114 protein-coding genes and 2 pseudogenes (2 of these 116 cut by a window edge) are annotated in these 112,539 nt (G+C 55.2%); 56 read left to right on the top strand and 60 right to left on the bottom strand.

Annotated features, from left to right (window positions below):
• From BLU01_RS27170 to argH, 8 genes are all read right to left on the bottom strand, one after another.
• Positions 1-201, bottom strand: partial view of an HPP family protein gene (locus tag BLU01_RS27170; protein WP_092281277.1) — the 5' end (the start) only. Its footprint begins 495 nt before the window's first position; only the first 201 of its 696 coding nucleotides appear in the window; the start codon lies at positions 199-201; its stop codon lies off the left edge, out of view.
• 162 nt (positions 202-363) lie between these two features.
• Complete coding sequence (locus tag BLU01_RS27165; protein WP_092281275.1) at positions 364-1,539, bottom strand: MFS transporter; 1,176 nt, start codon at positions 1,537-1,539, stop codon at positions 364-366.
• 172 nt (positions 1,540-1,711) lie between these two features.
• The gene (locus BLU01_RS27160; protein WP_092281273.1) at positions 1,712-2,611 is read right to left on the bottom strand and encodes a polysaccharide deacetylase family protein; all 900 of its coding nucleotides are present in this window, start codon (positions 2,609-2,611) and stop codon (positions 1,712-1,714) included.
• A complete protein-coding gene (locus tag BLU01_RS27155; RefSeq protein ID WP_092281271.1) occupies positions 2,604-3,452 on the bottom strand; it encodes a polysaccharide deacetylase family protein in 849 nt (282 codons plus the stop codon). The genes BLU01_RS27160 and BLU01_RS27155 overlap by 8 nt, the downstream gene beginning before the upstream one ends.
• 286 nt (positions 3,453-3,738) lie before the next feature.
• Positions 3,739-4,563 (bottom strand): ABC transporter substrate-binding protein, encoded by an 825-nt coding sequence (locus tag BLU01_RS27150; RefSeq protein ID WP_092281269.1) that lies wholly within the window; start codon positions 4,561-4,563, stop codon positions 3,739-3,741.
• Positions 4,564-4,615: 52 nt separating this feature from the next.
• Positions 4,616-5,380 carry an amino acid ABC transporter ATP-binding protein gene (locus BLU01_RS27145; RefSeq protein WP_092281267.1) on the bottom strand — a complete coding sequence of 255 codons (765 nt, stop codon included), beginning with the start codon at positions 5,378-5,380 and terminating at the stop codon, positions 4,616-4,618.
• A gap of 10 nt (positions 5,381-5,390) precedes the next feature.
• Positions 5,391-6,269 carry an amino acid ABC transporter permease gene (locus BLU01_RS27140; protein ID WP_092281265.1) on the bottom strand — a complete coding sequence of 293 codons (879 nt, stop codon included), beginning with the start codon at positions 6,267-6,269 and terminating at the stop codon, positions 5,391-5,393.
• Between the two features lie 497 nt (positions 6,270-6,766).
• The gene (argH, locus tag BLU01_RS27135) at positions 6,767-8,194 is read right to left on the bottom strand and encodes an argininosuccinate lyase (RefSeq protein WP_092281263.1); all 1,428 of its coding nucleotides are present in this window, start codon (positions 8,192-8,194) and stop codon (positions 6,767-6,769) included.
• 295 nt (positions 8,195-8,489) lie between these two features.
• Between argH and BLU01_RS27130 the strand changes: the two genes are divergently transcribed.
• Entirely contained in the window at positions 8,490-9,455 is a 966-nt protein-coding gene (locus BLU01_RS27130; RefSeq protein WP_092281261.1) for a LysR family transcriptional regulator, read from the top strand.
• Positions 9,456-9,920: 465 nt separating this feature from the next.
• Entirely contained in the window at positions 9,921-10,766 is an 846-nt protein-coding gene (locus tag BLU01_RS27125) for a site-specific integrase (RefSeq protein ID WP_231987188.1), read from the top strand.
• Positions 10,767-10,784: 18 nt separating this feature from the next.
• Here the strand turns inward: BLU01_RS27125 and BLU01_RS27120 are convergent, their stop codons facing one another.
• The 7 genes from BLU01_RS27120 to BLU01_RS27090 all read right to left on the bottom strand — a co-directional run bounded on the left by BLU01_RS27120 (position 10,785) and on the right by BLU01_RS27090 (position 18,402).
• Positions 10,785-11,333, bottom strand: coding sequence for a PqiC family protein (locus tag BLU01_RS27120; protein ID WP_092281259.1), 549 nt, complete (start codon positions 11,331-11,333; stop codon positions 10,785-10,787).
• Positions 11,334-11,350: 17 nt separating this feature from the next.
• The gene (locus BLU01_RS27115) at positions 11,351-13,006 is read right to left on the bottom strand and encodes a PqiB family protein (protein WP_092281257.1); all 1,656 of its coding nucleotides are present in this window, start codon (positions 13,004-13,006) and stop codon (positions 11,351-11,353) included.
• Positions 12,987-13,634: a paraquat-inducible protein A gene (locus tag BLU01_RS27110; RefSeq protein WP_092281255.1), complete on the bottom strand. Its 648-nt coding sequence runs from the start codon at positions 13,632-13,634 to the stop codon at positions 12,987-12,989. Before BLU01_RS27110 ends, BLU01_RS27115 begins: the two co-directional genes overlap by 20 nt.
• Positions 13,631-14,227 carry a paraquat-inducible protein A gene (locus BLU01_RS27105; RefSeq protein ID WP_092281253.1) on the bottom strand — a complete coding sequence of 199 codons (597 nt, stop codon included), beginning with the start codon at positions 14,225-14,227 and terminating at the stop codon, positions 13,631-13,633. The genes BLU01_RS27110 and BLU01_RS27105 overlap by 4 nt, the downstream gene beginning before the upstream one ends.
• A 288-nt stretch (positions 14,228-14,515) precedes the next feature.
• The gene (locus BLU01_RS27100; protein WP_092281251.1) at positions 14,516-15,817 is read right to left on the bottom strand and encodes an NAD(P)/FAD-dependent oxidoreductase; all 1,302 of its coding nucleotides are present in this window, start codon (positions 15,815-15,817) and stop codon (positions 14,516-14,518) included.
• On the bottom strand, positions 15,814-16,902 hold the full coding sequence (locus BLU01_RS27095; protein ID WP_092281249.1) for a polyamine ABC transporter substrate-binding protein: 1,089 nt from the start codon (positions 16,900-16,902) through the stop codon (positions 15,814-15,816). The genes BLU01_RS27100 and BLU01_RS27095 overlap by 4 nt, the downstream gene beginning before the upstream one ends.
• Positions 16,903-17,043: 141 nt before the next feature.
• Positions 17,044-18,402 carry a glutamine synthetase family protein gene (locus BLU01_RS27090; RefSeq protein ID WP_092281760.1) on the bottom strand — a complete coding sequence of 453 codons (1,359 nt, stop codon included), beginning with the start codon at positions 18,400-18,402 and terminating at the stop codon, positions 17,044-17,046.
• A 161-nt stretch (positions 18,403-18,563) separates the two neighbouring features.
• Here BLU01_RS27090 and BLU01_RS27085 point away from each other — a divergent pair, with 161 nt between their 5' ends.
• Positions 18,564-19,475: a helix-turn-helix domain-containing protein gene (locus BLU01_RS27085; RefSeq protein ID WP_092281247.1), complete on the top strand. Its 912-nt coding sequence runs from the start codon at positions 18,564-18,566 to the stop codon at positions 19,473-19,475.
• Positions 19,476-19,480: 5 nt separating this feature from the next.
• On the opposite strand, the gene BLU01_RS27080 is transcribed toward BLU01_RS27085, so the two are convergent.
• From BLU01_RS27080 to BLU01_RS27070, 3 genes are all read right to left on the bottom strand, one after another.
• Positions 19,481-20,632 carry an epoxide hydrolase family protein gene (locus BLU01_RS27080; RefSeq protein WP_092281245.1) on the bottom strand — a complete coding sequence of 384 codons (1,152 nt, stop codon included), beginning with the start codon at positions 20,630-20,632 and terminating at the stop codon, positions 19,481-19,483.
• A gap of 159 nt (positions 20,633-20,791) precedes the next feature.
• A complete protein-coding gene (locus BLU01_RS27075) occupies positions 20,792-21,703 on the bottom strand; it encodes a magnesium transporter CorA family protein (RefSeq protein WP_092281243.1) in 912 nt (303 codons plus the stop codon).
• A gap of 3 nt (positions 21,704-21,706) precedes the next feature.
• The gene (locus tag BLU01_RS27070; RefSeq protein ID WP_092281241.1) at positions 21,707-23,287 is read right to left on the bottom strand and encodes a RimK family protein; all 1,581 of its coding nucleotides are present in this window, start codon (positions 23,285-23,287) and stop codon (positions 21,707-21,709) included.
• Positions 23,288-23,381: 94 nt separating this feature from the next.
• On the opposite strand from BLU01_RS27070, the gene BLU01_RS27065 reads away from it, so the two are divergent.
• A complete protein-coding gene (locus BLU01_RS27065; protein WP_092281239.1) occupies positions 23,382-24,476 on the top strand; it encodes a GNAT family N-acetyltransferase/peptidase C39 family protein in 1,095 nt (364 codons plus the stop codon).
• 87 nt (positions 24,477-24,563) lie between these two features.
• Here the strand turns inward: BLU01_RS27065 and BLU01_RS28155 are convergent, their stop codons facing one another.
• Complete coding sequence (locus tag BLU01_RS28155; protein WP_331716159.1) at positions 24,564-24,662, bottom strand: LysR family transcriptional regulator; 99 nt, start codon at positions 24,660-24,662, stop codon at positions 24,564-24,566.
• 165 nt (positions 24,663-24,827) lie between these two features.
• Between BLU01_RS28155 and BLU01_RS27060 the strand changes: the two genes are divergently transcribed.
• The 3 genes from BLU01_RS27060 to BLU01_RS27050 all read left to right on the top strand — a co-directional run bounded on the left by BLU01_RS27060 (position 24,828) and on the right by BLU01_RS27050 (position 28,085).
• A complete protein-coding gene (locus BLU01_RS27060; protein WP_092281237.1) occupies positions 24,828-25,949 on the top strand; it encodes a muconate cycloisomerase family protein in 1,122 nt (373 codons plus the stop codon).
• A gap of 25 nt (positions 25,950-25,974) precedes the next feature.
• Entirely contained in the window at positions 25,975-26,265 is a 291-nt protein-coding gene (gene catC, locus BLU01_RS27055) for a muconolactone Delta-isomerase (protein ID WP_092281235.1), read from the top strand.
• Between the two features lie 1,409 nt (positions 26,266-27,674).
• Positions 27,675-28,085, top strand: coding sequence for a hypothetical protein (locus BLU01_RS27050; protein WP_157720196.1), 411 nt, complete (start codon positions 27,675-27,677; stop codon positions 28,083-28,085).
• A 335-nt stretch (positions 28,086-28,420) separates the two neighbouring features.
• Here the strand turns inward: BLU01_RS27050 and BLU01_RS27045 are convergent, their stop codons facing one another.
• On the bottom strand, positions 28,421-28,762 hold the full coding sequence (locus BLU01_RS27045; RefSeq protein WP_092281231.1) for a hypothetical protein: 342 nt from the start codon (positions 28,760-28,762) through the stop codon (positions 28,421-28,423).
• Between the two features lie 114 nt (positions 28,763-28,876).
• Positions 28,877-29,296, bottom strand: coding sequence for a helix-turn-helix domain-containing protein (locus tag BLU01_RS27040; RefSeq protein WP_092281229.1), 420 nt, complete (start codon positions 29,294-29,296; stop codon positions 28,877-28,879).
• A gap of 225 nt (positions 29,297-29,521) precedes the next feature.
• Between BLU01_RS27040 and BLU01_RS27035 the strand changes: the two genes are divergently transcribed.
• The 11 genes from BLU01_RS27035 (at position 29,522) to BLU01_RS26990 (ending at position 36,881) form a co-directional block, all read left to right on the top strand.
• Positions 29,522-30,646 (top strand): phage/plasmid replication domain-containing protein, encoded by a 1,125-nt coding sequence (locus BLU01_RS27035; protein ID WP_092281227.1) that lies wholly within the window; start codon positions 29,522-29,524, stop codon positions 30,644-30,646.
• Positions 30,643-30,876 carry a hypothetical protein gene (locus BLU01_RS27030; protein WP_092281225.1) on the top strand — a complete coding sequence of 78 codons (234 nt, stop codon included), beginning with the start codon at positions 30,643-30,645 and terminating at the stop codon, positions 30,874-30,876. The genes BLU01_RS27035 and BLU01_RS27030 overlap by 4 nt, the downstream gene beginning before the upstream one ends.
• Positions 30,876-31,115, top strand: a complete 240-nt coding sequence (locus BLU01_RS27025; protein ID WP_092281223.1) for a hypothetical protein — start codon at positions 30,876-30,878, stop codon at positions 31,113-31,115. Before BLU01_RS27030 ends, BLU01_RS27025 begins: the two co-directional genes overlap by 1 nt.
• 4 nt (positions 31,116-31,119) lie before the next feature.
• Positions 31,120-31,452, top strand: coding sequence for a hypothetical protein (locus tag BLU01_RS27020; protein ID WP_092281221.1), 333 nt, complete (start codon positions 31,120-31,122; stop codon positions 31,450-31,452).
• On the top strand, positions 31,452-31,676 hold the full coding sequence (locus BLU01_RS27700) for a hypothetical protein (RefSeq protein WP_157720195.1): 225 nt from the start codon (positions 31,452-31,454) through the stop codon (positions 31,674-31,676). Before BLU01_RS27020 ends, BLU01_RS27700 begins: the two co-directional genes overlap by 1 nt.
• Before the next feature lie 9 nt (positions 31,677-31,685).
• A complete protein-coding gene (locus tag BLU01_RS27015) occupies positions 31,686-31,913 on the top strand; it encodes a hypothetical protein (protein WP_092281219.1) in 228 nt (75 codons plus the stop codon).
• 144 nt (positions 31,914-32,057) lie between these two features.
• Positions 32,058-33,095, top strand: coding sequence for a hypothetical protein (locus BLU01_RS27695; RefSeq protein WP_157720194.1), 1,038 nt, complete (start codon positions 32,058-32,060; stop codon positions 33,093-33,095).
• A 28-nt stretch (positions 33,096-33,123) separates the two neighbouring features.
• On the top strand, positions 33,124-33,408 hold the full coding sequence (locus tag BLU01_RS27005; protein WP_092281215.1) for a DUF2523 family protein: 285 nt from the start codon (positions 33,124-33,126) through the stop codon (positions 33,406-33,408).
• Between the two features lie 3 nt (positions 33,409-33,411).
• Positions 33,412-34,446: a zonular occludens toxin domain-containing protein gene (locus BLU01_RS27000; RefSeq protein WP_092281213.1), complete on the top strand. Its 1,035-nt coding sequence runs from the start codon at positions 33,412-33,414 to the stop codon at positions 34,444-34,446.
• A 53-nt stretch (positions 34,447-34,499) separates the two neighbouring features.
• A complete protein-coding gene (locus BLU01_RS26995) occupies positions 34,500-35,753 on the top strand; it encodes a hypothetical protein (protein ID WP_092281211.1) in 1,254 nt (417 codons plus the stop codon).
• 717 nt (positions 35,754-36,470) lie between these two features.
• Positions 36,471-36,881, top strand: a complete 411-nt coding sequence (locus BLU01_RS26990) for a hypothetical protein (protein WP_157720196.1) — start codon at positions 36,471-36,473, stop codon at positions 36,879-36,881.
• 335 nt (positions 36,882-37,216) lie between these two features.
• Here the strand turns inward: BLU01_RS26990 and BLU01_RS26985 are convergent, their stop codons facing one another.
• Together BLU01_RS26985 and BLU01_RS26980 are read right to left on the bottom strand one after the other, a co-directional pair.
• On the bottom strand, positions 37,217-37,558 hold the full coding sequence (locus BLU01_RS26985) for a hypothetical protein (RefSeq protein ID WP_092281231.1): 342 nt from the start codon (positions 37,556-37,558) through the stop codon (positions 37,217-37,219).
• 114 nt (positions 37,559-37,672) lie between these two features.
• Positions 37,673-38,092, bottom strand: coding sequence for a helix-turn-helix domain-containing protein (locus BLU01_RS26980; protein ID WP_092281229.1), 420 nt, complete (start codon positions 38,090-38,092; stop codon positions 37,673-37,675).
• A gap of 225 nt (positions 38,093-38,317) precedes the next feature.
• Between BLU01_RS26980 and BLU01_RS26975 the strand changes: the two genes are divergently transcribed.
• The 10 genes from BLU01_RS26975 to BLU01_RS26935 all read left to right on the top strand — a co-directional run bounded on the left by BLU01_RS26975 (position 38,318) and on the right by BLU01_RS26935 (position 44,549).
• A complete protein-coding gene (locus BLU01_RS26975) occupies positions 38,318-39,442 on the top strand; it encodes a phage/plasmid replication domain-containing protein (protein ID WP_092281227.1) in 1,125 nt (374 codons plus the stop codon).
• The gene (locus BLU01_RS26970; RefSeq protein WP_092281225.1) at positions 39,439-39,672 is read left to right on the top strand and encodes a hypothetical protein; all 234 of its coding nucleotides are present in this window, start codon (positions 39,439-39,441) and stop codon (positions 39,670-39,672) included. The genes BLU01_RS26975 and BLU01_RS26970 overlap by 4 nt, the downstream gene beginning before the upstream one ends.
• Entirely contained in the window at positions 39,672-39,911 is a 240-nt protein-coding gene (locus tag BLU01_RS26965; RefSeq protein WP_092281223.1) for a hypothetical protein, read from the top strand. Before BLU01_RS26970 ends, BLU01_RS26965 begins: the two co-directional genes overlap by 1 nt.
• Before the next feature lie 4 nt (positions 39,912-39,915).
• Entirely contained in the window at positions 39,916-40,248 is a 333-nt protein-coding gene (locus BLU01_RS26960) for a hypothetical protein (protein ID WP_092281221.1), read from the top strand.
• On the top strand, positions 40,248-40,472 hold the full coding sequence (locus BLU01_RS27690) for a hypothetical protein (RefSeq protein WP_157720195.1): 225 nt from the start codon (positions 40,248-40,250) through the stop codon (positions 40,470-40,472). Before BLU01_RS26960 ends, BLU01_RS27690 begins: the two co-directional genes overlap by 1 nt.
• Before the next feature lie 9 nt (positions 40,473-40,481).
• The gene (locus BLU01_RS26955) at positions 40,482-40,709 is read left to right on the top strand and encodes a hypothetical protein (protein ID WP_092281219.1); all 228 of its coding nucleotides are present in this window, start codon (positions 40,482-40,484) and stop codon (positions 40,707-40,709) included.
• Between the two features lie 144 nt (positions 40,710-40,853).
• Positions 40,854-41,891, top strand: coding sequence for a hypothetical protein (locus tag BLU01_RS27685; protein WP_157720194.1), 1,038 nt, complete (start codon positions 40,854-40,856; stop codon positions 41,889-41,891).
• Between the two features lie 28 nt (positions 41,892-41,919).
• Complete coding sequence (locus BLU01_RS26945) at positions 41,920-42,204, top strand: DUF2523 family protein (RefSeq protein WP_092281215.1); 285 nt, start codon at positions 41,920-41,922, stop codon at positions 42,202-42,204.
• A 3-nt stretch (positions 42,205-42,207) separates the two neighbouring features.
• Positions 42,208-43,242, top strand: coding sequence for a zonular occludens toxin domain-containing protein (locus BLU01_RS26940; protein ID WP_092281213.1), 1,035 nt, complete (start codon positions 42,208-42,210; stop codon positions 43,240-43,242).
• 53 nt (positions 43,243-43,295) lie between these two features.
• The gene (locus tag BLU01_RS26935; RefSeq protein ID WP_092281211.1) at positions 43,296-44,549 is read left to right on the top strand and encodes a hypothetical protein; all 1,254 of its coding nucleotides are present in this window, start codon (positions 43,296-43,298) and stop codon (positions 44,547-44,549) included.
• Positions 44,550-44,930: 381 nt separating this feature from the next.
• Here the strand turns inward: BLU01_RS26935 and BLU01_RS26930 are convergent, their stop codons facing one another.
• The 4 genes from BLU01_RS26930 to namA form a co-directional block, all read right to left on the bottom strand.
• Positions 44,931-45,341, bottom strand: coding sequence for a nuclear transport factor 2 family protein (locus BLU01_RS26930; RefSeq protein WP_092281759.1), 411 nt, complete (start codon positions 45,339-45,341; stop codon positions 44,931-44,933).
• Between the two features lie 188 nt (positions 45,342-45,529).
• The gene (locus tag BLU01_RS26925) at positions 45,530-46,348 is read right to left on the bottom strand and encodes an alpha/beta hydrolase (protein WP_231987121.1); all 819 of its coding nucleotides are present in this window, start codon (positions 46,346-46,348) and stop codon (positions 45,530-45,532) included.
• Between the two features lie 270 nt (positions 46,349-46,618).
• The gene (locus BLU01_RS26920; RefSeq protein WP_092281209.1) at positions 46,619-47,002 is read right to left on the bottom strand and encodes a nuclear transport factor 2 family protein; all 384 of its coding nucleotides are present in this window, start codon (positions 47,000-47,002) and stop codon (positions 46,619-46,621) included.
• Positions 47,003-47,076: 74 nt separating this feature from the next.
• Positions 47,077-48,117: an NADPH dehydrogenase NamA gene (gene namA / locus BLU01_RS26915; RefSeq protein ID WP_092281207.1), complete on the bottom strand. Its 1,041-nt coding sequence runs from the start codon at positions 48,115-48,117 to the stop codon at positions 47,077-47,079.
• Between the two features lie 112 nt (positions 48,118-48,229).
• Here namA and BLU01_RS26910 point away from each other — a divergent pair, with 112 nt between their 5' ends.
• Positions 48,230-48,625: a winged helix-turn-helix transcriptional regulator gene (locus BLU01_RS26910; RefSeq protein WP_092281758.1), complete on the top strand. Its 396-nt coding sequence runs from the start codon at positions 48,230-48,232 to the stop codon at positions 48,623-48,625.
• A gap of 253 nt (positions 48,626-48,878) precedes the next feature.
• Here the strand turns inward: BLU01_RS26910 and BLU01_RS26905 are convergent, their stop codons facing one another.
• The 9 genes from BLU01_RS26905 to BLU01_RS26865 form a co-directional block, all read right to left on the bottom strand.
• Complete coding sequence (locus tag BLU01_RS26905; RefSeq protein WP_092281205.1) at positions 48,879-49,319, bottom strand: SRPBCC family protein; 441 nt, start codon at positions 49,317-49,319, stop codon at positions 48,879-48,881.
• Between the two features lie 135 nt (positions 49,320-49,454).
• Positions 49,455-50,123, bottom strand: a complete 669-nt coding sequence (locus BLU01_RS26900) for an NAD(P)-binding oxidoreductase (RefSeq protein WP_092281204.1) — start codon at positions 50,121-50,123, stop codon at positions 49,455-49,457.
• Between the two features lie 69 nt (positions 50,124-50,192).
• The gene (locus BLU01_RS26895) at positions 50,193-50,579 is read right to left on the bottom strand and encodes a nuclear transport factor 2 family protein (protein ID WP_092281203.1); all 387 of its coding nucleotides are present in this window, start codon (positions 50,577-50,579) and stop codon (positions 50,193-50,195) included.
• A gap of 63 nt (positions 50,580-50,642) precedes the next feature.
• On the bottom strand, positions 50,643-51,023 hold the full coding sequence (locus BLU01_RS26890; RefSeq protein WP_092281201.1) for a nuclear transport factor 2 family protein: 381 nt from the start codon (positions 51,021-51,023) through the stop codon (positions 50,643-50,645).
• Positions 51,024-51,091: 68 nt separating this feature from the next.
• On the bottom strand, positions 51,092-51,835 hold the full coding sequence (locus BLU01_RS26885) for an SDR family oxidoreductase (RefSeq protein WP_092281199.1): 744 nt from the start codon (positions 51,833-51,835) through the stop codon (positions 51,092-51,094).
• Between the two features lie 79 nt (positions 51,836-51,914).
• The gene (locus tag BLU01_RS26880) at positions 51,915-53,021 is read right to left on the bottom strand and encodes an alkene reductase (protein ID WP_092281197.1); all 1,107 of its coding nucleotides are present in this window, start codon (positions 53,019-53,021) and stop codon (positions 51,915-51,917) included.
• 55 nt (positions 53,022-53,076) lie between these two features.
• Complete coding sequence (locus tag BLU01_RS26875) at positions 53,077-53,658, bottom strand: TetR/AcrR family transcriptional regulator (protein ID WP_092281195.1); 582 nt, start codon at positions 53,656-53,658, stop codon at positions 53,077-53,079.
• A 65-nt stretch (positions 53,659-53,723) separates the two neighbouring features.
• On the bottom strand, positions 53,724-54,980 hold the full coding sequence (locus BLU01_RS26870) for a cation:dicarboxylate symporter family transporter (RefSeq protein WP_092281193.1): 1,257 nt from the start codon (positions 54,978-54,980) through the stop codon (positions 53,724-53,726).
• A 113-nt stretch (positions 54,981-55,093) separates the two neighbouring features.
• Complete coding sequence (locus BLU01_RS26865; protein WP_039762906.1) at positions 55,094-55,519, bottom strand: VOC family protein; 426 nt, start codon at positions 55,517-55,519, stop codon at positions 55,094-55,096.
• Positions 55,520-55,673: 154 nt separating this feature from the next.
• On the opposite strand from BLU01_RS26865, the gene BLU01_RS26860 reads away from it, so the two are divergent.
• Together BLU01_RS26860 and BLU01_RS26855 are read left to right on the top strand one after the other, a co-directional pair.
• Positions 55,674-56,552: a LysR substrate-binding domain-containing protein gene (locus tag BLU01_RS26860; RefSeq protein WP_092281191.1), complete on the top strand. Its 879-nt coding sequence runs from the start codon at positions 55,674-55,676 to the stop codon at positions 56,550-56,552.
• Between the two features lie 68 nt (positions 56,553-56,620).
• Positions 56,621-56,761: pseudogene (locus tag BLU01_RS26855) on the top strand (DNA polymerase V subunit UmuC); the annotation flags it as partial.
• A 98-nt stretch (positions 56,762-56,859) separates the two neighbouring features.
• Here the strand turns inward: BLU01_RS26855 and BLU01_RS26850 are convergent.
• From BLU01_RS26850 to BLU01_RS26835, 4 genes are all read right to left on the bottom strand, one after another.
• On the bottom strand, positions 56,860-57,795 hold the full coding sequence (locus BLU01_RS26850; protein WP_231987119.1) for a diguanylate cyclase: 936 nt from the start codon (positions 57,793-57,795) through the stop codon (positions 56,860-56,862).
• A gap of 11 nt (positions 57,796-57,806) precedes the next feature.
• Positions 57,807-62,357 carry a PAS domain-containing hybrid sensor histidine kinase/response regulator gene (locus tag BLU01_RS26845; protein WP_092281187.1) on the bottom strand — a complete coding sequence of 1,517 codons (4,551 nt, stop codon included), beginning with the start codon at positions 62,355-62,357 and terminating at the stop codon, positions 57,807-57,809.
• A gap of 94 nt (positions 62,358-62,451) precedes the next feature.
• On the bottom strand, positions 62,452-63,576 hold the full coding sequence (locus tag BLU01_RS26840; RefSeq protein ID WP_092281185.1) for a response regulator: 1,125 nt from the start codon (positions 63,574-63,576) through the stop codon (positions 62,452-62,454).
• A gap of 426 nt (positions 63,577-64,002) precedes the next feature.
• Positions 64,003-64,914, bottom strand: a complete 912-nt coding sequence (locus BLU01_RS26835) for an SDR family NAD(P)-dependent oxidoreductase (protein WP_092281183.1) — start codon at positions 64,912-64,914, stop codon at positions 64,003-64,005.
• A 179-nt stretch (positions 64,915-65,093) separates the two neighbouring features.
• Between BLU01_RS26835 and BLU01_RS26830 the strand changes: the two genes are divergently transcribed.
• Positions 65,094-66,014: a LysR family transcriptional regulator gene (locus BLU01_RS26830; protein ID WP_092281181.1), complete on the top strand. Its 921-nt coding sequence runs from the start codon at positions 65,094-65,096 to the stop codon at positions 66,012-66,014.
• 39 nt (positions 66,015-66,053) lie between these two features.
• Here BLU01_RS26830 and BLU01_RS26825 read toward each other — a convergent pair whose 3' ends face one another.
• The gene (locus tag BLU01_RS26825; RefSeq protein WP_092281179.1) at positions 66,054-66,923 is read right to left on the bottom strand and encodes an SDR family oxidoreductase; all 870 of its coding nucleotides are present in this window, start codon (positions 66,921-66,923) and stop codon (positions 66,054-66,056) included.
• A gap of 116 nt (positions 66,924-67,039) precedes the next feature.
• On the opposite strand from BLU01_RS26825, the gene BLU01_RS26820 reads away from it, so the two are divergent.
• The 4 genes from BLU01_RS26820 (at position 67,040) to grxC (ending at position 69,955) form a co-directional block, all read left to right on the top strand.
• Positions 67,040-67,978: a LysR family transcriptional regulator gene (locus BLU01_RS26820; RefSeq protein ID WP_092281176.1), complete on the top strand. Its 939-nt coding sequence runs from the start codon at positions 67,040-67,042 to the stop codon at positions 67,976-67,978.
• Positions 67,979-68,199: 221 nt separating this feature from the next.
• Positions 68,200-68,829 carry a LysE family translocator gene (locus tag BLU01_RS26815; RefSeq protein ID WP_092281174.1) on the top strand — a complete coding sequence of 210 codons (630 nt, stop codon included), beginning with the start codon at positions 68,200-68,202 and terminating at the stop codon, positions 68,827-68,829.
• Between the two features lie 509 nt (positions 68,830-69,338).
• Complete coding sequence (locus tag BLU01_RS26810; protein WP_092281172.1) at positions 69,339-69,587, top strand: DUF2790 domain-containing protein; 249 nt, start codon at positions 69,339-69,341, stop codon at positions 69,585-69,587.
• A gap of 104 nt (positions 69,588-69,691) precedes the next feature.
• Positions 69,692-69,955 carry a glutaredoxin 3 gene (gene grxC, locus BLU01_RS26805; RefSeq protein ID WP_092281170.1) on the top strand — a complete coding sequence of 88 codons (264 nt, stop codon included), beginning with the start codon at positions 69,692-69,694 and terminating at the stop codon, positions 69,953-69,955.
• Positions 69,956-69,976: 21 nt separating this feature from the next.
• Here grxC and BLU01_RS26800 read toward each other — a convergent pair whose 3' ends face one another.
• The 4 genes from BLU01_RS26800 to BLU01_RS26785 all read right to left on the bottom strand — a co-directional run bounded on the left by BLU01_RS26800 (position 69,977) and on the right by BLU01_RS26785 (position 74,175).
• On the bottom strand, positions 69,977-72,049 hold the full coding sequence (locus BLU01_RS26800) for a 2Fe-2S iron-sulfur cluster-binding protein (protein ID WP_092281168.1): 2,073 nt from the start codon (positions 72,047-72,049) through the stop codon (positions 69,977-69,979).
• Positions 72,050-72,251: 202 nt separating this feature from the next.
• Positions 72,252-72,932, bottom strand: coding sequence for a glutathione S-transferase family protein (locus BLU01_RS26795; RefSeq protein ID WP_092281166.1), 681 nt, complete (start codon positions 72,930-72,932; stop codon positions 72,252-72,254).
• Between the two features lie 31 nt (positions 72,933-72,963).
• Positions 72,964-73,509, bottom strand: a complete 546-nt coding sequence (locus BLU01_RS26790) for a cysteine hydrolase family protein (RefSeq protein WP_092281164.1) — start codon at positions 73,507-73,509, stop codon at positions 72,964-72,966.
• 42 nt (positions 73,510-73,551) lie between these two features.
• Complete coding sequence (locus BLU01_RS26785) at positions 73,552-74,175, bottom strand: DJ-1/PfpI family protein (protein ID WP_092281162.1); 624 nt, start codon at positions 74,173-74,175, stop codon at positions 73,552-73,554.
• A 261-nt stretch (positions 74,176-74,436) separates the two neighbouring features.
• Between BLU01_RS26785 and BLU01_RS26780 the strand changes: the two genes are divergently transcribed.
• Complete coding sequence (locus tag BLU01_RS26780) at positions 74,437-75,213, top strand: alpha/beta fold hydrolase (RefSeq protein ID WP_092281160.1); 777 nt, start codon at positions 74,437-74,439, stop codon at positions 75,211-75,213.
• Positions 75,214-75,250: 37 nt separating this feature from the next.
• Here the strand turns inward: BLU01_RS26780 and BLU01_RS26775 are convergent, their stop codons facing one another.
• From BLU01_RS26775 to cynR, 4 genes are all read right to left on the bottom strand, one after another.
• A complete protein-coding gene (locus BLU01_RS26775) occupies positions 75,251-76,162 on the bottom strand; it encodes a LysR family transcriptional regulator (RefSeq protein WP_092281158.1) in 912 nt (303 codons plus the stop codon).
• Complete coding sequence (locus tag BLU01_RS26770; protein ID WP_092281156.1) at positions 76,162-77,082, bottom strand: LysR substrate-binding domain-containing protein; 921 nt, start codon at positions 77,080-77,082, stop codon at positions 76,162-76,164. The genes BLU01_RS26775 and BLU01_RS26770 overlap by 1 nt, the downstream gene beginning before the upstream one ends.
• Before the next feature lie 198 nt (positions 77,083-77,280).
• Complete coding sequence (locus BLU01_RS26765; protein ID WP_092281154.1) at positions 77,281-77,910, bottom strand: glutathione S-transferase family protein; 630 nt, start codon at positions 77,908-77,910, stop codon at positions 77,281-77,283.
• A gap of 150 nt (positions 77,911-78,060) precedes the next feature.
• Positions 78,061-78,945: a transcriptional regulator CynR gene (gene cynR / locus BLU01_RS26760; RefSeq protein ID WP_092281152.1), complete on the bottom strand. Its 885-nt coding sequence runs from the start codon at positions 78,943-78,945 to the stop codon at positions 78,061-78,063.
• A 359-nt stretch (positions 78,946-79,304) separates the two neighbouring features.
• On the opposite strand from cynR, the gene BLU01_RS26755 reads away from it, so the two are divergent.
• Positions 79,305-80,237, top strand: a complete 933-nt coding sequence (locus BLU01_RS26755; RefSeq protein ID WP_197675575.1) for an alpha/beta fold hydrolase — start codon at positions 79,305-79,307, stop codon at positions 80,235-80,237.
• 119 nt (positions 80,238-80,356) lie between these two features.
• On the opposite strand, the gene gorA is transcribed toward BLU01_RS26755, so the two are convergent.
• Positions 80,357-81,718, bottom strand: a complete 1,362-nt coding sequence (gene gorA, locus BLU01_RS26750; RefSeq protein WP_092281150.1) for a glutathione-disulfide reductase — start codon at positions 81,716-81,718, stop codon at positions 80,357-80,359.
• Positions 81,719-81,760: 42 nt separating this feature from the next.
• Complete coding sequence (locus BLU01_RS27680; RefSeq protein ID WP_157720193.1) at positions 81,761-81,997, bottom strand: hypothetical protein; 237 nt, start codon at positions 81,995-81,997, stop codon at positions 81,761-81,763.
• Positions 81,998-82,496: 499 nt separating this feature from the next.
• Here BLU01_RS27680 and BLU01_RS26745 point away from each other — a divergent pair, with 499 nt between their 5' ends.
• Together BLU01_RS26745 and BLU01_RS26740 are read left to right on the top strand one after the other, a co-directional pair.
• Positions 82,497-83,273 carry an alpha/beta fold hydrolase gene (locus BLU01_RS26745; protein WP_092281148.1) on the top strand — a complete coding sequence of 259 codons (777 nt, stop codon included), beginning with the start codon at positions 82,497-82,499 and terminating at the stop codon, positions 83,271-83,273.
• Between the two features lie 128 nt (positions 83,274-83,401).
• Positions 83,402-83,944: a cytochrome P460 family protein gene (locus BLU01_RS26740; protein ID WP_092281146.1), complete on the top strand. Its 543-nt coding sequence runs from the start codon at positions 83,402-83,404 to the stop codon at positions 83,942-83,944.
• A gap of 95 nt (positions 83,945-84,039) precedes the next feature.
• Here BLU01_RS26740 and BLU01_RS26735 read toward each other — a convergent pair whose 3' ends face one another.
• The 3 genes from BLU01_RS26735 to BLU01_RS26725 all read right to left on the bottom strand — a co-directional run bounded on the left by BLU01_RS26735 (position 84,040) and on the right by BLU01_RS26725 (position 86,129).
• A complete protein-coding gene (locus BLU01_RS26735; protein WP_092281144.1) occupies positions 84,040-84,273 on the bottom strand; it encodes a DUF2790 domain-containing protein in 234 nt (77 codons plus the stop codon).
• A gap of 29 nt (positions 84,274-84,302) precedes the next feature.
• Positions 84,303-84,878 carry a reactive chlorine resistance membrane protein RclC gene (rclC, locus tag BLU01_RS26730; RefSeq protein WP_092281142.1) on the bottom strand — a complete coding sequence of 192 codons (576 nt, stop codon included), beginning with the start codon at positions 84,876-84,878 and terminating at the stop codon, positions 84,303-84,305.
• 240 nt (positions 84,879-85,118) lie between these two features.
• Complete coding sequence (locus BLU01_RS26725) at positions 85,119-86,129, bottom strand: Rossmann-fold NAD(P)-binding domain-containing protein (RefSeq protein WP_092281140.1); 1,011 nt, start codon at positions 86,127-86,129, stop codon at positions 85,119-85,121.
• Between the two features lie 97 nt (positions 86,130-86,226).
• Between BLU01_RS26725 and BLU01_RS26720 the strand changes: the two genes are divergently transcribed.
• Entirely contained in the window at positions 86,227-86,859 is a 633-nt protein-coding gene (locus BLU01_RS26720) for a TetR/AcrR family transcriptional regulator (protein WP_231987117.1), read from the top strand.
• Here BLU01_RS26720 and BLU01_RS26715 read toward each other — a convergent pair.
• Positions 86,856-87,470 (bottom strand): dTMP kinase, encoded by a 615-nt coding sequence (locus BLU01_RS26715; RefSeq protein ID WP_092281138.1) that lies wholly within the window; start codon positions 87,468-87,470, stop codon positions 86,856-86,858. The genes BLU01_RS26720 and BLU01_RS26715 overlap by 4 nt on opposite strands.
• Positions 87,471-87,784: 314 nt before the next feature.
• On the opposite strand from BLU01_RS26715, the gene proP reads away from it, so the two are divergent.
• Together proP and BLU01_RS26705 are read left to right on the top strand one after the other, a co-directional pair.
• Positions 87,785-89,287, top strand: coding sequence for a glycine betaine/L-proline transporter ProP (proP, locus tag BLU01_RS26710; protein WP_092281136.1), 1,503 nt, complete (start codon positions 87,785-87,787; stop codon positions 89,285-89,287).
• Positions 89,288-89,366: 79 nt separating this feature from the next.
• Positions 89,367-90,104 (top strand): OBAP family protein, encoded by a 738-nt coding sequence (locus BLU01_RS26705; RefSeq protein ID WP_092281755.1) that lies wholly within the window; start codon positions 89,367-89,369, stop codon positions 90,102-90,104.
• Between the two features lie 58 nt (positions 90,105-90,162).
• Here the strand turns inward: BLU01_RS26705 and BLU01_RS26700 are convergent, their stop codons facing one another.
• Complete coding sequence (locus tag BLU01_RS26700; protein WP_092281134.1) at positions 90,163-91,068, bottom strand: glycine betaine ABC transporter substrate-binding protein; 906 nt, start codon at positions 91,066-91,068, stop codon at positions 90,163-90,165.
• 261 nt (positions 91,069-91,329) lie between these two features.
• Here BLU01_RS26700 and BLU01_RS26695 point away from each other — a divergent pair, with 261 nt between their 5' ends.
• Entirely contained in the window at positions 91,330-93,366 is a 2,037-nt protein-coding gene (locus BLU01_RS26695) for an NADH:flavin oxidoreductase (RefSeq protein WP_167370456.1), read from the top strand.
• A 47-nt stretch (positions 93,367-93,413) separates the two neighbouring features.
• Here BLU01_RS26695 and BLU01_RS26690 read toward each other — a convergent pair.
• Together BLU01_RS26690 and BLU01_RS26685 are read right to left on the bottom strand one after the other, a co-directional pair.
• A pseudogene (locus tag BLU01_RS26690) lies at positions 93,414-94,207 on the bottom strand (pyrroline-5-carboxylate reductase family protein).
• Positions 94,204-94,902: a TetR/AcrR family transcriptional regulator gene (locus BLU01_RS26685; protein ID WP_092281130.1), complete on the bottom strand. Its 699-nt coding sequence runs from the start codon at positions 94,900-94,902 to the stop codon at positions 94,204-94,206. Before BLU01_RS26685 ends, BLU01_RS26690 begins: the two are co-directional and overlap by 4 nt.
• Positions 94,903-95,064: 162 nt before the next feature.
• On the opposite strand from BLU01_RS26685, the gene BLU01_RS26680 reads away from it, so the two are divergent.
• From BLU01_RS26680 to BLU01_RS26665, 4 genes are all read left to right on the top strand, one after another.
• A complete protein-coding gene (locus tag BLU01_RS26680) occupies positions 95,065-95,883 on the top strand; it encodes a DUF1206 domain-containing protein (protein WP_092281128.1) in 819 nt (272 codons plus the stop codon).
• An 85-nt stretch (positions 95,884-95,968) separates the two neighbouring features.
• Positions 95,969-98,131 carry an ATP-binding protein gene (locus BLU01_RS26675; RefSeq protein WP_092281754.1) on the top strand — a complete coding sequence of 721 codons (2,163 nt, stop codon included), beginning with the start codon at positions 95,969-95,971 and terminating at the stop codon, positions 98,129-98,131.
• Positions 98,132-98,297: 166 nt separating this feature from the next.
• Complete coding sequence (gene potE, locus BLU01_RS26670) at positions 98,298-99,707, top strand: putrescine-ornithine antiporter (RefSeq protein ID WP_092281126.1); 1,410 nt, start codon at positions 98,298-98,300, stop codon at positions 99,705-99,707.
• On the top strand, positions 99,704-101,989 hold the full coding sequence (locus tag BLU01_RS26665; RefSeq protein ID WP_092281124.1) for an Orn/Lys/Arg family decarboxylase: 2,286 nt from the start codon (positions 99,704-99,706) through the stop codon (positions 101,987-101,989). The genes potE and BLU01_RS26665 overlap by 4 nt, the downstream gene beginning before the upstream one ends.
• 95 nt (positions 101,990-102,084) lie before the next feature.
• Here BLU01_RS26665 and treS read toward each other — a convergent pair whose 3' ends face one another.
• On the bottom strand, positions 102,085-104,151 hold the full coding sequence (gene treS / locus BLU01_RS26660) for a maltose alpha-D-glucosyltransferase (RefSeq protein WP_092281122.1): 2,067 nt from the start codon (positions 104,149-104,151) through the stop codon (positions 102,085-102,087).
• Positions 104,152-104,396: 245 nt separating this feature from the next.
• Between treS and BLU01_RS26655 the strand changes: the two genes are divergently transcribed.
• The 8 genes from BLU01_RS26655 (at position 104,397) to BLU01_RS26620 (ending at position 112,468) form a co-directional block, all read left to right on the top strand.
• The gene (locus BLU01_RS26655; protein ID WP_092281120.1) at positions 104,397-105,065 is read left to right on the top strand and encodes an MliC family protein; all 669 of its coding nucleotides are present in this window, start codon (positions 104,397-104,399) and stop codon (positions 105,063-105,065) included.
• Positions 105,066-105,188: 123 nt separating this feature from the next.
• A complete protein-coding gene (locus BLU01_RS26650; RefSeq protein ID WP_092281118.1) occupies positions 105,189-106,508 on the top strand; it encodes an OprD family porin in 1,320 nt (439 codons plus the stop codon).
• A gap of 184 nt (positions 106,509-106,692) precedes the next feature.
• The gene (locus BLU01_RS26645; protein ID WP_092281116.1) at positions 106,693-107,841 is read left to right on the top strand and encodes a MalY/PatB family protein; all 1,149 of its coding nucleotides are present in this window, start codon (positions 106,693-106,695) and stop codon (positions 107,839-107,841) included.
• Positions 107,842-108,346: 505 nt separating this feature from the next.
• Positions 108,347-109,204 carry an SDR family oxidoreductase gene (locus BLU01_RS26640; protein ID WP_092281114.1) on the top strand — a complete coding sequence of 286 codons (858 nt, stop codon included), beginning with the start codon at positions 108,347-108,349 and terminating at the stop codon, positions 109,202-109,204.
• A gap of 81 nt (positions 109,205-109,285) precedes the next feature.
• Positions 109,286-109,897 carry a Yip1 family protein gene (locus tag BLU01_RS26635; protein WP_092281112.1) on the top strand — a complete coding sequence of 204 codons (612 nt, stop codon included), beginning with the start codon at positions 109,286-109,288 and terminating at the stop codon, positions 109,895-109,897.
• 34 nt (positions 109,898-109,931) lie between these two features.
• On the top strand, positions 109,932-111,278 hold the full coding sequence (locus BLU01_RS26630; protein ID WP_092281110.1) for a cation:proton antiporter: 1,347 nt from the start codon (positions 109,932-109,934) through the stop codon (positions 111,276-111,278).
• Between the two features lie 22 nt (positions 111,279-111,300).
• Positions 111,301-111,717: a hypothetical protein gene (locus tag BLU01_RS26625; RefSeq protein WP_231987116.1), complete on the top strand. Its 417-nt coding sequence runs from the start codon at positions 111,301-111,303 to the stop codon at positions 111,715-111,717.
• A gap of 274 nt (positions 111,718-111,991) precedes the next feature.
• Positions 111,992-112,468, top strand: a complete 477-nt coding sequence (locus BLU01_RS26620) for a hemerythrin domain-containing protein (protein WP_092281106.1) — start codon at positions 111,992-111,994, stop codon at positions 112,466-112,468.
• A 42-nt stretch (positions 112,469-112,510) separates the two neighbouring features.
• On the opposite strand, the gene BLU01_RS26615 is transcribed toward BLU01_RS26620, so the two are convergent.
• Positions 112,511-112,539, bottom strand: partial view of a hypothetical protein gene (locus tag BLU01_RS26615; protein ID WP_371918700.1) — the end only. 496 nt of this gene lie beyond the right edge of the window; only the last 29 of its 525 coding nucleotides appear in the window; its start codon lies beyond the right edge, outside the window; its stop codon occupies positions 112,511-112,513.

Below are 112,539 nucleotides of genomic sequence, written 5' to 3'. Positions count from 1 at the left end.
GGCGAGGGCACCGGAAGACACCGCGAACAGCAACACCGCCGACGCACCCAACGGGCCGACCAAATGCTGCGCGACCTGAATGCCAAACACCTGGCTGCACAACCAGACGCTGAACAGCGTGCCGAGGGACATGCCGATGGCAGCGCGGCTCCATTCGGAGGGACGGGTATTGATGGCGGCAGGTAACCAGCGAGCAAGCATGATGACGAATGTTCCGTGACAAAAAGTGAGGCAAAAAAAAGGCTTAACTGGGAAACCCAGAAAGCCCTTGAAGGTGTCCCTGCTATTGGGGGAGGAACGCGCACAGTTTGCCGCGCCTGCAAGCTGCTGACAAATTCATATTAATGCAGCTTCAGTGCAGTTCTATTGCAGTGAAGCCACGCGACGCCCGGCGAGGAAACACAATGACCCGCCAATCGCGGTCAATCCACACAGCGCGTAGAACATGGTCGGCGCCGGTGTGTGCATCAACAGAAAGCCGCAAATCACCGGGCTCAACGCGCCGCCCAGCGCCGCGAGATTTTGCGCGCCGTAATAACTGCCGCGCAATTCTTCCGGGGCCAGGGTGTCGACGAAGAGGAATTCCGCCGGGTAAATGATCATCTCGCCGAGAGTGAAGATGAACATCGCCACGCACCAGCTCACCAGACTGTCGGCGATGCTGAAGCCGATCAGCCCGAGCACAAACAGGCTGGTGCCACCGGCAATCCAGTAGCGCAATTGCTCGCGTTTGAGGAAACGCCCGATCTGGTACTGCAGCAAAATCACGCTGAGCGCATTGCAGGCGAGCAGGGCGGCCATGGTTTGCAGGGCGCGTTTGGAATCCTGGGTCACCAGCAGGTATTGCGACAGGTACAAGGTGAAACGGCCGTGGACCACGGTGCTGAACAGGCAACCGAGGGTGAACATGATCAGCGTGCGGTCGTTCTTCAGGGTGGTCAGGGTTTTCAGAAAACTTTGCGGCTGGCCGATCGCGGGCTTCTGCGCCGGATCTTTGGGAATGCCGCTCATCAGGAAAATGCTGAAAAACGCGATGCCGCCAGCGATCAGGAACGGCGCAATCGGATAGACCCCGGCGATCACCACACCAAGCATCGGGCCCGTGGCGTAGCCGATGTTGGTCAAGGTGTAACGCAAGGAAAACGCCTTGGCGCGTTGGCCCATGGGCAGGTTTTCGCTGAGGATCGCCTTCGAGCCGATCAGGAATAACGCTGAGGCAGTTTCGGTGATCACCAGGGTCGCGGTGGTCAGGTAAAGGTTGTCGGCGAACGTCAGCAAGACGAAACCGATGGCGCTGGAGAGCATGGCGAGGATCAGCAAACGGCGCTTTTCCAGGCGATCGATGATGTAGCCGCCGTACAGCGCCAAGAGTGTGGCGATGAACACGGCGATGCCCAGCAGCAGACCGACGTCCTGTTGGTTGAGCCCGAGTTTGTTGCTGAGGAACAGCGTGAGCAACGGACTGGTGATGGCGCGGCTGACGACGATGGTCAGCGAGCAGATCATCAAGCGGCGGATAACGAGCGAGTAAGTGGCCACGGTGGGGCAAATGTCCTTATTTAATGAAGATCGTTCGCATGCTCGGCGTGGGAGTGCGTCGATGGAGGCTTTGCGTCCGCTTTTGGAACGCGCAGCGTCCCGGGCTGCATTCCCACGCGGAGCATGGGAACGATCGCACTCACGACAGCCATTATCGGGATCACCTCGCTCATCACTGGTAATGCCGGTAGTGGCGTTCATACACCGCCGCCGGGTGATCCTCGGTGACCTTCACCGCCGAATCCGCCCACCATTGCGCGACTTCGCCAGCGCTGGCAATCCATACGTCGTTGTGCTGCTGAATGCCCGCCAGCAACTCGCGTAACACGCCGATTCTGCCGGGTGTGGCGATGATTTCCGGGTGCAACCGCAGCACGTAGCACAGGCCAAAACGGTGAAACCCGGCGAAGTCCATTTGCAGGTTGCCCAGGGTGTGGCTGTACGACGCGATCCGCGATTGCGCCGGCGGCACCGCCGGGCTGAGGTTGAAGGCGAAGTACGGTTCGTCTTCCAACTCGTAATGCAGCGGCAGTTCGATCACCTCTGGTGCGGTCGGGTGGGCGAAGGGCAGGTCATCGCCGCGCCACGAAGACGACCAGCGAATCCCTTGATCCCTCAACGCCTCGATAAAGCCCGGCGCGCCGTTGCCCGCGGGAATGCGGAAACCGACGGGGCGCTGGCCGGTCAGCGCGGCGAGGGCGGCGCAACCCTTGGCGATGTCGGCGCTTTGCTCGGCCAACGACAGGTTGTCGTAGTTCTGATGGCGATAGCCGGCGCAGGCGATTTCGTGTCCGCCGGCCTGAATGGCTTTGAGGTGTTCGGGATTTTCTTCGGCGACGATTCCGGGAATGCACCAACTGCTCGACACGCCCAGTTCGGCGAATAACCCGAGCAAACGCTCGACCCCGCGCTGGCTGCCGTAGCGCCACACGGACAGGGTTTTGTCGCGCCCTGCGACTTCCGGGGCTTGGGTGAGGATGCCGTGGATGTCGTTGTAATCGACGGTCAGCACCACGGCGCAGCGATAACCTTCGGGCCAGACGCTTTCGGGCCAGACAATGCGATCAGTCATGGTGATGCTCCTTCAGCCACCATTGGGCGACATCGCGGCACGTGGCGAACCACACGTCATCGCGCTGGCGCATGTGTTCGAAGAGTTTTTCCAGCAACAGGATGCGCCCCGGTTTGCCGGTGATCTTGGGGTGGAACAGGGTGGTCAGGCACAGCCCTTCGTCCATCGCGCCGTCGAATTCGCGGCACCAGTTGTCGAGGGTCAGTGCGTAACTGGCGGTGCGATCCAGGCCCGACGGGAAGTCCGGCGCGCGGGTATAGGCGAGGGAGGCGTAGTCGTCCATTTCCCAGCGGCCGGGGATTTCCACCAGTGGCGTGTCGAACCCGGGGACGTTGACCAGGTACGGCCGGTCATCGCCGCGCATGCTGCTGGAGTAGGTCACGCCGGCCTCCACGAGCATTGCCGGCGTTTCCGCGCGCCAGTCGCCGGACGGCGTGCGAAAGCCTTCGGCGCGGATGTTCAGGTGTTTCCAGAAGACGTCGCGGGACTTCTTCATCACGTCCTTTTGCTGTTCGAGCGTGAGGGCGTAGAAGGATTCGTGTTTGTAGCCGTGATAGGCGACTTCATGCCCGCGTTCGACGATGGCCTGGCACTGTTTCGGCCAGTTTTCCACGACCCACGCGGGGACGAAGAAGGTCGTCGGGATGTTGAAGGCGTCGAGTAGATCGAGAATGCGCGGCAGCGCGCGGTAAGGGCCGTAACCGCCGAAACCGAAGTATTCGGGTTTGTGCCAGATCGAGCCATTGAGCATCGCATCGCCGGTCGGGCCATCGAGGTCAAAGGCCAGCGCCAGGCAGGCCCCGTGCGGCGCCGGCCAGGTGGGTTGTATCGAGGAGGACATCAGTGGCACCCCAGCAATTTTCGTTTAAACACCGCCCCCCGTAGGAGCGAGGCTTGCCCGCGAAGAGGCCGGCACATTCAATATCTTCGTTGCCTGACCCACCGTTATCGCGAGCAGGCTCACTCCTACATTGGATTTTGGGCGGATCACAACCTGTGCCTCACCGCCAACCCCTGTGGGAGCGAGCTTGCTCGCGATGAGGTCGGCACATTCAACATCTCTGTCGCCTGACCCACCGCTATCGCGAGCAAGCTTTGCTCCTACATGGGTTGCAACCCTTCCAGGACTATTTACCGGCGTTGATGGTCACGGTTTTGATCGCGCCCAGTTCCAGGTCCCACTTTTTCAGGATGGTCTGGTAGCTGCCGTCGTCGATCATGCTTTGCAGCGCGACTTTCACTGCTTCGCTCAACTCGGGTTTTTTCTTGCTCACGCCCAGACCGGTGAACTGCACGGAAATCGGCAGGCCGACGGTTTTGTACATGTCCTTTTCCTGCGTCTTCAGGTAGGACAGCGTCTCGCTGCCCTGCATCGCCGCGTCAATCCGGCTCTGACGCAATTGCGCGCGGGCGTCTGCCGAGCCTTCGGTGCCGATCACCACGATCGCCGGTTTGCCCGCCGCTTCGCAATTGGCCTGGCTGTACGCGGCGATTTCCGCCGGGAACGTGGTGCGGCGGCTGGTGCCGACTTTCTTGCCGCACAGATCAGTGATTTCGTTGAAATCCTTGTTCTTCTGCAAGGTGTAGAACTGCGGGCCGCTGGTGAAATAGTCAACAAACGTCACGCTGGCCTGGCGCTCGGCGGTGTCGGTCATGCCCGAGAGCACCATGTCGACGCGGTCAGTGGTCAGCGCGTTGATCATTTGCTCGAAGCCGGTTTCCTGCCATTTGATCTTCACGCCCAGCCGCTCGGCCAGCGCGTTGCCCAGGTCATAGTCGAGGCCGGTCAGGGTGTTGGTGGCCGGATCCTTGAAATCCATCGGCGGGTAGTTTGGCATGATCGCCACAACGATCTCGCCTTTTTCCTTGATGTTCGCCGGCAACTCGGCGGCGTAGGAGACGCTGGAAGCCATCAGGCCGGCGAGTACTGCAGGGATTACGAAATTCTTCATGGTCGTTCTCTTTTGAGTGTTTTGACGCAGCTCTTGGTAGCGAGGCTGGCGCTTAGGTTCGAACGGCAGAAATGAAGCTTTGGGTGCGCGGGTTTTGCGGACTTATTAGTATTTCTTCGGGGCTTCCAGCCTCCACGATCTGCCCGCCGTCCATAAACACCATTCGGTTGGACACTTCGCGAGCGAAGCCCAGTTCATGGGTGACGACGATCATGGTCATGCCGGTTTGCGCCAGATCGCGCATCACCGACAGCACCTCACCGACCAGTTCCGGGTCGAGTGCCGAAGTGGGTTCATCGAACAGCATCAGCTTGGGGCGCATGGCCAACGCGCGGGCAATCGCCACGCGTTGCTGCTGACCGCCGGACAATTCAATCGGGTAGCTGTTGCGTTTGTCGGCGAGGCCGACGCGGGCGAGCAATTCCACGGCTTCTTCGTGCGCTTCTTTGGGCGAACGTTTGAGTACCTGGCACGGGCCTTCGATGATGTTTTGCAGCACGGTCATGTGCGGAAACAGATTGAAACGCTGGAACACCATGCCGGTCGACAGGCGCTGGCGGGCGATCTGCGATTCATTGAGTTCGTGCAGCTTGTTGCCGACGACGCGATAACCAACCAGCTCGCCATCGACCCAGAGGCCGCCCTTGTCGATTTTCTCCAGTTGATTGACGCAGCGCAGCAAGGTGCTTTTGCCCGAGCCGGACGGGCCAATGATGCACAGCACTTCGCCTTGTTCGACTTCGATGTTGATGTCCTTGAGCGCGTGAAACTGGTCGTAATACTTGTTCAGGCTGACGGCCTTGACGATGTTTCTCATGATCGACTCCTCAAGAACGCTTGCCGGCGCCGCGAGCGAAACGACGCTCCAGACGGCTTTGGCCAAAGGACAGCACGGTGACCGCAACCAGGTACCAGATACCGGCGACGATCAGCAGTTCCATGACCCGGGCGTTGGCGTAGTAGATGTTCTGCGCGTTGTAGAGCAGCTCCGAGTACTGGATGACGCTGGCCAGCGAGGTCATTTTGACCATGCCGATAAACTCGTTGCCGACCGGCGGAATGATGATGCGCATGGCTTGCGGCAGGATGATCCGGCGCAACGCTTGCAGGCGCGGCATGCCGATCGACTTGGCCGCTTCATACTGGCCGGTGTCCACCGACAACAACCCGGCGCGCACCACTTCGGCGGTGTAGGCGCCCTGGTTGATGCTCAGGCCGAGGAGGGCGGCGACAAACGGGGTCATCAGGCTCACGGTGTCCATTTCGAACAGGCCGGGGATGCCGATGGTGGGGAAAATCAGCGCCAGGTTGAACCACAACAGCAATTGCAGGATCAGCGGCGTGCCGCGAAACAGCCAGGTGTAAGTGAGCGCGACGTAACGCAGGATCGGGTTGGCCGACATGCGCATGATCGCGGTGATCACCCCGAAGACAATCCCCAGCGCCATTGCCAGCACGGCCATGACGATGGTGTTGAACAAACCCCACAAAATTGCTTGTGAGGTGACGAATTGGCCGATGTACGACCATTCGATCTTGCCTTCGGCGAAGGCGCGCACCAAACCGAGGATGGCGATGACGATGATGGTGGCGAAGAAGATCCGCCCGTAATAACGCCGTGGCACGTGGTGGTACTGGGTGATATCGAACTGGTTTTCCGCCAGTTTGCGCTCCGACTGGAGACGTTCTGCCTGAGTCTGGCTCATATGGGTTCTCCGTAAACTGGGTGATTCAGGCCAACCACAAATCCTTGTACAAGCTGAGCTTGCTCGCGAAAGCGGTGGGTCATTCAGCATTGATGCCGACTGATACGACCTCTTCGCGGGCAAGCCTTGCTCCTACAGGTTCTGTGTCTGGCTCGGCCCTTGTGGGAGCTGAGCTTGCTCGCGAAAGCGGTGGGTCATTCAGCATTGATGCCGACTGATACGGCCTCTTCGCGGGCAAGCCTTGCTCCTACAGGTTCTGTGTCTGGCTCGGCCCTTGTGGGAGCCGAGCTTGCTCGCGAAAGCGGTGGGTCATTCAGCATTGATGCCGACTGATACGACCTCTTCGCGGGCAAGCCTTGCTCCTACAGGTTTTGTGTCTGGCTCGGCCCTTGTAGGAGCTGAACTTGCTCGCGAAAGCGGTGGGTCATTCAGCATTGATGCCGACTGATACGACCTCTTCGCGGGCAAGCCTTGCTCCTACAGGGTTTGTGTCGTGTTCAGAGGCGGAAGCCGTTGTAATTTTCGGTCCACGTGTGTTGCGCGGCGAGGGCGGTTTTCAGGCGGGCGATCTGCTCGCGCACCTGTTGCGGCGCGGTGCCGCCCCAGCCACTGCGCGCGGCGATGGCCGCTTCCAGAGTCAGGCTGTCGCGTACCTCGGCGGTCAAACGCGGATCAATCTCCGCCAGCAACGCCGGCGACGCTTCCCACAATTCAATGTCATGTTTCTCACAGGCCTGAACCAACGCGCCGGTGATTTCATGCGCTTCCTTGAACGGCACACCGCGCATCGCCAACCAGTCCGCGACTTCGGTGGCAAGGGTGAAGCCCAGTGGCGCCTGACGCCGCAGCTCTTCAACGTTGACCTTCATGGTCGCAACCATCCCGGCCATGGCCGGCAGCACCAGCAGCAGCGTGTCGACACTGTCGAGCACGCCGTTTTTGTCTTCACTCAAGTCGCGGTTGTACGACAGCGGCAGGGATTTGAGCGTCGAGAGCAGACCGGTAAGGTTGCCAATCAGCCGCCCAGCCTTGCCGCGCGCCAATTCGGCGATGTCCGGGTTCTTCTTCTGCGGCATGATCGAGCTGCCCGTCGCGTAGGCATCGTCCAGCGCAACCCAGCGAAATTGCCGCGACGACCATAGGCAAAATTCCTCGGCGAGGCGCGAAATGTTGATCCCGAGCATGCTCGCGATAAACAGGAATTCGGCGACGTGGTCGCGGCTGGCGACGGCATCGATGGAGTTTTCGCAGACGCCGCTGTAACCCATTTCTTTCGCCGATTGCTGCGGCAGGCGCGCAATCGCCGAGCCGGCCATCGCCGCCGCGCCGAGTGGCGACAGCGAGGTGCGATTATCCCAGTCGACCAGACGCTGCACGTCGCGCAGCATCGATTGCGCGTGTGCCAGCAAATGGTGGGCGAAAACAATTGGCTGGGCTTGCTGCAAGTGGGTGAAACCGGGGCAAATGCTTTCGATATGTTGCTCGGCCTGCTCGACTAACGCTTGCTGCAATGCCAGCACTTCTACGGCCAGGGTGCGCACGTGATCACGCAGAAAAAGGCGTAGGTCGTTGGCGGTCTGGTCGTTGCGCGAACGCCCGGCGCGCAGCTTGCCACCGAGGGCGCCGAGGCGTTCGGTGAGCAGGCGTTCGATGAAGGTGTGGACGTCTTCGTCGTCCAGCGTCGGGGCTATGCGGCCGGCGCGGAAATCAGTGCCAATGCGCTCCAGCGCGTCGAGCATGGTCAGGGTTTCCTGCTCGCTCAACAGCCCGGCGCGTTGCAATTCACGGGCATGCGCTTTGGAACCGGCGAGGTCGTACGGGGTGAGGCGAAAGTAGCGCTCAGGGCAACGGGACAGGGCCGCCAGGGCTGCGGATGGGCCGCTTTTGAAGCGCGCTCCCCAGAGACGGTCGGTGTTTTGCGACATTGTTGTTTTCCTCGTCGGTAGAGCGAACTGATCGATGTGCCAGAAGCTCGAATAACCACCACGAATCAATCGGGCGGAGTCAGGCCAAAGCAGTATTCAAAGGGGCAGTTGCGAAGGAGCGAGAACTGATCGAAGTGTCAGTTTTTAATGGTGCTAAATCAGTGAGTTGGCAGTCAGGTACGGAATTGATCAGCGGTTGCCAAGCCTTGTTTTCTGTGTTCATTATTATTGGCCAGCTATGTTTTTGTTGTTGGACACAGAGTGTTGAATAGGGCGCCAGAGGTAAATAAGCATTATGGAAACCCCACTTTCCAATTCCGGAAACCCGCCGCCAAAGCCGACTCAGCGGGCGCCGTTGGCGCTCAGTGGGCTGGATTTCAAATTGCTCAAAGTGTTCAAGGCAGTGGTCGAGGCCGGTGGCTTCAGCGCCGCGCAGAACGAATTGAATGTGGGCCTGGCAGCCATCAGCAAACAGATTTCCGACTTGGAGATTCGCATCGGCATGCGTCTGTGCACCCGAGGGCGAGAGGGTTTTCACCTGACCGAAGAAGGCCGGCTGGTGTATCAGGCGTCGATTGATCTGTTTGCCTCGGTCGATAACTTTCGGGATCGCCTTAGTTCAGCGCAGAACGAACTAATCGGTGATCTGGGGGTGGGCGTTATTGACAATACGATTACGGACCCAAACTCTCCGTTAGTTGCTGCGCTTAAGCGCCTGAATGATCAGTCGCCGAAAGTCAGGTTTCAACTTCAGGCATCACAGTTGGATGAAGTAGAGCGGGGTGTTGTTGAGGGGCGTCTAGTGGCTGGTATTGTTCCGGTTTATCAGAAACGTGAGGAGTTCGATTACTACGCCTTATATGAAGAACGCTCCGAGATTTACTGCGCGCTCGGGCATCCGTTGTTCGAGGTGCCGGACGCCGAGATCAGCAGCCAGATGCTCAAGGACCACGAGTGCGTCAACCACCGATATGCGATTCATCGGGACAAGCTCAACTTTGCTCGGTACGACAGTTTTTCCGCCTCGGCCACCCAGGTCGAAGCCGTGGCGTTGCTGATCAAGACCGGGCGTTTTATCGGTTTTCTGCCGCAACATTACGCGGCGACGCTGGTGGCGCAAGGGCAGTTTCGCGCGCTACGGCCGGAGCTGATCAACATTGTTACGCCGTTCAATCTGATCCTGCGGCACAACACCGTGCGCAGCCCGCTGGTCAAAGCGTTTGCGCAAGCACTGGGCGTCGACCTGAAAGCCCCGATTTAACGTACACACAACCCCTGTAGGAGCAGAGCTTGCTCGCGAAGGCGTCATTACATTCAACATCAATGTTGCCTGACATGGCCTCACCCCCCCTGTAGGAGCAGAGCTTGCTCGCGAAGGCGTCGTTACATTCAATATTAATGTTGGCTGATACGGCCTCTTCGCGAGCAAGCTCCGCTCCTACAGGGGAGTGGGTTTTCAGTTGCCCGGCGGTATGTCCGAAAAACGATTTGCATCAATAAGTTGCCGGGTATTTTAAGAGCGGGTTCGGGTTGACATTTTTCGTTTCGCTGGTCAGCTTGTAGCGCGGCTATCGGTCGCGAGCGAACTCTTTAGTTATTGTGTTGAACCGCTTTTTTCCAAGGTTTTTTTCGTTTGATTGACTTACCGGATGATGAACTCAAGGGCGCCAAAGCCAACCCGTTGACCGTGTATCTGGCGCGCCTGGCGCCTTCCAGCCAACTGACCATGCGTTATGTATTGCAAGACGCGGCGGACCGTTTGGGCTTCGAAGACATGAACATCGAGGAGATCCCCTGGCATCAACTGCAGCCGGAGGATGTCATCGCGTTAGTGGCTGCGCTGCGCACTGACGGTTATGCGCCGAATACTTCGTCGCTGTATGTGAACGCGGTACGTGGGGTGATGAACGAAGCGTGGCGCATGAGCCTGATCAGTCAGGAACACCTGCTGAAAATGCGTTCGGTGCAGGGCATCACGGGTACACGTTTGTCGCAGGGACGAAATCTCAAACGCACGCTGATTCAGGAATTGATGGAAGTCTGCGCGGCGGATCCGCGGCCACAAGGCTTGCGCGATGCGGCGATTATCGCGGTGTTGTACGGCTCGGGAATGCGCAAGTCGGAATCGGTGAATCTGGATCTGAATCAGGTCGATTTCCACGAGCGCAGTTTGCGTGTGACGGCCAAGGGCAATAAACAGTTGATCAAATACGCGCCGGCGTGGGCATTTACCAAGTTGGAGGCGTGGCTTGAGTTGCGCCGTTCGCAGTTGGGCGAGGGTGTTGAGGACGATGGGTTTCTGTTCAACCGTATCCGTCGCGGCAGCCACATTACCCGCGAGCGTATTACCAAACATGCGATTTACTACATCGCCCGCCAGCGTGGCGCGCAGGTTGGCGTGAAGATCATGCCGCACGATTTCCGCCGTTCGTTTATCACTCGGGTGATTGAAGAACACGACTTGTCGATCGCGCAGAAACTCGCGCACCACAGCAACATCCAGACCACCGCCAACTACGACGTCCGCGACGACAACGAACGCCGCCGCGCCGTGGACCGCTTCGATTTGTAGGAACCCAATTCCCCCTGATCAACTCTGCGCCGGGCAGCCACGCTGGCTGGCGGCCGCCTGGCTAATCACCGCGGCCAAACGCTTGACGTTGTTTTGCTGCGCCGTCACCAGATCTTCGATCGACGGCCCCGAGGGCGTTTGCAAGGTGCTGCGGCACGTCACCAATGCGCTATCGCCGGCGCCCAGCGGACGCAGACGCCATTTGACGTCGATCAAACCATACTGCCCAGGAATCGAATCAAAGCGCTGCACGTCCACGCGCAACGACACTTTGTGCTGCGGGTTGGCGTTGGACAACTGATCAACCAGCGCACTGCGCAACTCATCCGCGAGGCTCGCGCCCCACCAATCGGTTTCGAGAATCGCCAGACCACTGTTGCCTTGGCGAATCACAATCTGTGCCCGATCAACCTGCGGCGGCACGCTGATGCCTTCGATGCGAATCTCCTCGCCATTGCCGCGCGCCGGTTGCGCCGGGGTCAGCGTATGAAACTGAATCGGGTCGCTGCGACACGCCGTCAACAGCAACAACGCGGCGAGCAAGGTAATCTTCGGCGAAAAAGCCATGGGTGTTGCTCCTGTGGTCAGTTACGCGGTGGACCTTGCAAGTCGTTCGGGGCTGCGTTGTCGGGACGCCCGCGCAGCAGCGATTCCGGATGGCGGCCAAGGTAATCCGAGAGTTCACGCAGTGAGCGCGACATCCGTTTCAGTTCGTCCAGGGTCTGGGTGATCTGTTCGCGCTGCGGCGAATCTTCGGCCAACGTCGAACTGGCCGAATTCAGCGTTTTGCTCACATCCGCCAGCGTCGATTGCACGCCGGGCAAGGTTTTCGCGTTGAACTGCGTCAATCCTTTGCGCAACTCGACGAGGTTGCTGTCGAGGTTGCTGGCAATGCGTTCGACCGGCAATTTGTTGATCTTGTCGACCATCGCCTGCAGCTTGCCTTGCAACTCTTCCAGGCTGCCCGGAATGGTCGGAATGCTCACCGGCCGCACGCTCGGGTCGAAGGCGACTTTCTCCGCTTTCGGGTAGAAATCCAGCGAGATATACAGCTGGCCGGTCAGCAGGTTGCCACTGCGGGCCTGCGCGCGCAGACCGTTCTCGATAAACGTGCCCATCAGCCGCACGCCGGCCGCTTCGTCGTTGGGATCATGCATCAGCGCCTTGACCATTTTGGTGTGCGCCTGACCCAGCCGTTGCGGGTAAATGACGATGCCAACGTTGACCGGGAAACTGCGTTTTTTCTCGTCGAAATCAAGATTGATCGACACCACCCGGCCAATTTCCATGCCGAGGAATTCCACCGGTGCGTTGACTTTGAGCCCGCGCAACGCCTGATCGAAACGCAGGCTCAGGTATTGCGGCTTGCCGTTGGGCGGGGCGAGGGCGGTGACCTGGTCGTCGAACAGCTCGAAGGTTTTTTCCTCGGTCGCCGGCTGATCGTTGGGGCTGTACTCCGGCGCACGGAATGCGACGCCGCCGACCAACAGCGATGACAACGATTCAGTCTTCACCGCGAAGCCATTGGCGCCGATGTTCAAGTCGATGCCGCTGGCGTTCCAGAATCGCGTGTTCTCGGTGACATAGGCGTCGTTCGGCGCGTGGATGAACAGCTCGATATTCACGCCTTTACCGTCACCATCCAGCGCATAAGCCACCACTTGGCCGACCTGGATTTTGCGGTAGTAAACCGGCGAGCCGATGTCCAGCGAACCGAGGTCCTGGGAATGCAGGGTGAAGCGCTTGCCGGGTTCGCCGTAAGTGATCGGCGGCGGGTTTTCCAGGCCTTTGAAATTCTTCGCGCGACCGTTGGCGTGACCGATATCGGCGCCGATGTAATCGCCGGACAGCAAGGTGTCGATGCCGGATACGCCGCCCGCGCCGATGCGCGGGCGCACGACCCAGAATTGCGAGTCTTCGCGGGTGAAGGTTTCAGCCTGTTTCGACAGTTTGATGGTGGCGTCGACACTTTTCTGATCGTCGCTCAGCTCGACTTCGGAGACGTGGCCGATCACCACGTTGCGGTATTTGACTTCGGTTTTGTTGGCGGTCAAACCGTTGCCGGTCTTGAACGTGATGACGATGGTCGGGCCTTCCTGCATGAGGGTGTGCACCACCAGCGAGATGCCCACCAGCACGGCGACGATCGGCACGATCCACACCAGCGAAACGCTGAAACGACGAGTCTTTATACTGGCCTGACCCGGGGCTTGCGGCCCGTCAGTGGCTTGCGACTTCATCCGTGACCTCCTCGTTGTGGGGCGATTTATCCCAAATCAGGCGTGGATCGAAACTCATCGCCGAGAACATGGTGAAGACCACCACCAGACCGAAAAAAAGAATGCCCGGCCGTGGCTCGATATCGGCCAGGGCCTGGAATTTCACCAGCGACGCCACCAGCGCAACGACGATCACGTCGAGCATCGACCAATAACCGATGACTTCGACGAAACGGTAAAGCTTCGCACGCTCCTTGCGCGCCCAACCGCTGTCGCGTTGCACGGTGATCAGCAGCAGTGTCAGGGCAACGAACTTGATCCCAGGCACGGCGATGCTGGCGATGAAAATGATCAGGGCAATGTCCCACGCGCCGGCCTGCCAGAACTCCAGCACGCCGCTCATGATCGTGCTGTCGGCGCCGGCACCGACCATTTTGGTGTTCATCACCGGCAGCAGATTGGCCGGCACGTAAAACGCCAGCGCGGTGAACATGAAGGCCCAGGTCCGCGCCAGTGAGTTGACCTTGCGCCGATGCAACGGCGCGCCGCAGCGTTCGCATTCGTGCGGCTCGCCTGTGGTGTCACACGCCATGCCGCAGCTGTGGCAAAGGCACAGATCGAGTTGGCTGGCGAGCGGCGGCGTGCTCATAGGTCGTCCCACAAATCACGGATATCGCGTCCGGCGATGCGGATCATCATCAGGCTGAGGATCGCCAGGGCGAACAGGCCGATGCCTGGCAGCACGTCGAGTAGCCCGGCGAGTTTGATCACCGCAACCATCGCGCCGAGCAGGCAGACTTCGAGCATGCTCCACGGGCGCAGGGTTTCCAGCCAGCGCATGCAGAAACTGAAACCCGGCGAGCGCTGGCGGTTCAGGGCGAAACCCAGGACCCAGATCAACAGGATCAGCTGGATGATTGGCGCGATGATCATTGAGATCGCCGCGACCAGCGCAATAAAGGTGATCGGCCCGAGGCTCAGCGCGACCACCGAATCCCACAGCGTCGCGCTGTTTTTCAGGCCCTGGAGGCTGATGCTCATGACCGGGTAGAAATTGGCAAAAATCCACAGCATCAGCGCGGTGAGGGTCAGCGCCAGGCGTTGCTGCAATGTCAGGCCGTTATAACGCTGGAGCACGCCGCCGCAGCGGGTGCACAGGGTTTTCTGATGTTTGGCGAGCATGACTTTTTCAAACACGCAGTCGCAGTGCTCGCAGATGATCAACTGGTCATTCTTGGCCATGGGTCGCATTCGCAAGGAGGCAGGAAAGTCAGAGCACCTCCTCAATATAGAAGTGCCTCGCGATAGAGCAAATCGAAAGGCTGATTAAAGGGATGGGAGGACCGACGACGAGATATTCGTTTAACGCGACGGTGAGGCTGAAACCACCTGCGCTTTTGTAGGAGCTGAGCTTGCTCGCGAAGGCGGTGGGTCAGCCGATATAAATGTCTGCTGACCCGACGCTTTCGCGGGCAAGCCTCGCTCCTACGGGGGTGGGGGTTGCCGGGCGTTTCCTTGCGCGCTCAGCGGCTAGCCGAGCATTTCGCGCAGGCGATACCAGAACATGCCGAGGGCCAGCAGCGGCGAACGCAAGGCGCGGCCGCCGGGGAAGGTCATGTGCGGCACCGCGCTGAACACGTCGAAACCCCGGCTGTGACCGGCGTGAATCGCTTCGCCCAGCAACTTGGCGCACCAGTGGGTGACGTTGAGGCCATGGCCGGAATAACCCTGGGCGTAAAACACGTTCGGGTGCTGGCTCAAGCGGCCAATCTGCGGAAAGCGGTTGGCGGAAATACCGATCTTGCCGCCCCACTGATAGTCGATGCGCACATCCGCCAGTTGCGGGAACACCTTGAGCATCGCCGGGCGCATATAAGCGCCGATGTCCGACGGATCGCGCCCCGAGTAATGACACGCGCCGCCGAACAGCAATCGCCGGTCCGCCGAGAGCCGATAGTAATCCAGCCCGACTTTCTGATCACACAACGCCAGGTTCTGCGGGATCAACTGTGCGGCAAGATCCAGCGGCAACGGTTCGGTGGCGATGATGTAACTGCCGGCCGGCAGCACTTTGCCGCTGAGTTTCGGTTCGAGTTCTTCCAGATGCGCGTTGCAGCCGAGCACCAGACTGCCCGCGCGCACTGTGCCGCCGGCACAACGAACCTGCACCGTGCTGCCATGGATAATCTCCAGCACCGCACTCTGCTCAAAAATCCGCACGCCCAGCGATTGCGCCAGTTGTGCTTCGCCGAGCACCAGGTTGAGCGGGTGCAAATGCCCCGAGCCCATGTCGATCAGACCACCGGCATACACTGCGGAATCGACCACTTGCTGACGAATCTGCTCGGGCGCCACCAGCCGCGTTTCATGCGCATAACCCTGCGCGAGCAGTTCCTCCTGCTCGACTTTGAACGCAGCAAACTGCGCCGGCGTATTAGCCAATTCGCAGAAACCCCAGCGCAGGTCGCAATCGATCCCGTGTTGCTCGATGCGATTGCCCACCAGCGCCACCGATTCAACCCCGGCGCGCTCCATGTAACGCACGCCTTCCTCGCCGACATAACGGGCAAAACCGCTGACGTCGTGGCCAATCCCGCGAATCAACTGCCCGCCATTGCGCCCACTGGCGCCCCAGCCAATCCGCCGCGCCTCGAGCAAAATCACCGAGAGCCCACGCTGCGCCAGTTCGATCGCGGTGTTGACCCCGGTAAATCCGCCGCCAATCACGCACACGTCGGCCTCAAGGTCTGAGGCCAGCGAAGGGTAGGGCGCCATGGCTTTCGCCGTGGCGGCGTAATAGGAATGGGCGTGTTGGTCGCTGAACTGATTCATTTATTGGACTTCACTTTGCTCCAGGAACGGGTCATCAAACGCATGATCGCCTGGGGCGGGGTGGTAGAAATGTAAAGCTTGTCGAGCACCGCTTGCGGCGGATAAATCTCAGGGTTGTTCACCAGCGATTCATCCATGTATTGCTTGGCGGCCGGGTTCGGGTTGGCGTAACCCACCGCTGCGCTGACTTTGGCGATCACTTGCGGGTCGAGCAGGTAATTGATGAAGGCGTGCGCCTCTTGGGTGTTGCTCGCATCGGCCGGAATCGCCAGCAAATCGAACCACAAGTTACTGCCTTCTTTCGGAATGGCATAGGCGATGTTCACGCCGTTTTTCGCTTCCTTGGCTCGATTGGCAGCCTGGAACACGTCGCCGGAGTAACCGAACGCAACGCAGATGTCGCCGTTGGCCAGGTCGGACACGTATTTCGAGGAGTGGAAATAGGTGATGTACGGCCGAATGCTCAGCAGTTTGGCCTCGGCTTTTTTGTAGTCTTCCGCGTTTTCGCTGCGCGGGTCCATGCCCATGTAGTTGAGGATCGCCGGGAACACTTCGTCCGCCGAGTCCATCATCGACACGCCACAAGCGCTGAGTTTTTTCAGATTCTCCGGTTCGAACAGCACGGCCCAGGAATCGATGTGATCGATACCGAGCACTTGCTTGACCTTGTCGACGTTGTAACCGATGCCGTTGGTGCCCCACAGGTAAGGCACCGAATGCGCGTTCTCGGGATCGTTTTTCTCCAGCAGCGCCAGCAGTTTCGGGTCGAGGTTCTTGAAGTTCGGCAGCTGCGCGCGATCCAGTTTGAGGAACGCGCCGGCCTTTACCTGGCGGGCGAGAAAGTGGTTGGACGGCACCACCACGTCGTAACCGGTGCGCCCGGCGAGCAATTTGCCTTCCAGGGTTTCGTTGGAATCGAACACGTCATAAATCACTTTGATCCCGGTTTTCGCCTGGAAGTCGGCGAGGGTGGTCTCGCCGATGTAATCGGTCCAGTTGTAGACACTGACGCTCGGCGCGGCCTGCGCGCCGGCGCTGAACAAAACGGCCAATGCAGCCGGGACCATGGATTTCAATAGACGCATGACGACACCTCTTTGAGTTATTGGACTTTTTCAGGCGTTTCTTTGGTGTTCTGAAGGCTGTCATCGTGAGCAAGCTCGCTCCCACATTTGAAATGCGATGCCCTGTGGGAGCGAGCTTGCTCGCGATGGGGCCCTTATTGACTAGACGCTCAGCAACAGGAATTCACGCTCCCACGAGCTGATCACGCGTTTGAAGTTTTCGTGTTCGGCGCGTTTCACTGCGACGTAACCGCGCACGAATTTGCTGCCCAGATAACGCCCGACGGTTTCGCATTCTTCCATTTGCGTCAGCGCGTCTTCGATGGTGATCGGCAAACGCAGGTTGCGCCGCTCGTAAGCGCGGCCCTGCACCGCAGCGCTCGGCTCGACTTTTTCGACCATGCCCAGATAGCCGCACAACAGGCTCGCAGCAATTGCCAGATACGGATTGGCGTCGGCGCCGGGCAGGCGGTTTTCGACGCGCATCGAATCCGGCGTCGAGGTCGGCACGCGCAAACCGACGGTGCGGTTTTCTTCGCCCCATTCAACGTTGACCGGCGCCGACGTGTCCGGCAGGAAGCGGCGGAACGAGTTGACGTTCGGCGCGAACATCGGCAGCACTTTCGGAATGTACTTCTGCAAACCGCCGATGTGATGCAGGAACAGCTGGCTCATATTGCCGTCGGCGTCAGCGAAGATCGGCTGGCCGGTGGCGATATCGACCACGCTCTGGTGCAAGTGCATGGCGCTGCCCGGCTCATCGCCAATCGGCTTGGCCATGAACGTCGCGGTGACGTTGTGCTTGAGCGCCGCCTCGCGCAGGGTGCGCTTGAACACGGTGATCTGGTCCGCGAGGTCGAGCGCATCGCCGTGGCGGAAGTTGATTTCCATCTGCGCCGGGCCGTCTTCGTGGATCAGCGTGTCGAGGTCCAGGCCCTGGAGTTCGCACCAGTCGTAGACGTCTTCGAACAGCGGATCGAATTCGTTGGCGGCGTCGATGGAAAACGATTGCCGACCGCTTTCTGCACGCCCGGAACGCCCCAGCGGCGCCTTCAGCGGCAAGTCCGGGTCTTCGCAGCGTTGCGTCAGGTAAAACTCCATTTCCGGCGCAACAATCGGCTTCCAGCCCTTGTCGGTATAAAGCTGCAGTACTTTCTTCAGCACGTTGCGCGGCGACAGTTCGATCGGGTTGCCGAACTTGTCGAACGTGTCGTGGATGACGATAGCGGTCGGCTCGATGGCCCATGGAATCACATAAACGGCGTCCACCACTGGCCGGCACACCATGTCGATGTCGGCGGGGTCGAGCAGGTCGTAGTAGATGTCGTCGTCGACAAAATCCCCGGTTACTGTTTGCAAAAGCACACTTTCCGGCAGGCGCATGCCTCGCTCATTCAAGAACTTGTTAGTCGGCGCAATCTTGCCGCGAGCGATGCCGGTCAAGTCGCTGACCACACACTCGACTTCAGTAATCTTGTGATCTTTCAGCCACGTGAATAGCTGATCGAAAGGGACATTCATAAAGACCTCGTCGTTGGTTTGGGTAACGCCGGGGAGGGCGGTTTCGTCTGACAGACCCTTCCCCTGAAGCGCGTTGACGACTATCTTGGGCGAGCCTTGACGTTCCATCTATCCACTTTAAGCAGCACCAAAACGCACCAAACGAGTGCGTAAGGTCTCCCATGACAGTGTGCAATCCGCTCCAGGTCCAAGCGTTCAACACCGCCGATGTCGCCGAACAAATCCGCGCCACACCCGGTTGGGTCCAGCATTACCAGCAGATGTCACCGGGGCATTTCGCCGGGTTGGTGCGTTACCTGGACTTGCAGGGCGTAGAGATTTACGAAGAACACATGAACACCCGGGTCGAGCAGAATTTCAGCGCGCCACAGGGTTCACTGGCGTTCTGTTTTGATCGCAGCGACAACTCGCTGTACGTGTTGAATGGTGAAAGTCGCAACATCTGGATCACCCCGGAGAACTATCAAGAGATCGCCGTGGTGTTTGGTCCGGCGTTTGTCCAGCGCCATGGCTTGAGTGTCGCGCGGCTGGAAGGCTTGTTCATGTCGCCGCTCAATTGTCAGCAAAACGCCTTGTTCAGTCGCTGGCTCAGCGCAACGCTGACACGGCTGAACCAGACACTCGATCCGCCGAGCCGCGAAGCGCTGACCCTGCAATTGCTGGAAGACTGTTTGTACATTCTCGACAACGCGTGTGTGCGTCTGGATCGCGGCGGTTTACAGCGGCGCAGCGAAGAGCGCTCGATCATGAAACGCGTCGGCGAATGGGCCGCCGATGCGCCGGAAGAAACCCTTAACCTGCTAGAGCTTTCGCAGGTTGCCGGCGTGCCGTTGCGGCAGTTGCAACATGCGTTCAAGGCGTTTACCGGCATGACCCCGACGCATTGGCTGCGCCTGCGCCGACTGAATAGCGCGCATCGCGAATTGCTCAGCCGCAGCCCCCTGGAAACGACCGTCGCCGAAGTGGCGATGAACTGGTCGTTCTGGCATTTGGGGCGGTTTTCCAGCAGCTACCACGCGCTGTTCAAGGAATTGCCGAGCGAAACGCTGAGACGTGCCAGCCGAGTTAACTGAATCCGTCAGCGTAACGGGCGAAAGAACGCGCGGATGTCTTCGGCAAGTAGCTGCGGTTGTTCCATCGCAGCGAAATGGCCGCCCTTGGGCATCGTCGTCCAGCGTTGCACATCGAAGCAGCGCTCGACCCAACTGCGCGGCGGCATTGGCAGCTCGGCGGGAAACAGCGCAACACCAATCGGTGGCTGCACGCGTTCCCCGGCGGCAAATGTCAGCGGCCGGTTTCGACCTTCGACATACGGGCGCAGCGACGAACCGATGCTGCCGGTGAACCAATAAACGCTGATGTTGGTCAGCAACGCGTCGAGATTGATGGCGTGTTGCAGGTCGCCGGAACAGTCGGTCCACGCCTGGAATTTCTCGACCAGCCACGCCGCCAGTCCGGCCGGCGAATCGTTGAGACCGATGGCCAGCGATTGCGGTTTGGTCCCGTGCAGCCTGGCGTAAGCACCTTCGGCATCAGCGAACGTCGCCGAGCGGTCGAGAAAGGCTTGTTCGTCTGCAGTAATCGGCGGTTGATCAGGACCAAGCGGCGGACGATAGGAGCCGGGTACATAGTTCAGATGAATGCCGCTGACCCGATCGGGAAAACGCCGGCCCAGCCACGTCGAGACGCCGGCTCCCAGGTCGCCGCCCTGCGCGCCAAATCGCGCATAACCCAAACCCTGCATCAGCGCCGCCCATAGCCCGGCGACCTCATACGGCCCGACGCCTTTGTGCTGCGGAGCAGGGGAGAAGGCGTACCCCGGCAGCGACGGCACCACCACGTCAAAGGCATCAGCCGCATCGCCGCCATGGCTGGCCGGGTCGGCGAGCAGTGGGATAAGGCGCTGCATCTCGACAAAAGAACCCGGCCAGCCGTGGGTGAGAATCAGCGGAATTGGCGCGGGGCCGGTGCCCGGTTGGTGGATGAAATGCACGGTTTGCTCATGGACTTGGGCGAGGTAGTGCGGGAGTTGGTTGAGTTGCGATTCTTGCGTGCGCCAGTCGAAGGTGTCGGTCCAGTAAGTGATCAGCGATTGGAGAAACGCCAGGTCAGTGCCTTCGCTCCAGCCTTGGCCTTCGATCCCGGTCAGCCAGCGGGTGCGGTTCAGCCGATTGTGCAAGTCGGTGATGGCGTCTTCGGCGATGGCAATCCTGAAGGGTTGAGGCTGCATGGGGTGGATGTTCCTTGGTGGTAGTTCCTGGGCGGGCGTGTGGTGTTGGTAAGTTACGCCAGATTGCTGTTGCGGCGCACTTGTCAGTTTCCACGCCATCCAGCGAATTGGTGAAGTCCTGCCGAAGAACTGAGCCATGCCGTTATTTCAGGCCTCGATTCAGGCCATCCGCCTTAAGGCTGCGGCCATGCCGCCGCCGAGCAGGGCCATGCAGACCAGCAGCATCGGGAACGAAACCCACCACGGAAACGCGCTGGTCATCATGCTGAACTCGGACATGCCGCCAATGCTGGCGATCAGGTTGAGTGGCAGGAACACCACGTTGATCAGGGTCAGATTGCGCAGCGCCAGGTTCATACCGTTGTTGGCCAAATTGCCACGCGCTTCGATGAGGTTGGCGAAGACCTTGGCGTGGATTTTCGCCTGTTGGTAGCTTTGCTCGTTCTCGATGATCAGGTCGTTGAGCGAGTCCACCTGGCTCGGGGAGAAACCGTGGCGCTGGCCATGGCTGCGCAGCAGGGCGAGCACTGCGCCGTTACTCTGAATGGCGTTCACGTAGTACACGAGGCTTTCGCTCAAGTTGTACATCTGCACCAGTTGCTGGTTATCCATGGCGCGGTTGAACTGCTGCTGCACTTCGCGCGCCACCTGTTTGACAACGCGCAAGTGGCCCAGATAGTGGTGGACGCTTTCAGCCAATAGCGCCATCAGCACGTCCAATGGCCCGCTCAGCGCTGAGCCGCTTTCCAGACCTTCGAGGAGCGAGTTGCTCGCGCAAATCACCACCAGTCGCTGCTCGCTCAGCACCACACCGAAGGACGATACGTTGAACGCCCGGCCATCGAAACTTTCCGGGCGCTTCCAGATCAGGAACAGATGATCTGGCTTGATTTCGATTCGCGCGACTTCGTCCGGGTCCAGGGACGACTCCAATGCCTGATCGCCGACACCCAATCGTTCCCGCAGGAACGATTGCTCGCTGGCATCGGGTGCAACGCACAGCCAGACGCTGGCCTGATCGCCCGGTGCCTGGCACAGGATGCCTTGCTGAATGCAGTAGCCTTCGATCATCGGCTACCACGCCTGGCCGCGATGTTTGAGCTCCAGCCTCTGGATGAATGCCTGAAGCACACGCCGATACAGTTCATCGCCCAATACTCCGTCTTCGGTTCCCGCGTCGAGGTTGGGGTTGTCATTGACTTCAATCACCAACACGCGGCCTCCGGCCTGCTTGAGGTCGACGCCGTAAAGGCCATTGCCGATCAATCGCGCCGTGTCCACCGCCAGTTGCACAACCTCCGGTGGCGCTTGTTCTACCGGGACGGCCTTGCACAAACCGTTGATTTCGCCGGGTACGGCTTTGTGGTTGTAAATTTGCCAATGCCCTTTGGACATGAAGTATTGGCAGGCAAATAGGGCTTCGCCGTTCAGTACGCCGACGCGCCAGTCGTACTCTGTGTAGCAATATTCTTGAGCGAGCAGCAGCACCGAATGCTCGAACAATTGCTGCGCTGCCGAAGCCAGCGCCTGCGCATCGGCGACTTTTACCACGCCACGCGAGAAGCAGCCGTCGGGGATTTTCAGTACCAGAGGAAAGCCCAGACGACGGCCTGCCTGTTCCAGTTCCTGAGGTCGATCCTTGTAGAGGATTTCCGTGGCTGGCATGCCCAGACCGCGGCGCTTGAGCAGGTCTGTCAGGTACACCTTGTTGGTGCAACGCAGGATGGAAGATGGATCATCGATGACCACCAGACCTTCGCTCTCGGCTCTTTTGGCAAAACGGTAGGTATGGTCGTCTACGCGGGTGGTTTCGCGAATGAACAAAGCGTCGAATTCAGCCAGACGCGCATAATCTTTTTTCTCGATCAGCTCGACGTCGATGCCAAGCTGCTTGCCGGTTTCAACAAATCGCTCCAGCGCCAACGCGTTCGACGGTGGCAGCGCCTCGTCGGGATCTTGCAATATCGCCAAGTCATATCGAGCCATGCGTTTGGACGCCGGTTGACGCCACGTGCGGCGGTTGAAGGCGTCCAGAGCGTTGGCGAAAACATGCTGTTGATCATCACGAAGTTTGTGCAGTGCGCCCGGTTTGATTCCAGCGATTTGCCACGTCTCGCCACGGCGAAATTCGACCAGCAGGATAGGGCAGGGGAACGCCTCGAAGAGCTGCCGGCCAATCTCTTGCAGTGAATCGATGGTGGCTTTGCCGAAATACAATGACAGGGTAAAAGCTTCGGTATTGCCATAAGGATGGTTGGCCAACGCACGCTCGAGGGTGCGCTCCAGATCATCCAGACCGACCCCATAAAGCGCCTTGCGCGACAGCTCGCTGATGATGCGCACGGACGGCAACACTTTGTGCCCGCGGGCTTCGGCCAGCAAAGAGCAGTAGTAGCCTTGGCCGAGATATTTGTAGTTGCGGCACAGGTTGATGACCTGTGTGCGACCGGCGAAATCGTCGCTGTGCTCAAGGTAATCCTGGGCCAGCATCAAGCTTTCGCTAGGCAGGTAGCTGGCCCAGTCTTCCTTGCGTTCGACGAGGATCAGCAGCTGGCTGCTCAAGCGCCCCGTGCTGGGAGGTTCCTCTACGAGGGATATTGTGGAACGTTCCGATTTGTCCAATACTTCGTTCACGTTGGGTTGCACCGCTGACATGAGTAATCGATCCCTATTGAAGAACACGCCGCTTCAATAAATCACGGACGTCTGAGTCTGTCCCGGTTCGTTACTCAAACATTACGGTGTCACCATGCTTTTTAACTTTCGCGTTGCAGTGCTGGACGATGTCGATCAATTGGTGGCGTTGGAGCAGCAATGTTTCACGCTCGACCGGCTGAGCCAGCGCAATTTTCACTGGATGATCAGCCGTGCCAATAGCTGTTTGATCGTCGCCGAGCACCAAGGGCAATTAGCCGGATATGCCTTGCTGCTGTTTCATCGCGGCACCTCGCTCGCGCGCCTCTATTCCATCGCTGTCAGCCATGCGTGGCGAGGCCATCGTCTGGGCCAGAGGCTGCTGGAAGAGGCACAAACGCGTGCGCTCTCGCGCAATTGCGCTTGGTTGCGGCTGGAGGTAAGAGTCGATAATCCGGCAGCCATTAGCCTGTATGAGGCCAACGGGTACCAGCGCTTCGCGGTGGTGGAGGACTACTACGAAGACCATGCCGAAGCGCTGCGCTACGAAAAGCGAATCCTGCGTGACGCTCCGCCGCCGACCCGCCAGGTTCCCTATTATCAACAAACCACCGAATTCACCTGCGGGGCTGCCTGTTTGCTGATGGCGATGGCGGCCATCGACACCAGCCGACCGATGAGCCGCAAGGAAGAAATTCAGCTTTGGCGCGAGGCGACTACGGTTTTCATGACTGCAGGACACGGTGGCTGCAGCCCTCAAGGCCTGGCACTGGCGGCCTGTCGGCGCGGTTTTGAAGTACGCCTTTTGGTTAGCCAATTGGGCTCGCTGTTTCTCGACGGTGTCCGCCGTCCGGAGAAAAAAGCCATCATGAAACTGGTGGAAGAGCACTTCGCAGAGGATCTGGAGCAAGCGGGCGTCATCACCGAGCGAACGTCCAATTTCGACATCTGCGCAGCGCTTGAGGCTGGATTCAAACCCGTGATACTGATCAGCAGTTACCGATTCACCCGTCTCAAAGCGCCGCATTGGGTACTGATCACCGGTTGCGACGAGGAGTTCGTGTACCTGCACGATCCGGATGTGGATCACAGCCGACAGCACAAGAGCATCGATTGCCAACACCTGCCAGTGAGTCACGAAGAGTTCACGCGTATGAGCACTTTCGGCTCTCGCCGTGTCAGGGCTGCGGTCATGCTGCGGGGCGGTTGAAGGGGCGCGGCGCAATGCTCGACCAAGTTCAGGCAGCCGCACCAAGCGAGCGCGCTCCAGCAGCGCTGTACCTGGAAACTCCTTGATCTACTGAATCTGCCGGCCAAGCGGCGGCGGGGCGGTATTCAGGCGCCTGGCTGTCTGGCTGAAATTGAGTGTTTCAGCCAACGCCTGAAAACGGCGGATCTATCTGCGCGTCACGATACCTGTTGAGTATGGAAAGAGACAAAATCGATATTGGACGCAGTGGATGCGTTGCGCGGATTCTAAGTTACATCAAACAAGATTCCCTGGGTATCGATGCATAGGCATCACGACCCACGCCTGAAACTCCGCACAATGGAACCTGAAATGACAGCAGCCCGGATCGAGCGCCTAGAGACGATCATCGTCGACTTGCCCACCATTCGCCCGCACAAGTTGGCCATGCATACCATGCAGGGGCAAACCCTGGTCATTCTTCGCCTGCTTTGCAGTGATGGTATTGAGGGCATTGGCGAAGCGACGACTATCGGTGGGCTGGCTTACGGCAATGAAAGTCCGGAGAGCATCAAGACCAACCTCGACAGCTACTTTGCTCCGTTGTTGATTGGCCAGAATGCCGAAAACATCAATGCCGCCATGCAGCGTCTGGACAAGGCCATCAAAGGCAACACGTTTGCCCGCTCAGCCGTGGAAACGGCGCTGCTGGATGCTCAAGGCAAGCGCCTGGGTTTGCCTGTCAGCGAACTTTTGGGTGGGCGCGTGCGCGACGCACTTGAAGTGGCCTGGACGCTGGCCAGTGGTGACACGGCCAAAGACATTCAGGAAGCCGAGCACATGCTCGAACTGCGTCGTCACCGCATCTTCAAACTGAAGATCGGCGCCAACGTGCTGGAGCGCGATCTTGCTCATGTGGTCGCGATCAAGAAAGCCCTCGGCGACCGCGCGAGCGTGCGGGTCGACGTCAACCAGTACTGGAGCGAATCTCAGGCGATCAAAGGGTGCCAAATCCTCGGCGAAAACGGCATTGATCTGATCGAGCAACCTATCTCCCGGATCAATCGCGGCGGGCAGATCCGCCTCAACCAGCGCAGCCCGGCGCCCATTATGGCTGACGAATCCATTGAATGTGTCGAGGACGCATTCAGTCTCGCCGCCGATGGCGCGGCGAGTATTTTCGCCCTCAAGATCGCCAAAAACGGTGGACCTCGCGCTGTCCTGCGCACCGCCCATATCGCACAGGCGGCCGGCATTGCGCTGTATGGCGGCACGATGCTGGAGGGCACCGTCGGCACGCTGGCATCGGCCCATGCCTTCATCACGCTTGAGCAATTGCAGTGGCAAACCGAACTGTTCGGGCCGCTGCTGCTGACCGAAGAAATCGTCACCGAAGCACCGGTCTACCGCGACTTCCACTTGCATGTTCCGGCTACACCAGGCCTGGGACTGACCCTCGACGAAGAACGGCTGGCCCGCTTCCGTCGCCGCTAAACCTTGTTGTCAGGAGATGAGAAAGATGCTCTTCCACGTAAAAATGACGGTGAAGCTTCCCGTCGACATGGACCCACAGAAAGCCGCGCGTTTGAAAGCCGACGAAAAGGAACTGGCGCAGCGTTTACAGAGTGAAGGCAAATGGCGGCACCTCTGGCGTATCGCTGGTCACTACGCCAACTTCAGTGTTTTTGACGTCGAAAGCGTTGAGGCTTTGCATGACACGCTCATGCAATTGCCGCTGTTCCCGTACATGGATATCGAAGTGACCGGGCTCTGCCGCCATCCTTCATCGATCCATGAAGACGATCGTTAGGCGTCAAATTTTTCGACTTTAAACAGGCCTATATCGTGTTCGCAGTATCGTACCGTCCGGGTATGGCTCTGAAATGTCTTTTGACTTCCAACTGCAACCGGGAGGTCATAACGCGAGAGCATCGAAGCTTGCGGCCGTTCGTGCTTCAGGACTGCCGTAGCAGGAGGGAAGGGTGGTGACGCCACGCAAGTTGCCACCCGACATCAAGATCAGTGGCTACGGTCGCGTCGATGGCAACGCGGTTATCGACGAATTCAAAGTAAGTTAGTAACTCAACTAAATGACCGTTTAGTTTAGTTATATCTATTGTTGGTGCTACCAGGCTGCGAAGTGGCATATATGCTAGCTGCATTAGATGAATTAAGAGTTTGAATACTGATTAAGGCACTTCAGTGGGATGAATACGTGAACGGCGTTTATTTCCGGCGAACTTTCAGCCTTATAGGCACGAAATGCCAAGAATTGGCGGCAGCCAGCGCTATTTGATTACGGGCATTTATTATCTGGTGACTCTGGTGCTCCAATTGGGCATTTTGATTGAAGCCATCGGACATCATCCATTATTGCCAACATGAGATGCCATCCAGTAGGAACTCATCTAGCCGAACTGCTCGCTGCGGAACATTGTCGCCGACGACGTCGTTGGGGCTGGTGAATGTTTGCAGCTTCACATACAGGGCGGCGCACGGAATGCTTCACAGCTGATGGCTGAATCTGCAGGCTTTGGGTTGATCAGTGAAGCGGTTTGGGCCGGATTGGATTTTGCTATATGGAAATGGAGAATCCCAGGAAGCTGTTGGAGCATTTGTAATGCATGTCCGGCTGATTGAAAGGCTGACGCGGAAATGGTGCGAAGCCTTCAGGAGAATGTCATTTGAGTGTTGCTGGTCTTTGTCATATGGGGGCCTGGTGTGGTGAGCTTCAATCCTGCGGGTAACCGGGGCAAATCCGAAATACGTTGTTACGTGTAATGTGGTGCACGTTATGTTAGCGAGGCCGTCCTTCAGGACGAATCAGGCGCCGGGAAAATCGCGCAGCCCCGGCGACTGATTTACACATAGCGTGCATTATGCGTGGCCTTTTTTGATAGCAAAATCTGACCTGGTGATCGAGCTGAGCTAGTAAAAATGCCATCATTTTTGGACTTCAGAAAGGCAAAAGCCCAGTCATTGATGACCGGGCTCTGCAAGTGCCTCAAGGGCTACGTAACGGATATTAACGAGTTCCCGTTTTGCTGCCAAATCTCATGCTAAATGATTGCAAAAGCCAACCAGGTCATGAGCAGTTTCCCCAAATTTGCTATCAAAATGTTCCTTATTCAAAAACTACAATTTCAATTGTTGACCTACCTTTGCAGCGCCTTCTATATTCAGAAGTCGGAGCTATTCACCAATTTTCAAAGGGCATTTATGACTGAAGATCAACTAGTAAAATCGCTGGAAGATGTTTCTGTAGCTGAAGCTTTCAAGAACGCAAAGGGCAGTAAACTCAATGAGTTTCGTATTTTCTGGATTCATAAATCTAGAAATGCGGAGGAAAGCCACATGCAATTTCAACGCACCATGTCTGGTGATCATGAGATTTCTTTAGTCAAGATATCTGAGCTTCAGGAGCACTATCTCAAGCTGTGCCAATACCACTACGTACTTTCCAAAAAGTCCCAGCTTGTGGTCACTGAAGATGCTGAGGTTTTGAGTGCTGTAAACTCACGGCTTGATCAGGCTGAGCAGTGGAAATATTCCGCTGGTGAATGCCTTGATACTCTTCGTGATTGGACCTTTGAAGCAGGTCTGTCCTTATTTTCACGATCTGAGCAGTGACTTAGTATCAAGTCCTTTAATCCAGCCGACCTCGACCTGCCCGTAGGGCATTAGGCGCTTCGCAGATCCTCAGTAGTGCGTTGCAACACCGGCGCCGATACCCCGCAACGCGGGCCGGTCTATCGCCCAAACAAAAACCCCAGCGTTCCTGAGAGCCCTGGGGTTTTCTTCGCGTTCAAAAAGCTTGTAGTCGCCGTGGTGTCACCACGCGCCCTGATTTTCCCAAGGCGTTATCTCGGATATTGCGCGCAGCCTGCGCGGTCCCGTGACGTGTAGCGCTATCCCTTGACAGGTCCCGGCAGGTCCGATGTTTCAGCAACGGTTGGTCACTTGTCCTAGCGGAAGGTACGGCACTCGCCTCGGTGTTGTTTGGCTGCGTTGTTTGATCCCCAGAAATAGCCGATCAGTCCCGTGATACCCACCGGAATGAGCGCTCCAAACCCGAAGCCGTACCCTAATGTCAGGTCTGTGCCCAGGTACTTATTTAGTGCTGTCGGTAGTCCAAACATTAGCAGAGCGCCCAGGACGGCACCGACTACCGCCATGAACTGGCCGGCTTGATGCATTTCTTGTTGCGTAGCTCCCCAGATGACGGTGCCTAGGCAGCCCTGGCAGGTGGAAACACCTTTGTTGAATTCAAAATGACATTGGCCACATGTGTACGTCTCTGCTGACATTTACTGCTCCTTTTTCGATCTGATTTTTGGTTTTTGCTGATTGGGTCTTTGGAGCGAAGCGGGTGGGGGTGCTGTAACACCCCCACTTTGGTATGAAACCTCATACTTTTTCGGCTACCGATTTTTCTCGTAGCGCTTCAGCGGCATCGCGAGATTCTGACGATTTTTGTTTTCTTCCTTGTGAGCGTCATCAAATGCGCGGATACGCTCCAGCTCAAATACTCGCTCTTGAACAAGCATGGCCCGGATCACCCGTTTTACCGTTTGACGTGTCTCTTCCTCGGTTTTTCCAAGCTCGCGGACGAGCAGTGCTAAGTCGCCATCCTCAGTCATTTCATCGTCATCAAACATGATCTGATCTGCAGAACATCCTAGAGAGATGATCAGCTTTTTTAGGTTGTCGGCTCTAGGGCTTGAGATTTCGCGCTCAATGTCGGCCACCGTCCTTTCTGGCATTCCGCTCAGTTTCGCCAGCTCCTTCAGATCAAGGTTCTGCCTTAGGCGCTCCTGCCTGATTCTGCTGCCGATACCCATATCTGTCTCCAAAATCACAGTAAACCGTTCTAATTTACCGATTATCCGACAAAAACCGTTTCTTTTCTCTTGACTCGTGTAGCTGCATCGCTATTATCTCGGTATTCCTCCTTTTCAGGAACGGAATACGCGCTTACAGAGTCTGCTGGGCTGGTGGCTTTTTTGCCCTGGAGATACTGAGAGCCTTACCTATGCGGTTAGCCGCATGTGCTTGCAGGGATTTTGATGTTTTACGACTGGATCAAGGCATCTCAGGATTACTCCTTCGACCTTCGAAAGGTAGGCAACATTCTCCTTCGTCGTGTAGATGCTGAAAGCAATGAGGTTCTCAGTGAGTCCGCTCCTCCGTTTCATGCAGAGGGTAGCTACTGCACTACCTTCAAGATCAACGTTTGTGGTCGTCGATTAACTGTTGATGGTAATTCCTCACGTATTAATCGACTTGACAACGTTTTTGGCATTGAACGCCTCGATGACAATATGAAGGTCATTAATGCAGTTCTCGCTGACTGGGATCTACCTCCACTGACTAAATGCACAAAAGTCGAACATCTTCAAAATGGAGGTTCCCTTACAGACGGCGCTGTTTTTCACCGTCTTGATTTAACTGACAATTTTTCAGTAGGGAAGGGGAATGAACGAGCTTTCTTACGCGGCATATCTAGTCAGCGCTTTCGTAACTCCATTGGTTATTTGTATCCGGACGGAAACACCACTGTTTGGACTCCTAAAGGTGGTGAGAAAGCAGGTCGTTTGGTGTATCCAGGAAACTATAATAAGGCCGCTGAATTAGAAGCGCACTTACTCCCTAAAGTTAAAAAAACTTATGGCGAGGATTCGGACGAATATACATATGTGCGAGATTTAAGAGATTGGTGCGCATCTGTAGGCATGGTTCGTTCTGAAATCAAGTTGAGATCAGAATTTTTAAAGCGTGAGCGCCTTTGCCATTGGGGCCTTTTTGACGAAGACAGACTGCGGCATATACACCGCGACTTTTTAACTGTAGGCGACCGAATGAAGGTGACCGCCATGGACATTACTAGCATTTCTGAACAGCTGTTAGCTGAGAACATTTGTGATTCTATGCAAGCTGCGGGACGTACTGCGGGTTATGCGTATGAGTGGATGAATGGAAAGAAGTTCGACCTCACAAAGTCTGCTGTTAAGGTGCATCGCGCTCGTCTACGACAAATTGGTATTGATATTAAGTTGCCTTTTGACAGCTCGCGTCATGGCGTTGTTTTTCTTCGCAATGTACGGGAAGTTGAACGTAATTTCGAACTCGGCATGCCTTCGTTTTATCGACCAGCCTCGATACCTGGTCGTCTAAGATTGGTGGCTGCATGAAAAACGTTTGTTTTCAAGGAACAGCACTTAGTCCTGGTCAGCGTCGACAGTTGGTGTTTCAGCAGAAGGTCCGTGCGGCTTTCAGTAACCCTGTTCTGAATCAGCAAGTATCACAAACTATTGAGTTTCTTGAAGCACGGAAAGAACAGGGCGTAAAGCCTCAACAGATCTGGTTTTTTGACACGCAAGAAATAGGAACAATATCCATTGCAGAATGGATGGGCTTCTGATGGATAGAGTTGCTTATCAGAATCTACGTTTTGCTGTGGAGGCAGAGTTTATAAATGCACTTAACAATCCTCAATGTGATGAGCGTGCTGGGATTAATAATCTTATGCGTTTGTTTCTATCTGCACTGGCTCAGCAAGAAGTAAATCGGCAGCGCTCTCGCCGTGAATTTAAAACCTTCAGGCGTGAACCTGATGTAATTGTGCCCGGCTGGGCATTTCACCCCCCAGTGGAAAAATGAAAGAATGAAAATCCTTAAAGGCGTAATCGTCGATGTTCTTGATAAAGGCACACCAGAAAAGCCCTGGGCCATTGTTGGTATTCAGGCCGAAAGTGTTAACCGGAACGGGATGAAACAGTTTGAGCTGTTCGAGCTTTCTGTTTTCGGCGATGCGGTCAAAAATGGCCTTCATAATGTTTATCGTGCACAAAAAGGTGTTGAGGTTTATGTGCCGTTCACAGTTTCTTATAACGAACGTTATAAAGAATTGAATTTCCAGCTCGCCGGTCTCCCTCTTCGCCTTGAAGAACAGCGACCTGTTCAAGCTGCTTCTTCGACCTCGCAGAAGTCTGCGTAATGTCCGGTTTACTGCATTGCCCTGGTGATTTAATTATTCAGGGCGGTGCTCCCTCGTGTTCGGTCGATTGGGTTTCTGTTCCTTACATTGTCCCTTTTGATCCTTCACAACTTGATCCAGTTATCTTGGCTCAAGCCTTTGGCGCGGGATTCACATTGGTAGCTAGCTTTATGGTTATGTCGATGGGAATTCGTGCGTTTTTAAACTTCATCAAACAATCCTGAGGATTCATCATGTTTAAAAAGATTGCCGCTGTAGCTTTATCCGCTGTTGCCCTGGCTGTTGTTGCACCTTCGGTTTTCGCCGCTGACCCTGCAGGTGGTTGGGACTATACCGGTCTGACTTCGTCCATCGACTTCAGCACCATTTCCGTGGGTGTTCTGGCCGTCGCTGGCATCCTCGCTGGTGTTTACGCCGGTATTAAAGGCGCCAAGATCGTGCTGGGTTTCCTGCGCGGTTAAGTCGCTTGTCAAGGGTGACCTGGGCGTCTTCGGGCGCCCTTTTTTTTCTCAAAATTTGAGGCTGCTACATGGATCAATTCTATTACCTCGCCATGTTTTGTATTGGTTCCGGCTGTTCGTTTGCTGTCTTTTCGGGGTGGTGAAATGAAGCGTCTCCATCTATTGCCTCTTTTGTTTGTTTCGGTGTTTTCTTCCTCTGCTTTTGCTGGTTGGAAATGTAACGCCTCTACGACCGCTGGTTATCCAAATGAATGTTCTAGAGCTGGTGTCCAGGATACTCCAGATGCCTTGATTTCCTCGTTCGTTAGTGCCGTCACTGCTCTTAATACAAATGTCAATCGGAAGGATTATAAAGCCGGTGCTTGCACCATGAATGGCTCTCAGAATGCTATTTGTGCTTACTCTTGGACGTCCTTTGGTACTGTCATGAATAACAGCATCGGCGCTCTGAAAGAGGCTGTAGTTTGTCCTGATACTGTAGAGGTTCGCGGCCCTGATTCCCCGATTATAAAATCTGGCGGTAAAAACTATGTCTCTTGGAAAGAAGATTCTGTTGTTAATGACATTTGTCATAATTCATGTTCTTACATGGCAAGCTCGGTCAATCGTAGCAACTGCTACCTTGCTTCTGGCTCTACTAGCACTGGTTTTTGTAACTTCTTTGTGGGTATTAATTCCGCGTCTCCTACGTGCGCTGCTGAATCCGGATATACCAGCCCGGCCGTTGGAGATCCTCTCGACCCCATTGTTGATCCTGGCGACGGCGGCGACGATGGCACCGACCCTAACCCTGGGGATGGAGGAAACCCAGGCGATGGTAATAACGGTGGGGATGGTGATTCCGGTTTTGACGGTGAGCTCTCTTTCACTAATCCCGGATCGTTGAATGCGGATTCTGTTTTAGACAGTGAGGTTAACGCTGTTCACTACCAAGCTTTTGTTCATGGCATGCAAGTTGATCTTAACCATTCTGGTTTTGGTGTTGCGATGGAGGAATTCCAACAAAAAATCTCCGCCGCTAATTCTGGCGGAACCTGTCCAACTGCTGACATTGCCATTTTAGGAACCATAATTTCGTTTGATGCTCACTGCGCATTGTTTGCCGGAATCTCTCCGATACTTAGTGCTGTTTTTCTTGCGGCTTGGTCATTACTTGCCTTGCGTGTGTTCCTGTCTGCTTGATTTTAGTGGCTAAAAATTGGAGTGATTTATGACTGGTTTTGGTGATTGGCTGTTATCCATCCTGCAAGAGATTTTGCAATTCTTTGTTGATGCTGTTGTTACTATCGCGGATTGGCTTTATCAAGCGCTTCTTGACCTTATTAGCACTAGCTTTATTGTTGGGCTTATTTCTAGCGCTGGCGAGTTGTTTACGGCTATAGACCCTTCGGTCTGGTATTTCCTTAACATTATGCAAATCCCTTTTGGGATCACCGTTGTTAGCAGCGCTTATCTTTTGCGTTTCCTTGTTCGTCGTATTCCGTTCATTGGGTGATTTATGGCTATTCATGCTTATGTTGGTAAACCTGGGCACGGTAAAAGTTATGGCGTTGTCGAGCACGTTATAATCCCTTCGTTGAAACAAGATAGGCATGTGGTCACAAACATACCTTTGTCCATTGATGATCTTCTGTCTACCTACGGGGGGAATATTACTCAATTGCCTGATAATTGGTTTGAGCTTGATGACCTTTCTGAAATTATTCCGCCTGGATCTGTCGCTATCATTGACGAATGTTGGAGGAGGTGGCCTGCGGGCAAAAATGTTAATCAGGCCAATCTTACTGACAAGTCCTTACTTGCTGAGCATAGGCATCGTGTCGATGATAAGAATAATTCGATGCGCGTTGTTCTTGTAACTCAAGACCTTGCTCAAATCTCGTCATGGGTGCGCCTTTTAATTGAGACTACATATCGGATTAGAAAGATCACGAAGAAAACTTTTAAAGTAGATATTTACAACGGCGCTGTCACTGGCGATGCGCCGTCAAAAACAAAATTAATAAGGTCTACAGCAGGCACTTTTAAGTCGTCCGTTTATTCTTTTTATAAATCTGCTACTCAATCAAACTCTGGTGGCGTGGGTGATGAGTCTTCTGCAGATGGCCGTTCAAGTATTCTGCGTTCATTTGGCTTATGGGGTGCGCTAGGTAGTTTTGTTGTTTGTATCGTCCTGGGCGTTTTTTTTGTCAAAAAGTTTTTTACTACCGATCAACCCGGTGTAAAGCATCCGGCTTCGGTTTCTGCTCCAAAACAATCCAGCGCACCTGCGGAGCCTCCAATTTCAACAACATGGCGGCTTGTTGGCTTTGTGCATCCTTCAAAGCCTGATGCATCTTCAAAGGTGGTGTCTGAGGCTCTTGCTTTAGTAGCGGATAACAACGGGAATACTCGGTATATTTCGTTTTCTCATTGCCGATATTTTCCAGATTTTACTGAGGCTTATTGTTTGGTTGACGGCTTCAAGATCACTAATTGGTCATTAAAAAAACCTAATCCTATTACAGGTGGGTTAATTGGGAGTGGTCTTTAGCGTAGCGCTAAGACCGCGCCCAATTAATCAACCGGCTTTCTGGAACTCTTGTCATGAATACCTTTAGTGCTCTTCGCCGTCTTTACGTTGCCGTATTCCTCTTTTTCTTTATTTCCTTCTCTCAGGCAGAAAATGTTCCTCAGCAATTGACCTTTGATTTTCAAACTATTCCAGTTTCGTCCGCTTTACAGCTTTTGGCTGATTATCGCGGTTTGAATCTTGTGCTAGACGAAAATATCCGTGGTTCTCTTTCCATGCGAATGAAGGATGTCACCTGGGATGAAGCCATTGAGTATGTAACATCGGCAAAAGGTCTTTTATATACTGTCGAAGGTAAGTTTTTGCGTGTCAGTGCTTACTCTCGCCCAGGTGATCCATATTCAGCTAATTCGTATCCAGCTGAACAATATTCACAATTACAAAGCCTGTCTTCTGGCGTTAACCCTACCTTCGATGTTTCTATTTTCAAGGTTCACAATATTTTGGCGTCTGATGCAATTAAAGCTTTCCCTCTCGATTCTGGAGAGACTTTGAATTTTGAGGACGGTTCTTCAATCATCGTTGCCAGGATGAGCAAGCCGCGTTTAGAGCAGCTCAAAACCTTGATCGCCGCTGTTGATTACTCCAGGAAGCAGGTGATGATCCAGGCTCGTATTGTCGAGGTGGATCGTTCCTATTCCAAGAACCTGGGCGTTCAATGGGGTGGCACTGTGGGCAGCGGGGCAGGGACTGTTTCAGGCTCTGTGCCGCTTGGTTTTGCCTCTGGTGCCATCGGGGCTGTTGGCATTATTTCAAGCGCTTTGACGCTCGATGCCAGGCTTTCAGCGATGGAGCAGGAAGGTAAGGGCAGGGTGATTTCCAGTCCTCGCGTTTATACCTCTGACCGTCATCAAGCCAAAATTGTTAAAGGTTCTCAGGTTCCTTATCAACAATCGGCCGGCGATGGTGCAACGTCGACATCCTTCAAGCAGGCTGCTTTGTCGCTCGACGTGACTCCGTTCGTTAACGATAAGGGAGTGCTGCTGGATGTCATCCTTTCAAAGGATGAACCTGATTATTCCAATGCCATGAATGGCGTGCCGCCGATCAACACGACGTCGCTTACTTCCCGGGTTTTTTCTCCGTTCGGCCAGACCATTGCCTTGGGCGGGGTTTATTCCGACGTCGATACCACAGTCGTTAAAAGCGTGCCGTTTCTGGGCAAGATTCCTGGCTTCAAATGGTTATTCACCAGCAGCTCTACGGTATCGATCAGCACTGAGCTAGTTCTGTTTCTTACGCCTGTTTTGGTTGACCAAGTCAGGTAGAACCGTCAGGTCAAGGTACGATCCGGTTTGACTTGGCGAGATACCGGCGCGAATATGCTTAGTAAGAGCGCGAAATCAGCTGTCCTGCAGGGCCAAAGCTGATGTAGGAACCCCGGCAACTCTGCAGAATTGGCGTAGGGTGAGACCTCTTATTTAAAGGCGCTTCGGCGCCTTTTTCTTTCATCGGCGGATGCCAGGAAAGATCTAGGCCTAGATGATTGAGCCCTGATAAAAGCACCACCAGAGACACCGAGGCTTCGCATCCAAGGGTACGCATAATGTGGTGCACGTTATGTTAGCGAGGCCGTCCTTCAGGACGAATCAGGCGCCGGGAAAATCGCGCAGCCCCGGCGACTGATTTACACATAGCGTGCATTATGCGTGGCCTTTTTTGATAGCAAAATCTGACCTGGTGATCGAGCTGAGCTAGTAAAAATGCCATCATTTTTGGACTTCAGAAAGGCAAAAGCCCAGTCATTGATGACCGGGCTCTGCAAGTGCCTCAAGGGCTACGTAACGGATATTAACGAGTTCCCGTTTTGCTGCCAAATCTCATGCTAAATGATTGCAAAAGCCAACCAGGTCATGAGCAGTTTCCCCAAATTTGCTATCAAAATGTTCCTTATTCAAAAACTACAATTTCAATTGTTGACCTACCTTTGCAGCGCCTTCTATATTCAGAAGTCGGAGCTATTCACCAATTTTCAAAGGGCATTTATGACTGAAGATCAACTAGTAAAATCGCTGGAAGATGTTTCTGTAGCTGAAGCTTTCAAGAACGCAAAGGGCAGTAAACTCAATGAGTTTCGTATTTTCTGGATTCATAAATCTAGAAATGCGGAGGAAAGCCACATGCAATTTCAACGCACCATGTCTGGTGATCATGAGATTTCTTTAGTCAAGATATCTGAGCTTCAGGAGCACTATCTCAAGCTGTGCCAATACCACTACGTACTTTCCAAAAAGTCCCAGCTTGTGGTCACTGAAGATGCTGAGGTTTTGAGTGCTGTAAACTCACGGCTTGATCAGGCTGAGCAGTGGAAATATTCCGCTGGTGAATGCCTTGATACTCTTCGTGATTGGACCTTTGAAGCAGGTCTGTCCTTATTTTCACGATCTGAGCAGTGACTTAGTATCAAGTCCTTTAATCCAGCCGACCTCGACCTGCCCGTAGGGCATTAGGCGCTTCGCAGATCCTCAGTAGTGCGTTGCAACACCGGCGCCGATACCCCGCAACGCGGGCCGGTCTATCGCCCAAACAAAAACCCCAGCGTTCCTGAGAGCCCTGGGGTTTTCTTCGCGTTCAAAAAGCTTGTAGTCGCCGTGGTGTCACCACGCGCCCTGATTTTCCCAAGGCGTTATCTCGGATATTGCGCGCAGCCTGCGCGGTCCCGTGACGTGTAGCGCTATCCCTTGACAGGTCCCGGCAGGTCCGATGTTTCAGCAACGGTTGGTCACTTGTCCTAGCGGAAGGTACGGCACTCGCCTCGGTGTTGTTTGGCTGCGTTGTTTGATCCCCAGAAATAGCCGATCAGTCCCGTGATACCCACCGGAATGAGCGCTCCAAACCCGAAGCCGTACCCTAATGTCAGGTCTGTGCCCAGGTACTTATTTAGTGCTGTCGGTAGTCCAAACATTAGCAGAGCGCCCAGGACGGCACCGACTACCGCCATGAACTGGCCGGCTTGATGCATTTCTTGTTGCGTAGCTCCCCAGATGACGGTGCCTAGGCAGCCCTGGCAGGTGGAAACACCTTTGTTGAATTCAAAATGACATTGGCCACATGTGTACGTCTCTGCTGACATTTACTGCTCCTTTTTCGATCTGATTTTTGGTTTTTGCTGATTGGGTCTTTGGAGCGAAGCGGGTGGGGGTGCTGTAACACCCCCACTTTGGTATGAAACCTCATACTTTTTCGGCTACCGATTTTTCTCGTAGCGCTTCAGCGGCATCGCGAGATTCTGACGATTTTTGTTTTCTTCCTTGTGAGCGTCATCAAATGCGCGGATACGCTCCAGCTCAAATACTCGCTCTTGAACAAGCATGGCCCGGATCACCCGTTTTACCGTTTGACGTGTCTCTTCCTCGGTTTTTCCAAGCTCGCGGACGAGCAGTGCTAAGTCGCCATCCTCAGTCATTTCATCGTCATCAAACATGATCTGATCTGCAGAACATCCTAGAGAGATGATCAGCTTTTTTAGGTTGTCGGCTCTAGGGCTTGAGATTTCGCGCTCAATGTCGGCCACCGTCCTTTCTGGCATTCCGCTCAGTTTCGCCAGCTCCTTCAGATCAAGGTTCTGCCTTAGGCGCTCCTGCCTGATTCTGCTGCCGATACCCATATCTGTCTCCAAAATCACAGTAAACCGTTCTAATTTACCGATTATCCGACAAAAACCGTTTCTTTTCTCTTGACTCGTGTAGCTGCATCGCTATTATCTCGGTATTCCTCCTTTTCAGGAACGGAATACGCGCTTACAGAGTCTGCTGGGCTGGTGGCTTTTTTGCCCTGGAGATACTGAGAGCCTTACCTATGCGGTTAGCCGCATGTGCTTGCAGGGATTTTGATGTTTTACGACTGGATCAAGGCATCTCAGGATTACTCCTTCGACCTTCGAAAGGTAGGCAACATTCTCCTTCGTCGTGTAGATGCTGAAAGCAATGAGGTTCTCAGTGAGTCCGCTCCTCCGTTTCATGCAGAGGGTAGCTACTGCACTACCTTCAAGATCAACGTTTGTGGTCGTCGATTAACTGTTGATGGTAATTCCTCACGTATTAATCGACTTGACAACGTTTTTGGCATTGAACGCCTCGATGACAATATGAAGGTCATTAATGCAGTTCTCGCTGACTGGGATCTACCTCCACTGACTAAATGCACAAAAGTCGAACATCTTCAAAATGGAGGTTCCCTTACAGACGGCGCTGTTTTTCACCGTCTTGATTTAACTGACAATTTTTCAGTAGGGAAGGGGAATGAACGAGCTTTCTTACGCGGCATATCTAGTCAGCGCTTTCGTAACTCCATTGGTTATTTGTATCCGGACGGAAACACCACTGTTTGGACTCCTAAAGGTGGTGAGAAAGCAGGTCGTTTGGTGTATCCAGGAAACTATAATAAGGCCGCTGAATTAGAAGCGCACTTACTCCCTAAAGTTAAAAAAACTTATGGCGAGGATTCGGACGAATATACATATGTGCGAGATTTAAGAGATTGGTGCGCATCTGTAGGCATGGTTCGTTCTGAAATCAAGTTGAGATCAGAATTTTTAAAGCGTGAGCGCCTTTGCCATTGGGGCCTTTTTGACGAAGACAGACTGCGGCATATACACCGCGACTTTTTAACTGTAGGCGACCGAATGAAGGTGACCGCCATGGACATTACTAGCATTTCTGAACAGCTGTTAGCTGAGAACATTTGTGATTCTATGCAAGCTGCGGGACGTACTGCGGGTTATGCGTATGAGTGGATGAATGGAAAGAAGTTCGACCTCACAAAGTCTGCTGTTAAGGTGCATCGCGCTCGTCTACGACAAATTGGTATTGATATTAAGTTGCCTTTTGACAGCTCGCGTCATGGCGTTGTTTTTCTTCGCAATGTACGGGAAGTTGAACGTAATTTCGAACTCGGCATGCCTTCGTTTTATCGACCAGCCTCGATACCTGGTCGTCTAAGATTGGTGGCTGCATGAAAAACGTTTGTTTTCAAGGAACAGCACTTAGTCCTGGTCAGCGTCGACAGTTGGTGTTTCAGCAGAAGGTCCGTGCGGCTTTCAGTAACCCTGTTCTGAATCAGCAAGTATCACAAACTATTGAGTTTCTTGAAGCACGGAAAGAACAGGGCGTAAAGCCTCAACAGATCTGGTTTTTTGACACGCAAGAAATAGGAACAATATCCATTGCAGAATGGATGGGCTTCTGATGGATAGAGTTGCTTATCAGAATCTACGTTTTGCTGTGGAGGCAGAGTTTATAAATGCACTTAACAATCCTCAATGTGATGAGCGTGCTGGGATTAATAATCTTATGCGTTTGTTTCTATCTGCACTGGCTCAGCAAGAAGTAAATCGGCAGCGCTCTCGCCGTGAATTTAAAACCTTCAGGCGTGAACCTGATGTAATTGTGCCCGGCTGGGCATTTCACCCCCCAGTGGAAAAATGAAAGAATGAAAATCCTTAAAGGCGTAATCGTCGATGTTCTTGATAAAGGCACACCAGAAAAGCCCTGGGCCATTGTTGGTATTCAGGCCGAAAGTGTTAACCGGAACGGGATGAAACAGTTTGAGCTGTTCGAGCTTTCTGTTTTCGGCGATGCGGTCAAAAATGGCCTTCATAATGTTTATCGTGCACAAAAAGGTGTTGAGGTTTATGTGCCGTTCACAGTTTCTTATAACGAACGTTATAAAGAATTGAATTTCCAGCTCGCCGGTCTCCCTCTTCGCCTTGAAGAACAGCGACCTGTTCAAGCTGCTTCTTCGACCTCGCAGAAGTCTGCGTAATGTCCGGTTTACTGCATTGCCCTGGTGATTTAATTATTCAGGGCGGTGCTCCCTCGTGTTCGGTCGATTGGGTTTCTGTTCCTTACATTGTCCCTTTTGATCCTTCACAACTTGATCCAGTTATCTTGGCTCAAGCCTTTGGCGCGGGATTCACATTGGTAGCTAGCTTTATGGTTATGTCGATGGGAATTCGTGCGTTTTTAAACTTCATCAAACAATCCTGAGGATTCATCATGTTTAAAAAGATTGCCGCTGTAGCTTTATCCGCTGTTGCCCTGGCTGTTGTTGCACCTTCGGTTTTCGCCGCTGACCCTGCAGGTGGTTGGGACTATACCGGTCTGACTTCGTCCATCGACTTCAGCACCATTTCCGTGGGTGTTCTGGCCGTCGCTGGCATCCTCGCTGGTGTTTACGCCGGTATTAAAGGCGCCAAGATCGTGCTGGGTTTCCTGCGCGGTTAAGTCGCTTGTCAAGGGTGACCTGGGCGTCTTCGGGCGCCCTTTTTTTTCTCAAAATTTGAGGCTGCTACATGGATCAATTCTATTACCTCGCCATGTTTTGTATTGGTTCCGGCTGTTCGTTTGCTGTCTTTTCGGGGTGGTGAAATGAAGCGTCTCCATCTATTGCCTCTTTTGTTTGTTTCGGTGTTTTCTTCCTCTGCTTTTGCTGGTTGGAAATGTAACGCCTCTACGACCGCTGGTTATCCAAATGAATGTTCTAGAGCTGGTGTCCAGGATACTCCAGATGCCTTGATTTCCTCGTTCGTTAGTGCCGTCACTGCTCTTAATACAAATGTCAATCGGAAGGATTATAAAGCCGGTGCTTGCACCATGAATGGCTCTCAGAATGCTATTTGTGCTTACTCTTGGACGTCCTTTGGTACTGTCATGAATAACAGCATCGGCGCTCTGAAAGAGGCTGTAGTTTGTCCTGATACTGTAGAGGTTCGCGGCCCTGATTCCCCGATTATAAAATCTGGCGGTAAAAACTATGTCTCTTGGAAAGAAGATTCTGTTGTTAATGACATTTGTCATAATTCATGTTCTTACATGGCAAGCTCGGTCAATCGTAGCAACTGCTACCTTGCTTCTGGCTCTACTAGCACTGGTTTTTGTAACTTCTTTGTGGGTATTAATTCCGCGTCTCCTACGTGCGCTGCTGAATCCGGATATACCAGCCCGGCCGTTGGAGATCCTCTCGACCCCATTGTTGATCCTGGCGACGGCGGCGACGATGGCACCGACCCTAACCCTGGGGATGGAGGAAACCCAGGCGATGGTAATAACGGTGGGGATGGTGATTCCGGTTTTGACGGTGAGCTCTCTTTCACTAATCCCGGATCGTTGAATGCGGATTCTGTTTTAGACAGTGAGGTTAACGCTGTTCACTACCAAGCTTTTGTTCATGGCATGCAAGTTGATCTTAACCATTCTGGTTTTGGTGTTGCGATGGAGGAATTCCAACAAAAAATCTCCGCCGCTAATTCTGGCGGAACCTGTCCAACTGCTGACATTGCCATTTTAGGAACCATAATTTCGTTTGATGCTCACTGCGCATTGTTTGCCGGAATCTCTCCGATACTTAGTGCTGTTTTTCTTGCGGCTTGGTCATTACTTGCCTTGCGTGTGTTCCTGTCTGCTTGATTTTAGTGGCTAAAAATTGGAGTGATTTATGACTGGTTTTGGTGATTGGCTGTTATCCATCCTGCAAGAGATTTTGCAATTCTTTGTTGATGCTGTTGTTACTATCGCGGATTGGCTTTATCAAGCGCTTCTTGACCTTATTAGCACTAGCTTTATTGTTGGGCTTATTTCTAGCGCTGGCGAGTTGTTTACGGCTATAGACCCTTCGGTCTGGTATTTCCTTAACATTATGCAAATCCCTTTTGGGATCACCGTTGTTAGCAGCGCTTATCTTTTGCGTTTCCTTGTTCGTCGTATTCCGTTCATTGGGTGATTTATGGCTATTCATGCTTATGTTGGTAAACCTGGGCACGGTAAAAGTTATGGCGTTGTCGAGCACGTTATAATCCCTTCGTTGAAACAAGATAGGCATGTGGTCACAAACATACCTTTGTCCATTGATGATCTTCTGTCTACCTACGGGGGGAATATTACTCAATTGCCTGATAATTGGTTTGAGCTTGATGACCTTTCTGAAATTATTCCGCCTGGATCTGTCGCTATCATTGACGAATGTTGGAGGAGGTGGCCTGCGGGCAAAAATGTTAATCAGGCCAATCTTACTGACAAGTCCTTACTTGCTGAGCATAGGCATCGTGTCGATGATAAGAATAATTCGATGCGCGTTGTTCTTGTAACTCAAGACCTTGCTCAAATCTCGTCATGGGTGCGCCTTTTAATTGAGACTACATATCGGATTAGAAAGATCACGAAGAAAACTTTTAAAGTAGATATTTACAACGGCGCTGTCACTGGCGATGCGCCGTCAAAAACAAAATTAATAAGGTCTACAGCAGGCACTTTTAAGTCGTCCGTTTATTCTTTTTATAAATCTGCTACTCAATCAAACTCTGGTGGCGTGGGTGATGAGTCTTCTGCAGATGGCCGTTCAAGTATTCTGCGTTCATTTGGCTTATGGGGTGCGCTAGGTAGTTTTGTTGTTTGTATCGTCCTGGGCGTTTTTTTTGTCAAAAAGTTTTTTACTACCGATCAACCCGGTGTAAAGCATCCGGCTTCGGTTTCTGCTCCAAAACAATCCAGCGCACCTGCGGAGCCTCCAATTTCAACAACATGGCGGCTTGTTGGCTTTGTGCATCCTTCAAAGCCTGATGCATCTTCAAAGGTGGTGTCTGAGGCTCTTGCTTTAGTAGCGGATAACAACGGGAATACTCGGTATATTTCGTTTTCTCATTGCCGATATTTTCCAGATTTTACTGAGGCTTATTGTTTGGTTGACGGCTTCAAGATCACTAATTGGTCATTAAAAAAACCTAATCCTATTACAGGTGGGTTAATTGGGAGTGGTCTTTAGCGTAGCGCTAAGACCGCGCCCAATTAATCAACCGGCTTTCTGGAACTCTTGTCATGAATACCTTTAGTGCTCTTCGCCGTCTTTACGTTGCCGTATTCCTCTTTTTCTTTATTTCCTTCTCTCAGGCAGAAAATGTTCCTCAGCAATTGACCTTTGATTTTCAAACTATTCCAGTTTCGTCCGCTTTACAGCTTTTGGCTGATTATCGCGGTTTGAATCTTGTGCTAGACGAAAATATCCGTGGTTCTCTTTCCATGCGAATGAAGGATGTCACCTGGGATGAAGCCATTGAGTATGTAACATCGGCAAAAGGTCTTTTATATACTGTCGAAGGTAAGTTTTTGCGTGTCAGTGCTTACTCTCGCCCAGGTGATCCATATTCAGCTAATTCGTATCCAGCTGAACAATATTCACAATTACAAAGCCTGTCTTCTGGCGTTAACCCTACCTTCGATGTTTCTATTTTCAAGGTTCACAATATTTTGGCGTCTGATGCAATTAAAGCTTTCCCTCTCGATTCTGGAGAGACTTTGAATTTTGAGGACGGTTCTTCAATCATCGTTGCCAGGATGAGCAAGCCGCGTTTAGAGCAGCTCAAAACCTTGATCGCCGCTGTTGATTACTCCAGGAAGCAGGTGATGATCCAGGCTCGTATTGTCGAGGTGGATCGTTCCTATTCCAAGAACCTGGGCGTTCAATGGGGTGGCACTGTGGGCAGCGGGGCAGGGACTGTTTCAGGCTCTGTGCCGCTTGGTTTTGCCTCTGGTGCCATCGGGGCTGTTGGCATTATTTCAAGCGCTTTGACGCTCGATGCCAGGCTTTCAGCGATGGAGCAGGAAGGTAAGGGCAGGGTGATTTCCAGTCCTCGCGTTTATACCTCTGACCGTCATCAAGCCAAAATTGTTAAAGGTTCTCAGGTTCCTTATCAACAATCGGCCGGCGATGGTGCAACGTCGACATCCTTCAAGCAGGCTGCTTTGTCGCTCGACGTGACTCCGTTCGTTAACGATAAGGGAGTGCTGCTGGATGTCATCCTTTCAAAGGATGAACCTGATTATTCCAATGCCATGAATGGCGTGCCGCCGATCAACACGACGTCGCTTACTTCCCGGGTTTTTTCTCCGTTCGGCCAGACCATTGCCTTGGGCGGGGTTTATTCCGACGTCGATACCACAGTCGTTAAAAGCGTGCCGTTTCTGGGCAAGATTCCTGGCTTCAAATGGTTATTCACCAGCAGCTCTACGGTATCGATCAGCACTGAGCTAGTTCTGTTTCTTACGCCTGTTTTGGTTGACCAAGTCAGGTAGAACCGTCAGGTCAAGGTACGATCCGGTTTGACTTGGCGAGATACCGGCGCGAATATGCTTAGTAAGAGCGCGAAATCAGCTGTCCTGCAGGGCCAAAGCTGATGTAGGAACCCCGGCAACTCTGCAGAATTGGCGTAGGGTGAGACCTCTTATTTAAAGGCGCTTCGGCGCCTTTTTCTTTCATCGGCGGATGCCAGGAAAGATCTAGGCCTAGATGATTGAGCCCTGATAAAAGCACCACCAGAGACACCGAGGCTTCGCATCCAAGGGTACGCATAATGTATATTATGTTAAATCATGTATTACACCCAGCGCTAATCCCTACTGTCTGTTCCCAGTCACCTACGAACGAAATCTCACAACCCCCCAAAACGTTCAAAATCATAAGCCGCCGGACGGCTCAAGCAATTCGGGCGCTGCATGCGTTTGGAAAATCTTGCTAACCACAGTCCAATTGCCTTCGACTTTCAGCAAATGAAAGAAGTCGGTGAAAGAAATGCCTGACATATCGTTGGCGTCAATTCGAGCACTAGCGACGGTACCGACGATCTCTATGCGCGTGATAGCAGCCTTTGCGTCAGGGGATGGACGAAAACCCTTGTCGATCCCATCGAACAAGATTTGAATTGCTCCGCCGGACAACTTGCCATCGGCACCGACGCTGTACATCGTTGCATTTTCGCTGAACGCGGGCTTCATGATGCTGCTCTTGGCCTGTCTGCAGCCCTCTATGTACTTGTTCAACGCCTCAGTAATAGCTTGGTATTCGTCCACGTAAGTAGTTTTGTTCATTGTTTTATTACTGATGACTTGCGGGTCGCCCGGTAGGTTTTCTGCTTGAGCAATCGCGCTAAAGCTCGAAATCAGGGCGAAAAAATACAAACTCTTGATAAAAGTGATTTTCATACTTAACTCTTGATTCAATAAGTAAGGTGATTTCTACAGGTACACCGTAACCTGCGGATTCTTTTTTCTTGAAACTACTCACTCAGCCTGGTTTTGAGCTCTTGAGATGCCTGCTCGATTGCGGTGCGAGGTGCCGGCAGATGGCTAAATGCGTTCGAAAGCCCAAAATCGTGAATCATGCCGTTGTAGCGTACCGACTTAACAGCTACACCCGCAGCGTCGAGCTTGCGACCGTAAGCCTCAGCTTCATCGCGTAAAACATCAAATTCGGCGGTCTGGATCAGGGTCGGCGGCAAGCCCTTCAGTTGCTCGGTCGTCGCCTGTAGCGGTGACGCATAAATCTGTTTGCGTGCCTGGGCGTCGGGTGTGTACTTGTCCCAGAACCACAGCATCAAGTCCTTCGTCAGGTAGTAACCGTTGGCAAACTCCTTATAGGACGGGGTGTCGAAGTTCCCATCCGTCACTGGACAAAGCAACACTTGCGAGCGCAGCGCGGGTGCGCCCTTCTCGTTCGCCATCAAGGCAACCACGGCCGCGATGTTCCCGCCTGCGCTGTTGCCAGCCAGGGCGAGGCGCGTGCCGTCTACCTTGATATCTTCGCCATGTTCGGCAACCCATTTTGTTGCGGCATAGGCTTGCTCGGTAGCGACGCCATATGCTGCCTCTGGCGAGAGGCTGTAGTTGACGAAGACCGCGACCGCACCCGAGCCTGCAACCAGGTCACGCACCAGTCGTTCGTGGGTCGGGAAGTCGCCCAGTACCCAGCCGCCGCCGTGGAAATACATGAACGCGGGCAGCGTCTTGTGTTGGCTACCGGTCGGACGCACGATGGTCAACTTCAGATCGCTGCCATTGACGCGTATCGTCATCTCGCTGACATCAGCTTCCGCCAAGGCTACTTAAGGGGCAGCCTGGGCACCCGCCAGCGCGGCACGGGCATCGACTGGCGTCATGGAGTCGAGCGTCTGGCCTCCTTCAAGCGATTGCAAGAGTTTCGCCGTGTTTTGCTCAACTCCCGGGTATGTGGTGGCGGATGCAGTACCAGGCGCAAGAGCAACGACGGTAGGAGCGAAAGCAGAAGTTAGGGTTTTCATGACGTTTCCATTTTTTATGCATGAGTGCTGGGAAGCCTCAACTACCGCAGACTCAAGCACGACAGAGGTTCAAGACGCGGCGTGGGTGTGAAAGATCTTGCTGACGACCGTCCACTGGCCATCGACTTTCAACAAATGGAAAAAGTCGGTGAAGGAAATGCCTGACATATCGTTGGCGTCGATGCGCGCGCTGGCTGCCGTACCGACAATTTCAATGCGTACGATAGCTGCCGGTGCATCTGGAGATGGGCGAAAACCCTCGTCGATCCCCTTGAACAGGATTGCAATTGCGCCGCCGGCCAGCTTGCCGTCGCCATCGACGCTAAACATCGTCGCTTGCTCATTGAAAGCAGGCTTCATGATGCTGCTCTTTGCTTGCTTGCAGCCCTCAATGTACTTGTTCAGCACCTCGGTGATGGCTTGGTATTCGTGTACGTAAGTAGGTTTGCTCATGGTTTTACTCCTGCTTCGTTAGATTGAGTTGAGGACTAGCCCCTTCCAGTCACCTGCTTAAGACGTGGACTAATTCACGCTTTGGTATCAAGCCATACAGAACCGTAACGAGTATAGGCAGCAGGAATCTCAATGATTTCTTTCAAATCATCCGCTGCAGTGCGCACCCAGAACGGATCACGCAGCATTTGCCGCCCGACAAATACCAGGTCAGCTCGGCCGTTTTGCAGGATTTCTTCGGCTTGACGACCATTCTGGATTAAACCCACGGCACCCGTAGCAATATGCAGTTCCTTACGCAGCAACTCAGCGGCCGGTACTTGGTAACCTGGATAGGTCTGAACCTTGATCATCTTGATCCCGCCAGAGCTGCAGTCGATCAGATCGACGCCCTGCTCTTTCATCCAGCGACCGTACTCAAGGAATGACTCAGGCGTATTTCCACCTTCGGCGTAATCAGAACTTGAGATCCGAACAAACAAAGGGCGATCGCCCCAATGGGTTTTGACCTCCTCCAACACTTCGCGCAGGAAGCGATAGCGACGCTTGGCATCACCGCCATATTCGTCATCGCGGGTGTTAGCCAGCGGCGAGAGAAATTCACTCAACAAGTAACCGTGCGCGGCATGGATCTCGAGTACATCGAATCCAGCGTCGCTGGCACGCCGTGCGGCATCGCCGTAAAGCTTAACCAAACCCGGAATTTCATCCGCCGCGAGTTCGCGAGGGACAGGGCTGGCATCCGTGAACGGAATCGCCGAAGGTGCAATATGAATAAGGTTGGGCAGATCGGCATTGCGTCCTGCATGACCGATTTGTGCACCAGCTTTTGCACCAAAACTGTGGAGCAGTCCAGTCAGAGACTTTAAGCCGACAACATGTTCATCACTCCAGATACCAAGATCACCGGCACCGATACGACCATCGGCCTGTATAGCCAGCGTTTCCGGAAAAATCAGCGCCGTCTGGCCCAGAGCGCGCGCTCCATAATGAACCCGGTGCCAGTCAGTGACGAAGCCATCATCCGCTGCCATATGCATGCACATAGGGGACATGACGACCCGGTTTTTCAGTTTGAGGCCTTTGATTTGGTGGGGGGATAGCAACAAGCTCATCTAGCGGATTCCATAACGGTCAATATGGAATCATGCTAGCTTACGCAGCACCTACGCGTAAGTACGCACAATTTTGTGCTGTAGGCACACTTTTTATACCATGGTGATAGCAGTGAAAAAATGTAACCCTCAAGACGAAATTGAAGCCTTCGCTTGTCCCGTCGCGTTTACTGTCGGTGTCATTGGTGGAAAATGGAAATCGCTCATACTGTTCCACTTGATGTCTGGAACGAAGCGCTTCAACGAACTTCGGCGCCTAATCCCAGATATCACTCAGCGGATGCTGACTCTCCAGTTGAGAGAGCTGGAAGTTGATGGGGTTATTCATCGAGAGATCTATCGCGAGGTACCGCCAAAGGTGGAGTATTCGCTGACGGAATTGGGTAACTCTCTCGCACCCTTGGTGAGTGCCATGCGGGAATGGGGAGCGGTTCATGAGCGTAAGATTTTGGAACTCAGGCGCTCCGCGGTACCGGTAAGTTTGGTCGCCTCCTCCCCCACCATTTGATCACGCGAGGGCGTTGTGCTTCAGCACTGCTTTGGCCTCAATACTCCCTAACGTGATCGGCGACTACCTCTCGTGCCCAAGCGATGACGAGTTCATCCGGCACCCGACAATAGGCGCTGTATTACTTCTGATAATCAAGTCTCGTCCAATGCTGGATATATTTAGCCGACTATCATCAGCTTCCAGCGCCCGTTATATTCAAGTTTAGAATACTTGCCTGGCCAAGACTGTACGTGTCAATTCTCTGAAATGTTCAATGCCGGATGAGAAACAACTGAAGACTATTGTGACCATCCACGATCAGTCCTCGTATGAGTTCCTGATAATGCTCTGCTGTATTCAAATCTTGCAGGTCGAAGCTCGCAGACCAATTGATGAACGTCTTGGACTGTCCAGTGATAGAGGCCAGTTTCACCGTGGCAACATAGTTGTCCAGCGGTAATGGCGCCTCTTCGAAGCGGTAGGATAGCGTTGTGTTGTGATCATCGACCGATAACAAACGCTCCCTGACAACTGCGCCATCGGCCAGCGTGAGTCTGCGAATACAGCCGACCAATCCATCAGGTTGGTTGTCCTCAATGCTGCTTTCGACGATCGACGGATGCCATTTATGAATCTCTCCAAATTTTTTCAACACGCTCCAGGCGTGTCCTGTATTGCTGTCCAAGACAGCGGAAAACTCAACCATCGGCATCGTGTATTTCCCTTCAAATATGTGCTGCAAGCGCACGGCGAGTCGGCGCAACTACAAAGTTGATACGTGGATCGTCGAGCGCCTGTTTCAGAAACTCGTGTCCAACGAGCCCCTTAGCGCAAACCAAAACCAACGTCATGGTGAGCAACGCTCCTGAGCAAGCCTGCGAACCGCGTCGGAGACTGGCGTGTCGCCCTGAGTGAGCTCAATAATGACCCGACTCACGTTGGGCTGATCGATCAACTCGGCAAGTGTCGCTGCTACGTCATCTCTTGAAACTTCACCGTAAGGAATAGCGACGTCAGCACGGATTTTGCCACTGCCGGTGTCATCCAGAAGCGTTCCTGGGCGGACAATCACCCAATCCAAACCCGTCCCCACCAAGTGAGCATCAGCTCGTTTTTTCACGGCAATGTAATTTTCGAAACCTTCCGATACCGGGCCGCCACGCAGCGCATCGGGGAAGGCCGAGACCAGAATGAAACGCCTGACACCTGCCTGAATGGTTGCGGCCACTGCCAACTCCAATCCCCGACCGTCAATCGCATTGGTCAGATCCATACCTGCGCCGCCTGCCCCTGCCGTGAAGACCACGGCATCAACGCCCGACATAAGTCGCGCCATTTGGACTGGATCAAGTTCAAGCAAATTGCCTTTAACGGACGTCGCGCCCAGGGCCGCAAGCTCACTCCCCTGCTCCGGGTTCCGATGCAGTGCGATCGCTTCGTGACCTCGTCCGACGAGTTGCTTAATCAATCGTCGCCCTACTCTGCCAGCGGCGCCGATGATGAAAACCTTACTCATGATCGCTTCTCCATTTAACGATGAACGAGCTCCGATCCCGGCATTGATTCAACCGGGATCGGTGAGCGCTCAACCTTCGAACTGGTGATAAACCTTGGCGATGACCTTCCAGGTGCCGTCGATTTTGATCAGGGTCAGGTAGTCGTTGTAGTCGGCACCGATCGCGTCATTTTCCATATCGACACGCACCACGGCTGTCGTGGGTGTGATTGCCAGTATGTCGAGGCGAGTCGTAATTTCTGGAGCGTTGCCGTTCTTCTGAACGAAATCAAACAGATTCTTGATCGGGCCGCCAAGCAGTTCACCATTGGTGAAACCGTACATCACGGCGTCTTTATGGAAAGCTTGAGCAACGCCTTCTGCACTGCCCACACGCAGACCTTCTACGTATTGATTGGCAGTAGCGATGACAGCGTTGTACTCGGAGGTTGGTACTGCCTTGATGTTCTTGGACATGGTTCTCTCCTTTCATTTCATTAGAGCAACGTAAAACACACCTCGCCAGATGCGCTCAAATACTCAGGCGCTCGGATGGGTGTGGTAAATCTTGCTGACGATCGTCCACTTGTCCTCTACCTTCAGCAGGTTGAAGAAGTCGGTGAAGCGAAATCCCGAAACGTTGTCGGTATCGACCCGAGCACTGGCGGCAGTGCCCACGATGTCAATGCGAACGATCGCGGCTTTGGCTTCGGGAGATGGGCGGAAAGAGTTGTCGATGATGTCGTACAGATTCTGGATCGCGCCGCCGACGAGCTTGTCGCCGTCGACGCCAAACATGGTTGCTTGCTCGTTGAACGCGGGCTTCATCAAAGTGCTGTCAGCCTTGGCACCACCTTCGTTGTACTGACTCAGAACAGCAACGATCGCGTCGTATTCCTGAACGTAAGTTGGATTGCTCATGATGTACTCCTGGTTGCATGTTGCCGGTGACCTTTTGGTCAATCGGACACGGGAAACTCAAACGACAATTACCAATCCTGGCGAGTCGGCGAGATGATCAGATCGTTGACGGTGACGTTTTCCGGTTGGTTGAGCGCGTAGATCACAGCGCGGGCGATATCGTCAGGCGCAATGGCAATACGGTTCAGCTCTTGGGCAGCCTTACGCCCTTCAGGATCGCTGACCTTGTCCGCCCAGCCGGTATTGATCACGCCAGGGCTGACGGTGTTGACGCGGATGCCATGCTGCACGCCCAACTCCTTTCGCATGGATTCGGTCATGGCCTGGACGAAGAATTTGGTAGCGCTGTAAACACCCGCCGCCGGCCCAACCTGGTGTCCTGCAACGGAGTCCATGTTGAGAATCTGCCCGGATTTCTGTTCGAGCATGAATGGCAATACAGCAGCAATAGTGTTGAGGTAGCCCTTGATGTTCACATCGATCATCTTTTCCCAATCCTGCACGGCCAGATCGACCCAGTTGGAAAAGAGCATCAGGCCGGCGTTGTTGACCAGGATGTCCACGGCGCCATAGGTGTCCTGTGCAAATTTCGCGAGCGCTTTGGTTTGATCCAGGTGGGTAACGTCTGTGGTGAAAGCGACCACGTCGCTCCCGGCCTCACGCAGTTCTGCAACAAACGCTTCCAGCCCTTTCTGATCGTGTGCTGCCGCTACCACGCGGACGCCCTCTGAGGCCAATGCGCGGGTGGTGGCAGCACCAATGCCGGAAGATGCGCCAGTAACGATGGCGACCTTGTTTTGCAGATAATTCATATTCAAGTACCTCTTGTGCGACGAAATGGTTTCGCGACCGAGCCTCCCCGCGCCGAACTGACGCAGGGGAAATCTCTAATTAGTTGGAGTTGGCCGTTGGCCAATCGATGTAGCCCTTGGCGCCTCCGCCGTAGTAACTCTCGCGCGGAGCTATGGTCAGCTCGACACCGCGACGCAGTCGCTCTACCAGGTCGGGGTTGGCAATGAACAATCGACCAAACGCCACGGCATCAATCCGCCCTTGCGCCCTGCGCTCCAGCGCTATTTCCAGGTCATAGTTGTTGTTGCCAATGTACGAACCTTCGAACTGCGCACTCAGCGCGTCCAGATCCACCCCTTCAGGAACGGTACGAGAGGTGGCTGTCGCGCCTTCGACGAAATGCAGATAGGCCAAATTGAATCTGTTCAACTGTTGAATGAGGTAACCGTAGGTCGCCATGACGTTGCTGTCTGGAGGCGTGTTACCTGCATCAGGCGTTACTGGTGAAAGGCGGATGCCGACCCGGTCACTGCCCCAAATTGCTACCACGGCTTCGGTGACTTCAAGTGTCAGTCGTGTTCGATTTTCGATGGAGCCACCGTACTGGTCAGTCCGGTGGTTGGTGGAATCACGCAGGAACTGGTCGAGCAGATAACTGTTGGCAGAATGGACTTCCACACCGTCGAAACCGGCTCGCTTGGCATTTTCTGCCGCATGCCTGTATTGCTCGATGATCCCCGGGATCTCTGAAGTCTCAAGCGCCCGAGGCATGGACACTTCGACCATGCCATTGTTGGTGTAGGTGGTACCTTCGGCCTTGATTGCCGAGGGCGCGACCGGCGCTTCGCCGTTTGGCTGCAACTCAACGCTGGAGAAGCGACCTACGTGCCACAGTTGACTGACGATCTTGCCGCCTGCCGCGTGAACTGCGTCGGTGACTTTTTTCCAGCCTGCCACCTGCTCTTCCGACCAGATACCCGGCGTCATGGCATAGCCACGCCCCTGAGCAGAAATGTTCGTGGCCTCGGCGATGATCAAACCGGCGGTGGCACGCTGGGCGTAATAGGTCGCGTGCATTTCATTCGGCACGCCGTCGTCGGCCATTCGGCTGCGAGTCACGGGGGCCATTACAATTCTGTTAGCCAGTTGCAGCGCGCCCATATTCGTGGGCGAAAAAAGATCGGTGTCTATAGCAATATCAGTCATGCAAACTCCAATTAAATAGACCGGTCGTCTAGTAAAAATCTTAAAAAAAACGCCCCTATGCCAGCAGGCGCTCACTCGTCATTAATGCCGTGTCAAAGGCAGCTGTGGTATTGCGGACTTTCACCAGCAGTGATGCCCCCAACCACAATTGATACAGCGATTCAGCCAGGGATTCCGCGTCTTGAGTCGAAGTGATTGAGCCATCAGCCATTCCTTGCTGAACACACCGCGTGATTCTCTCGATGATCAGCGCGGTGCCCTCCTCCAGTACGCCGCGCATGTCTTCCGACAGGTCGCACACTTCGGCGCCGAGTTTCACCACCAGGCATTTCTCCTCGGGATGATCGAAAGCCTGCGTCTTCGCCCAATAGCGCAAATAGCCAAGGAGCCGCTCGGCGCCCGTCCCTTGCGCCGCCATAACAACGTCTACCCGCCCGATGTACTCCTGAAAGTATTCTTCCAATAGTGCCTGGCCGAATTCTTCTTTGGAGCGGAAGTAGTGATAAAACGACCCTTTGGGTACGCCCGCCGCCTTCAGCACTTCCATAAGACCGACAGCGGTGTAGCCCTTGTGGGTCATCAATGCCTTCGCTACATCGATGATGTGTTGTCGCATGTCTTGAGTAGGTTTTTTCATAGTGGGAAAGCCTAAACAAAACTAGACCGGTCGTCTAGAAGCGCTTTTGAATATCTGACGAACGACTAGACGCCAGCTGCTGGATGAGCCAGCGCGGGTTCCAGTTCGACCCTTTCCCACTTGGCGATCACCAAAGGTGCGATGGCATTGCCCAATACGTTCAACGTGGTGGTACCGCTGTCGATAATCCTGAAAATGCCGGCAATCAACGCCACCCCCTCCAACGGCAGCCCGGCAGACGCCAATGTCGCTGACAAGATGATGATGGCAAAACCCGGCACCCCTGCTGCGCCTTTCGAAGTCAGCACCATCGTCACCACCAACAGGATCTGCTGCGACAGCGACAGGTCAATGCCATAGAGCTGCGCCACGAAAATCGTCGCCACACCGAGAAAAATCGATGCGCCATCCAGGTTGAACGCATAACCCACCGGCACCACAAAACTGACGATCCGACGCGGTACACCGTAGTTCTCCAATCGCGTCATCAGCTGCGGCATGACGGCGGCTGACGCGGCACTCGAAAACGCCAGAATCAACTCATTGCGAAAGTAGCGGATCAACTTGAAAATGTTTTCGCCAATCAAGTAGCAAATACCGCCGAGTATCACCAATGCGAAAACAATCAGCGCCAGATAAACCACCCCGATTAACTTGAGCAACGGCAACAACGAGGCGAAACCAAACGTCGCCACGGTCGCGCCGATCATCCCAAACACACCGATCGGTGCGTAAGCCATGACGATTGAGACGACCTTGAACATCGCATCGGAAAGGCTCTGAACTACCGCGATGAAAGGTGCGCTTTTGTCCTTCGGCAGAGCGTTCAATGCCATGCCCAACAGCACGGCGAAAAACAGCACGGACAGCAACTTCGCTTCTGACATGGCAACCAGCACATTGTCAGGGACGATGTTTTGCAAGATGACCAATGCGCCTTTGGACGGCTCCAGAGTGATCGCTGCAGTACCGTGCGAAATACCGGAAATGTCAGTGCCCGTACCCGGCTCGAAAACGTTGGCGAAACACAAGCCGATGACAATGGCCAAGGCTGTAATCGCAAAAAAGTAGCCCAGCGATTTTATCCCCATGCGGCCAAACGACTTGTTATCGCCGCCGCCTGCGATGCCCAGAATCATGCAACAGAACACAATCGGTACAACCACCATCTTCATCATCTTGATAAAGATGTCACCGAGCGGTTTGAGGATCTCCGCACTCACCCATGTCTGATAGTGCGGATGCGTATTGAAGTACCAACCGACAAGCACGCCAAGCAACAGCCCGGCAACGATTTGCCACACCAAGGGAATACGTTTCATGTCTAGCCTTCTTGTTGGAATGAAAGGTCTGCGTCTATTCGCAGTTGCTAGAGTCATGAGCTTCCAGCTCACTTGAGATCAAATGGCACAACGCGGTTGTGCCATGGGTGTTGTTACTTGGCGAAGAGCTGGCTCATATCCTTGAAAGCCTTGAACTCAAGAGCGTTGCCGCACGGATCAAACAAAAACATGGTGGCTTGCTCGCCCACTTGGCCTTTGAAACGAATGTACGGTTCGATCACGAATTCGGTACCAAACGACTTCAGACGTTCGGCCAGTGCCTCCCACTGTTCCCAACCTAAAATGATGCCGAAGTGCGGAACTGGAACATCGTGTCCGTCAACCGGGTTGCTATGCACGCTTTCCTGCGAAGCGGTTTTTGGATGTTCGTGAATCACCAGTTGGTGACCATAAAAATCGAAATCTACCCACTGCGTGCTGGAGCGCCCTTCTTCAAGACCAAAAACCTCACCGTAAAAGGTGCGAGCTGCAGCCAGGTCATAAACAGGGATTGCGAGGTGGAATGGCGAGAGGCTCATCAGAACTCCAAATATTTTTTGTTGGTTGGCGAACATTTCCACCGTCATTGGCTCTCTGGATTCAGCCGTTGCCGGGGATGTGAGACATCGTAGGACGGGAAACCAAACATAAAAATCAATATATATTTCTTAGAAACACAACTAATATTTGTGAATGATCAAAGAACTGAAGACACTCATTGCGGTGGCGCGGGAAGGCACATTCGCCGCTGCCGGCAACAAGATCGGCCTGACTCAGGCCGCCGTGAGCGCGCAAATCCAGCGCCTTGAAGCCGAACTTGGGTTCGAAATTTTCGACAGGAGAGGACGCTCGGCCCATCTCAACAAAATGGGCCACCAGATACTTTTGCAGGCGCAAGAGCTGCTGAGGCTTTACGACAATTTGGGCTCTACAACGCTGGGCAAGCCTCCCAGCGTGCTGGTCAACATCGGCGCGATCGCATCCGTGCAGCGCTCCTATTTGCCAGATGCGCTAGCAAAGTTTCACCGACAGTGTCCGCAGTGCCGCACACGTGTCATCCCGGGCCTTTCAATGGAGCTGGTGAACCTCGTCGACGCCGGCGAGATCGACATGGCCGTGATCATTCGCCCGCCCTTCTCCCTTCAAAGTGACCTGCGCTGGACGACGTTGGCGCTAGAGCCCTACCGACTGATCGTGCCACGTGACCTAGAGGGAGAAGACTGGTCGGAACTGCTGTCCAGCCAGCCCTTTATTCGCTATGACCGATCATCCTTCGGCGGCAGACAGGTCGATCGTTTCCTGCGGCAGATGCATTTCACCTTGCGGGAGGTTTGCGAACTGGATGAACTGGAGGCCATCATCAAGCTGGTTGAAAATGGTGTAGGCATAGCGTTGGTGCCGCAGACGAACACCCATCAAGAATGGCCAGCTGGTGTACGAGCTCTCGATCTGGGACAGCATACCTTTCACCGTGATATCGGGCTGGTGCATCGGTCTCGACAGAGTTTTACGGAGCCTGTGCGAATTCTGGCCCAGCTTATAAGTGATCAGGTAATAGCCGTTTCTGAATAACAACCTCCAAGCAAAAAGGGCCCAATAGGGCCCTTTTGTGCTCACACCAAAATCACTTGCGAGGTTTATATGCGAATGGCGCACTCGTCGAACTACCCTACCCGACAAACGATGTTCGACTCATGACCAAGGCTGCGTCCGAAGCCGTCAATCGTCTCTTTCGACCGGGCTTCAAGTACAGCAAGGCGGAAGTTCTGCTGATGGATCTACACTGTGGACGGTGAAAGCCAGGTAGCAGGCCAGCAATTTATATAAGCGGGATATCGTGACCGGCTGCTAACGGCAAGAAGCAGCCTGCCGCATTTTCTTAACTGGACGACATTGCAGATGAACATACCCGCGCCCTGCCCGCGTTCTTCGCTTCATAAAGTTGCTTGTCCGCAGCTTCTATCAAAGCCTCGAATCCCAGTTCGTCAGTGGGCGTCAATGTTGCGACACCTAGAGAGATTGTCAGCACATGATCGACATCAGAAGCAGAATGTTCGATACCCAATGTCCGAACACGTTCTTGCATTCTTTCTGCAATCTCCACCGCACCAGAAAGAACTGTATTGGGCAGAACGCAGGCGAACTCTTCGCCACCATACCGAGCGACTAGGTCGTAGGGCCGTCTAACCGTTGCAGATAATGTTTGGGCAACGGACTTCAAGCAGTCATCTCCAGCCTGGTGTCCGTATCGGTCGTTGTAGCGTTTGAAATAGTCGACATCCACCAAAATGAGCGACAGCGGCTTTTGTTCTCGAAAGCACAGACGCCAATCTGCCAATATGTCCTCATTAAATTTGCGTCGATTGGCTACCCCGGTAAGACCATCTATCAATGCCATTGAACGCAGCAGATCGCTCTGTAGTTTCAGGGTGAGATGTGTTCGCACACGTGCTCTGACAATGGTGGTATTGATGGGTTTGCTGATGAAGTCCACCGCGCCAAGCTCCAATCCTAGCACCTCATCTGAGTCCTGCTGCTGTGCGGTAATGAAGATGATGGGGATGTCTTGGGTCATAGGGTCAACCTTGAGTCGACGGCATACTTCATGCCCGTCCATACCCTCCATGACCACGTCCAGCAGAATCAAATCGGGCAGTTGGGCCTGGCATACGCTGATTGCCTGCTCACCGCTGGTGGCCATGAACACATCACAGTCCTCACGAAATAGCTCATGAAGTACCCGGATATTAGTCGGTTGGTCGTCGACAATAAGGAGTTTTGGACGGTTAAAGGAATGCGGTAACCAGGTTTTCATCGATTGTTCCATCAGGCAGATCTCAACAGGTCACGACCAATCGGCATCGCAGCGGAAAAGTCTAGCGATTGCACCCTGACAACAAGTTCGTCGAACTGTGGCCGCAGGGACGGCGGCATTTTTGAGGCCAATGCGTCTGCCAGTTCTATGGCCCGAAGGTTACCCGTCTCCAGCAATAGCAGAATCTGCTCTAGGGACTCTCTCCATTGCACCGGCGCCACAGAATCTTCGTCAGCACTGCTTTTTGCACGCGGCCCCTGAGCAAAATCGACATCCATTTGCTCAAGGCTCTGTTGCAGTAACCTGCTCAATTCGTCAAACCATGTTGGGTCTAAAAAGATGCTCGCTACAGACTCTGCATTTCCGTGTATTAGTGTCTGCTCCAGGTTACCGGCCAGCAGCGACACCGCCTTGGCCCCCATGGTGCCGCTGCTACCTTTAATGGTATGGAGAACAAAGGCGGCCCCCGATACATCTTGCCGCTGGATCTGATCCCTCAATCGGACAAGCTGTTTTTCCATCTCGGGGCCAAAGGTGCATAGCACCTTGCGGATCAAGTCGAGGTCACCACCAAAGCGCTCAATAGTTGATGTGCGAGACTCTATAACGCCTTCTCCCGTATTGACTTGCCCCAAGGTTAAAGATGCCTGGCTATCTTTACGGCTCGATTGAGAGAGCAGAGTTGCGACGAGTTGTTCCAGGTCTATAGGTTTGCCAACATGATCATTCATCCCCGCAACAAGACATGCGTCACGGTCGATATTGGAGGCATTTGCGGTCATCGCTACTATCGGCAACGCTGCAAAGCGCGGATTCGATCGAATGCGACGAGTCGCCTCCAAGCCATCAATATCGGGCATCTGGATATCCATCAATACGACGTCAAAGGGCACATGCTCATTCATCACCTTGCTCACACCTTCCAGCCCGCCTTCGGCCAGCGTCACCTGAGCACCTTCCCTTGTCAGTAACTCATCGGCGACCTGGCGATTGAGCATGTTGTCTTCCACCACCAATAGTCGCAGCCCGGCCAGACGCTGCGGCCTGTCAACCGTTGACAGGGAAAGGGGGGAATGGAGCTGGTCTTTGCCGTTAAGTGCTCGCTGAACAGCGTCGGCTAGCTGCTTTGGAGTGACCGGTTTGGTGAGAAAACCCACGAAGGGGGCGTCTCCCGCCTGGTGCGCGTCTGCCAATACTTCGCGGCCGTAAGCAGTGATCATAATGATCATCGGAGGTGGCGCACCGTTACCCTGCTGATGGATCAATTGCGCAGCGCTCAGCCCATCCATATCGGACATCCGCCAGTCCATCAGCACCACGTCGTAGGCTTCACCTAGCGCCTGGGCTTTCTTCACCCATTCCACCGCTTGCGTGCCACCACTTACGCGGTCAGCCTTCCATCCCAATGCATGCACGGTGCGCAACAGCAGTTCACCCGCCATGGCGTTGTCGTCGACGACCAGAATCCGTAAGGACACATCGACTCCAGCAAAGGCGGATTTCAGCAGTGACGTTGGCGCTACATCCAGAGTGATATCGAACCAGAAACGACTCCCGACACCTTGCTGGCTCTCCACCTGAAGTTCACCACCCATCAAAGTGACCAACCGTTTGCAGATCACCAGGCCCAGACCTGTGCCACCAAAGCGCCGGGAAGTTGAAGCCTCGGCCTGAGTGAAGCCTTCAAAAATGCGCTGAAGTTGTTCCGGGCTAATACCGATGCCGGTATCAGAAACGGCGATGCGCAAGCTCACAGCATTTTCCGTGCGCTTCAGTTGTTCAACGCTGACCACGACCTGGCCTTCCAGGGTGAACTTGAGGGCATTACCCGCCAGGTTGATCAGTACCTGTTGCAGTCGCAGGCTATCGCCGATCAGGTCGTTGGGTAAATTGGAGTCCAGGTCGAACATGACCTCAACCTCCTTCTCGCCTTGGTTACCTGTCAGCACAACGGCGAGGTCACGCATCAGCGGTTCAAGCTCGAACGGGTGCACATCGAGTTGCAGTTTGCCCGCCTCAATCTTGGAATAATCGAGAATGTCATTGAGCAAACCCAGCAGTGATTTCGCAGCGGTCTGCGCCTTGGTCACATAATCGAGTTGGCGACCATTCAGTTCGGTGTTCTGCACCAACTGCAACATACCCAACACGGCGTTCATCGGTGTGCGTATTTCATGACTCATGTTGGCCAGGAAGGCAGACTTGGCCGCACTCCCCGCATCGGCCTGTTCCTTGGCGTACAGCAGATGCGACTCTAGCTCGCGCTGGACAGTGATGTCCCGATTGATCCCGGTCACACGCAATGCCGCACCGTTCGGACTGCGTTCAATCTGCGCGCCGGCATGTATAAAGCGGATCTGACCGTCCGGGTGAACGACACGAAAAATTGTGTCATACACATCAGTCCCCTCGACGGCGGCATTCAGCTTTGCCGCCGCTGCCACGACATCCTCGGGGTGAACACGCGAGTACCAGTGCATATAGCTCAGACCGTTATTGCGCAACGTCAGTGGCTGCCCGTAGAACTCGAACATACGGTCATTCCACTGCAAGTTATTGTCCGCCAACGTCCAAGACCAGACGCCCAATTCGGCTACTTCAGCAGCCATCAGCAGTTGATCGTGCACCGCCATCAGTTCGCTACGTTGTTCCAGTGTCGTCCTCAGGCTCGCAGCCAGTTCCTTTTCTGCCGCTTTACGTTCAGTGATGTCTACCGCAATACCCAGATAGCCACTCAATACCCCATCGGCATCGCGCATGGAGGTAACCACTAACGTGACAGGAAACCGCGAGCCATCCTTGCGTGTGTAAGTCCACTCTCGGGTTTCTGCGCCTTCAAGCTCAGGTTTATGGGTAAGCACACGGAAACCGTCGATAGTCTGAGCGTACTCCTCGCTCAGCTCAACGCCACGTGCAGCAACTTCCTCTGGGACATGGAAGAGCGCCGGGGTGTCTTTGCCCACTAACTCATCGGCGCCATAACCCAACAAATGCTCGGCGCCTTTGTTGAACACACGGATAACACCATCGAGATCCGTCGCAATGATCGAAACCTCAGTAGCCGAGCGTAGCACCGTGTCCAACAGCAGATTGAGATGCCGCAACTCGGATGTTCGTTGCGCAACCTGCTCTTCTAGGTTGGAGTTGAGTTCAAGAATTCGGGCCTCTGCCACTTTTTTCGCCGAAATATCCCTTAACGTCTTAGACGCCCCAATGACGCGACCACCCTCGCCATAAATGGGTGAGATGCTGACGGAGACATCAATCAGTCGCCTGTCTTTGTGATGGCGCTGTGTATCAAAGCTGCCGATACGCTCACCCGCCCTGATACGCGCAAGGATATGAGCTTCCTCTGTGACAAGCTCTGCCGGAACAATCAAATTGGCGAGTGTCTGTCCCACCGCCTCCTCGGCGGCGAACCCAAAAAGGCGCTCGGCTCCTTTGTTCCAGTTGGTGACGACGCCATCGAGGGTTTTTCCAATAATGCCATCGCCCGAGCTTTCAACGATGGAAGCCAGCCTCGCCTGCTCGACAAATATCTGACGCCGACGTTGACGGCTGACACTCCCGACACTCACCAAGGTCGCCAGAAGAAGCGTGAGAAGACCACCGAAAAACAGCACAACTTTTGGTGAAACCTGATGTAGGCGCTGGATAAACAGCGAATTTGCGTCGAGTTCGATTTGCCACCGCCGTCCGTAAACCTCGCGCTCCAGCTGATGGGTCCTCAACGTTTCACCGCGAGCCGAGTCATCGGTGCTTTCATAAAACAGCTTCTCTTGTCCGGGGACGGTGATATCCCTTAATCGCAAATGTACCGTCTCATTTTCGATGCGCAGGCCTTTGAGTACCTCTTCGGTCTGCAACACAACATAGCTCCAGCCAAAAGCAGCTGCCTCTCGTTCAGCAGCGGTCACCGGAGTGACTCCGCCGCGAAAGATGGGCATCAACACCAGGAAAGACTGCTGTGGTTTTCCTATGGCCTGTATTAGCGTGATGGGCCCAGTGATCCGTGCCGCACCGCTTTGTATCGAGGATTGTGCCGCCTCTCGCCGCGATGTTTCTGACGCTATATCCAAGCCAATCGCAGCCTGGTTACCTTCAGCCGGCTGGACATACTGAATAACGTAGCGCTCGCCTGCATGCGCGGAGAATTGATGAATGGAGAAATCCGCTGCGCCGTCAGCTCGAGCGTGCTTGAGAAACTCGTTTTCATCACGTTCTGGTACACGCCTGATAAAACCAAAAGCACTGGCACCGGGGAACTCGAAAGCGAGGTCACGGGTTCTGTGATATCGGCGAAACACTTCACGGCTAATGTCATATTCGCCTGCTGTCAGCACCGCTCCTCGAGCGCCTCGCAAACCGTATTGGTAAAGATTGAGACGCATTAAAACCAACTCTGCGGCGTCTTCTGTCGCCGCTGTAATCGCTTCTTGAACCTGCTGATCGTTCATGCGCCCAAGGGTCAAGCCACCCAGAATACTTGCCCCTAACCCCACGGCCAGAGTGATCGCTACTCCCCAGTTCCATGCAAAAAACTTGTGCTTTCTCACCCGCAATGTCCCATCGCAGAAGGCCTTGAGCCTTCGAGATTAACGTTCAAACCCTGTTGGAGGGGCCGCAATATGAGCAACCTGTGAGTCATGAATACGCTCAGGGCAGGCCGGCTAATCGTTGAAGCCTGTCTATGTCTGCTTGGGGTTCGCCGTTGTTGATGGCGGCAGCAAGGCGCATAACCACTTGTTCGCGGCGAACTTGCATGCGGGGCAACGCATAAATTGCGCCTATCAACTCGCGTAGAACCATAGGCAGCCCCCACTGCGCTTTCAAGCGAATGGCGAAAGGCGCTGAAAAATCACGGGCAGCGTGGGTAAGGGTGTCTTCGGTCACGCAATTGCCCTGGTTCTCCCATTTCTGCGTTTGGTACAGCACACAGAGTTCGCCAATGCGGTGCAACAGGGCGGCACTTTGCAGCGGAGCGGGATCCAGACCACATTGTTGAGCTAACAGCACAACCCTTTCAGCTAAACGCTCGGCTTCATCCAGATGAGCCTGGATGAAAGTCTTAAGCATGCCATCAGGTTGAGTGGCGGTCTGTCGCAAGGCCTGGCTGATCGCCAGATTTACGCTGGTAAGCCCACCTAGCCGCGCCAAGGCACCGTTCAAATTTGTGCATGGCTGTCCGAACCCGAGATACGCGGCACCGTTGGCGGCGGCAATCAAGTGCGCACATAGCGCCGGGTCATACTGCCAATCAATAACGAGTTCCCGCAAATCCATCACCGCCCCGCCATAGCCGAGCTGAAGCATGTCTTTTATCGACGCCAGTAAAGGCAAGTCCAACTCTGCAGCAGACAAACCACTGAGATAGCTGATCAGGTCTTCAGCGTTGACAGTGGTAGCTCCGGGGGGCTCATCAAGCGGAAGGAGCGTATCCAGGCATTGCACGACGCGAGAAACCTGGAATGGCTTGGTGAAAAATGCGCTGATTCTCAGTGATTTGACCGCCAACACACTGTCTCGATCAGCGCGCCCGGTGATCATGACCAGCGGCGTGTCTTGATCTTTTTCGCGAATTTTCTGCAACAGGTTGACGCCGGGGGCATCCGGTAGATTCCAGTCGGCCATCACCAACTGATAGGTGCTTGGCTGCCAAGCGTCTAAAGCACTAGCGACGTCGGTGAAGCAATCGACCTGGGCAACCGGACGGATGCTCAGCACGAGCTGTTTCAAAAGATCGGATATCCAGGGGTCATCATCCAGAATCATCACTCGCATTCGGTATCCTCCCTAGATTGCCACGCAACTTCTCAACGTCTTAGCGACCAGAATTATCGGCCACCTGCAAAAAAATAGACGTCATTGAGATCAAAGGGTGAGGTTGTTACCGAGCGATTTTGAGTAAATCACGGCAATTTCCTTTTGATTTGTAGCTTGATTGGATCCTTGAAGGATCGAATCTATTCCTGACCCGCGAACTATACAAGCAAGCAAACAGCTCAGAGGAGGCTAGGTTGGCGGGGGTTAGTGCATGGAATGCCGCCATAGCGGAATTGCTTGAGTGGTGCTGTCTTGCTGCTCGCTGTCCTTGGCTCCCAGAAATGGGCTTTCCCCGTCTGATTCACTGATCCAACCAGTCTTGGCTAACGGCCCGGGCAACAGTTGTACCATCTGTTTCGGCTGGTGCGCCGGGTCTTCCTCCGCTCACCCAATCATCCGCGTGGCAACTTCCCACAACCGCTGCGCGTTATCAGGGTCTACAGCGTAAGGTGCAACGCCCGTGTAATCGGCAGGCCTTTTGGTGACCACCAGCGCTTCATTACAGTCCTCGAAATAACGACCACCAATGCCTTCCAACAGCGGAGACGCCGCCAGTAATACGGATGTCGCGGCACCCTGCTGCACGTTTTTCTGACGTTCAATTGGCGTCTTGAGCCCACCGGTGTGCTTCTGAAGATTGGTTGCGATTGCCCCAGGGTTCAAAGCGTTAGCGAAAATACCTCGCTCCGCCCAGCGGCGGGTGATCTCTACCGCAATGAGCGCGCATGCCGACTTGGCCTGGGCATATGACGCGAAAGCATCGTATGTGCGGAAGTCGAAATTGATGTCATCGAAAACCACCGGGCCCATCAGATTAGCGTTTGAACTCAGCGATACAATTCGGGCTCCTTCGGCTCTGATCAGAGCGTCCTGCAAACCAAGCACGAGCGCAAAATGGCCGAGAAAATTGGTTGCGAATTGCATTTCCCAGCCCTGCGATGTCAGTTCCCGCTCAGGAACGGCCATGATCCCTGCGTTATTGACCAAGATATCAAGAGGCTCTGACCAAGAATCAGCGAACGATTTCACAGAGGACAGATCCGCCAGATCGATTGAGCGGATATCTACGGTGCCCTTGCCTTCGGAGCGCAGTTCGGCGGCTACCGATTCTGCCGCTTCCGGACGCCGTACTGCCAGTGTCACGTTGGCGCCGGCATTGACCAATGCGCGCGCTGTCTCGATACCAATACCGGAAGCTCCGCCCGTTAGGATCGCCCTTTTACCAGTGAGGTCGACCCCTTCAATGACCTCTTGTGCGGTTGAGTGAAACCCGAACGGTGTAGTAATACGCGTCATGAATTGTTCCTCGCATGTTTAATGGCCGCTGAGTCGAAATGACTTGCGGGTTCACCGGGTGCCGGCGGATCAAGCTTCCTTCGATTCCAAAGCAGTAGCGACTGTGGACGAAGATAAGCCTCAGCACTGTCGCAAACAATCAGGCTAATATCGGATGAACTGATGCAGGAATTAGCACAATGCAGAAATCCGGGCTTCTTGAACTCAACGCCGTAGTCGCCGTTTCTACTCATCGCAGCTTTCGTCGTGCGGCCGTGGAATTGGGAATGTCGCCATCAGCACTCAGTCATGCGATCGCTGCACTGGAGAAACGCCTTGGCGTGAGGTTGTTCCACAGAACCACGCGAAGCGTTTCCCTGACTGAAGCCGGGGAGCAATTTCTGGCTCGGGTGCAGCCCGCTCTGCGAGACATATCCGCGGCAATGGAGGCGGTAAGCGAATTCCGTGATACACCGGCCGGAACCCTGCGGCTGAACACCTCCGAAGGTGCTGCGCAAATGGTGCTGACGCCAGTGGTTCTCGAGTACCTGAGGCGTTATCCAGACATGCGGGTAGACATCGTTACCGATAGAAGTCTGGTTGACATTGTTGCTGGTGGATTCGACGCCGGGATACGGTTGGCGGAAAGCGTCCCGCAGGACATGATCGCCATTGCGATCACTCCCCCGCTCCGTTTTGCGGTGGTCGCTTCACCCCAGTACTTCGCGAAATTCAAAAAACCCAAGGTTCCGGCAGACCTGCTCGCGCATAACTGCATACGCGTGCGCTTCCCCAGTGGCTCGATCTACAAATGGGAGTTCGAAAAGCGCGGTGAAGAGCAAGCAATAGAGGTCAGCGGGTCGTTGACGCTCGACAGCCACCACTTGATGTTAGAGGCTGCTCTGCAAGGCGCCGGCGTAGCCTGGACTAATGATTTCGCCGCTTCTGCTCATATTGCGTCCGGAAGGCTCATGCGAGTGCTGGAGGACTGGACACCTTCGTACCCGGGCCTGCGCCTTTACTATCCTGCGAATCGCCATATGCCGGCGGGACTTCGGGCTTTCGTCAACGTCGTCCGAGAGATTGTGTCGGAGAATTCGATCACTAAAAAGAAAGTCTGAGCTCGGCATATTTGTGCTGCAGGACAGCCAACTGAACCGTCAGAGCTTGAAGGCATCTCTAACGATGTCCTCAAGATCTTTGGGCTTTCGACCTAGCAGTTCTTCAAGGGTACGACTGGTTTGATCAAATGCGCCTTTCTCGATAGCGCGATACCAGTCGCCGATGAAGGCCGCGACATGTGGCGGCCAACCTTCGGCTTCGCGGGCGACGATGAAGGCTGCGGTCGAAATCGGCTGATAATGAACGGCTTTTCCGGTTATGCGCGAAAGCGCGGTGGCGATGTCTGCGAACGACCAGGTTTGTCCGCTATTAAGCAGATAAGCTCGGTGCTCGTGACCCGGCTGACTGAGCAGGGTTGCCCCGCCTTCAGCTAGTTCATCAATGTTTGTCAGTGCCACTCGTCCCTGACCGGCGGGTGCGCTGAAGCCCTTCTGCGGAGCATCTTCGCCGATGTACATCGCAAGCACGTCGGCATAAAGCGGATGCCGGACGATGGTGTAATCCAGCCCGGATGATTTAAGCATCGCCTCTGTTTCGAGGTCGCTGGCAGTGACCCCCTCGATGGGACAAAAGTCATCGCTAAGGCGCTGAATGCTGGTGTAGAACACATGTCGAACACCAGCCGTACGTGCCGCCTGAATGACGTTCCGGTGTTGACCTACCCGATCGCTGAAAGCAACGGCTGACACCAGATAGATTTTTTCCACCCCGGCGAAGGCATTGACCAGGGATTCGACGTCGGTGTAATCGCCCAGCCGCACTTCGACGCCCAGGTCCGACAACCACTGCGCTTTGCTCTCCTCTCGAACCAAAGCGACGACATCTGCCGCAGGCACCTTGCGGACCAGCGAGCGCACTACCGCGCTACCCAGTTTTCCGGTCGCGCCGGTGATCAATATTTTGCCCATTACGCTTTACCTGTTTTGAGTGTGAAATTCGGTCGGCCACCACTATGGGCTCAAATTCACCAGCAAATTAGTCATCAATCAGTAGAATCAGCTTCAACCAAAAGTTGGAGATAAGCGTGGACAGTCTGGGCAATCTGGAATCATTTTTACGAGCCGCCGAAGCTCGCAGTTTTTCCGAAGCGGCTCGGCGGATGGGCATTTCCGCCGCCGCAGTCAGCAAAAACATTGCGCGCCTCGAAACAAACTTGGGCACCCGATTGTTTCAACGCAGCACGCGAAGTCTGTCCCTTACCGAAGCCGGTGAGGCGCTATATGAACAGGTGGCGGGGAGTGTCGAAACGATCCAAGGCGCAATGGCTCAACTCGGCGACTCACGCGATGTGCCCGCCGGCAGGCTGCGGGTCAACATGTCTCCGTCCTTTGCCTACGACTACGTGCTGCCTCTGCTGAAAACGTTCAAGCAACGGTACCCTTCCGTTGTGCCGGATTGGCACCTCGAAATCCGCCGTGTTGACTTGATAGGTGAAGGTTTTGACGTTGCGATTGGTGGCGGCATGGAATTAAGCCCGGGCGTTGTGGCGCGTGAACTGGCCAAGTTACACCTCGTCGCTGTAGCGGCGCCGGAGTGGCTCCAAGGCAAGCCACTGCCGATTGTGCCAGCGGACTTGCAAGGCCAGGATGGCATTGTCGTGCGATCGACCGACACCAACCGTTTACGCACCTGGACATTGCGCAGTTCGACTGACGAAACGTTTGATCTGAGCCTGAAACCAACCGCCATCATGAATGATCCGCAAGCCCTGTGCATGTGCGCCCTGATGGGACTGGGCGTGGCATTGGTGCCTCTGGAGCGAGCATGGCCCTGGTTACAGCGGGGTGAGCTGATACGGCTATTACCAGAATGGTATGTCGATCTGGGCTCAATCTCCGTCTACTACTCGGCCAGGAAAGAACTGCCAGCTAAAACACGCGTCTTCATAAACTTCCTGATTGACCATTTTCAAGGCACCCTGAGTGATCACTTCAGCGCCATAAAAACTGGTAAAGGGAAGTAACAGCACGCCCTGGCGGTTCCTTCCTGGCATCAGCCAGGCAAGAGTCCAGCCGCCCAAGTCGGATTTGCGCAAAACGATCAGTTGGCATATAGGCTCTTGTTCTAACTATCAAAGGGCAGATTCTGCCAAAACACGTAGACCTGGGAGTTCGATACGCAACCACCTGCCCTACCCCTCCCCTCTAAAATTGCCTTCCTCATTTCCCGCCGAGCAACACGAATATGGAAGACAAAGCGCTGTACCTCCTCGCTCTCTCGATGATTTTTCTAATGCCCGGTCCGGACATGATCCTGCTGCTTCAAACGGGTGCAAAGCAAGGTAGAGCCGCAGCGCTAGCGACTGCGTTGGGGCTCGCGTTAGCGCGTGCCTGCCATGTGGCTTTGACCGCTATGGGAATGGCAACAATGTTCAAGGTGCTGCCTTGGACTTTTGATGTCGTCAAATATGCAGGAGCGGCCTATCTACTTTGGATAGGGATTCAGATGTTCAAAACCAGTGGCATGAGTGCCCCTGCCATTACAGAAACTGGAGCTGTAACGTCGAGCTTGGGCGCGGCCATCCGACGGGGGCTCTTCACCAATTTACTCAATCCGAAAGCGCTGCTTTTCTGCTCAGTGCTGCTTCCGCAATTCATAGATCCGAATCGATCGTCGGTATCGGAGCAATTTGCAGTACTGGGTGTAGTACTCGTAATCACCGGTCTGATTTTCGACAGCATTTATGCTACTGCCAGCGCTTGGGTAGGGAGTTGGTTGGAGCGTAGCGTCACCGCGCAACGAGTTCAGCAATGGCTTTTCGGCACCCTCCTGATTGGATTTGCAGTGCGGCTGGCGTTTGTACAGCAAGCCTGACGTCCTGAGGAGTACTCGCGCTAATTCAGGAAGACAGGTAGAAAAGCCGCGCTATACGACGAGTTGCCTCCCGCCAATAAATACAGATGCTGTCACTGAGCCCGCCATACGCGGGCTCTTTTGTCTCGCCATCCCCTTCGTGCAGCAATGCGATTCTTTTTTGTTGACCATGTGAATACCCGGAATTAGCAAGATTGCTTCCGAGTTTTCCACGTTCATGAGCACTCCGGTTTAAAACTATAGGTAGGGCTTATGCGAAGCATTGTTTATCGGTCTTGGACGCTATGGAGCAAACGGCAGAACATGGCTTCACACCAAGCAGCACTTATGCAGCAACTCTTACTCAAGTATCCGACAGGAGCGACACCATGCATCGACGGCAAGTTTCTGCCACTGGGTCCCTTCTAGGAAGGCCACTGGAAATGTAATTCGGTCCGCACTCATAGCGGGCCTGCTTCAACAAATTTATCCACTTCACTGACTCACCAAATCTTAATGGAGGATTCGTCATGAAAAAATTTCTGTTTATCGCGCTGTCCCTGACAGCTTCATTGTCTGCCTTAGCACAGGGCGCTTCGATTACGCCAGCGGCGACTCCGTATGCCTATGGCATGCACTTAGATATTGCCAAGGTCATCAACATCACAGAAGCAGCAGACGTCTGCGGTCCAGTGCCAGTGCAAATGACCTACAAAGATTCGCACGGCGACACGCGTGTCCTTGAATACAGCGTGATAGGTCGCGGCTGTACTAACTAAATATTTCTCAACTTAACTATCTGTTAAAAGCAATTTTCATGTCGGTTGACGCTCGCGTAGAAAAAGCCGCAGCCTGAAAATCGTCCAAACGAGGAGGACTCTTCATGCCTGACATCACTATGTACACGACCAGCACCTGCCCTTACTGCCGTGGTGCTAAGCAACTGCTCAACTCTAAGGGTATTTCTTATACCGAAATCGATGTGCAGTCAGTTGGCAAGAAAGTCGAAATGATAAATCGCAGCGGCCGTCGCACCGTTCCGCAAATTTTCATCGGCGACTGGCATGTGGGCGGATTTGACGACCTCGCTCAACTCGACCGTGAAGGTGGTTTGGCTCAAGCGCTCAACCCGCGTCTCGCGGGATGAGCGATAGAGAAGGCGTTCATATCACAGATCCAAAATCAGGGGGGCGTCGCCCTCCTTGCTTTGCGCTGGTACTGCGCAGCAAATCAATACCTCACCCTGCGCCGGCATTTCAGCGGGCAAGTTCAAATAGTGCACTTCGCCACTGATCAATTTTGTACGACAAGTCCCACACGACCCACCGCGGCAACTAAAGTCCGGATTCAGACCACGACTTTCGGCCAACTCCAACAAGCTGCCGTTGCCTGGCTCCCAACGCGCCTCTTTCGCAGAAGTCGCGAACAGTACTTTGACTGGGCTACTGGCTGCCGGAACTTGTTCTACCGCCGGGGTCAACTGATCGCGTAATCGAACCAGAGTCGAAGGCCCAAACGTTTCAGCGTGAATGCGATCATCGCCGATACGCAGTTCACGTAGCCCATCGTATAGAGCTTGGGTGAACGCGCCGGGGCCGCACAGGTAAAAGTCATAATCATCCAGCGGCAACAGCGCCTTGAGCAATGCGACATCCACGCGTCCAGCCAATTCGAAGTCTTCACCCTCACGAGCATGCTGCTCCGGCTGACTTAGAAGTCGCAATGCGCGAATCTTGTCTTTCGCGCGTGTCGCCAGCTCAAACAGTTCGTCCCGAAATGCCAGCTCCGCCAGACTACGCGCACTCTGAATAAACCAAGTCGGCCGAGTACGACGAATTCGCTCCCCTTCGTAGATGACTTCGCGCAGCATCGACAGCAGCGGCGTGACCCCGACGCCAGCCGCCAATAGAACCAACGGCCGATGCTCATCGGCCTGCACTGTAAATCGTCCCTGCGGGGCGCGGGCTTCGATGAGATCGCCGACCCGAATCTTGCTGTGCAAGTGCGACGAAATCAAACCATCGCGCTTGACGCTGATCCGAAAGAAGGTGTCAGAAGGTGCGCTCGACACACTGTAAGTTCTGACCAAAGGAGGCTGCCCTTCAACCAGGCTAAACCGTACCGGTAAATGCTGGCCCGCCTCGAAACGCGGCAACCCCGCACCATCGTCAGGTTCCAGATAAAAAGAGCTGATGGTGCTGCTCTCCTCGACGATTCGGGTGACGCGCAGATGCCGCCATTGGTCGCGCAGCGCATCGGCCTGCAAGCGGCCTTCAGCTTTTTCCCAACTGCCGGTCATCAGACTGTTCGGTGAGAAACCTTCGAATACCCAACGCAGCGCCAATACGGCTCGCCTCAGGACGACATGCTCCACCGTCAAGGTCCAGAGTCTCTCGGCCCCTTGGAATGCAGCGATCTGCGGTCCCTCAAGAATAAGCTCGGTGCGCCCCGCCACTTGGAGCACATCACCTGACGAGAAATCGACAAAAACCAAACCGGCTTTAGGGTTGAGTAACAGGTTGCCCAATGTATTGAAATGCAGATTGCCGGCGAAATCGGGAATCGTCAGCACGTTGCCTTCGACCCTGACAAAACCTGGATTGCCTCCGCGGTGAGAAACGTCGACCGAGCGCTTGGATGAGTCTCCTTCGAGGTCGACGTAGCTGGCGAGGAAGAACGTATCAGCCTGACGAATCATCTGTGCAGCCGCCTCGTCCAATTGGTGCAGGCGTTTTGCTGCAACATCGGATGAGGCGCGCCCAACGCTGACCGGCTCGACACTTCGCAACTGGATGTACTGAGGACAGTTGCCAAAAGCGTGCACGACAGAGACGCCAACACCGTCAGAGGAGACGGTGTTGATATTGCCGTTCATTCGATTGCGCCTTCGGGTTTTCAAGTCGATGCCAAGTAACCCGACTGCGGCGCCCATTCCCAAGGCTGGTTTGACTGGGTCGCCGTCCGCGGGGAGGCGGTCAAGCTGCAAGCTACGTGGGTCCGGGGAGTGAACAAACCCTGGAGGGCCCTCGATCAACGTTGCCCAAGGGATGCCGTTTTGGTCGACCGCGCCCACCACCAGATAAGGCAGTTGGCTGTAAAACGAACGATGCTGATCCGGCATGTAATCGCGAACAACCTTTCGCCCAAAGTGCTCCATCTGCTGCGCCACGCCGACACTTTCTTGCAACTGCCGCTCACCAGCATGCCAAGGTGAGGCCCCTGGCTCATCGGTATTATTCATGATCACCTCTACGGATTCGTAAACAGGTGCAATTCACTCGCTTCCCGGCGCCCATGAATGACGTCACCAACGAGGTGTTCACTGAGCACCCGCCGATACCATCAATGCAACGCCTTGCAGGCCGGAGCGTTACACGTATCTGCGAGACACATTGGCGTCCCGCACGCCTTTACATCATTTCCTTCAGTCGCAGCGACGGTCCTTACGACAACTTGTAGAGCTTTTTCCTGTCCTGATCGGTTTGCCCTGATGGGCGAATTTCCTCTCCTTTAGCGTAGGCACGGATCACCGCTGGCCGGGCAGTAATTTTCGCAAGCCAGGCGGCAATGTGCGGATAGGTATCCAATTTCATGCCTTGCTTTTCGTGTTGCAGCAACCATGGGTAAATCGCCATGTCAGCGATCGAGTATTCACCTGCAATAAAAGATTGATGGCTCAACTGCTGCTCCATCACTCTATACAGTCGCTCGGTCTCTTTACTGAATCGCTCTACCGCAAGCGGGACATGCTCGGAGGCGTAGTTTAAAAAAAACACTGCTTGCCCAAGTATCGGGCCGAGACTGGCAGCCTGCCAGAATAACCACTGTAGAACCGACGCGGCCCCTTTAGAGTCTCTCGGAAAAAACTGACCACGACGTTGAGCCAAGTACAGTAAAATTGCGCCCGATTCAAAAACTGAAACACCAACTTCGTTATCTACAATCGCTGGTATGCGTTGGTTTGGTGAAAGCCCTGTGTATTCGGGAGAAAACTGTTCGCCCTTGCTGATGTTGACCGGATGAGCTGTATAGGGACGGCCAGATTCTTCAAGAAAAATCGCGACTTTTTGCCCGTTCGGCGTCGGCCAGTAGTAATAGTCCAATGCAGCGGATGGGTTTGCCATCGGGTTAACCTCTGAACCTATCGAGGGGAAATCAGGAGAGATATTCATCTGCGCTCTGCACTTTGGCGTAGCCGAATTGCAAGGCGGCCATGAAGGCTGCGTGCACCAGAGCTGATGGAACTTTTACCCCATTAAATTCCAGATCATGAGTCGCGCAGGCGTCGTGGATGACTGTTGTGGCATACCCGAAATCGTCAGATGAGCGAGTGACCGCATCGATGCACATGTGACTCATATTGCCGACAACAACGACTTTTTTAATGCCCTGCTTCTCCAGCACCTCGCGCAGTTGTGTCTCGCGATATGGATTCATAAAGTGTTTGACGATGACCAATTCGTCGCTCTGATTACGCACCTTTTCATGCAGTTGCGCACCAACGGAGCCAGGCACAAAAAAAGGAGCATCGGCAGCGAGGGTTTCGTGCCGAATGTGAATGACTGTGTCGCCTCGAACACGTGCCGATGCGATTACGCGCGCAGCATTATCTGCCGCAGCGTCAACGGCGTTGAGTTCCCATTTTCCACCGGAGAAATAGTCGTTCTGAATATCAACGACGATAAGTGCTGTGTCAGTCATACAATTACCTGCAGAAAGTCGATAAATAATATTGAGTGAGGACTACGGCACCTGCGGCGTGTCGTACCAATCCCGATCAGGTGTGGCGAAGCGCATTTTTTGGCGGATAGAAGTAGCGTTCTCTAGACTGGTCAGTTTTTCCAACAGCAAGAACGCAACTTCAGTGGCGGTGCCCGGACCGCTGGAAGTAATGATGTTGTCGTGAACTACGACAGGTCGATCCAGGAACAGAGCGCCAGATTCCACTAACTGGTTTTTCCGTTTTCCGCCCTCCTGGTGATACGTCGTCGCATTCTTATCACGTAGGACGCCCGCCGCACCCAAGCACACCGATGCCACACAAACACTGGCGACAGGTTTGCCGGCATCAACAAATTGGCGAATGGTTTCAAGGAAAGGCTCACTAAGCGCTTCCTCATAGAATCCTGACGGCTCGAAACCACCCGGCAATGCCAGAGCATCAAAGCTACTGACGTCCAAATCGCTCAGCAGGTAATTGGGATTAAGCGAGAGCCCGAACGTAGTAATAATTTTCCTGCGAAGGCCTGCATTCACTAACTCAACAGGAAAGTCACCGAGCAAGTCAGCCCAGCCGAGCACGTCGGTGAAAGCCGCCATCTCCATTGGTTCGACACCATTGGCTAACAGCATGAGTACTCGTTTCATCAGGCAGCTCCGCGGTCCGGCGTTAATAAAGTGCTTGAAACGCATGCTCCGCTTTAATCGCTTTGGTGAGAACGAACACAAAACACAATCCAATGTTTCGCCTACTGAAATGCTGGAGAGCTTGTATCTGTTTGTAGCAAAAGTGGCATTAGACACAGTTCCATGCGGAGCACTCGCTACTTCGACACATACAGGACACAGCCAGCGGTTTAACTATTGCTGTCGCTCACAGCCCATCTCTCGCTTACAGAGGAACATTAAATGAAAAAGATTTTTGCAGGTCTGGCCCTCGCAGCTGCGATGGTTACTGCCGCCGCCGCGCTGGCTGCGCCGGTCAAACCGACTGTGGTACTCGTACACGGCGCCTTCGCCGATTCGAGCAGTTGGAATGGCGTCGTCAAAATTCTGGAAAAAGATGGCTATCCAGTTATCGCAGCGTCGAACCCGCTGCGCTCTCTCAAAGGTGACGCGCAGTCGGTCGCCGATGTGCTCGCCAGCATTAAAACGCCAGTCGTGCTGGTCGGACATTCCTATGGAGGCCCGGTCATCAGCGAAGCGGCCTACGGCAACACCAATGTCAAAGCACTGGTATTCGTCGCAGCCATTGCACCCGAAGCAGGTGAATCCACCGCAGATTTATCTGGACGTTTTCCGGGTGGCACGCTCGGCCCTACCCTCGCTCCTCCAGTTGCCTTGGCTGACGGCGGCAAAGATCTGTATATCCAGCAAGAAAAATTTCACGACCAGTTCGCAGCCGACGTCTCAAGCGCGGACGCGCGCGTGATGGCGGCGACTCAACGTCCCGTAACTGTCGCCGCGCTAAATGAAGCATCGACCGAGCCGGCCTGGAAAACCATTCCTTCCTGGTTCGTCTATGGCACCGCCGACAAGAACATTCCGGCACAAGCCCAGGTATTCATGGCCGAGCGGGCACACGCCAGGCAAACCGTGGCAGTCAAAGACGCCTCGCACGTTGTGATGGTGTCCAACCCGAAAGTCGTCGCCAGCCTGATCGAAAAAGCAGCTAACGACAAATGAAGCTAGTCGGCGACCTCAGTCCGGGATCGCCGAACGCTCAATGAACATCCGGCAACATTGCCGGATGTTCGCGCAGGCCCTCGACAATGTGGTCGACAAAACTGCGCACTCTCATTGAAGCCCTACGCCCTTCTCGGTAAACGACATGAACTGGAAGCGCTGGCAGTTCGAAAGGTTGCAACACCCTGCGCAACCGACCGCCATTTAAATAATCGTAGGCGGGATAACTGAGGCAGCGCGTAAGTCCCGCGCCATGAGCCGCCGCATCGATGGCAGATTGAACGGTGGTGCAACTAACGCGTGATCGGGCCTTAAGGGTGGATTGAAAGCCTTGGTTGGAAAAATCCCAGTTGATCTTCTCCCGATAAGCTTGAATGCCAATTAGCCGGTGACTTTTAAGATCCTCAGGCTCGGCGGGCACACCATGGCTTTCGAGATAGGCGGGGCTGCCGCATACGATCGTACGAACATAGCCAACCGGCCTTGCTATCAACGAGGAACTTGGCAAATTTCCGACCAGCACGGCGACATCAAGCCCCTCCTCGTTCATGTTTGGAAAACGATCATGATAATGGGCGAATACTCGGACCTCGGGATAAAACTCCATGTAGCTCGCAAGCAAAGGCGTCATTACATAGCGGCTGAAAAGCAGTGGAAGCAAGACAGTCAGATTACCCTGAGCCTGAACATGAAGGCCTTTAGCTGAGGCTTCTGCATCTTCGATTTCTTTGAGGATGCGGGAGCAATCAGCCATGAATGCAGCACCCGACTCAGTCAGCGACACTCCACGAGTGCTCCGTTGCAATAACGGCACCCCGAGACGCCTCTCCAACCGAGCAATCGCGCGAACAACCGTCGGGCCAGAAACGTTAAGACGGCGCGCAGCTGCCGCTAGGCTTGGCCGCTCCGAGAGCGCTTCAAACATGAGCATTTCATGAAAGCGGTCCATCAGAGCGCACTTTTCATCGTAGGTCGAAGTGCCGTATCACGTCCCAGACGTTCCGTGAGGAAATCCACGAACGTACGTATCTTCGCTGGTACGCGATTATTCTTGAGGTAAACGACCTGGATGGGTAAAGCGGGCGGTTCAAAATCCTGGAGTACCACTTCCAGTTCACCGGCGGCTACTTGACTAGCCACCTGATAGGACAACACACGTGTCACACCCCAGCCCAGACAAGCAATATTGATGGCAGCTTGATTTGCGGTAACGACTAGCTGCGGATCGAAACGAAAGCTTAGTGCATTTCCTTCATTCTCAAATTGCCAATCGCTCAACAAATGGCTTGCGGAAGACATAACGATTTTGGCGGAACCTAACTCGCCAGGATGGCGGGGCCTGCCGAATTCCTCGAAATACTTGGGGGCACCACAAATGACCTGGCGCACCTCGCCAACTTTAATACCGTGCTGATTATTCTCGTGCAAATGGCCAATACGGATCGCCACATCGATACCTTCATCCACCATGCTTGTCACGCGGTCAACCAGTAACGCGTTGAGATGTACGGAAGGAAATTGATCCAAGTACTCAGCCAGCAAAGGCGCGATGTACAACTCCCCGAAAAGCACGGGAGCTGTCACCGTCAGGTGCCCACATGGAACTGAGTAGCTGCCAGCAGCAGCTTCCTCCGCTTCATTGATCTCACCGAGTATTCGTCGGCAATCATCGAGATAACGTTGCCCAGCCTCAGTCAAGTGCAAGCTACGAGTTGTGCGTGAGAGCAACTGAGTGCCGATGCGTTCCTCCATGGCAGCAATGGCACGGGTAACGCTGGGGGGAGAAATATTCAAACGACGGGCGGCGGCCGCAAAACCTTCTTCTTCGGCCACCGTCATGAATATCTGCATTTCCTGAAAGCGATCCATAGGCGACTCTGCCGTGGTGTAGGGACAGCAAGATCTGATCGCGAGAGCGAGCAGACATGGATGCAAAAAAGTGTCGCCTGGAGCGACTAGTGCAAACCCTATCCAGATGACTAGTGCGACAGGCGAAAATTCGAAGTGATCGTAGTTGAATTAGCGAAAGCCACCCGGAATTTTCCCCGGGTAGCTCCGGCCGTTGGATCAAACTTGTTGCAAGCCCTTGGCAGTGCGCTGCATACCTACGAAATTTGGCAATGCCTCGATACTGCTCAACCAGGCCCGAACGTTAGGATAGTCAGTCAGTGCAACATTGCCTTCTGGAGCATGGGAGACGTAGGTGTAGGCTGCTACATCGGCGACGGTCGGTTTGTCGCCAGCCAGGAATTTGCTTTTACCCAATTCTTGCTCCATCACCGTCAGCAGGGTGTGGGACTTGCTGATCGCATCCTCCGCGTTGTAACCGGCACCGAACACAGTGATCAGTCGAGCGGTAGCGGGGCCTGAGTTGATCTGCCCGGCGGCAACTGACAGCCAGCGTTGCACTTTTGCCTGCGCTAAAGGATCAGTGGGCAGCCACTCGCCGTTGCCGTATTTAGCAGCGAGATAGACCAGAATGGCGTTCGAGTCCGCTAGAACGGTGCCGTTATCATCGATCACCGGTACTTGGCCAAAGCTATTGAGCGCCAGGAATTCGGGCGTTTTGTGCGCGCCCTTCATCAGATCCACAAATATCAATTCTGTTGGCTGGCCGAGCAGTGAGAGCATCAATTCGACACGATGCGCGTGGCCAGACAATGGGTGACGATAAAGTTTGATGGGTTGTTGGGACATGACGTACTCCGGTTTTTTCTGGATTCGACCCGGTGATCGTGTCGATGGAGTCATCTTGCTCTCCCCTACCAAACAGAGGAATTACCATTAATTGCAATCCAGCATTTCACTGGGCGTAATGGTCAGTACTCTATTGTCAGTACTCTATTCTCAGTCCAATGCCGCGGATCCAAGCATCAAGTTCATGAACGCGACCGACGCTGCACTGTGGTAGTTATTTTTTCGTCTTAGAATCGACACGCCACGTTGAGGCGCCTTGTCGACCAAGGCCAGCTTGTGCAGAGCGCGATCCTGCGTGGCTATGGGTTCAGGAAGAATGGTGGCGACCGCGGTGTTTCGGATGACTTCAAGCAACGTGTTTACGGAGTTGACCTGAATCGTCACCTTGGGCGTAATTTTCACACTGGTGAAGTACTCATCGATACAAATGCGCGTAGCGAAGTCAGGGGTTAGCAACGCAAAATCAAGTTCAGCTAACTGGTCCGTCGTGAGTGCTTCCTGGCAGTCATAAAGTGGGTGAGCGCGGCCAACCATCAGACCGAGTGTCTCAACAAACGCCGGGATTGATTCGATATCAGCGTTTCTCACTTGGTCAAATGCAACAGCTATGTCCAGCGAGTCATCGACCAGTCCCTGTTCGATATCGCCCATCGATAACTCGAAAATCTCCAAGCGAATGTTCGGGAATTGGGCGATGTAATCACGCACTAACGGACCTAAGACGTACGCCATAAAGGTTGGGGCCATGGCCAGCCTTAACGTGCCACGGGACAAGTCTTTCACGTCGTGCAATGCCCGTTTGCCCGCCGCCAGCTCCACCAGTACGCGCCGGGCGCATTCGATGTAGGCAAGTCCAGCATCTGTGGGTCTGACAGTCCGCGATGTTCGGTCAAAAAGGCTGACGCCAAGCGTTTCTTCCAGCTGCCGTATCTGCTGCGACAGTGTCGGCTGAGACACATGCAGGACTTCTGCGGCTCGGGTGAAGCCACCGTGGTCAGCTACTGCCAACAAATACCGCAAGTGTCTTAGAAGCATTGGATCACCGAAAGATTGGGTTCGTGATGCATTGTAACTCTGACCGTTGCCCAGCGATTGGCCGAGCAGTGATCAGTTTTATTCTCAACCGAGACTGCCAAAAGGCAATGGACCTTCCGTGAGCACCGCTAGCGCGAAGATGCCCAGCCCTGCGCCGGGATTCAAGTACGTGCGCCCTATTGATTCTTTCACTAGGTGAAATACCGCATTGCCATTGTTAGCCATTCCGCTGATTCAGCGGTTTATCGAATATCAGTTATCGACTATCAGTTATCGAGTATCAGAAGCAGCGCAAAACAACATCAACACGCAGGCTAATTTCTCCGCAGATTAGCTCTGCACCCACTGGAGTACCGGTGATGCCCTTACTTAAATACCTCTCCTTTCTCGTGTTGACGATGCTTTTGGGCTTCGGACACGCCCAAGCGGAAACGCCAAAAATGCAGTACCGCCAAGTGACGGTCGATGGAGTAAATATCGCCTATCGAGAAATTGGCGATCCCAGCGCCCCCTCCGTATTACTCCTTCATGGAGTGCCCAGCTCGTCTCGTATGTACGACGATCTCATGAAGCAATTGGGTAACCGTTTTCACCTCATTGCTCCGGACTACCCAGGCTTCGGTAACAGCGATGCGCCCCCACCAGACAAGTTCGTCTACACATTTGATCACCTTGCCAAGGTAATGGAGCACTTCACGGACGCAGTCGGGCTCAAACGATACAGCTTGTTTATGCAGGACTACGGCGCTCCCGTCGGTATGCGATTAGCCATCGCAAGGCCCGAAGCCGTAACCTCAATGGTGTTCCAAAACGGCAATGTCTATGCAGAAGGTTTGGGCAAGATGTGGGACAGCCGCAAAGCTTACTGGGCCGACCGCAATGCCTATGAGGCCAAGTTCCAGGCGGCTCATTTATCCTTGGATGTAACTCGACAGCGGCATGTTGGCAGCGACCCGGACGTCACAGCGTACAACCCCGATTTATGGCAAGACGAAGTGGCATTCCTCAACCGCCCCGGTGAAGGCGCGATTCAAATGGCGCTGATCTATGACTATCGCACTAATATCGATGCCTACCCGGCGTGGCAGCAATGGCTGCGTGAACATCAGCTACCCACATTGGTTATCTGGGGCAAGCATGATTTGGCCTTTACCGTTGCAGGCGCTGAAGCTTTTCGCCGGGACTTGCCCAATGCAGAGATTGCGATTCTCGACGGCGGACATTTCGTTATGGACACCCGGCTGGAAGACGTCGCGAACCTCACTCGAAAATTCCTGATCAAGCAAAAATGAAAAAAGCGCACTCTGACCTGATCAGAGTGCGCTTTTAGTTCCTGCTCAACCCTACCGATTAAACGTTAAATCGATCTGCGTCATACGACTGCGGGTGGTAAAGACTCCATCGTCTTCCGTCACTTGCTACTCACCGCCGTCCGGAGGGTCACGAACTCTTCTGCGGAGGTCGGATGAACGCCAATAGTGTCATCGAAAAGTCGTTTCGTGGCACCCGCCTTAAGAGCAATCGCTAAGCCTTGAATAATATCCCCCGCGTCCGGACCGACCATGTGGCATCCCAACACTCGATCAGATTCTGCGTCCACTACCAGCTTCATCAGCGTTTGTTCTGACGACTCGGTGAGCGTCAATTTCATCGGGCGGAACCTGCTCTCGAACACCATTACTTTGTGGCCCTGCTCAACGGCTTGTTGTTCGGTAAGCCCCACCGTGCCGATGTTCGGCTGACTGAACACAGCGGTCGGAATGTGCCGATAATCGACCGGCCGATACTGCTCAGGGTTGAACAACCGCCGAGCAACTGCCATGCCCTCTGCTGTTGCAACGGGTGTCAACTGGACACCGCCAATGACATCACCCAGAGCCAATATGGAAGGCTCGCGAGTTTCAAAGTGCTCATTCACGTCAATATAGCCAGCCTCGGTGAGTTCGGCGCGGGTGTTTTCCAGCCCAAGATTATCGAGCATAGGCCTTCGACCAGTGGCGTAGAAAATGCTGTCAGTTTCCAGCTGCGTTCCATCCTGAAGCGTCGCGAGCAAACTTCCGTCTGGCTGCTTATCAATTCGGACAATGTCAGTGTTGAAATCAAGTCGCAACCCGCGCTTGGTCAATTCCTCTGCCAGATGAATACGCACTGACTGATCGAATCCTCGCAAAAACAGATCGCCTCGATACAGCAGCCGGGTATCAGCGCCTAGCCCGTTGAAAATGCCGGCGAATTCCACGGCAATGTAACCACCGCCGACCACCAGGATCCGCTTGGGCAACGCTTCCAGGAAGAATGCTTCGTTCGAAGTGATCGCATACTCCTTTCCCGGAATGTCCGGAATCTGCGGCCATCCGCCAGTCGCAATCAAAATCCGCTCAGCGCTGAAACGCTGGCCGTTTATATCAACATGGTTCGCATCTGCTAATCGCGCATGGCCTTCGAGCAACGTGACGCCGCTATCAATCAAAAGCTTACGGTAGATGCCATTGAGACGAGCGATCTCACGGTTCTTGTTCGCAATAAGCGATGGCCAGTCGAAATTCGCTTTGCCCGCTGTCCAGCCGAAGCTTTCGGCCTGTTCGAAGTCGTCAGCAAAATGAGCACCGTAAACCAGCAACTTTTTTGGAACACAGCCGACATTCACACACGTGCCGCCTAAGTATCGACTCTCGGCAACCGCTACTTTTGCACCAAAACCAGCTGCAAACCTTGCAGCACGCACTCCACCCGAGCCGGCACCAATGACGAATAAATCGAAGTCGTAGCTCATTTCAGTTCTCTGTAGGGAATGCACAGCGCCCGGCTGTCCATTTCATTTGAGGAATAACGACCGGAACTTCAGCGAATGCGTCAGTGCGGTACGAAGCCGCGAAAACAAACCTTCGCCTGATTGCGGTTGGCACTTATCAGTCATGCCTAATCCGCTGGTTTCACTTGCCAAAGCGCCCATGAACTGGGGAAGCAAAAAGCCCGCTTCGTGCTCACAATGAAGCACGCTTGAAGTATCAGGATAGGAATCGCCAGAGCAGGATTGAGTAGTGCCAAACATTGGGATCTCCCAGCAATGCAAAACGCTGCGACAACTCCAGTGGTTGATCGCTTCTGGGATAAGTTTCACTAACAAATGGGGTTTAGAGAACGGGCAGAGATGTCATGGCTTAATTGTGCTGGATGAAACAATGTGGGGTAGAGCCTTCTGAATAGGTAGTCAATCTACTCGGGAAGGATCTAGTGCAACACGCAGCCGGAGGACTCTTCCAAATTTGCTGCAAAAAATCGCGGCCATTTCAAAAACTGGAACAGTAGATTGTCTTTTTTGGTCGTTCTCCTGCATTTGCTTAGGGCAGAGCATGTGACACGCACAGCATTGATTTGCAATCGGCCGCAGAGTCATCAGCCTGATGACGGTTGTTTGTTTTCACGATGCAAAGAAGGTTTTGCATCGTTGCACAGACTTACTACGTGCTCACCCGAGAGGGGAAGGCTAGTTCTGTACCCGACACAAATTGGTGGAGTTGCGTCAATCTCTTCACATACAGGAACACTAGATGAACAAGTTATTCTCAGGTCTGTCCCTCGCAGCCGCGATGATTACAGCCACCGCCGCGCTGGCAGCGCCGGTCAAACCGACTGTGGTACTCGTACACGGCGCCTTCGCCGATTCGAGCAGTTGGAATGGCGTCGTCAAAATTCTGGAAAAAGATGGCTATCCAGTGATCGCAGCTTCGAACCCGCTGCGCTCACTCAAAGGTGACGCGCAGTCTGTTGCCGATGTGCTCGCCAGCATCAAAACGCCGGTCGTGCTGGTTGGGCATTCCTACGGTGGCCCGGTCATCAGCGAAGCGGCCTACGGCAACGCCAATGTCAAAGCGTTGGTATTCGTCGCAGCCATTGCACCCGAAGCAGGTGAATCCACCGCAGATTTATCTGGACGTTTTCCGGGTGGCACGCTCGGCCCTACCCTCGCTCCTCCAGTTGCCTTGGCTGACGGCGGTAAGGATCTGTATATCCAGCAAGACAAATTTCACGACCAGTTTGCGGCGGACGTCTCCAACGCGGACGCTCGCGTGATGGCTGCAACTCAACGTCCCGTCACTGTCGCCGCGCTAAATGAAGCATCGACCGAGCCGGCCTGGAAAACCATTCCTTCCTGGTTCGTCTATGGCACCGCCGACAAGAACATTCCGGCACAAGCCCAGGTATTCATGGCCGAGCGGGCACACGCCAGGCAAACCGTCGCAGTCAAAGACGCCTCTCACGTTGTGATGGTGTCCAACCCGAAAGTCGTCGCCAGCCTGATCGAAAAAGCAGCTAACGCCAAATGACAAAAAGTCGCGGCTTAGTATTGAGCCGCTTCGTCAGTGAACGAGCATCCGGTGGTGTTACGGATGCTCTCATAAAGCCCTAAAACGACGGCAGTCGATAAAACTGCGTCCGTCGCAGGAGTTATAAGATGAAGACGAAATTGCTCGTGGTAACTGCAATCGCCAGTATTTTGAGTGGTATTGCAGGAGTTTCAATTGTTGCATACGCAGACTCGTCTACTGGCGCTGATAAAGATCGCTCGCCTATTTTTGGAGTCGCTCTTCCTGAGGGATATCGCGAATGGCAATTCGTTAGCATCGCCCATGAAGAGGGTGACAAAGCCGACATTCGTGTGATCCTGGGAAATGATATTGCAATGAAAGCGTATCGGGACGGGACTATCCCATTTCCAGACGGCACCATCATCGCGCGACTCGCTTATAAGTATGAATCCTCCGCAAGGAACAACGCCGTCTTCGGTCGCGTGCAATCATACATAGCCGGAGAGCCGACGAACGTGCAGATAGAAGTTAAAGACTCAAAGCGCTACGCAAGTACTGGGGGTTGGGGTTACGGCCAGTTTGAAAATGGCAAAGCCAACCCTAGTGAGCAGCTCATGAACACCTGTTTCGCTTGCCACACCAAATTGCCTCCTCAGGATGACTTCATCTTCACAAAGTATTCGAAGTAATCGCCAAGCGTCCTTTATGTTGAGTTCTCTGCATTGCAATTCGGCGAAAGATCAACGCGTACAGGCCAGTGCTGTCAGAGCAACGCACAGCGTATTCAGCCGCCCATGCATCCCCCGCCCTGCACTTGGTAGGTGACGGTATGCCGTTCACCTTTTGAGTCTTCATAAACCATTTCAACTGGCACGATACCGCAGGCTAAGGAGGTATCAGTGATGCTGATAGTTTTAGCAACGTCCAAGGGAACGCCTGTACGTGCAGCCTGGGCACCCTCGCCAGCAAAAGCAGAGCCGGCAACGACCATTAAGAACAAAGCCATTAAGGTTTTCATCATGTTTTTCCAACTAGTGGCAAGAGTGATCAAGCGGAGCGTTCGCGGAGCAATTGACGCGCGGAGTCAGCCATCACGGGTAAAGAGCCGGCTAGCATCAGTACATCTTTGAGCACCAAACGACCTGCCCCCGACAGATAGGGAAAACCATGTTGCGCATCTCCGAGAGCGCCCACCCAGGCCTCAGGAGTGGTAATCAAAAAGCTCAGCGTTACCAGCGGTGTACCGAAGGCCAGCGCGCCACCCAACAGGCCAGTACGTCGCGAAATCGAATTTGACAGCACGAGCAGACCGATCAAGATTTCAACGATCCCGAGTCCAGTCGAAAAACCGTACGTGTTGTTAGCGGTTTGCCAAACGCGCTTCTCTGCGTTCAACTCGCCTTCATGTGTGAGGTGCGCTTTGTATTCTTCTGGGTGCTCATAGAAGAAAGACATGAATGGGCTGTTGGCAACGAAAGGAGTGATGCTGTCAGCTTCATATGGAACGAATTTCAGCGCTCCGATCCATAGAAAAACGATAGCGATAGCCAGTCGCATGAGTGACGTTCCGACAGTATCGACTTTGCTGATAAACCGCAGCCAGGCAGTAAAAGATGTGAGCATGAGACTTCTCCAAATCTGTGAATGTGGAGGTAGTCTGACGTGGGTTTGAAAGCCGTTTTTGTGCGTCTTGCTCAGTTTATTGCTTGATCGTCTCAACCTACTGCTGAAGACCTTTCAGGCATAAAAAAGCCTCGATACCTTGCGGTATCGAGGCAAAGCGCGTGCGGGTGAGTGATCTATTTCTTCAGCGAGTGAATCGCCTCCAACTCGATGTCATTGCCCTACTGCCGAATTTATCTGTCACTGGAGCATTGGCAACTCACGCAACTCACCTCCTTCTTTTCCGAGGCGTTGCAGATATGCGCCTGCGTTGAGCAATTGATAAGGAAAGTACAGGCCTGGCGCAGTCGGTGGTTGACCGTCGAGCCCGAGCAGTCGCTCAAGGAGCATGGCGACGCTCAGGCCGGTCAGCGCCGCCGCGCCTGCCGGGTGGACGGTGGCGTGGCGGGTGCGCAACGGTTTGCCGGTCAAGTCCTCGCCTGCGAGTTCGATGATGATTTCAGTCGACATCGGTTGTCCCTGGCGTCGCGATGAACTAACCCCGCTCGCCAGATTGAACTGCACATTGGGCGCACCAGTCGCAGCGGCCAAACCGACAACGTCGATGGAGGAGAAACCGGAGGCCTGCATTTGCGTACCATCGACCGCGCGAAAGCTGACCTTGGCATCCTCGCCTTCGCGCCAGATGTACACGCCGTCGCGCCGTGTCAGGGCGGCTGGCAGCATCTTGCTCAAGTGTTCGAAATCCTTGGCGACGGTCGGCCCTCCGCCGTCCTGTTCATCGACCAGCGCGTGGATGCTGATGTCGTGCACCCGGCTAAACGCCTTGGCCAAGTGCAGCGTCGACACAGTCGTTGAGCCGACCATCCATTCGTAACCGAGGACAATCGGCGCTGCGTCTGGCGTGTGCATGTAAGTCGCAATTTCCGGCGCGATCTCGAACACGCCGGAGGAAATACTCAGGTGAGGCACACCGCGCTGTTGGGCGAAACGCAACCCGGCGAGGGCATGATCCATGTAAAACACCACGACGCCGCTGACCGACTGATTGCCCAAACCCAAGTCGGCTGCGGCAGCGTCAATGACCACGCCCTGCGCGCCGCCAATCTGTTCTGCCGCCTGCTGGACTTTGGCCAGGTCGCGGCCAGCGATCAGTAAAGGCGCATCAGGATGCGCGGCGCGCAATGCCCGGGCAGTCTGGTGACCAATCGCGCCGGAACCGCCCATTAACAAGATAGGATCAATTGACATTGTGTATTCTCCTCGTTCAGGGACTGCAACCTACTATTGGTAGACACCCTAACATGAGCGCTGTAACTTTCGCCTACCATTGGTAGGTTTTATTGTTTTGGAAATCGATCACGTGCCAAAAACCACCGAGCAACCTACCCAACCTTCAGCGGCGCGGCGCCTTTCCAAAGCCGAACGGCGCCAGCAATTGCTGGATACGGCGCTGCTGATCGTGCGCGAGGAAGGCGCCGACAGACTCACTCTCGGGCATTTGGCCGTCCGCGCCGGCGTGTCCAAACCGGTGGTTTACGATCACTTCGCTACGCGCTCGGCGTTGTTGATCGAGCTCTACAAATGGATTGATGCCGAGCGAGTCAATGCGTTGCGTGAGGCCATGGCCAACACCACACAGGGGCCGGGCGAAACCGCGCTGATTCTGGCCAGCGCCTACATTCAGTGCGCAGCAGACCACACCGATGAGTTTCACGCAGTCGGCGCGGCGCTGGCCGGCAGCGAAGAAAAATCAGTGGTATTTCAGGAGCTGCTGGATAACTGCGTGCAAATGTTCATCGCCGTGCTCAAGCCTCACGCGGCTGCGCCACTGACAGCAGACGAACTGGAGCGACGCTGTATCGGCCTGATCGGCGCCGGGGAAGCGCTCTCCGGCGCATTGATCCGCGGGCAGCATGACATCCAGCAAATGACCGCCTCATTCGCATCACTGATACAGGGTGCCTTGCGCGCGGACTAACCAGCGAGAACGCTATTAATCTCGGCAACCACCTGCGCCGTCGCCGCTTCGATCGTCCCTTCATTGCGGCACAAAACCCAGCCATGCTCGGCAACCGCGCGCTCGAACGCCTCGGTGCTCGCGACATGTTCTTCGAGCTTGTGCATCACCGTACTGCTCAACCCACGCGAGCGTGCCGCAGCCCGCGCCCAGGAAATCTCAGGATCGGTGACAACCCCGACATGCAGGTCGGGCACTTGCACGTTTCGATCCAGGTTCAATTGCAGAATGTCGGCGAACGGGGCAATTCGGCGAAACGCGGCATCAGAGGGATACCAGCGATCAATCAAGATGATGCTGTCCGGGGGCTGTTTGGTCAGCACGTTCTGCGAAATCCAGGCTCGACTATCAGCAAACCGCTGACACACCGCCCACTCCAGATCGACGCTGGGTTTTCTGACGAGCTGGTTGACCAGGGCCATCGTTGCACCCCTGAAGGGATCACTTTTTTTCTCGCAAAGCCGGATCACTTTTTTGTTATCAGCCCTCAGCGCTTGGGTAATGGCCTCCAACAGCGTGGTTTTGCCGGTGCCTTTGGGGCCATCCAGGGAAACAAACAGCGGACGATTCATTCTTTGAGTTCTGAACAGACAGTGGCGAGCACTCTAACGTGTTTCCGGACATAGTTCTGGTAAGCCTGCGGGTGAAACATGCACCTTCCGATTCAACCAGAAACCTGCCCCTAAACCTCTGAGACGCCCGTCCCACCTTCTGCCACCAGCAAAAAAACTCAGCCAGCGGTGAATTATTTCGTTTCCTCTTGTATCTGATCAGGAACAAGCCGTGACATCAAAAAGATAGCACCGGCAACGGCAAACGCGTCTAGCCCACGCCACAGCGGGCTCGGCGGTTTGCATCAAGACTGATCAGGTACAGAGTGGTCCGCATGAAATCTCGTGAGAAAAAAGTCAAACCGATTGGTTTGAAAGACATCACCATCGTCGACGACGTCAAGATGCGCAAAGCGATCACCGCCGCCGCGCTTGGCAACGCCATGGAATGGTTCGACTTCGGCGTCTACGGTTTCGTCGCCTACGTGCTCGGCAAAGTGTTTTTCCCTGGCGCCGACCCAAGCGTGCAGATGATTGCCGCGTTGGCGACATTCTCGGTGCCGTTCCTGATCCGACCGCTGGGCGGTTTGTTTTTCGGCACGTTGGGCGATAAATACGGCCGACAGAAAGTCCTCGCCGCGACCATCGTGATCATGTCGCTCAGCACGTTCGCCATCGGCCTGATCCCCTCCTACGCCTCGATTGGTATCTGGGCGCCGATCCTGTTGTTGCTGGCGAAAATGGCTCAAGGTTTCTCGGTGGGCGGTGAATACACCGGTGCCTCGATCTTCGTCGCCGAATACGCGCCGGATCGCAAGCGCGGTTTCCTTGGCAGCTGGCTGGACTTCGGCTCAATCGCCGGGTTTGTCTTCGGCGCCGGCGTCGTAGTGCTGATTTCGACGATTTTGGGCGAAGAGCAGTTTGAATCCTGGGGCTGGCGTCTGCCGTTCTTCCTCGCCCTGCCACTGGGCATGATCGGCCTCTACTTGCGTAACGCGCTCGAAGAAACCCCGGCCTTCCAGCAACACGTCGAGAAACTTGAACAAGGCGACCGCGAAGGCTTGGCCAGCGGTCCCAAAGTGTCGTTCAAGGAAGTCGCCACCAAACATTGGCGCAGCCTGATGACCTGCGTTGGCGTGGTTGCAGCGACTAACGTGACTTACTACATGCTGCTCACGTACATGCCGAGCTACCTGACGCACAACTTGCACTACAGCGAAAACCACGGCGTATTGATCATCATCGCGATCATGGTCGGCATGTTGTTCGTGCAGCCGATGATCGGTTTCGTCAGCGACAAGATCGGCCGTCGTCCTTTCATTATTTGCGGCAGCATCGGTTTGTTCTTTCTGGCGATCCCGGCCTTCATGCTGATCAACAGCGGCAAACTTGGTTTGATCTTCTCTGGGCTGCTGATGCTGGCGGTGTTACTCAACTTCTTTATCGGGGTCATGGCGTCGACACTCCCGGCGATGTTTCCGACCCACATCCGTTACAGCGCGCTGGCCAGTGCTTTCAATATTTCGGTATTGATTGCCGGCCTCACCCCTACCCTCGTGGCCTGGTTGGTGGAAAGCACGCAGAACCTGTACATGCCCGCCTATTACTTGATGGTCGTTGCGGTCATCGGGTTGGCGACAGGTATCACCATGAAAGAAACCGCGAACAAGCCATTACGCGGTGCAGCACCGGCGGCTTCGGATATTGAAGAAGCACAGGAACTGCTGCAGGAACATCACGACAACATCGAGCAGAAGATCGAAGACATCGATGCGGAAATTGCCGAGCTGGAAGCCAAGCGTAAGAACCTGGTGCAGCAACATCCGCGAATCGATTAAGCGACGCTCCAAGTCTTTGTAAGAAGGATCTGCAATGAAAAGCAAACGCGCCACTTTTGCCCTGTCCCGACCACTGTTGATGCTGACGGTCAGTGGACTGCTGACGGCCTGCGCCGCAAACAATACGGACTCTAATGTCGTTGCGCCGGGCGCAGAGAAAACGCCCTCGACCAAGACCCTGGAGGCCGGCGCAGCGCTGATGCAATCGCGCCCGCCGGTTGAAGCGCTGAATGCTTACCTCGATGGCTTCCATTTTTACAATGGTCATCCCGATGTACAGATGGAGGCGCATCACTACTGTTCGATCCTCAATGAAGAGGTGATCCAGTGCGTGATTTACGACGGTAATCGCAAAGACGCGAAGCTCATGGGCGTGGAATACATCATCAGCGAGCAACTGTTCGCCAAGTTGCCGAAGGCTGAAAAAGCCTTGTGGCACAGCCATGTCCACGAAGTGAAATCGGGCCAGTTAGTTGCGCCGGGGATCCCGGAAGTTGCCGAACATGCGCTGATGGAAAAACTCGTTCACACCTACGGCAAGACTTGGCACACGTGGCACACCGACCTCAATAAAGACCTGCCGCTGGGCGTTCCGCAACTGATGATGGGATTCACCGCAGATGGCCAAGTTGATCAGAAGTTAGTCTCAGAGCGCGACAAGCGATTCGGCATCAACAGTGCCGAGAAGAGGAAGTCGCGCGCCGACATTCCCGCGCCTGCGATTGATCCGGGCGCCGATGCCTGGCGCAAGGGCGATGTCATTCAAATCGAAGACCCGACCGGCACGCCGCACTCACATAGCCAGGCCGTTCCGTAAGGTTCACGCACCACCGCAAAACCAAGGGCGACGCTGCCAACGGCGTCGCCCTTGTTCGTTACTGAGTGACGCCACTCGCAGCCGTTGCCGTTTCAAACATCGCCGCAAACCGTGGTTTGTTCGCCGCGTAATAGTCCGCCACCACCTTGTCCGCAGTACTTTCCCGCGCCGCAAACATCAGCTTTTCAAGATCCGCCTGAGGGATTTTGAAGTTGGCGAAGAAGCGCGCCACTTCCGGATGTTCCACGCTGAAACCCTGGCGGGCGAACGCGTGGATTTGTTCAGCGCCGCCGAAAATCTTCTTCGGATCATCCAGATAACGCAGCGACCACTTGGAGAACATCCAGTGCGGACTCCAGGCGTTGACCAACGACCACTTATCGCGTTTCAGGTTGCGATCCAGTTCACTCAACATGCCCGACTCTGAAGACGCGACCATCTTGTAGCCATCAAGTTTGTATTCCTTGAGTGCCAGTTCCGTGAGTTTGTATTGGCCGTTGCCGACTTCAGACGTGAGGATCTTGCCGCCCAGTTTGGCTTTCACGTCAGGCTTGTTCAGGTCTTCGACACTGGCGATCTCACTTTCAGGAATTGACGTCGGCACCGCCATGCCGATCCGCCCTTCATAGAGCACGCCCAGGTCTTCAATCTTGTCGCGGTACTTGTCGTGGAAAGCCTTGTGCGTACTGGGCAACCAGACCATCGGGATCAAGTCGATGTTGCCGTTGGCCAGCGCCTGGAACTGAATACCGATATCCGCCAGCACCAGTTTTACGGGTTGTTTGAGGTTGTCCTGTAACGCGGCGCTGGCCAGTTTCACCGTGATCTCGGTGTCCGACCAGTTGACCCAGCCGATACGGATCGGCGCCGGGTCTGCGGCGTTGGCGGCTAGGCTGCAAGTGCCCAGCGCCGCCGCTGCAAGCCAGCCGATCAGGCTTTTACTGGATAACGTTTGGTTAGTCATCGCGCATCTCCGCTTTCTATTCGAATAGTTATTGGCAGGGCAGCAGAAGCAACAAACCTCTCCGACAGGAGAGCAAACAAGATCGCAGTCACAGGGCATCAAAACATCATCGGCGTTTCTTGTTTTAGCGGATGTTAATCGCGGTTTCGCGGTGGCACAAGCAAAATGTACACCTGTGTCATGATCGGTTGACGCCTGTGAACATTGGACATACCGTTATGTCAAAACCAACGCCTGATGTTTGTTCGAGGAGCGCACCACATGTCCAGCGATCCCCTGTTGCAGCCCTACACAATCAAAAACCTGACCTTGCGTAACCGCATCATGACCACCTCGCACGAACCGGCGTATCCGGTCGACGGCATGCCCAAGGATCTTTATCGGGCCTATCACGTCGAGCGCGCCAAGGCTGGCGTGGCGTTGACCATGACCGCCGGTTCTGCGGCGGTGTCACGCGACAGTCCGCCGGTGTTCAACAACATCCTGGCGTACAAGGACGAAGTGGTCGGCTGGCTCAAAGACCTCACCGATGAGTGCCACGAACACGGCGCGGCGGTGATGATTCAACTGACGCATCTGGGCCGTCGCACGCGCTGGGACAAAGCCGACTGGCTGCCGGTGGTCTCGCCCTCGCATCGCCGCGAGGCGTCGCACCGCTCGTTCCCGAAGAAAATGGAAGAGTGGGACATCGAGCGCATCATCAAGGATTACGTGGACGCCGCCGAGCGCATGAAAGCCGCCGGCCTCGACGGCCTGGAGCTGCAAGCCTACGGGCATTTGATGGATCAGTTCTGGTCGCCGCTGACCAACGATCTCGACGGACCTTACGGCGGTTCGCTGGAAAATCGCCTGCGTTTCACCTTCGATGTGCTGCGCGGCATCCGCAAGCAATGCGGCGAGGATTTCATTCTCGGCGTGCGCTATACCGGCGACGAGGACCTGCCCGGCGGCTTTGGTGCGCAGGAAGGCATGGCGATTTCGCATCTGCTCAAGGACAGCGGCCTGGTGGATTTTCTCAACGTAGTGCGTGGCCACATCGACACCGATGCCGGCCTCACCGACGTGATTCCGATCCAGGGCATGCGCAACTCGCCGCACCTGGATTTCGCCGGTGAAATCCGCGCGGCCACCGGTTTCCCGACGTTCCACGCAGCGAAGATTCCCGACGTCGCCACCGCCCGACATGCCATCGCCTCCGGTAAGATCGACATGGTCGGCATGACCCGCGCGCACATGACCGACCCGCACATCGTGCGCAAAATCATCGAAAAACGTGAGGAAGAAATCCGCCCGTGCGTCGGCGCCAACTACTGCCTGGACCGCATCTATCAGGGCGGCGCGGCGTATTGCATCCACAACGCTGCGACCGGCCGCGAAACCACAATGCCGCACGAGATTGCGCAGGCGCCGGTCAAACGCAACGTAGTGATTATTGGCACTGGCCCGGCGGGTCTGGAGGCGGCGCGGGTCGCCGGTGAGCGAGGGCACGACGTCACCGTATTTGAAGTCGCCGACCAGCCCGGCGGGCAGATCCGCCTGACCGCGTTAAGCGAGCGTCGCCGCGAGATGATCAGCATCATCGACTGGCGCATGGCCCAGTGCGAACGGCTCGGGGTCAAATTCCATTTCAACACCTGGGCCGAGGCCGATACGGTGCTGGCGCAAGAACCGGACGTGGTCATCGTCGCCACTGGCGGTCTGCCGCACACCGAAGTGCTGAAACATGGCAATGAACTGGTGGTATCGGCGTGGGACATCATTTCCGGCGACGTCAAACCCGGGCGCAACGTGCTGATCTTCGATGACGCCGGCGACCATGCGGCGTTGCAGGCCGCTGAAGTGATCGCCAACAGTGGCGCCACCCTCGAAATCGTCACGCCCGACCGGTCGTTTGCGCCGGAAGTCATGGCGATGAACCTGGTGCCGTACATGCGCAGCCTGCAAGACCTCGACGTCACGTTTACCGTGACTTATCGGGTCGAAGCCGTAGAAAAACGCGATGGCAAGTTGCTGGTCAGCTTTGGCAGCGATTATGGCCGAGTGAATAAACAGCGGGTGGTCGATCAGGTGGTGATCAATCACGGCACCCTGCCGCTGGACGATCTGTACTTCGAGTTGCGCGGACATTCGAGCAATGGCGGCGCGGTCGAACAGCACAATTTGATCGCCGGCAAAACCCAGAACATCGTCACGCACCCCGAAGGTCGTTTCCAATTGTTCCGGATTGGCGATGCCGTGTCGGCGCGCAACACCCACGCCGCCATTTACGACGCGCTGCGCCTGGTGAAAGACCTCTGAGCTGACGCCGCAGCGCCCTCATTTGGAGGGCGCTGCGGTGATGCGGGTCAAAGGCCTTTGCGCGCGACGGCAGCGCCCTCCTCCAAAGCCTTGCCGATCTGTTGCTCGAACTGGCCATCCGTCAGCGACTGCAACGCGGCGGCGGTCACACCCCGATACGCAATCAAGCTATCAAGGGTTTCCTGAGCATCGCGGCTGGCGAGTAACTGGCTGCTATGCACCACCACATTCTTCGCCGCGAGTTGCGCGATATCGGCAGGTATTCCGGCTAGCGTCGCCTGCTTGGCCAACGCGGTCAGTAATAACGCAGGAAACGCCGGACCGGTGCCGGACAGCGCCGAGAGCACCTCGATGTGATCCTCTTGCGTCACTTCAGCCGCTGTGCCGACGCTTTCGAACAAACGCTGCACCAGACTTTTTGTCGCCGCATCCACCTCGCCAAAACAAAACCACGGCGTGAACGATCGCTCGATTTCCACCGCTGCGTTGGGCATCGCCCGGATGACCGCCGCTGCCGAAGTCTGCTTTGAAATCGCCTGCGCAGTAATCCCGGCCATCAGCGAGATCACAGTTTTGCCCGAGGCATTAATGTTGAGATTGGCGAAGTGTTCGGGGCGCACGGCGAGGATAATCAGCCCGCTGCGGGCCACCAGTGCCTGATTATCGGTGACCAGTTGCGCGCCTTCGCGCGCTAGCGGATGACTGCCGGATCGATTGGAAATAACCAGATGGCCTTGTGCAACACGCCTTTCGCCAGCAGCGCTTTCGCAATCGAGCCACCCAGCCAGCCAGTTCCGCCGATGATTCCCAGCGTCTGGATTCCCGGCGTCTGGCTGCTCATTTCGCCGCGTCCTCGAATGTGTCGGTCAACGGCACAAAGTGCCCCGGCTCACTTTCGGCGTAACCGAACTTTCCGTAGAAACGGTCCAGTTCGCGCTGCTTTGGCACTTTGCCGGTGAAGATGCTCACGTAATGCGGGATGCGCTGAAAACGCACGGTGATTTCCTCGCTGGTGTTCATCGTGATGTAACCGATCTGCGTCAGATAGATCGTGCGCGCGCGGGTGTCGGCGGCGTTCAAGTCGTAACCGAAACGCTTGAACATGCTGGCCAGCGCGCTGATGCGTTGCTCATCGGCGGTGGCGACTTCGGCGGCAACCTCGGCAGACTGCAGCGCCCAACTGCGCACGGCGAACTCGAATTGCGAATCGAACGTCTGCGGGTTGAGCCAGCATTCGAAGACATTGAGGATCGCTTCGGAAATGCTTTCCGCGTAACTCTCGCTTTGGCGGATCAGCCCGCCAGTATTGGTGTCGCGCCAGCGTGTGAGCAAAGCGGCGAGCAATTGCTCGCGATCCTCGAAGAACCAATAGAAGCTGGTTCGCGATAATCCCAGGCGTTTCGCCAGCGGCATCACCCGAACGGCATCGATGCCCGACTCCTTCAGCGCATCGTAAGCGGCGGCCAGCCAACCCTCGGGCGAACCACGCCACCCGCTGTCCTGCGCCTTGCCGCGTGCTTTGCCTAACTGAGACATCGGGTCCTGCCTTGCTGAAAAATGCGTGACCCGAATGTACTCGGACGACCTGTGAATGTACACCTGAGTACATTTGGCCGACTTCACTGCAAGTCGAAGCCAGATCGAACCCCGTCCGCCGTTACAGGTCTCTCCTGTATAACTTTTCGGGAATTAACAGCAATGTCCACGCAACACAGCCTTATCGTTTTAGCTCGAAGCGGTTATGCCGCCCGGGGCATTCTTTACCTGATTATCGGGATCTTCGCGTTACTCGCGGCCCAGGATTCAAGCAAACCCAAAGACAGTCACAAGAGCCTGGAAGCCTTGTTGAGCCAACCATTCGGCTACTTGCTGATTGGCATTGTCGTCGCCGGTTTGCTGGCATTCGCGGCTTGGCGGGTATTGCAGGCAACCCGCGATGTTGATCATCACGGCAAAGAGTTCAAGGGTTTGGTGATCCGTGCGGGTTTATTGGCCGGCGGCGTGGTGAACGGCGCTCTGGCGTTCTTTGCCCTGGGGTTGCTGGTCAGCGGGATCAATAGTTCGGGCGGTTCCGGAGGTGGGCAAACCAAAGACTTGCTCGCGCAGTTGTTGTCGTGGGAACACTCGAACTTGTTGGTCTACCTCGTCGCACTGGTGCCACTGGGCGTGGGTATCGCGCACATCATCAAGGGCTGGAAAGCTTCGTTCGAGAAGTACTTTGAAGCCGACGAAGAAGTCATGCGCTATGTAAGGCCGGTCTCGCGATTTGGTCTTATCGCCCGTGGCGTCGTGTTCATCGAGATCGCCCTGCTGTTGATGATCAGCGGCTCAAGCTATAAGGCGATCAATCCGCCGGGCATGAAAGATGCGCTGAATGCGTTGCAGAACTTGCCGGCCGGCGGTGTGATCCTGATGGTAATGGCCTTGGGGCTGATTGCGTTTTCGGTCTACAGCTTGTCCGAAGCGGCGTGGCGCAAGATCAACATGGACGTGCCCGGCGTCGCGGAACGGCACTAAGCGCACCGGCGATCAGCCTTCGATCATATCGATTGAACCCGACCGCAACAGCACCCTCGGATATACAAATGAGATGGGTGATGACATGGCTACCGAGGAAACACTACTGCGTCAGCGCAAGGTCCTCGCCAGGTTTGGCGAGTTGGCCGTGGCGTCGGACGACCTTGAACATATTCTGGATGAGGCGTGTCGCTTAGTCGGCGATGCGCTGGAAACCAACATGGCCAAGTTCATGTTGTTACTTGATGACGGCATTACTTTTCTGGTCCGCAATGGTGTTGGCTGGACGCCGGATGTGGTCGGCCAAGTGCGAGTCCAGGCCACGGTGGGCAGCCCGGAGTGGTATTCGCTGGAAACCAACAGCCCGGTAATTTCGACAGACCTCGCTACCGAGACACGCTTTCGTTATCACCACTTTCAAACCGAAAATGGCGTCAAGGCCTTCGTTAACGTGTTGGTCCTCGGCGCTGAGGGCGAGCGGCCTTTCGGTATTTTTGAAGTGGATAGCCACACGCCTCGCGAATTTACCGAAAGTGATATCGACTTCTTGCGCGGCTACAGCAACTTGCTAGGCGGGGTGTTAAAGCGCTCGAAAACCTTGAGCGTCATGCGTTCTACGGAAAACAAACTGCGCGAAAGCGAAAGGCACTACCGCATCGCCGCCGAGTTGAATCCATTGTGGCCATGGACCGCCGATGTTGCCGGCGACCTTAGTTCGATTGATCAACGCTGGTACGAATACACCGGCCTGACCGCTGAGCAGACGCTAAGTCGGGAATGGGCCAACGCTGTTCATCCTGATGATCGTGGTTCATTGATTACGCTTTGGGACCAGTCGCTGGTCACTTTAAAACCGTTCGACTCGCAGATCCGCATCCGCAAAAACACTGCCGATTACCGTTGGTTCCGGGTTCGCGCCTTGTGCAGTCTCGACAGCGACGGCCAATGCGAACAGTGGTACGGCACGATTGAAGACATCGACGACCGCGTGCAGTTGGAAAGTGCACTTCGCGACTGGAATGACCTGCTCGAAGTGCGCATCGGGCAACGCACCCAGCAACTGGAGGCTGAGCAGCACGAGCGGGCGATGACTGAATCCAAGTTGCGCCAAAGTCAGAAAATGGAAGCGGTCGGGCAACTTACCGGCGGCATCGCGCACGACTTCAATAACTTGCTGGCCGGCATCATCGGCAGCCTGGAACTGATGCAACGGCGCATCGACGCCGGTCGTTTTGGCGAACTGTCGCGCTACAACTCGGTGGCCATGACCTCGGCTTCGCGGGCGGCAGCGTTAACTCAACGACTGCTGACCTTTTCCCGTCAACAGTCACTCGAACCCGAACTGCTGGAACCGCGCAAAGTGGTAGCAGACCTTGAAGAGATCATTCGTCGCTCGGTCGGGCCGAGTATCGCAGTGCAGTGTTCATTCCAGGCCAATGACCGGATCAAGTGTGATCTTAATCAGCTGGAAAACGCCCTCCTCAACCTTGCGATCAACGCCCGCGATGCCATGCCCAATGGCGGCACGCTGGATCTGCGGGTCGACCGCTACGTCATCGACCAAGCGGCATCGTCGGAAAAACTGCTGCCGTCCGGCACCTACGTGAGCATTTCCGTCACCGACTCGGGCACCGGCATCAGCCCCGACATTCTGTCGCGCATTTTCGATCCGTTTTTCACCACCAAGAAGATCGGCGAAGGAACCGGGCTGGGCCTGTCGATGATTTATGGTTTTACCCAGCAATCCGGCGGGCAAGTCCGGGTTCACAGCACGCTCGGCATCGGCACCACCGTGACCATGTATTTCCCCATCGACCATTCGCAACCCGGCGAACTCAAAACGTCTGCGGATACGCCTGAAGAACATGAACTCACCGCGCACAACGAAACCATTCTGCTGGTTGACGATGAAGCGGCTGTTCGTGAAATGGCCGCTGAGTTGCTATCTGAAAGTGGCTACCGGGTAGTTGAAGCGGTGGACAGTGTTTCTGCGATCAAACAGGCAGAAAAACTTGATCACCTGGACTTGCTGGTGTCCGACATCGGCCTGCCGGGAATGATGAACGGCATCAGTCTGGCCGCTCAACTCCGGTTGAAGTATCCGCAGTTGAAAGTGTTGTTCGTGACCGGTTTCGCCGGCGGGACCAATCTGGTGTCGGTCGATGCAACCACTAGAGTGCTGACCAAACCGTTCAGCCTGAATGAGCTGAGTTCGCGGGTGCATGCGTTGACGTTGGCGTCCAACTAAGCGCTGCTCCGTGCAGCGAACAGCCTTCAAGTAAACAGTCCCGTTGCGGCCAGCGCAGCAGTTGCAACGGGCAATCAGCCATCACCCGCGACCACTTTCATTTCTTGCAGCCTCACCGTCCTTTGCTATAGCTACTGTTCCGAAATGCAATTAACGAGGCAACGGAATGTCAGTCGCAAAGAAAATGAGTGTGGGGCAACTGACGATGTTGACCGCCGTGAATATGCTCGGCTCCGGCATCGTTCTGCTCCCGACCAAACTCGCCGAAGTCGGCGGGATTTCGATACTTTCCTGGCTGATCACAGCCACCGGCTCGCTCGCCCTCGCCTACGCCTTTGCGCGCTGCGGCATGCTCAGTCGCAAGACTGGCGGCATGGGCGGTTATGCCGAATACACCTTCGGCAAGGCCGGCAACTACTTGACCAACTACACCTACGGCGTCTCGCTGTTGATTGCCAACGTGGCGATCAGCATCACGGCGGTCGGCTATATCCAAGTACTGTTCGACATCAAACTCGATTCGCTGCAAGTCGGCCTGGCGACGATTGCCTTACTGTGGATCACCACGTTCGCCAACTTTGGCGGGGCGCGGATTACCGGGCAGATCGGCGCGTTTACCGTGTGGGGTGTAATCGCGCCGGTGGTGCTGGTGTCGACCATCGGCTGGTTCTGGTTCGACAGCAGCGTCTACGCCGCCGGTTGGAACCCGCACAACATGGGCTGGATGGACGCCGCCGGCGCTTCGGTGGCGATCACCTTGTGGGCGTTCCTTGGGCTTGAATCGGCCTGCGCCAACACCGATGCAGTGGAAAACCCCGAGAAAAACGTGCCGATTGCCGTGCTCGGTGGCACCCTCGGCGCGGCGGTGATTTACATCGTCTCGACCAACGTCATCGCCGGCATCGTCGATAACCCGGAACTGGCCTCGTCCACCGCGCCGTTCGGGCTGGTGTTCGCCAAGATGTTCACGCCGCTGATTGGCGACATCGTCATGGCCGCCATGGTCCTGGCCTGCATCGGCTCGCTGCTCGGTTGGCAGTTCACCATCGCTCAGGTGTTCAAAAGCTCGGCGGACACCGGTTACTTCCTGCCGATCTTCGCCAAAGCCAACAAGGCCGGCACGCCGATTGTCGGCATGCTGATTCTGCTCGCCGGGCAAACCGCGCTGGGCTTTCTGACGATCAGCCCGGACTTGAGCAAGCAGTTCGACACGCTGGTCAATCTGGCGGTGGTGACCAATCTGGTGCCGTACATCCTGTCGATGGCGGCGCTGATGACCCTGCAAAAAGTCTCCAACGTGCCGCCCGGCAAAGCCTTGGCCACCAACATCATCGCGTGGGTCGCGGCGGCCTACAGCTACCTGGCGCTCTACAGTTCTGGCGAGCAGGCGCTGATGCTCGGCGGCGTCGCGACGATTTTCGGTTATACGCTGTTCGGCTTCGTCAATAACCGCCTGATCCGCCTCGAAGCGATCAACAACAGCGTGCCGACACAGACCGTCAGCGCGCAGCACCTAACCGCCGAACCGGTGCCGGTGAACCACTTGCAATCCTCAACTCTGGAGGTCAGGCCATGACGGAATATCGACACACGCTGGGCATGCTCACGCTGCTGGTGAGCAATCCGCCGGATAAACGCACCGTGTTCGGCCGCGCCCTCGATCAGTTGGTCCACGATGTCGAAGAGCGCGCCATTCGCGTGCTGGCGTCAGAGAGCTTGAGCGATGCTGCGTCGATCCTGCGCACCGACTCGGCAATCCAATGCGTGCTGCTCAGTTGGGAAATGGACGCCAGCGACGACCACAAGGCCTGCATCGATCTGTTGACCGCCCTGCGCCAGCGCAACACCCGCGTGCCGGTGTTTCTGATCAGCGACCGCAGCACCGCGTCGAGCATTCCGCTGGTGGTCATGCAACACGCCGACGACTTTATCTGGCTGCCCGAAGACACCAGCCGCTTCCTCAGCGGACGCATTCTCGCGGCCATCGAACGTTACCGCCAAGCGGCGCTGCCACCGATGTTCGGCGCGCTGGTGAAGTTTGCCCGCACCTACGAATATTCCTGGCACACGCCGGGGCATGCCGGCGGCACCGCGTTCCTCAAGAGCACTGCGGGCCGGGCGTTTTATGAGTTTTTCGGGGAAAACCTGCTGCGTTCCGACTTGTCGATTTCCGTCGGCGAACTGGGCTCACTGCTCGATCACAGCGGCCCGATTGGCCAGGGTGAACGTTACGCGGCCAAGGTGTTTGGCGCGCATCGCACTTATTACATAACCAACGGATCGTCGACCTCCAACCGCGTGATCCTGATGGCCAGCGTCACGCGCAATCAAATCGCCCTGTGCGACCGCAATTGCCACAAGTCCGCCGAACACGCGATGACCTTGTCCGGGGCGATCCCGACCTACCTGGTGCCGACCCGCAACCGCTACGGCATCATCGGCCCGATCCTGCCGCAGACCTTGAGCGCCGAAGGTGTGAAAGCGGCCATCGCCAACAACCCGCTGGTCCGCGACGGCATCGACCCGACGCCGGTCCACGCGATTGTCACTAACTCGACTTACGACGGCCTGACCTACAACGTCACCCGCGTCGAGGAATTGCTCGGCCAGAGCGTCGACCGTCTGCATTTCGATGAAGCCTGGTACGGTTACGCGCGCTTCAATCCGCTGTATCGCGAGCGCCACGCGATGCACGGCAGCCCCGACGATCACGACGCGTCGAAACCCACGGTGTTCGCCACCCAATCCACCCACAAACTGCTCGCGGCGCTGTCTCAAGCCTCGATGATTCATGTGCGCAACGGGCGTAATCCGATCGATCACGGGCGCTTCAACGAGTCGTTCATGATGCACGCCTCGACCTCGCCCAATTACGCGATCATGGCGTCCTGCGACGTCAGTTCGGCAATGATGGAAGCGCCGAGCGGGCAGATTCTCACCACTGAATCCATCGAAGAAGCCGTGGCGTTCCGCCAGGTTATCTCGCACATGCACCACGAAATGCTCAGCAACAACGACTGGTTCTTCACTTGCTGGCAGCCGCCAACCGTGCACGTCGGCGGCGCGAGCGTGCCGTTCCATGAAGTCGATCCGCAGTTGCTGAAAACCGAGCCGAATTGCTGGGTGCTGCACCCGAACGAGGTGTGGCACGGTTTTGGAGATATCGAAGACGGCTACTGCATGCTCGACCCGATCAAAGTTTCGGTGCTCAGCCCCGGCATGGGCGACGACGGCAATTTGCTCGACTCCGGCATTCCGGCCTGCGTGCTGACCGCGTACCTCGGCCGCCAAGGCATCGTCGTCGAGAAAACCACCGACTTCACCATCCTGTTTCTGTTCTCCATCGGCATCACCAAAGGCAAGTGGGGCACGCTGGTCAATGCCCTCCTCGATTTCAAACGCGACTACGACGAAAACCTCGACCTGGAACTGGCCCTGCCCGACTTGCTCGCGGCCAATCAGCAGCGCTACGCCGGCATGGGCCTGAAGGACCTCGCCGACGAAATCTTCGCCGCGATGAAACAACACAAAACCACCGCCAACATGGCCAAGGCCTTCGGCACGTTGCCGAAAGCCGAATTCAGTCCGGTAGAGGCCTACGAAAATCTGGTGCGCAACAACATCGAACGGGTGACCCTCGACGAAGCCGCCGGACGCGTCGCAGCAACCGGCATCGTCCCGTATCCGCCGGGCATTCCATTACTGATGCCGGGCGAAAACGCCGGCCCTGCGGATGGACCGCTGTTGGCGTATTTGAAGGCGCTGGAGGCGTTCGACAAGTCATTCCCGGGGTTTACGCATGACACGCACGGGATCGAAAGCGAGGGCGGGGTTTACCGGATGTTGGTGTTGAAGTGATTTAGCAGTGATTTGGAAGTGACAGAGAAAATGCGCGAGCGAAGTGATTCGCTCGCGCATTTTTATGCTTACGGCTTTTTGCTTACACGCTTGCTTTACAACATCGGCGTACTACTGACCACTCGCAGCGCCAACCCTTCATACGCATCCAGCGTAATGGTGAATTCACCCTCATCGGTCAAATCACCTTCAACCCGCTCGTTGATGATGTCGACCACCGGCCCCGGCGCGATGTTAGGCAGGTGCAAGGTTTCGGTGATCGGCGTCGAGCCGAAGTTCAGCGCGGTGATTTGTGTGCCTTTGCCTGCTGGCAGTTCGTGAACCATGATCAGCAGCCCCGGATGCTCGACGTCCGGCACCAGAATCTGCCGGCTCGCGGCGATGTCGTAAGCACGGCGGGCAGCGAGGATTTTCTTCAGTTGCGAGGCAAACGAATCCGGGTCCTTGAGCTGGCTCGGCAGGCTGCCGTACAAGGTTTTCGGGCGTGGCATCTGGCCAGCGGAGAACTCGGCGTCGGGGTTCATATCCACCAGATCGTAGGCGCCGCGATGGATCCAGCGCGTATCGCCATCCTCCATCAAATGCGCGACCTGATCGGCCGGCAACGGCAATGCGCCGACCAAATCCCAACCCGACAGCGCAAACACGCCAGGCTGCATGGCGTTGTACATCACCAGCAACAAGTGGATCTGGCGGATTTGCACGATATCGGCGGCGGTGATGGCGTCGAGATCACGAATGCCCAGCGCCGCAGTAATGATGCTCGCGGTGGTGCAGGACACGCCGTTGGTGACGAATTTCAGGTTATACGGCGCGTGCTCACCGGCGAGGCGTTCGTACATCTGCTCGCGGATATGCTCGCGCAGGATGCTGCCGGGGAAGGTCTGGCCCTGATACAGGTAGGTGTCATGCGCATGCAGGGTCCAGAAATGCACCAATTCCAGAGTCAGTTCGTCGTGGTTCTGCAACGCGTGAATCAGCGAACCGGGATCGATGCCCAAGGTGTGCATCTGGCGCAGCATCAGGCGCAGGAATTCGGTATCGCCCATCAGCAGCGCGTGCTGGTAGGCCGGGCGAGTGATGAAGTCGTAAGACAGGTCGGCGCCACCGTGGGACATCGCGGCGATGTCGTCGACGGTGAGGTTGAGCTCCTGGAAGCTGAAACCGCCAGCCTTGCGGATCGCGCCGCCGAGCAGTTGGTTACCGGTGATCGACAGTGGGTGGCTTTCCGACCACGCGGTGCCGTCGAGTTTGCGTTCGACGCCGAGGAAGCCGTTGGCGTCGAGGCGCAGGATCTTCGCGCCCATCACGTCAATCGCGTGCAGCGCATCGCCAATGATCATCTGTTGCGCGGCGAACGTCGGGTCGAGCCAGTTCAGCGACGGCTGGCCTTCCTTGAAGTAATGCAAGTACACCCAGCGCCGTGGCTTGCCGTCGACGCCGATAACCACTGGCGTGGCGCTCCAGTCGGTTTCCTTGACGCCGGGCTCGAAGAAGATCACCCGTTGCAACTGGCCGACGATGTAATGCTTGTCGCGCAACGCATCGACCTGCAGCGGGCTGAGGTTGTGCGCGTCGCGGCCCTCTTCGATGTCGGGCAGCAGCGGCCAGTCTTCTTCGCGGATTTCGACCATGTGGTACAGACCCGGATAGTCTTCGTAGGCCATCTCGGCCAAACGGAAGTCCGCACCTTTGCCGGTGTGCGACGGGATCACGTCATCGATGATCACCGAGTTGTGCGCGGCGGCCATTCGCGTCAACGCTTGCAACTGCGCCTCGGTGCCGAGTTGCGGGTCGATGTCGAAGCTGATGCGGTCGAAATTGCCATCAATCGTCGGCGTGTGTTCGGTGCCCTGCAAACCGCCGGAGCGCTTCAGCGGGCCGTTGTGAATGCCCTGAATGCCGATTCTCGACAGTGCGTGCCACAGCGTTTCATCGCCCAGCGCTTCGAGCACAGTGCCGTTTTCGCTGGTGATGATCGACGCCGGGTACGCCGTGAACCACACCGAAGACAGGGCCGAAGCGTCGCGGGGCCGGGTATGAGCGTAGGGTTGCTGCCACAAGCGACCTTGCCCGCTATAGAGCTTGGCCCGCTGCCGTGCGGCGTTCAGCATTGATTGCTCGACCAGCCATTCCACGTGCTTTTTATCGACCATCGTCATAAAAACAATCACCTGTCGTCATGTAAAAGACGCAACCGCCCCGCTCCATCCCGGGCGCCGCTTGTCCTTATATGAGGGCCTGCGACGCCATTCGTTGCATCGTATTGCTGATCCGGCTCCGGTAGGAGCGAGGCTTGCCCGCGAAGGCAATCTGTCCGCCACCCTCAACCCAAGATTCACCTCGAGGTGGAACTTCACCCCCACAGCGTTATAGTCCGGCATAGCCAACAACCCGGTGACCCAACATGAAAACCCTCACCGCGCTTTTCACCTGTCTATCTACCTGCCTGTTCGCCAGCACTGCAGGCGCCGCATCCGGCCCGAGCATTTCCGACGAGCCTGCCGCGCCGATCAGAACCACGTTCGACTGCGCGCTGGCCAAGGTCACCATCGAAAAACTGATCTGCCGCGACCCGCAACTCAAGCAGATGGACATGGAAGTGTTTCGCCTCTACCGCTTGGCGCTGACAGACGAGCGCGCGGTCCCGCCGCCGAAAAAAATCATCGTCGACCAGCAATTCTGGGTCGATGCGCGCAGCCAGTGCGGCGCCGATCCCGACCCCAAGGCGTGCGCGATCCGCCGTTACGCCGAGCGCGCGCATCAATTGCGCCAAGGCTCGACGATTGCGCGAACCAAGGATCCTTACCGGCTCACCGAGGGGCCAGTGGTTTTTCGTTGTAATGGACTGAACGGTGCCGTGGCCGCGAGTTTTTTCATGATGCAGCCGGGGTTGGTGTACCTGAAATGGGCGAACGGCGCGGTGACGTTGAGCCAAGTGGCGAGTGACAGCGGCACTCGTTACACCGGCAAGGATGCGCAGGGGAATTACAGTTTTTGGCAGAGTGATGATGCGGTGGTTTTTCAGAAACCTGGGGCGGGAGACATGCGTTGTAGCGCTGAGCCCGTGAGCTGAGGCCCGACTCAGCACACTAGCTCAATTTCTGTGGTAGCCGCTACGGCACCATCGTCCTGCACTTTCCCCGAATAGTTCTGGTCAGCCTGCCCTGCGCAGTCGCTGCCTCGTGGTGATCGATTGATGATGTTTTCCGTACCCAACCGCTGCTTGTGGCTGTCGATTCTGCTCGCCAGTAAAGCCTTGGCCGACGAACCGCCGCCCGCGTCTCAAGGTTTTTTCGAGGGTGCAACGCTGGACGTACTGGCGCGCAACTTCTATCTCAACAACGATTACCGCACGCCTTCGCCGTCCGGCAAGAGTTACAAAGCTGAGTGGGCTCAAGGGTTTATCGGCGCTTTTGAATCCGGTTTCACCGAAGGCACGATTGGCGTTGGCTTGGATGCTCATGGGTTTCTGGGGCTGAAACTGGATGGCGGCAAGGGCCATTCCGGCACCGGGTTGTTGCCGATCAATGACGATGGCCGCAGCGCCGATAACTACTCCAGCGCTGGCGGCGCGCTCAAGTTGCGGGCCTCGCGCACTACCGTGGCGTTCGGTGAAATGACCGTGGAAACGCCGGTGTTCGATACCTCGGACAAACGCCTGCAACCGGAGTACGCCAGTGGATTGCTGCTGAACAGTCGGGAGTTCGACGGGATAAACCTGGTGGCCGGGCGTTTTACCGCGTTCAAGAATCAGGACAGTTCCTCGGGCAAGGGCGATTTTTACGGTTACGGGGCGAACACCGAGGCTGGCGCGATTACCTTTCTCGGCGCTGATCTGTTCACCGACAGTCCGGTGGGCGGCGCGCTGTATGCGTCGGAGTTGAGCGACACCTGGCGTCAGTACTACGGCAATCTGCATCTGCGGCAATCGGATGTTTTTCTCAATGCCAATCTGTATCACACGCAGGACACCGGCCGCGCCACGGCGGGGGCCATCGACAATACGGCTTATAGCTTGTCGGGCAAATACAGTTTCGGCGCGCATGGCTTCACCTTGGGTTTTCAGCAGATTGATGGCGACACGCCGTTTGATTTTGTCGGCGGAGACTCGATTTATCTCGCCAACTCGATCAAATACGCTGATTTCAATGGTGCCCACGAGCAGTCGTGGCAGGCGCGCTATGACTTGGATTTGGGCGCATTCGGCATTCCTGGTCTGAATTTCATGACCCGTTATGTGACCGGTCGCAACATTGATGGCACCCAGGCGCCGCAGGGTGGCGCGTACAACCCTTTCGACGACGAGCGCGGTGGCTATGCGCCGCAGCAAGGGCGTGGCGGCAAGCATTGGGAGCGCGATATCGATTTGCGCTACGTCATGCAATCGGGGACGGCGAAGGGATTGTCGGTGCAACTGAGCCATGTTTCGCATCGGGCCAATACTGCGCAGGCTGGCGATGATATTGATCGGGTCTACGTGGTCGTCCAGTACCCGCTGAACTTCAATCACCTTTAGGGCAACGCGGATTTTCGGGGGCGGGGGTTGCTCGCGAACGCGCGGGGTCAGTTTCGGGCGATTATCGACTGGCAGAGCGCTTTCGCGAGCAAGCTCAGCTCCCACAGGGACGCGGGGCTGCCCATCCTGGGGCGTGGGGATTATCATGGCGGCCGTGATAAATCCTGCCTTTATGAGACTGCGCATGACTTTCGATTTCGACCAGGTGTTCGACCGCCACGCCACCGGCAGTACCAAATGGAGCCGCTACCCGGCCGACGTGTTGCCGATGTGGGTCGCCGACATGGATTTCGCCGCGCCGCCGGTGATCATCCAGGCCCTGCAAAAACGCCTGGAACACCCGTTGCTCGGCTACAGCGTGGCCCCGGACAACCTGCGCGAAGCGATCGTCGCTGACCTCTGGCGCAAATACGCCTGGCGCGTGCTGCCGCAGGAACTGGTGTTTCTGCCGGGCGTGGAATCGGGTTTCAACATGGCGCTGAATGCGCTGCTGGAGCCGCAGCAAAACGTCGTGGTGCAAACGCCGAACTATCCGCCGCTGCGCCATGCTGCCGGGCATTGGGGCTTGAACAAGGTCGAACTGGAGTTTGATGCGCAGGCGGACGGCACGTATGCCACGCCGCTGGAAACGCTGCGCGAATCACTGAATGGTGGCGGCGCTTTGCTGTTGAGCAATCCGCACAACCCGCTGGGCAAGGTGTTTGATCGCGAAGAGCTGCAAGCCGTGGCGGATGTGTGTCTGCAGCAGGACGCCTGGATCATCTCCGACGAGATCCACGCCGAGCTGTGTTACGACGGGCGCGTGCACATTCCGGTGGCGTCGCTGAGCCCGGCAATTGCTGCTCGCACCATCACGCTGATGTCGGCGAGCAAGGCGTTCAACATCGCCGGTCTGAAAACCGCGTTCATGATCATTCAGGACCCGGCGCTGTTGGCGCGGGTCAACCATGCACGGTGTGGTCTGGTGGACAGCGTCAATCCGCTGGGGCTGGAAGCGACCCGCGTGGCGTACGCCGACGGTGGACCGTGGCTGGCCGAGCTGATGACGTATCTGCAAAGCAATCGCGATTTTGTTGTCGATGCCGTGCGCACCCGGTTGCCGGGCGTGACCATCAATGTTCCGCAAGGGACGTATTTGGCGTGGCTCGATTGCTCGGCGCTGGGTTTGGATAATCCGCAGCGGTTTTTCCTCGAACAGGCCAAAGTCGGGTTGAGCGCGGGCGTGGAATTCGGCGATCACAGCCAACAATTCGTGCGCCTCAACTTCGGCTGCCCGCGAGCACTGCTCGAAGAAGGCATCGCCCGCATGCAGCGCAGCTTGCTCAACCGATGAGCATCAACCTGTAAACGACCAACCTGTAGGAGCTGAGCTTGCTCGCGAAGGCGGTGCAGCATTCAACATGGATGGCGCCTGACCTGCCGCTATCGCGAGCAAGCTCAGCTCCCACAGGGGATTAAGGGGGTGCTTGGATTCTGGAGTCACCCGTGACTTTGTAGGAGCTGAGCTTGCTCGCGAAGGCGGTGTGTCAGGCGATTCACAGGTTGGCTGACCGACCGCTATCGCGAGCAGGCTCACTCCTACAGGGGGTTGGGGGGTGCCCGAATTCTGGATTCACCCGCGACCTCGTAGGAGCTGAGCTTGCTCGCGATGGCGGTGGGTCAGGCGATTCACAGGGTGGCTGACCCACCGCTATCGCGAGCAAGCTCAGCTCCCACGATCAAAAGCGCACAAGTTTTCATCTGAAATCCAACCGAACTCATCGCAAAAGGCAGGGGTCAACCCTCCAGGAGCGGCTACTGCCCTCGCCTTTTTTTTGCTGTGAGAATGGAGATCGATGATGACTGACTACCCAAAACCGCCCTTCGCCAAACAAGCGCAGGCTGTGCCCGGTTCGCAGAAGAAGATGGATCCGTACCCGGATTGCGGCGAGCAGAGCTATAAGGGTTCTGGCCGTTTGGAAGGCAAAATCGCTCTGATCACTGGCGGTGACAGCGGCATTGGCCGTGCGGTGGCGATTGCCTTCGCCCGTGAGGGTGCCGATGTGGTGATTTCCTACCTCAACGAGCACGAAGACGCCGAAGAAACCGCACGCTGGGTCGAACAGGCCGGGCGCCAATGCCTGCTGCTGCCGGGCGACCTCGCGCAAAAAGCCCAGTGTCAGGCCATCGTCGACAAAACCGTCGAACGCTTCGGCCACATCGACATTCTGGTCAACAACGCCGCATTCCAGATGACCCACGAAAACTTCGAAGACATCCCCGACGAAGAATGGGTGATGACCTTCGACGTCAACATCACCGCGATTTTCCGTATCTGCCAAGCCGCGCTGAAACACATGAAGCCCGGCAGCTCGATTATCAACACTAGTTCGGTCAATTCCGACATGCCCAAGCCGACCCTGCTGGCTTATGCGACCACCAAAGGCGCGATTGCCAACTTCACCGGCGGCCTCGCGCAGATCCTCGGGCCGAAGAACATTCGGGTCAACAGCGTTGCGCCCGGCCCGATCTGGACGCCGCTGATCGTCTCGACCATGCCCGACGAAGAAGTCGAAAACTTCGGCGCCGAAACCCCACTCGGTCGTCCTGGCCAACCGGTCGAAGTCGCGCCGATCTACGTGTTGCTGGCCTCCGACGAAGCCAGTTACATCACCGGCCAGCGCTATGGCGTAACCGGCGGCAAGCCGATTCTTTAAATTGAACCTGACGGCAATTCCACAACTCAACTTTACACACAGGCCCGCCAACGGCGGGCCTTGGGAAACCTGGAGGTCGTCATGTCCGCACCTTTACTGAAACTGTTCACCCAGCCCAACTTCGCCTGGACGGATATCCGCAAGGAAGAAGAGGCGCATCCCCGCCACTACCTCGCACATTTGCTGTTGCTCGCGTTGATTCCACCGGTGTGCCTGTTCATTGGCACCGTGTATGTCGGCTGGAGCCTGGCCGAAAACGAGACGGTCAAACTCAGCAGCGCCAGCGCGTTGCAACTGTGTGTGATGCTCTACATCACCATCATCGTCGGCGTGGCGGTGCTGGGCGGGTTCATTCGCTGGATGTCGCGGGCATTTGACTCGCGGCCGACGCTCAATCAATGCATCGGTTTTGCGGCTTACACCGCGACGCCGTTTTTTCTCGCCGGGATTGGCGGGCTGTACCCGAGCCGATGGCTGGCAATTATCGTGCTTGGCGCGGCTTCGGTTTATTCAACGTTTCTGCTGTTCGTTGGCCTGCCGACGTTCATGCATGAACGCAAGGAACAAGGTTTGCTTAACTCCGCGTGTGTCTGGGGCGTTGGTTTGCTGGTGCTCGTGACCATGCTGGTGGAAATGATTCTGCTGTGGTTCAACGTGCTCACGCCTGAGTACCTGCGCGCGACGGTCGGTTGAGCTTGCAAAAACATTTGATCAGCGAGCGTCCGGCATGAGTTTCACAATTTGGTTAGCGGTATTGGGCGCTGTGTTGCTGACATTGGCACTGACGTCGTCGTATTTACGCTGGATGCCGGTCACCACCTCGGCGGTGTGCCTGGCACTCGGCATCGCTATCGGGCCGACGGGCCTGGATTGGCTCAAGCTCGACATCAAGGATGCATCGGTCTGGATGGAGCACCTGACGGAAGTCGCGGTGCTCTTTTCTTTGTTCGTCTGCGGACTGAAACTGCGTTTGCCGTTCAAAGAGCGCAAATGGCGCGTGGCATTCGGCCTGGCTGGGCCAGTGATGGTGTTGACCATCGCCGGCGTGTGCCTGTTGCTGCACTTCGGTTTTCAGCTGGCGTGGGGTCCGTCGTTGCTGATTGGCGCGATTCTGGCGCCGACCGACCCGGTATTGGCGTCGCTGGTGCAGGTCAACGATGCCAAGGATTACGACTCGGTGCGCTTCGGCCTCTCGGGTGAAGCCGGCCTGAATGACGGCGTTGCGTTCCCCTTTGTCATCCTCGGCCTGTTGTTTCTGCAACAGACCGGTGATTCCAGCGCTTGGCTTGGCGAATGGGCATTGAAGAGTCTGTTGTGGGCCGTGCCTGCCGGTTTGCTCACCGGTTACTGGATGGGCCACGGCATCGGTCGCGTGACCCTGTCGATGCGCATCCGCAATGCCGACAGCACCTTTTCACCGAATGATTACCTGACGCTGGCACTGATCGCACTCGCCTACGTAGTGGCGGAAGCGATCCACGGTTACGGCTTTCTTTCGGTGTTCGCTGCGGGTTTGGGCTTGCGTCAGGCCGAAGTGAAATCTACCGGCAGCAACCAGACGCCAGCCGAGCATTTGGTGCAACCGGTGGTCGGTCACCAGAACGTCGAGCCTGAAGCGGCAGTGCACGGCGACGTCGCCCATCTGGAAGACACTCAGGTCGCGGCCGGCATCATGATGGGCGACATGCTCGCCTTCGGCAGTCTGGTCGAGCGCGCCATGGAAGTGTTCCTGGTGACGCTCCTCGGCGTGGTGCTGGTGGCGCATTGGGACTGGCGTGCATTGATCATTGCCGGCGTGTTGTTTTGCGTGATTCGACCGCTCAGCGTTTGGTTGATCCCGTGGGGCAAGTTACTCGATGGGCGGCAACGCACGTTGATTGGCTGGTTCGGCATTCGTGGCATCGGCAGTTTTTACTACCTGTTTTACGCCTTGAATCACGATTTGCCGGCCTCGGTCGCCACGCTGTGCACCGACCTGACCTTATCCGTGGTTGCGCTGAGTATTCTGATTCACGGCATCAGTACTCAGCCGATGCTGGCTCGCTACGAACGGCTGAGTCATCAAAAATCCTGATTCATTGCTCTGATAGCACCCTATGTATCTATCCAATTTCCCGGCGCAAACGGATGAAATTTCCGCCGGGGAACGGCAGTCACAACACTATGCAGCCGTTGTGGCTCCCTCCTCTCACTTGATAGAAAAGGTGAACGCTATGCAGTACTTCTCGGCCCCGGTAAACCCTCAGGCTCGCCGCAACATCGCCCTCGAATGCAATCGCCATTTGTTCGAGGACGCGCATCAACTGAGTCGCGAAGCTTTTGAACTGCTGGAAAAAGCCGAGCTGGACGCTGAGTTGTTCACGCACTATCAGGCGTTGCGGCAGAAGGCCGATATGAAGTTTGAGGAAGCCATCGAGCACCTGCGCTTGATTGAAGAAGAGCTGCCATCGATGGAAAACGTAGCGTTGCTATCCTCGAAATCGGCTGGCCAAGGGTTTGATTCGCGGGTGTGATTGCACTGCAGGATCGAGCGCTTAGATCAAAGATCGGCAACTCCTCTGAGTTGCCGATTTTTTTTGCATTTGCAACGCCGCGATCTGCAATAGGTGCCGGCGTCAATTCATGCACCTTGCACGGCACGAATTCGCAACACAATCTCTAACTCATTGTTCGGTAGAGAATTATCTGTCGAGTTAGATGCGGCACAGGAAATGCTCTTGTCTGTGTAAGCGACTGACGGCACTTCGATCGTCCGCGCTATCCCGTGACCCAGACATGAGGTTCATCATGAACGCCATTGACCTGTTGAAAGGCGACCACGAACGCGTAAAAGCCATCCTCACCCAATTGAGCGACTCCACCGAACGCGCCGTGAAAAAACGCGTGGAGTTGATCAACAAACTGGAAATGGAAATCACCATCCACACGCGCCTGGAAGAGGAAGTGCTCTATCCCGCTTATAAAAAGGCCGGTGGCAAGGAAGAAGAAGTGATGTATTACGAGGCCAAGGAAGAACACCGCACCGTTGACTCGTTAGTGCTGCCGGACTTGAAAGTCACTGACCCTTCGACTCCGGAATTTGCCGGTCGGGTGAAAGTGGTCAAGGAACTGCTGGAGCACCACATCGAGGAAGAAGAAACCGAGATGTTTCCTCAAGCCAAAAAGCTCTTGGGCAAAGCCGCGCTCGAAGAATTGGGGCAGCAGATGGAAGCGCTAAAAGCGCAGTACAAAAAGGAAATGACTGCGGCAAATATCGCGGCGTGATCAGCCTGTGGCGAGGGGGCTCGACGGCCCCCTCTCTGCCCATCAGGTCAGTTGGATGTACACCCCGTAAA

It is taken from the genome of Pseudomonas prosekii, assembly GCF_900105155.1.
In the GTDB taxonomy this organism is placed as follows: Bacteria; Pseudomonadota; Gammaproteobacteria; order Pseudomonadales; family Pseudomonadaceae; genus Aquipseudomonas; species Aquipseudomonas prosekii.
The sequence above is the reverse complement of the archived record's forward strand: the minus strand, read 5'-3'. Positions and strand labels throughout refer to the sequence as shown.

Excerpts from the sequence above, each read along its gene's own strand:
- BLU01_RS26655 (WP_092281120.1), top strand. The coding sequence starts at position 104,397 with ATGAAAACCCTCACCGCGCTTTTCACCTGTCTATCTACCTGCCTGTTC.
- namA (WP_092281207.1), bottom strand. The coding sequence starts at position 48,117 with ATGAGCTTGTTGCTATCCCCCCACCAAATCAAAGGCCTCAAACTGAAA.
- BLU01_RS27115 (WP_092281257.1), bottom strand. The coding sequence starts at position 13,006 with ATGAAGTCGCAAGCCACTGACGGGCCGCAAGCCCCGGGTCAGGCCAGT.
- BLU01_RS26755 (WP_197675575.1), top strand. The coding sequence starts at position 79,305 with ATGCCCTTACTTAAATACCTCTCCTTTCTCGTGTTGACGATGCTTTTG.
- BLU01_RS26815 (WP_092281174.1), top strand. The coding sequence starts at position 68,200 with ATGGAAGACAAAGCGCTGTACCTCCTCGCTCTCTCGATGATTTTTCTA.
- BLU01_RS26695 (WP_167370456.1), top strand. The coding sequence starts at position 91,330 with ATGTCCAGCGATCCCCTGTTGCAGCCCTACACAATCAAAAACCTGACC.
- BLU01_RS26985 (WP_092281231.1), bottom strand. The coding sequence starts at position 37,558 with ATGTCAGCAGAGACGTACACATGTGGCCAATGTCATTTTGAATTCAAC.
- BLU01_RS26850 (WP_231987119.1), bottom strand. The coding sequence starts at position 57,795 with ATGAAAACCTGGTTACCGCATTCCTTTAACCGTCCAAAACTCCTTATT.
- BLU01_RS27050 (WP_157720196.1), top strand. The coding sequence starts at position 27,675 with ATGACTGAAGATCAACTAGTAAAATCGCTGGAAGATGTTTCTGTAGCT.
- BLU01_RS26785 (WP_092281162.1), bottom strand. The coding sequence starts at position 74,175 with ATGAAACGAGTACTCATGCTGTTAGCCAATGGTGTCGAACCAATGGAG.
- BLU01_RS27130 (WP_092281261.1), top strand. The coding sequence starts at position 8,490 with ATGGAAACCCCACTTTCCAATTCCGGAAACCCGCCGCCAAAGCCGACT.
- BLU01_RS27020 (WP_092281221.1), top strand. The coding sequence starts at position 31,120 with ATGAAAATCCTTAAAGGCGTAATCGTCGATGTTCTTGATAAAGGCACA.
- BLU01_RS26685 (WP_092281130.1), bottom strand. The coding sequence starts at position 94,902 with ATGTCTCAGTTAGGCAAAGCACGCGGCAAGGCGCAGGACAGCGGGTGG.
- BLU01_RS27065 (WP_092281239.1), top strand. The coding sequence starts at position 23,382 with ATGCTTTTTAACTTTCGCGTTGCAGTGCTGGACGATGTCGATCAATTG.
- BLU01_RS26830 (WP_092281181.1), top strand. The coding sequence starts at position 65,094 with ATGCAGAAATCCGGGCTTCTTGAACTCAACGCCGTAGTCGCCGTTTCT.
- BLU01_RS26880 (WP_092281197.1), bottom strand. The coding sequence starts at position 53,021 with ATGACTGATATTGCTATAGACACCGATCTTTTTTCGCCCACGAATATG.
- BLU01_RS26630 (WP_092281110.1), top strand. The coding sequence starts at position 109,932 with ATGAGTTTCACAATTTGGTTAGCGGTATTGGGCGCTGTGTTGCTGACA.
- BLU01_RS27160 (WP_092281273.1), bottom strand. The coding sequence starts at position 2,611 with ATGACTGATCGCATTGTCTGGCCCGAAAGCGTCTGGCCCGAAGGTTAT.
- BLU01_RS27000 (WP_092281213.1), top strand. The coding sequence starts at position 33,412 with ATGGCTATTCATGCTTATGTTGGTAAACCTGGGCACGGTAAAAGTTAT.
- BLU01_RS27030 (WP_092281225.1), top strand. The coding sequence starts at position 30,643 with ATGAAAAACGTTTGTTTTCAAGGAACAGCACTTAGTCCTGGTCAGCGT.
- BLU01_RS26945 (WP_092281215.1), top strand. The coding sequence starts at position 41,920 with ATGACTGGTTTTGGTGATTGGCTGTTATCCATCCTGCAAGAGATTTTG.
- BLU01_RS26995 (WP_092281211.1), top strand. The coding sequence starts at position 34,500 with ATGAATACCTTTAGTGCTCTTCGCCGTCTTTACGTTGCCGTATTCCTC.
- BLU01_RS26990 (WP_157720196.1), top strand. The coding sequence starts at position 36,471 with ATGACTGAAGATCAACTAGTAAAATCGCTGGAAGATGTTTCTGTAGCT.
- BLU01_RS26645 (WP_092281116.1), top strand. The coding sequence starts at position 106,693 with ATGACTTTCGATTTCGACCAGGTGTTCGACCGCCACGCCACCGGCAGT.
- proP (WP_092281136.1), top strand. The coding sequence starts at position 87,785 with ATGAAATCTCGTGAGAAAAAAGTCAAACCGATTGGTTTGAAAGACATC.
- BLU01_RS26625 (WP_231987116.1), top strand. The coding sequence starts at position 111,301 with ATGTATCTATCCAATTTCCCGGCGCAAACGGATGAAATTTCCGCCGGG.
- BLU01_RS27110 (WP_092281255.1), bottom strand. The coding sequence starts at position 13,634 with ATGAGCACGCCGCCGCTCGCCAGCCAACTCGATCTGTGCCTTTGCCAC.
- BLU01_RS27005 (WP_092281215.1), top strand. The coding sequence starts at position 33,124 with ATGACTGGTTTTGGTGATTGGCTGTTATCCATCCTGCAAGAGATTTTG.
- BLU01_RS26680 (WP_092281128.1), top strand. The coding sequence starts at position 95,065 with ATGTCCACGCAACACAGCCTTATCGTTTTAGCTCGAAGCGGTTATGCC.
- BLU01_RS26735 (WP_092281144.1), bottom strand. The coding sequence starts at position 84,273 with ATGAAAACCTTAATGGCTTTGTTCTTAATGGTCGTTGCCGGCTCTGCT.
- BLU01_RS26775 (WP_092281158.1), bottom strand. The coding sequence starts at position 76,162 with ATGGACCGCTTTCATGAAATGCTCATGTTTGAAGCGCTCTCGGAGCGG.
- grxC (WP_092281170.1), top strand. The coding sequence starts at position 69,692 with ATGCCTGACATCACTATGTACACGACCAGCACCTGCCCTTACTGCCGT.
- BLU01_RS26790 (WP_092281164.1), bottom strand. The coding sequence starts at position 73,509 with ATGACTGACACAGCACTTATCGTCGTTGATATTCAGAACGACTATTTC.
- BLU01_RS26725 (WP_092281140.1), bottom strand. The coding sequence starts at position 86,129 with ATGTCAATTGATCCTATCTTGTTAATGGGCGGTTCCGGCGCGATTGGT.
- BLU01_RS26870 (WP_092281193.1), bottom strand. The coding sequence starts at position 54,980 with ATGAAACGTATTCCCTTGGTGTGGCAAATCGTTGCCGGGCTGTTGCTT.
- BLU01_RS26620 (WP_092281106.1), top strand. The coding sequence starts at position 111,992 with ATGAACGCCATTGACCTGTTGAAAGGCGACCACGAACGCGTAAAAGCC.
- BLU01_RS26905 (WP_092281205.1), bottom strand. The coding sequence starts at position 49,319 with ATGCCGATGGTTGAGTTTTCCGCTGTCTTGGACAGCAATACAGGACAC.
- BLU01_RS27085 (WP_092281247.1), top strand. The coding sequence starts at position 18,564 with ATGACAGTGTGCAATCCGCTCCAGGTCCAAGCGTTCAACACCGCCGAT.
- BLU01_RS27070 (WP_092281241.1), bottom strand. The coding sequence starts at position 23,287 with ATGTCAGCGGTGCAACCCAACGTGAACGAAGTATTGGACAAATCGGAA.
- BLU01_RS26635 (WP_092281112.1), top strand. The coding sequence starts at position 109,286 with ATGTCCGCACCTTTACTGAAACTGTTCACCCAGCCCAACTTCGCCTGG.
- treS (WP_092281122.1), bottom strand. The coding sequence starts at position 104,151 with ATGACGATGGTCGATAAAAAGCACGTGGAATGGCTGGTCGAGCAATCA.
- BLU01_RS27125 (WP_231987188.1), top strand. The coding sequence starts at position 9,921 with ATGCGTTATGTATTGCAAGACGCGGCGGACCGTTTGGGCTTCGAAGAC.
- BLU01_RS26955 (WP_092281219.1), top strand. The coding sequence starts at position 40,482 with ATGTTTAAAAAGATTGCCGCTGTAGCTTTATCCGCTGTTGCCCTGGCT.
- rclC (WP_092281142.1), bottom strand. The coding sequence starts at position 84,878 with ATGCTCACATCTTTTACTGCCTGGCTGCGGTTTATCAGCAAAGTCGAT.
- BLU01_RS26650 (WP_092281118.1), top strand. The coding sequence starts at position 105,189 with ATGATGTTTTCCGTACCCAACCGCTGCTTGTGGCTGTCGATTCTGCTC.
- BLU01_RS26860 (WP_092281191.1), top strand. The coding sequence starts at position 55,674 with ATGATCAAAGAACTGAAGACACTCATTGCGGTGGCGCGGGAAGGCACA.
- BLU01_RS26940 (WP_092281213.1), top strand. The coding sequence starts at position 42,208 with ATGGCTATTCATGCTTATGTTGGTAAACCTGGGCACGGTAAAAGTTAT.
- BLU01_RS26795 (WP_092281166.1), bottom strand. The coding sequence starts at position 72,932 with ATGGCAAACCCATCCGCTGCATTGGACTATTACTACTGGCCGACGCCG.
- BLU01_RS26640 (WP_092281114.1), top strand. The coding sequence starts at position 108,347 with ATGACTGACTACCCAAAACCGCCCTTCGCCAAACAAGCGCAGGCTGTG.
- BLU01_RS26780 (WP_092281160.1), top strand. The coding sequence starts at position 74,437 with ATGAAAAAGATTTTTGCAGGTCTGGCCCTCGCAGCTGCGATGGTTACT.
- BLU01_RS26700 (WP_092281134.1), bottom strand. The coding sequence starts at position 91,068 with ATGACTAACCAAACGTTATCCAGTAAAAGCCTGATCGGCTGGCTTGCA.
- BLU01_RS27095 (WP_092281249.1), bottom strand. The coding sequence starts at position 16,902 with ATGCGTCTATTGAAATCCATGGTCCCGGCTGCATTGGCCGTTTTGTTC.
- BLU01_RS27035 (WP_092281227.1), top strand. The coding sequence starts at position 29,522 with ATGTTTTACGACTGGATCAAGGCATCTCAGGATTACTCCTTCGACCTT.
- BLU01_RS26875 (WP_092281195.1), bottom strand. The coding sequence starts at position 53,658 with ATGAAAAAACCTACTCAAGACATGCGACAACACATCATCGATGTAGCG.
- BLU01_RS27060 (WP_092281237.1), top strand. The coding sequence starts at position 24,828 with ATGACAGCAGCCCGGATCGAGCGCCTAGAGACGATCATCGTCGACTTG.
- BLU01_RS27040 (WP_092281229.1), bottom strand. The coding sequence starts at position 29,296 with ATGGGTATCGGCAGCAGAATCAGGCAGGAGCGCCTAAGGCAGAACCTT.
- BLU01_RS27680 (WP_157720193.1), bottom strand. The coding sequence starts at position 81,997 with ATGTTTGGCACTACTCAATCCTGCTCTGGCGATTCCTATCCTGATACT.
- BLU01_RS26715 (WP_092281138.1), bottom strand. The coding sequence starts at position 87,470 with ATGAATCGTCCGCTGTTTGTTTCCCTGGATGGCCCCAAAGGCACCGGC.
- BLU01_RS26965 (WP_092281223.1), top strand. The coding sequence starts at position 39,672 with ATGGATAGAGTTGCTTATCAGAATCTACGTTTTGCTGTGGAGGCAGAG.
- BLU01_RS26975 (WP_092281227.1), top strand. The coding sequence starts at position 38,318 with ATGTTTTACGACTGGATCAAGGCATCTCAGGATTACTCCTTCGACCTT.
- BLU01_RS27090 (WP_092281760.1), bottom strand. The coding sequence starts at position 18,402 with ATGAATGTCCCTTTCGATCAGCTATTCACGTGGCTGAAAGATCACAAG.
- BLU01_RS27100 (WP_092281251.1), bottom strand. The coding sequence starts at position 15,817 with ATGAATCAGTTCAGCGACCAACACGCCCATTCCTATTACGCCGCCACG.
- BLU01_RS26665 (WP_092281124.1), top strand. The coding sequence starts at position 99,704 with ATGACGGAATATCGACACACGCTGGGCATGCTCACGCTGCTGGTGAGC.
- BLU01_RS27700 (WP_157720195.1), top strand. The coding sequence starts at position 31,452 with ATGTCCGGTTTACTGCATTGCCCTGGTGATTTAATTATTCAGGGCGGT.
- BLU01_RS27685 (WP_157720194.1), top strand. The coding sequence starts at position 40,854 with ATGAAGCGTCTCCATCTATTGCCTCTTTTGTTTGTTTCGGTGTTTTCT.
- BLU01_RS26835 (WP_092281183.1), bottom strand. The coding sequence starts at position 64,914 with ATGACGCGTATTACTACACCGTTCGGGTTTCACTCAACCGCACAAGAG.
- BLU01_RS26740 (WP_092281146.1), top strand. The coding sequence starts at position 83,402 with ATGAAGACGAAATTGCTCGTGGTAACTGCAATCGCCAGTATTTTGAGT.
- BLU01_RS27045 (WP_092281231.1), bottom strand. The coding sequence starts at position 28,762 with ATGTCAGCAGAGACGTACACATGTGGCCAATGTCATTTTGAATTCAAC.
- catC (WP_092281235.1), top strand. The coding sequence starts at position 25,975 with ATGCTCTTCCACGTAAAAATGACGGTGAAGCTTCCCGTCGACATGGAC.
- BLU01_RS27695 (WP_157720194.1), top strand. The coding sequence starts at position 32,058 with ATGAAGCGTCTCCATCTATTGCCTCTTTTGTTTGTTTCGGTGTTTTCT.
- BLU01_RS27120 (WP_092281259.1), bottom strand. The coding sequence starts at position 11,333 with ATGGCTTTTTCGCCGAAGATTACCTTGCTCGCCGCGTTGTTGCTGTTG.
- BLU01_RS27080 (WP_092281245.1), bottom strand. The coding sequence starts at position 20,632 with ATGCAGCCTCAACCCTTCAGGATTGCCATCGCCGAAGACGCCATCACC.
- BLU01_RS26885 (WP_092281199.1), bottom strand. The coding sequence starts at position 51,835 with ATGAATTATCTGCAAAACAAGGTCGCCATCGTTACTGGCGCATCTTCC.
- BLU01_RS26930 (WP_092281759.1), bottom strand. The coding sequence starts at position 45,341 with ATGAACAAAACTACTTACGTGGACGAATACCAAGCTATTACTGAGGCG.
- BLU01_RS26865 (WP_039762906.1), bottom strand. The coding sequence starts at position 55,519 with ATGAGCCTCTCGCCATTCCACCTCGCAATCCCTGTTTATGACCTGGCT.
- BLU01_RS27075 (WP_092281243.1), bottom strand. The coding sequence starts at position 21,703 with ATGATCGAAGGCTACTGCATTCAGCAAGGCATCCTGTGCCAGGCACCG.
- BLU01_RS26895 (WP_092281203.1), bottom strand. The coding sequence starts at position 50,579 with ATGTCCAAGAACATCAAGGCAGTACCAACCTCCGAGTACAACGCTGTC.
- BLU01_RS27150 (WP_092281269.1), bottom strand. The coding sequence starts at position 4,563 with ATGAAGAATTTCGTAATCCCTGCAGTACTCGCCGGCCTGATGGCTTCC.
- BLU01_RS27105 (WP_092281253.1), bottom strand. The coding sequence starts at position 14,227 with ATGGCCAAGAATGACCAGTTGATCATCTGCGAGCACTGCGACTGCGTG.
- BLU01_RS26770 (WP_092281156.1), bottom strand. The coding sequence starts at position 77,082 with ATGGATCGCTTTCAGGAAATGCAGATATTCATGACGGTGGCCGAAGAA.
- BLU01_RS26920 (WP_092281209.1), bottom strand. The coding sequence starts at position 47,002 with ATGAGCAAACCTACTTACGTACACGAATACCAAGCCATCACCGAGGTG.
- gorA (WP_092281150.1), bottom strand. The coding sequence starts at position 81,718 with ATGAGCTACGACTTCGATTTATTCGTCATTGGTGCCGGCTCGGGTGGA.
- BLU01_RS26960 (WP_092281221.1), top strand. The coding sequence starts at position 39,916 with ATGAAAATCCTTAAAGGCGTAATCGTCGATGTTCTTGATAAAGGCACA.
- BLU01_RS27155 (WP_092281271.1), bottom strand. The coding sequence starts at position 3,452 with ATGTCCTCCTCGATACAACCCACCTGGCCGGCGCCGCACGGGGCCTGC.
- BLU01_RS26840 (WP_092281185.1), bottom strand. The coding sequence starts at position 63,576 with ATGCGAGTGATGATTCTGGATGATGACCCCTGGATATCCGATCTTTTG.
- BLU01_RS26825 (WP_092281179.1), bottom strand. The coding sequence starts at position 66,923 with ATGGGCAAAATATTGATCACCGGCGCGACCGGAAAACTGGGTAGCGCG.
- argH (WP_092281263.1), bottom strand. The coding sequence starts at position 8,194 with ATGTCGCAAAACACCGACCGTCTCTGGGGAGCGCGCTTCAAAAGCGGC.
- potE (WP_092281126.1), top strand. The coding sequence starts at position 98,298 with ATGTCAGTCGCAAAGAAAATGAGTGTGGGGCAACTGACGATGTTGACC.
- BLU01_RS26810 (WP_092281172.1), top strand. The coding sequence starts at position 69,339 with ATGAAAAAATTTCTGTTTATCGCGCTGTCCCTGACAGCTTCATTGTCT.
- BLU01_RS26890 (WP_092281201.1), bottom strand. The coding sequence starts at position 51,023 with ATGAGCAATCCAACTTACGTTCAGGAATACGACGCGATCGTTGCTGTT.
- BLU01_RS26745 (WP_092281148.1), top strand. The coding sequence starts at position 82,497 with ATGAACAAGTTATTCTCAGGTCTGTCCCTCGCAGCCGCGATGATTACA.
- BLU01_RS27145 (WP_092281267.1), bottom strand. The coding sequence starts at position 5,380 with ATGAGAAACATCGTCAAGGCCGTCAGCCTGAACAAGTATTACGACCAG.
- BLU01_RS27025 (WP_092281223.1), top strand. The coding sequence starts at position 30,876 with ATGGATAGAGTTGCTTATCAGAATCTACGTTTTGCTGTGGAGGCAGAG.
- BLU01_RS26800 (WP_092281168.1), bottom strand. The coding sequence starts at position 72,049 with ATGAATAATACCGATGAGCCAGGGGCCTCACCTTGGCATGCTGGTGAG.
- BLU01_RS26765 (WP_092281154.1), bottom strand. The coding sequence starts at position 77,910 with ATGTCCCAACAACCCATCAAACTTTATCGTCACCCATTGTCTGGCCAC.
- BLU01_RS26935 (WP_092281211.1), top strand. The coding sequence starts at position 43,296 with ATGAATACCTTTAGTGCTCTTCGCCGTCTTTACGTTGCCGTATTCCTC.
- BLU01_RS26705 (WP_092281755.1), top strand. The coding sequence starts at position 89,367 with ATGCTGACGGTCAGTGGACTGCTGACGGCCTGCGCCGCAAACAATACG.
- BLU01_RS26970 (WP_092281225.1), top strand. The coding sequence starts at position 39,439 with ATGAAAAACGTTTGTTTTCAAGGAACAGCACTTAGTCCTGGTCAGCGT.
- BLU01_RS27690 (WP_157720195.1), top strand. The coding sequence starts at position 40,248 with ATGTCCGGTTTACTGCATTGCCCTGGTGATTTAATTATTCAGGGCGGT.
- BLU01_RS27015 (WP_092281219.1), top strand. The coding sequence starts at position 31,686 with ATGTTTAAAAAGATTGCCGCTGTAGCTTTATCCGCTGTTGCCCTGGCT.
- BLU01_RS26675 (WP_092281754.1), top strand. The coding sequence starts at position 95,969 with ATGGCTACCGAGGAAACACTACTGCGTCAGCGCAAGGTCCTCGCCAGG.
- BLU01_RS26980 (WP_092281229.1), bottom strand. The coding sequence starts at position 38,092 with ATGGGTATCGGCAGCAGAATCAGGCAGGAGCGCCTAAGGCAGAACCTT.
- cynR (WP_092281152.1), bottom strand. The coding sequence starts at position 78,945 with ATGCTTCTAAGACACTTGCGGTATTTGTTGGCAGTAGCTGACCACGGT.
- BLU01_RS27140 (WP_092281265.1), bottom strand. The coding sequence starts at position 6,269 with ATGAGCCAGACTCAGGCAGAACGTCTCCAGTCGGAGCGCAAACTGGCG.
- BLU01_RS26900 (WP_092281204.1), bottom strand. The coding sequence starts at position 50,123 with ATGAGTAAGGTTTTCATCATCGGCGCCGCTGGCAGAGTAGGGCGACGA.